Genomic DNA, 115,343 nt, shown 5'->3' with positions numbered 1-115,343 from the left:
AGCATTGACTAAGTAAAACAAGCTAAGTAATGTGTTATTCCCTTTTCAGCGTGCGTGCCCACCACAAGCGGCCCGCGCGCCGGTCATCTGTTATGCCCGGCGCGGGTCAGCCAAGGTTTCCAAGGCAAAAGCACGTCCGGCGCACACCGCAAGGCATGGCCGGAATTATCCGCGTTGCAAAGCCAAGGAGGCTTCCCCCGCATGGGTACGGTCAACACACTGGTCATCACCGGCTACGGTACAAATTCGCACATGGAAACAGCCCACACGGCCCGTCTGGCCGGTGCCGACAAGGCCGATGTGGTGCATTTTTCCGATCTGGTGGCGGCCAAGGTTCGCCTTGCCGACTATCACTTTTTGATTTTCCCCGGCGGGTTTCTGGATGGCGACGATCTCGGCGCGGCTCAGGCTGCGGCCATGCGCTGGCGTTACCTCAAGGACGACGCGGGCGCGGCCCTGTTGCAGAGCTTGCGCGAGTTTTTGGATGAGGGCAAGCTGATTTTGGGCATCTGCAACGGTTTCCAGCTGCTGGTCAAACTGGGAGTGCTGCCTGCCCTTGGCGGTCAGCGCTTTGAGCGCCAGGTTTCACTGGGCAACAACGATTCCGCCCGCTTTGAAGACCGCTGGGTGCATCTGCTGCCCAATGCGGCAAGCCCCTGCGTGTTTACCAAAAACCTGCCCCTGCTCTCCATGCCCGTGCGCCACGGCGAAGGCAAGCTCGTTGCCCGCGATGCGGACTGCCTGCGCCGCCTGGAGGAAGAAAACCTCATCGCCCTGCAATACGCCGACCCTGCTACGGGCAAGCCCACACAGGAATATCCGCTCAACCCCAACGGCTCCACCCTTGCCATTGCGGGTCTGACCGACCCCACGGGCCGGGTGCTGGGCCTTATGCCCCACCCCGAGGCTTTCCACCACGTGACCAACCACCCCGGCTGGACGCGCGGCGAGCTGGATGCCCCCGGTACGCTCATTTTTGTGAATGCCGTGCGCTACCTGCGCGGTCAATAGAGAGATTCAGCTGTGCCTGATGCAGACTGACACTATATAATGCTCTGCACAGTCCGACTCACGTTGTCGCCATGATTATTTGGGGGAGGCTTTACGAAGCCTCCCCTTTCCGTATACATTTTGCGACACGGCGCGGCCTTGCTGCAAGCAGCTCCTGCGCAATGTTTATTGACAAAGCACAAGGCCTTCGATAGATTCGCTGATTCCGAAGAGCTGAACCCCCTTTGGATTTTCCTGCGCGCACGCGTCAGACAAGGTGCGAAACAACATTGCCACAACACGTTGCACATTTTTTTACGCCGTATTCAACGAGGCGCTTTCTCTGCACCAGCAAGAAAGTGCCTTTTTTTATGGTGGGTGATATCTATGCAACCTATTGAAATTATTAAGGCGATAGAAGAAATTGCACCTCTGGCCGCTGCCGCTGGCTGGGACGTTTCGGGCCAACAGGTGGCGTCGCACAGGCAGGATGTTGCCAGGCTTGCCGTCTGCCTCGACCCAACGCCCGCATCCGTGCGTGCAGCGCTGGAAAAGGGCGCGCAATTTGTGCTCAGCCATCACCCGCTGCTGCTCAAGGCCGTGCTGCCCAACAGGCTTGACGACTACCACGAGGTGCTGCGCCTGCTGTTCCAGGCCGATGTGCCGCTGTATGCGGCCCATACCTCGCTGGATGTCAACGCTTACGGCCCGGCGGGCTGGCTGGCCCGTGCGCTTGAGCTGCGCAATCTTGCAGTGCTGGAGCCTGTGGCCCCGGCAGTGGGCAATGATCTGCCTCTGGGCTTCGGCCTTGCGGGCGATCTGCCCAAGGCCATGACAGTGGCGCAGATTGCAGGCATCGTTGCACGCAACGCCCCCCTTGCCACAGCCACAGTGAGCGGGCCGGAGCCGCAAACAATTACCCGCGTGGCCTACTGCACGGGTTCGGGTTCATCGCTGCTCGGCGCGGCGCAAGCTGCCCATGCGCAGCTTTTCATAACCGGTGATGTCAAATACCACACGGCGCTTGCCGCTGAAATCTGCCTTCTGGATGTGGGTCACCACAGCCTTGAGGAAGAAATGATGCTGCGCATGAGCCGGTTGCTGCAACAGCGCCTGCCAGAGACGGAAGTGTTTTTTGTGCCTTCCGCCTCGCCCTTCCGCCCTGTTGCCCTGTCATGATTTTATCAGGAGGACTCTCATGAGCAATGCCGTATATTTTGACCAGATCAAGCAGCTTGTTGAGTTGCAGAAGGTCGATGACGCCATCCACGCCGTCAAGCAGGACCTGAGCAGCGCCCCGAGCGAGCTTGATTCCCTTGAGCAGCGCTTTGCCGCCATCGAAACCCAGCGCAACTACATTCTGGACAAGCTTTCGCACCTTCAGGATCAGCAAAAGCGCCTCTCGCTCGAGATTGATGACGACTCCGCGCGCATCAAAAAGAGCAAGAACAAGCTCATGGCAGTGGGCAATCAGCGTGAATACCACGCCATGATGCGCGAAATGGACAGCATGGAAAAGGTCAACCGTTCCCGTGAAGAAGAAAAAATGACCCTTCTTGAGGAACTGCAATACCAGAACGATGCGCTGGCCGAAATCGACCTGACCTACACCGCCATCAAGGCCGAGCTTGAAGTAAAGCGCGACGGCCTTGAAGAAAAGCTGCAAAAGGGCAACACCGCCCTTGAAGGCCTGAACGAAAAGCGCACCTCAGCCAGCAAGAATATTCCCCAGCCCGTGTTCATGCGCTATGAATTCATCCGCAGGCGTCTTGAGCACCCCGTCATTGTTGCCGTGAAAGAAGGCATCTGCTCCGGCTGCCACATTGCCGTGCCGCCGCAGTCTTTCATTGAATTGCAGCGCGGTCAGCAGATTCTGAGCTGCCCCAACTGCCAGCGCCTCATTTTCTGGTGCGAGCACTTCTCTATTGAAGACGCCCCGCAGTGCGCCCAGAAGCCGGTGACCCTTACCGACTAAGAATCACTTCCGGCGCGGCCTGTACCGCAAACCGCGCCGGAAACAAGATCAACAAGTGGGAGTCGGACAGACCGTCGCTGCGGGCCGCAAGGCCCGGAGAGGAAAGTCCGGGCTCCACAGGGCAGAACGCTGGGTAACACCCAGGAGGGGCGACCCTCGGACAGCGCCACAGAAAGCAAACCGCCCCGCCTCGCGGCGGGGTAAGGGTGAAACGGTGGGGTAAGAGCCCACCAGATGCCGTGGTGACGCGGCATGCTAGGCATACCCCGTTTGGAGCAAGACCAAATAGGGAAGGTGGTCGGCCCGACCATTGCCTTCCGGGTAGGTTGCTTGAGGGCGCAGGTAACTGCGCCCCTAGAGGAATGACGGTCTGGTGCGGGCAACCGCATGACAGAACCCGGCTTATCGTCCGACTCCCACTTGTTAACAAGGTATGTAATGTCAGAAAGTTCCGGCACATTATCTGTTGCAGCAAAGCCCTGGGCGCTCATTTTGGCTGCCGGGCAGGGTACGCGCATGGCCGATGCCACTGGCGGCACGGCAAAACAGTTTTTGTCCTGGCAGGGCGCGCCGCTTTTCTGGCATGCCGCCCGCGCCATGAGCCGCAGCGCCTGTGTGGCCGGAATTGTCTTTGTTTTTCCACCCAGCCAGCTTGCCGAAGCCAGCGAACTTTTGTCCGACCTGCACAGGCGCGATGATCTCGGGCTGCCTTGGGTTACGGCCTGCGGCGGGCCTTTGCGCCAGGATTCCGTACGCCTTGGCCTGGCTGCCCTGCCCCTGCGCCCCGCCAGCGTGCTGGTGCACGATGCAGCCCGTCCCTTTCTTTCCCCGGCGCTTGTGCGCCGCGTGTGCGAGGCGCTTGCTGAGGGTGCTGCTGGCGTTATCCCCGCCATATCAGTGACCGACACCATCAAGACGGTGGAAAATGGCCGAGTGACGGCCACCCTGCCGCGCGATGGGCTCGCGGCTGTGCAGACCCCGCAGGGCTTTCAGCTTGAAGCGCTGCTCTCTGCCCACGCCCACGCGGTTGAGGCGGGGCTTGCCGTAACCGACGATGCATCGCTTCTGGAGGCGCTTGGCCTTGAAGTGCGCGTCATACAAGGCGAGGCTGCCAACGTGAAGATTACCCGCCCTGAAGATCTTGACCTGCTGCAAGACGAAAATCTCCTTCCTTCCATCCGCACGGGCATGGGCTACGATGTTCACCGCTACGGTCAGGGCCGCCCCATGCGCCTTGGCGGCGTGAGCATTCCCAACGCGCCCGAAGTCCTGGCCCACTCTGACGGCGATGTGCTTCTGCATGCCCTGTCCGACGCTCTGCTCGGCTGCGCCTGCCTTGGCGACATTGGTCAGCACTTTTCAGACAAGGATCCCCGTTTTGACGGCATTTCATCCGCCATTCTGCTGCATCAGGTCCTGGACATGGTGCGCGAGGCGGGCTGCACGCCCTGTCACGTGGATATGACCATTGTGGCGCAGGCTCCCAAACTCGCGCCCTACCGTGAAGAAATCAGAAAGAACGTCGCTCGGCTCATGGGGTTGCCCGCATCCTGCGTGAACCTCAAGGCTACCACAGAGGAACATCTGGGCTTTACCGGGCGTTCCGAAGGCATCAAGGCATATGCAGTTGTGACCGCGCGGGGGCGCTGATTAGCTCCGCCTCCCCTGCCATAACGATTCGACACCATAAGGAAGGACATGAACACAGAACTCAGCAGGCCCTGGTTTGCCCACTACGACTCCTTCGTTCCGCGCACTTCCGAGGTGTGGAACAAGCCGCTCTATGCCTTGCTGGATGAGGCCGCAGACAAATATCCCAATCGACTGGCCGTCATTTTCCAGAATACGCGCATCACCTACAAGCAGTTGCGCGAGCAGGCGGAGCGTTTTGCAGGGGCGCTGCGCCGCATCGGCGTTAAGACAGGACACCGCGTTGCCCTGATGATGCCCAACATGCCGCAGACTGTGGTGGCCTTCTGGGGCATCATCAAGGCCGGGGGCGTGGTGGTCATGACCAACCCCCTGTATATGGAAAAGGAAATCATGGCCAACATGCAGGATTCGGGCGCAGAGCACATGGTGCTGCTCGATCTGCTCTGGCCCCGCGTTTCTGCCCTGCGCGACCGCCTGCCCCTGAAAAACTTCATCGTTACCGGCGCTGCGGATGCCCTTTCCTTCCCGCTCAACTGGCTCTACCGCCTCAAAAAGAGCCGCAGCGTCAAGGAACCCGTACCCTACGACGGCAAAAACATTCATGAGTGGAAGCACTTCTTCAAGGGCGCGGAGCGTTATTCCGCCCCCATTGCCGACCCACTGCGCGACCCCATCATGTTGCAGTATACTGGCGGCACTACGGGTCTGCCCAAGGGCGTTACCCTGACGCACAGCAACGTGGGCACCAACTGCCGTCAGGTGCTGGATATCATCCACGTCAAGGCGGAGGACAAGCACACCTTCATTTCCCTGCTGCCCTTCTTCCACGTGTACGGCCTCACCACAGGCCTGATTATTCCCATCGCCCTGGCGGCCACCACCCTGCCCCTGCCGCGCTATGTGCCGCAGGATGTGCTGCGCCTTATTGCCAAGTACAAGCCCACGGTCTTTCCCGGTGCCCCCTCGGTCTATATTTCGCTGCTGCAACAGAAGAATCTGGCGGAGTTTGACCTGCGCAGCATCAAAATCTGCGTTTCAGGCTCCGCGCCGCTGCCGCGCGAAATATTCCGCAAATTTCAGGAAACCACAGGCGCCGCCATTCTGGAGGGCTACGGCCTTACAGAAGCCTCGCCCATCACCCATTGCAATCCCCTTGGTCAGGAAGGGCAACGCCCCAATTCTATCGGCATGCCCGTACCCGGCACTGATGCCCGCATTGTGGATATGGAAGGCGGCTCCCTCACCCTGCCCCCTGGCAAAATGGGCGAACTCATCGTGCAGGGGCCGCAGGTCATGCATGGCTACTGGCGCAGGCCTGACGAAAGCGCCAGCGCCCTGCGCAACGGCTGGCTGTATACGGGCGACCTTGCCACCATGGACGAAGACGGTTATTTTTATATAGTTGACCGTAAAAAAGACATGGTCATTGTGGGCGGCTACAACGTGTACCCCCGCGAAGTGGACGAAGTGTTGCTGGAACACCCCAAGGTGCTTGAAGCCGTCACTGTCGGCATTACCGACGAGATGCGCGGCGAGATACTCAAAGCCTTTGTGGTGCGCCGCCCTGACGAAGAACTGACCAAGGCTGACGTCATCGCCTGGTGCCGCCAGAAACTGGCTGGCTACAAGGTGCCGCGCCTTGTGGAATTTCGCGAAGAACTGCCCAAAACTATTGTGGGCAAGGTTCTGCGACGTGCTCTGCGCGAAGAAGAAGAGCAAAAGATGGCCAACAGAAAGAATCGGCGCGCCGCTGCCAGTGCTCCTGCCGCCAACGGCGAGGATGACCAAGTAGGCCATGCCTGATGCGGATTATTGCGCAACGAGTTAAAGAAGCTTCAGTAAGTGTTGATGGCCGTCTTGTGGCGGCCATCAACACTGGCATTATGGCCCTTGTTGCCTTTGGGCAGGAGGACGGGCCAGAATTTCGCTCCTCTCCGGCTTTTACGGGCATGGCCCGCAAGCTTGTGGGACTGCGCATCTTTCCCGGCACAGGAGAGAATGCCCATAAGTTCCACCTTTCATTGGATGAAATCGGTGGTCAGATATTATTGGTGCCGCAGTTCACCCTGTACGCCGATTGCCACAAGGGCCGCAGGCCTTCCTTTACCGATGCAGGCGACCCCGCCTGGGCCAAAGACATGTTTGCGGATTTCGTTCAAATGGTTGACGAAACTTGCGCCGTCAGCGTATCGTCAGGCATCTTCGGAGCGGACATGGATGTGCGCCTGTGCAACTGGGGCCCTGTGACCATATTTCTGGACTCTGCCAACCTGTTTTCCCGTTGAAGCGACCTGTTGCCTTACGGAGGAAATACAGCCATGTTTGAGCTGAAGGCGGAATCGCACACCAACGTCACGGTATTGCGTTTTTCTGGCAATCTTCTGCTGCCCGATGTGGCCGAGTTCAGCAAACAGCTTGAAGAGCATCTGCTGGCGCCTAATATTCGTCAGGTGGTGCTTGATCTGAGCCACGTTGAAAAAGTGGATACTTCCGGGCTGGGAGTGCTGGTAAGCGCCAGCACAAAGGGCCGGGGGCGGGGGCGTAGGCTTGTACTGCTGATGCCCGCGCCACATGTGGCCGAATTGCTGCGCAAAGCTGAGATCGAGGGATTTTTCCCCACATTCGAGAGCGAAGATGAACTGAAAGGCTATATTCCCGATACTGCTGAATAACAATATCACGGGGTTTTGCCCTTCAGCCCGACGGATGGTGCATGGTGCAATACTATCTGAGGCATTACTTCAATCCCGATTTCGATTATCTCAATCTCAAGCCGGGTGGAGATAATGGAAAGTCCGACGTATACAGTCTGGGCTACGTCCAGAATGTTATCGCCGGACAGGTATTGGCTGAGCTTGTACCACTGGACGCAGCCGGACCCAAGGTTGACCAGCGCTTCATCCTTGAAAATGAAGCCTTCCCCATGGGCGGCAACACCCGTGTAGATCCGCGCTATCCCAACTATCTGCTTGCCGCCGCCAAGGGCTATGTTTTTTACCTTAACGGCAAAATTACCGTAAAGACCCTGCTCAACGTTCGCCAGGACGTGAGCTTTCAGACCGGCAACATCTTTTTTGTGGGCGATATGGCAGTGCACGGTTCCGTGCGCGCCGGATTTTCCGTTCAGGGCAACAACGTACGCATCATGGGCATGGTTGAAGGCGGCGTTGTACGAGCCCGCCGTGATCTCATGATCGATGGCGGGGTGCGGGGCGGAGCAGGCAAGCACAGCAAGGTTGATGCTGGCGACAAGCTCATGACCCCCTTTCTGGAAAGCGTTGACGCCCGCGCGCGCGGCAACATGGTTATTGAAAAAACCTGCCTGTACAGCACAGTATACGCTGGCAGCAACATGGTTGTACGCGACAAGCTCTACGGCGGCACAACCAATGCCTACGGCAGCGTTTATGTTGGCGGCCAGCTTGGCAACAAGGCGGCTCTGAGCACCAAGGTTTATTTGGGGTACGACCCCTTGAGCATCCGCCAGCTTGAAAAAATAGACAAAATTATCGCACAGTTGTCGCAAACCATTACCCACCTCAATGCCATCGCCGGGCATCTGCAGCCGGAAACCAACGATGCGTCCCGCAAGTTGCAAGCTCTGCAGCTACAGCGCAGGCAGCTCATCAACAGACGCGACGAACTGTGGAGCAGACTGGCTCAGGACGAAAACTACATGCAGAACTGCCGTCTGCTCTGCCAGGGCACCGTATACCCCGGTGTGGAAATCTCCATCGGGCGGGCGTTTATGGTTGTTGAACAGGTATACAAGTGCACGCTGTTCCGCCTGGTGGACAACGAAATCATTGCGGAACCCATGCAGCCCTCGCAGATGAGCCCCAAATGATGAAGCAGACTGAAACGCCGCATTTTGTGGCGGTGTATTCCGATCACTCCCTCCATCAAGGCCAGAACGCACAACAATCCGGGATACCAGACGATATTGAAGTCAGGCTGGGCGAGCGCATTTTTTACATGCTGCGCCCCGGCGGCGCAGAGCGTGAAACCGCAGTTATAACAGGGCAGATGCAGGAATTGCAGCGTGATTGCCTGCCGGTTCTGCTTGGCTGTGGTCTTGGGCACGCACTGCGCCAGGTGTTGGAGTGCCTTGACGGGCCTGTGGCCGTGGTGGAAAAGGAAGCCGGGCTTCAGGACATCACAGGCGTGCTGCAAAGCCTGCCGCCTGATCAACGTGCGCGCATTACACTCATCACCAGCCCGTGCTCTCAGGATGCCCTTACAGAGCTGACCCACTGGCAGATGCACCACGGTGGCCTGCGTCTGCTGCCTCTGGCTCTGCCCTTTTATCTGCGCCTTGACCGCGAGTATTACGGTTCGCTGCAAAAAGATCTGCTCGCCAGCGCCAGGTTTGACTTCTGGAGCCGCGCCGCAGGGCCGCGCTTTGCCGATGCAAGCCCCCGCGTACTGCTGCTGACCAGCAAATACTTCCTCATGGGTGAAATCGAGGGCGCATGCCGCAAGCTTGGTATTGAATACAAGCTGGTTGTTATCGGCGATGAAGCCGTGGCCCGCGCGGATTTTGTGCAGCAGCTGCTGGAAGCCGTGGTTGCTTTCAGGCCTGACTGCTGCATTACGCTCAACCACATGGGCGTGGATGTTGAGGGTGTGCTTATGGACCTGCTGGCCCGTTTGCAGTTGCCCCTGGCCTCATGGTTTGTGGATAATCCCCACCTCATCATCCATCTGTATTCCCGTTGCGTCAGCCCCTGGACGACCCTGTTTACCTGGGATTCTGACAATATTTCATCCCTGCGCGCGACGGGTTTTGAGCATGTGTTCTACCTGCCTCTGGGCACAGACCCGGATCGCTTTCACCCCTCCAAGGGAGCATCCGCACCAGCCGCATGGAAGGCAGACATCTCCTTTGTGGGTAATTCCATGGTCTACAAGGTTGGCGGCAGGCTGAAAAACGGGCATTTTCCCCGCCCCCTGCTACTCTCCTTTTACGCCGTGGCCCAGGAGTTCATGGACAGCCACCACCGCTCGGTTGCTGATTTTCTGCGCGACTGCCAGCCCGATGCTTACGCGCACTATCTGGCCCTGCCGGACAACGAAGCCAAGCTGGCCTATGAAACCGCCGTCACCTGGCAGGCCACCCGCTTGTACCGCAATGGCTGCGTGCGGCGCCTGCTGCCCCTGCGCCCGCTTATTGTGGGCGACGCAGGCTGGCAGAAGGTGGAATTTCGCCACGAACCCTTGCAGCCCCGCTATCTGGATGCCCTGAGCTATTACACGGAACTGCCCCTCTTTTACGGGCACTCGGCCATCAACTTCAACTGCACCAGCAAGCAGATGAAGGGCGCGGTTAACCAGAGGGTATTTGACGTGCCCGCCGCAGGCAGTTTTGTGCTTACCGACTGGCGCGAACAGATGGAGCAGCTTTTTGAGCCGCACGAAATCGTCTGCTACCATGAGCCGGATGAAGCCCCTGAACTGGCGCGCCACTACCTCGCCCACCCATCAGAACGCCGCCGCATTACGCAGGCGGCCCGACAGCGCGTGCTTGCCTGCCACACATGGCAACACAGACTGCAAACCATGCTGGAACGCATGCGCGAGGTTTACGGCACACCTGCGGCCCGTCAGGCCGTTCGGGGCTGATAATGGCTGCTGATCCGATTCTGGTGCTGCAACTGCACCGCATGGGTGACCTGATTCTCACCTTTCCCCTGCTTATCCGCCTGCGCCAGCTTTGGCCCCACAATCCCCTGTGGATTGTGGCAGAACCGGCGTTTTTTCAGCAGCTCATGCCCCTGGCACCGGATGCCGTGTTTTTTCCTCCTTCACACTGCGCAGAGCTTGCCCGCCAAACATACGCGGCGGCGATCAATCTGAGCAGCAATCCGATTGCCTCCCAGCTCATGGCGCGGCTTGAGTCACCCCTCAAGCTAGGGCCTGTAGCCGACAGCGATGGATTACGCGTTCAGGGCTTCTGGCAATTGTACCGCGCGGCCCTGACGCAGAATAACCACGCCAATGCCTTTCACTGGGCCGATCTGCACCTGCTGGACCTTTCCCCCGCTCCCAACCTTGCCGTTGTAGGGCATTCGCGCCCCGAACCAGCGGGGACGCGCCGTGTTGGTCTGGTGCTTGGGGCCAGCGAGGCAGCAAAAAGACCGGATGCGGCCTTCTGGGCACGGCTTGCCATGCGCCTCGCGGCGGCAGACCTGGCCCCGGTTTTTGTGGGCGGCAAGGCCGAGAAGGAACTGGGCGATGAAGTGGCGCGGCGTTCCGGCCTTGCGCAGGCTAACCTGTGCGGCAAGCTTACACTGCGCGAAGTTGCGGCCCTCATGGGCACCCTTGACCTGTGCATAACGCCTGACACTGGCCCCATGCACCTTGCCGATTACCTTGGCGTACCAGTGCTCAATCTCTCTATGGGGCCGGTACACGCCCGCGAAACAGGCCCATCCGCCCCTGGTCAATGGGTACTGCGCGCAGCCATGAGCTGCGTAGGCTGCTGGCAGTGCAGACGCAACCGTCTTTTTTGCAAACAAGCCTTCATGCCCGCTGCTGTAGCCCAGCTTGCGCTGCAAATCCATCAGGAGCTTGCCACTGGCAGGCCCAGCAGCAAGGCTCCAGGCAATGGCCTTACCCTCTACCGAACCGGGCGTGATGCTCTTGGGCTGCACACCTTGAAACCTTACCCTGAGCCACGCGGCAATTCCTGTCGTCCCCAGCTTGAAGACGTATGGCAGGCAGCCTTTCTTTTTCTGTATGATCCAGGCCAACAAACCATGCTGCGCCAACGGCTGACACGCCTCCACGCGGAACATCCCGCGCTTGCTGAGCGTCTTGCGGCCCGTCTTGCCCACCTTTGCGGCCTGTGCAGCGATCATCTGAAAAAGCGTACTCCCCTGCCCGATGATTTCTGGCGCGTCCAGCCAGGCATGATCCGCCTGTTCACCGGGCACCTGCACATGTTTTTGCAGAATGAAGGCTTCAACGAGCAGGGCTGGCACACAGCAGTGCACAGGCTTGCTGCCCTGGCTCCGCTTTTTGCCAATCCTGCCTCATAGAGTTCTCCAGATTCGGCAAGTATTGCCCTTTTCCCGCAATTTACTGCTAATTAACATATTGAATTAATTACACCAACAACTTTGGAACACTCCTTGTATAGCTTAGCACGCAAGGAGTGAACCATGCAGATTATTCCCACAAGCGTAAGCACTAACGAAACGCTTTGGAACGCCGCCAACAACAACCGCCCCAATGACGAGCGGACGTCTTCCTTTATGGACGCCCTCAACTCCAGTCTGAAGGCTGTCGAACAGGCTGACGCATCTGCCGATGTTTTTGGGGACAAGTCAGAATCCAAGCCCAGTACTCCTTTTACGCCCACCGCCAGAGCCGCCGCGCAGGTGCAAAGCCCTTATTCGCGCAACACCAGCAACGGCGTCACCTACACGCTGAACGAAGTCTGTTTTACCAAGCAGGAAGTGCAGGACATGCACAGCAAGCTCATCAAGGCTGGCGCCACGCCTGAAAGCCTTGTCAAGCTTGCAGCACTGGCGGAAATGCCCGACGGCGCAACCCTCGCGCAGATAACGGCCAGCGTTAAGGGCGGCGGCGACATCCCCGTTCTCACTGATGAGGACAAGGCCAACATCACCTCGCTGCTTAAAAAGATCGACCCAACGGGCGTTCTGGATACCAATGTTCAGGCCATGATGTTGCAGGGCAACACACAGCAGGCATTCAACACCATCTCGGCCTTTGTGAACAAGCTTGACCCGGCGGGCACCCTTGAAGTGAGCCAGGGTGAGGCCATTTCGCTCGGGCGCGGCCTTGGGCTTGGCACTGCCAACCTGCAAACCCTGGCAAACAGCTTTGGCAACAGCGCCTCCGTCACCTGCCTGAACGAACAGTTCGGCACGCTCATGGCCCCGGTGACAGACTTTTTCACAACACAGGCCGCTGCGCAAAAAACGCTTGATACTGCTCTCAAAACAACGTTGCAGCCAATCATCAGCAAGGCGCGGGCCCGCACGGAAAAAGAGAAGCAGGCCAGTTCGCTGCGCGACCGCACGGTGCAACAGAGCAAGACTCTCATAGACAAGACCGTTCAGAAAAAAAGCAGCAATATTCTTGGTGAAACCCTTGAAGCAGGCCAGAAGGCCGAGCCGGGCGATATCAAGATCGCTGCGCAGAGCGAAGCCATCGGCAAGGACACGACCGCTGCAAAGCATGAGGATGATCGCAGCATAGCCGAGAACAAGGCCACAGCGACCCAGCGCATGCCCGCAGAAAGAACTGCCGGCAGCACAGCCGCGCAGCAGTCAAACACGCAGGCGGCGCAGCAGTCCGGTTCGCAGGCAGTCTCTCGCGCAAGCGTGCAGGCAGAACCCCAGACAGGCACGCAGGCGGGCACGCAATTGTCCCCAAATACTCCTGCCAATCAGATTCACGCGCAGTCTGCCACACAGCAGGCCACCGCTCTGGACGACAAGGGTCAGAAGAATACTGAAAGCAATTCCGGGCAGGGCGAATCTGACAAGGATCAAAAGGGCAAGTCTGCCTGGGGCGATCTGCTGGGTAAGGTAGACACGCAATCCGCTGCTGTTGCAGCGCGCGGCTCCACACCCGCCTACGCGGCAGCGCAGGCCATGCAAGCTGCCCATACAGCCCAAAGCACAACTGACGTGCAGGATCCCTCATCTGTTGCCCCCATCGGGCGGCAGGTGGCGCAGCAGGTTGAACAGGGCATGCTTTCAACCGTCAAGGGCGGCGGCACCCGGCTTGACCTGCAACTGAACCCGCAGGAGCTGGGATCCATCACGGTTTCCCTTTCGGTTCGCAATGGCGAAGTCAGCGCGGTAATCCGCTCTGAAAAGTCGGAAACCAACGACATGATTGGCCGTCAGGTCGATGCAATCCGCATGAATCTTGAGCAGCAGGGCCTCAAGGTGGACAAGCTCGAAGTACGGCAGGAAACGCGGCAGGAGCAGAACAGCGCATCCTGGCAGGACTTCAGCCAGCACAATTCCCGGCAGGAAGAAGATGCCCGCAGGGAAGAACTTTCCCGACTGAAGAACCTTGCAACTGTTCGTAATTCCAGCTCAAATATGAATATTTCAACTTTGGAACAGCCTGTGCATTCTCTTGGCAACACGGCAAGATATACCACCAGCAACCTCAACGTGGTTGCCTGAACCGGGCCGTGAGGAGAATGAAGTATGGCCAGCAGCGTTTCATCAGCAATCACCCAGGCTAACAACGAGTTCAATGCCGTTGTTGGCAAGCAGAAAGGTGGCGCGAACCTCGACAAGAACGCCTTTATGCTGCTTCTGGTGACGCAGTTCAAGTATCAGGATCCGCTGAACCCTATGGATGACAAGGAATTTGTCTCCCAGATGGCGCAGTTCTCCAGTCTTGAACAGCTCATCAACCTGAATACCAGCATGGATTCGCTGACTACTGCCACCAACAACCAGCAGATGATCAACGCCACATCCTACATTGGCAAGGAAGTGACCGTTACCGGCAACAGTATCGGCAAGGTTACGGACGCGACCACAAAGACAACGTCCATCACCAAGTTCCGCTACGCGCCCAACGATGCTGTAGCCAGCGGCACCATCACGGTGCGTGATGCCGACAACAACGTCATCTACACTGAAACTGTGGATCCCAAGGCTGCCGGAACCACCTACGAGTTCAACTGGAACGGCAAAAACGGCAGCGGAACCGTTGCCCCGGATGGCGTGTACACTGTCAATCTGGCCCTGCTCAACACCGCTGGAGAGGCTGTTATTGCCGACCAGGTGGTGGACGCAAAGGTTACGGGCGTGGTCAACAACAAGAATGTTGTGTATCTGGGGCTTGATGGCGGCCAGTTGATGGAGCTTTCAAAGGTGCGGCAGGTTACCACGCCAACAACGACATCGGCTCCATCGGGATCTTCCAGTTCATCCGGATCATCGGAATCTTCCAGTTCTTCCGGATCATCAGGTTCTTCCAGTTCTTCCGGATCATCGGGTTCTTCCGGATCATCTGGCGGTTAAACAGAATCGTTAACATTGCGGGCAGGCAGCCAAACTGCACGACCCGGAAAAAATATCCCCCTATCCCAAGACACGGAGGAAGATATGAGTCTCTCATCCAGCATGTGGGCAAGCGTTTCCGGCCTTATGGCGCACGGGAACAAAATGAACATCGTCGGCAACAATATCGCCAACGTCAGTACCCTGGCTTACAAAGGCCAGCGCGCGGACTTCAGCGACTACCTCTACACCGACGGCGGCAGCGTAAGCGGCACCACCCAGATTGGTCAGGGCGTCAGCACCTACGCGGTGCTTGGCGACTACTCGCAGGGTTCTTTTGAATCCACCAACTCGGTGACAGACCTTGCCATTGACGGCAACGGTTTTTTCCAGGTGCGCAAGCAGAACAGCGACCAGATGTACTACAGCCGCGCTGGCGACTTTTATTTCAACAACAATCGCGAGCTGCAAAACCCTGAAGGTTGTCTGCTGCAAGGCTGGAAAGTAGAAAACAGCAAATCTCTGAGCTTCTACGGCGGCGCCACAAGCACAGGTTCCACTGCAACGACCAACTCTGCCTACAAGGGCACTGGCACGCCTGTGGACATCGTTCTGGATAGCTGGAACATTCCGCCTCAGCAGACGACCAACGTCAGCTTTACCATGGGCCTGACCAACAACGGCACGGGCGACAAAACCACCAGCAGCACCAGCCCCATGACCGCACTCTTTGACCTGTGGGACGCCAGAAGCACGCCGCCCATGGCAGATACTGCCTATGCCACGCAGTCGAGCATCAAGGTGTATGACGAGGGCGGCTCCACCCACAACCTCACGGTCTACTATGACCAGGTTGACGCCTCCAAGACGGACACCAACGGCAAGACCGTCTACAGCATTGAAGGTCTGCCCGCTGGCTACACCATGTATGAATACATGGTGACCATTCCCCCGGCTGAAGACCAGCGTAGCTACGGCGGCCAGGGCTACAACGCCACTACCAACACATGGGGAACGGAGCCTACCAAATTTTATAACGACCCCGTCATGGGCACCAACAAGCAGGCCGGCGTACTCATGAGCGGCGTCATGATTTTTGACGCCAGCGGCAAAATGGTAAACCAGACCGCTTACTCCTACGGCGCTACGGAAACGCCCGCTGCCAACAATCAGGTGGCGGTTGACCCCTCGCTCAAGAGTTCCTGGCAGCCCACCAAGACCTCCAGCAATGGCCTGCCCGTCTTTTCGGCCAACTTCACCGGGCAACCTCTGGCCAACAGCGTCAGTGAAACCATGACGCAGGGCACTACCACTGTGAGCCAGGTGGAAAAGCAGATCACAGAACTGGACTTTGGCCTCAAAGATGTCGGCAACCCTGCTTGGATTAACCCTATTGTCACCACTGTTCAAAAGAACAGCGCTGGTCAGCCCATGGGCACCGTTGGGTGGCCAGTAGCCAATACTTCTGTTGCACTGGGAATGGATGCGTACGGCTACCACACCCTTACGACGCCTCCCCGATACGGCACCAAGGGCACCGATGCTGTCTACGCAGACAGCAACGGCTACTACTGGACAAAAAGTCCCACCGTAGGTCTTGAACCAGCAAACATATACGGCACTCTTACAACTGGCTTCGGTGCCCTTAACGTGGGCAATGACAATGGTGTGTACTATGTTGCCGCAGGAACTAGCAAATATACCAACCTCACGAAGGATGAAACCACGGGTAACACGTACCCCAGCGGCTCAGACAGCTACGGCAACTATTATCAAGCCACAACATTTCCGCCAGCGAGTGGGGATACCAAGTACTACGGCTATTTTCTGGACGGCGTAACGAAGCGCCGGGTGTACCATGACGGCACAAATTACGCCTATAATGACGCTGGCGGCGTCAAGCAAACACTTTCCGGCACCAATGCCTTTGTGGTCAACGTGGCCAAGGCTATCACGCCTACTACCTACACTCTGCCCGATGCTGGTACCCGGCCCGTTCCAACAATGGTAACCGGCAACAACACGCTGGCAAGCCTGACCACCGAGTCCAAGCAGACCAGCGTGTCGCCCAGCACTGGCGTTCCGGTCTATAAAAACGTGATCAACTACGGCAACATGGTACCCACCATGACCTCGGTTGAACGCGAAGACTCGGCCAGCGTGAGCAACACCACGACCTATACGGTGCAAAACAGAACGCAGGACGGTTACTCCTCCGGTACATTGAGCAACGTAAAAATCGACAACAATGGCGTTGTTTACGGCGTGTATTCCAACAGCAAAACCCTGCCGCTGTACCAGATTGCATTGTATGACTTCAAATGTACGCAGGGCTTGTATCGCGAAGGCAGCAACCTTTATTCGCAGACAAATGAGTCTGGCGAAGCCAACCTTGGCGTTGCGGGCGATAACGGCTTTGGCACCACAAAGGCCTACAATATTGAGCAGTCCAACGTGGACATGTCGCGCGAGTTTGTGCAGATGATTTCTACACAGCGCGGCTTCCAGGCCAACTCAAAGACCATCACCACGGTGGACAACATGCTGGAAACCGTTATCGGTATGAAGCGGTAAAGCAGAGATTGCAGTAGAAAGAAGGCCGGGGGGCCGCAAGGCCCTCCCAGCGTTGGGGATAGCGCTGCAAACCTTTCTTTCCCGTGTCGGGCGTCGGCCATCTGGTCGACGCCTTTTCACGTTGCAAACAAGTCTGCCCCGTCAGCTTGAAAAAACAGGAAAGGAGAGGGAAGGGATTTCACAGATGCAGAAAAGCTAACGGCCTCTATCGCTCACGCCGAGCGGCTTGTTGCCGATGGTAGCGCGCAGCCAGTCACAGTAATCGGGGAAGGTGGTCAGCAATATCTTGAGGGCATTTTCTTCTGCCAGAGCATACAGCCGGGCCGTTACCTTGCCCGTGCCTACCCAATGCTTGAGGTGGCGGGAAAGATCGGCGTGCCGGGCGGTCATGCCGCGCGCATGCACACCCCGGAACCACTCCACGCCAATATCAAGACAAACCGGCCCGCATTGCCTGTATGCACCAGGGGGCAATACCGGGCCATGCGGCACGCACAGGGATCGCGTTTTTTCCAGATCAAGCAGGCAGGCCCATTCATTGACGCGGCATTCCGGCAGGGGCCAGGGCTGTGCATCAAAAATACCTGCAAAGCCCCGGTCATAGGGCCGCGCAAAAATGCCCCTCTGGTGGGCCAGGGCATAAAGCTGCTGCAACTGGCTGTAGCCAGGCCGAAAATCCATATACCTCACTGGCCCGCAGGGTTCACAGCCCATGACCTCGCGCGTCAATTCCGCCACACTGGCCGGGCAGTTCCAGCACTGACCAAGATGCCCCACAGCCACGGCATCCCCCATGAGGCCGCCCAGATAGCCAAGCACATCCTTGAGCACAAGCACGTCGTTGTGCATAAGGAACAGCCTGCGGCTCGTACTGTGCTCAAAGGCGTACTGGTAGCGGATGCCGTAGCGGTAGGCATCATCGCCAAAGCGCGCCGGGTCTGCGGCATTGAGATCAAGCCAGTAGTCTGGCTGAAAAACCCGCAACCTCTCCCCTATCTGGCTGGTCAGATACTGCACCAGCGCATAGGGGCTGACGATATCATACTGCGAACCATAAGGCTCAAACTGCAACCAGATAGTGCCCACATGGTTGCCACTGTGCTTGAGCAGCGACAGAACAGAGAGCGCTGTCTGATACGGCTTGGCGAAAATGTTTATCGCCACGTCTATCTTTTCAGAGCTGTCCTGCTGCATCGAGAACTGCGGCACTGCGCCCGTCATATCCGACTCTCTATTCGGCTGCGGCAGATTCTGCGGCAGGACCAGATTTTTTGCTGGCCGCATCGGCTGTGGCAATGGCCTGCTGCAAATCTACCGCGGCAACATTGGCCAGAGCGCTCACAATCTGGCTGTCAAAGCCCTTGTCCTTCATAAGCAGGGCAACGGCTTCTTCGGGCTGCATGCCAGCGCGGTAGGAACGTGGGCTGACCATGGCGCAGAAAGCGTTGACCACGGCCAGAATGCGCGCATTGTGATTGATGGCCTCCCCGGCCAGATGCTGGGGCAGGCCCGAGCCGTCCATGCGTTCGCCCATCTGGAAGACGGCGTCCGGCACTGGCAGGTTGAACTGCATGTCGCGCAGGATGCCATAGGCATACTCCGGCGCGCGCATAACCTCGGCCTGTTCCTCGGGGGTAAGCTTGCCCTTCTTGGTGAGCAGCTCGCGCGGCACAAAGATCTTGCCCACCTGCGAAAGGCGGGCCGCAAGCCGCAGGGTTTCCCTGTCCTTGTCGGGCAGGCCCATAGCGCCGGAGAGCAGCTCCGCCACATGCTCCATCTTCATGGAGTGCCCGATGAGGTTCACGTCCACACTTTCAATGGCCCTCACAAGGGCGGCAATACTGTTGGCCTGACGTTCACGCGCGGCCTCGGCACGGCGGCGGAATTCCGTAATATCCTGAAAAATGCCCACGCAGCCGCCCTTGCCTTCTTCCCCTGAATTATCGTGATCTTCAAAGGGAAACAGGGTCACGCGGAAAAGGCGCACATCCCCGGGCTGGGGAACAGAAATCTCGATGCTGCCTTCCTTGCCGCTGGCGCTCACCTGAGCCATGCCCTCCATGAGCCGAAGGGCGGCATCTTCCGGCAGGGCTTCACCCACGGGAGTTCCCTTGAGGGACTTCTCGTCCTTGTCCGCTATCTGGCAAAAGGCCGGGTTGCACATCTGCAAGCGGCCGTTTTTGTCCATGAGCATAAGCCCGGCCTGCAATGAGGCGTTGACGCTGTCGAGCATGATCTTCTGCTGGCGGATAAGCGTGTACAAATGCTTGAAATGCTGGGCAGTGGCCCTGTGCGAACGACTTACCAGCGAAGCCCAGATAAAGGCCAGCAAAAGCGCCGTGCCAAGACTGCCAAGAATGCCCAGACCGTATATCTGCTTTGCCTGGCTTTCCACCAGCGCATCAACCATGTCTGCCGGAGCCTCGATGGTCACAAGCCAGCCCATGCTGCTCATGTAACTGCCGAGGGAATAAGCCTCGCCGCCGCCCACAAGCCCCTGCCGACGCTTGAAACCAAGGCCGTCAGCCAGGGCCAAGTGCTGCACTGGCTCAAGCGCAGGTTTGGCATCGCGCAGCAGCACGGCCTCTGTGCCGTTGCCAACGGCCTGCAAAATACGCGGCAGCAGCCCGCCGTACTGATCTTGCCGCTGGGCAAGAAATGCCGTCAGCACCCTGTCCACAGGAATGGTGGCAAAAAGCACAGCAATGGGGGCGCTCTCGCCCCGGCCCAGCACTTCGTACATGGGATCAGCCAGATCAATCACCATTGTGTCGCCAAGAGCGCGCACAGGGCCAAAAACAACAGTTTTCCTGTCAACGGCGCTGGTCACAAGGGCCACCTGGGCTTCGCCAAGGGGCGCATCCCCTTTGCTCACCACAAAGGGATTGCCCTTGGGCGAAACAATCCGTGCAGAAACCCAGTTTTTGCCGCGCGCAAAATCCCGCAGCAGATCCTGCATATAGCCCATCTGCTCGGCAAGATTACGCAGCGATTCATCGCCGTTTTCCATGGCATCAGGGGCAGAAAGGCGCGCCTCGCCATCGGAGCCAAGGTTGCGCACATCCACGGCAAACAGGCGGAACATCTCCGCGCTGCTCACAAGCCGCGCCTGCTCAACAACGGTTGCATGCCATGCGCGGATGGATTCCAGCGATTTATCCACCCACGATTGCTGCATTTCACGCTGGTTATTCAGAATATCCTGCGTAACGTTCTTGAGCTGCAAGGTGCAGAGGCCGTAGGCCACAGCTGCCGCCACAACAAAAAGCGACAGACTGACAGCAGCCACGGCGGCTTTTTTCAGACGATAGCGACCAGCAACGGACTGCTCATTAAGTTCCTGCGTTTTCATAGGCTTATCCTATAGTACATTGCGCATTAACGTACCGTTTGCGGTGAATACCCCACAAGGGTGTGGGCTGCGCGCTGCATGCCGCATGCCTGCGGCGGCTTTAGTCTATCTTGCGGCCCTTCATATGGGCCCACCGACCGAATTCATTGACCGAATACTGCGGGCTGTACTGCCGCACCTTGGTGTGTGAAAGCACTGAATTACTGAGATTATCCAGAATAAAGGCATCGTCGTTCAGATATACGACCAGAACAGCATGAGCAAAATTTCTGATTGTGTCGCGCACAACCACAACTCGCATGCTTTCGGGCGGAATGCCCAATTCCTTAAGAGTAAAATACTTGATAATGGAATAGTCTTCGCAGTCGCCAGACTTTTTCAGAAACTCCGCCGGAATTTCCCAATAGTCTTCCTGCCGCCAGTTGACGATGTCTTCCACATAGGGCCACGTATTCCAGAAAGAATTTACGTAGCGCAGCAGTTCCATCTTGTTGTTCACCGGAGCTTTGGACTTGAACATGTCCCAGGTAACGCCCTTTTTGAACACCTTGCCGGGTATGAATATGGGATCCATCTGGTTGCGCTTGAGCAGATCAAGCCAGCCCGGCAGAGTGGATAAGGGCCGTTTGAACTCCACAGTGCCGAAAAGCTGCACCTTGGAATCGTGCGCAGGTGCTGCGGGCTGTGCTGCGGATTGCGCCGCGCCTTTTGCGGCATCCGGTGCCGCGCTCTTTGCTGGGGCATCGGCTGCGGAAGGATCTGGCTTTTCAGTTGATTGCGATGGATGCGGGGATGGGGGCTGATCTGCATTATCAGCCTCCGTCTGTGGCTGAACGCTGGAATCAACACCGGTCTGCTGGATTGTCTGGGGGCCAGTTTGCTGACCCGATTGCAGCCCCGACTGCTGTCCTGATTCCTGCCCTGATTGCTTGTCAGCAGGGGGCAAAGCAGCGTTTTCCCCAGTATTGCCGTTCTGTTCTGCCCCCGTATTCGCCTGATCAGGTGTCGCAGCAGGGGGCGCTGTATTATTTTCCGCAGCGGCGGAAGACACGGCAGGCGGCTCGGAAACTTCGGCATTGCCAATGGCTGCGCGGGGTTGCAGATTGAGCGAGCCTGCCAGTGCGGGGTTCCAGCCATAGGCCCAGAACAGCAGACACGCCAAAAGGGCCGCCATGCCCCCGGAAAGGGCCGCGACCAGAGCAAATTTGGAGTATCGAAGTTTGGGCATAGGCTCACCGATTACAGGTGTGCATGTTGCGGCATACTATACTGCCGCTTATGGGGCGTCCAGTGGTCAGAGGTGTTTCGGCTTATTTTTCGGCATGCTATGCCCAAGTTCCACCTCGTACCGTACACCATGCACCATTCCTCAATAAGCCATTGCAGAATATTGCGGCCACACCCGCAGGGGCAACCATACCCGCCCAAGAGCTGCAAAGTTGCACAAACGCTGCTTCAAGTCCGTATGGGAGCGGATGCGCCTAAGTGCGGGAATCTGCCAGTGCTGTCACATCAAGCCAGTGCCGCACCTGTACATCCTTGCCCGCTGTAGCCGAAAGCTGCATGACGCAGCCGCTGCACCCGGTGACAATGTGCCGGATTTCAGGGGCAAAGCCTTTCAGGCATTTGCGCGCCATGTCTGCTGAAAGATCGGGGTTGGACATTTTCAGTATGCCGCCCATGCCGCAGCACAGGCCAGTGCCTTTTTTCAAGCCCGGCAGCCCCGCCGTGAGCAGGGGCAAATCAGGATCATCAGAACCCCAGTGGCAAGGCTGATGATAACCCACCACTGCCGGGGCCGTTCCCGTGGGGCTGATCTGCGGCCCCACAAGCAGGGAGGAAAGCCCAACGCACTTCTGCTTCCACTCCTTGCCCTCCTCCGCCGACATAACGGCGGTGTAGCCATCAAGGCTGTGCTTGCACGAGGCGCAAAAGCTCGTCATTAGTGGTTTGTCAGCCCTACGCCACAGCTCAAGGTTGCGCTCGCGCACTTCTGCCAGGGCCCCCAACTGCCCGGCATGGTGCAACGTGCCGCCGCAGCAGGCAAAATCCGCAATGTCCACAAGGTCGTATCCCCAGCCTGCCAGCAGTTGCCGGGCATTGGATATCCAGTGGGGACGCGCATTTTTTGCCGTGCAGCCGCTGAACAGGGCGACTTTGACGCCGCTGACCTTTTTGCGGGGGCGCAGGGTCAGCCACGGTTCGCAAGGCTCCAGATCAACCAGCGCTCGGGCGGTTTCCACAGAAGACCGCAACACGCCGGGAATAACGAAATCTGGCGCAAGCATGGCAATTTTGCCCGCCATGGGCCACAGTGGGCCTGCGCGGCGAATCCACATGTCCCAGAGCGTTTGCGTCCAGTGAGGATTACGTGCCCGTGCCTCGGCCAGCAGATCGCTGGTAGAAAGCTTGCGCGCGCAGGCCTGCTGGCACCGCTCGCACCCGGCGCAGAGACGGGCCAGTTCGCGGATATCCTCCCAGGGCAGGGGGGAATCCGGGCTGCCGCCGAATTCGGGATCAATCTGCTCCAGAAGCAGGCGCTTGCCCTTGGGCGCGTATTCCTCGCGCTTGAAGAGCGCGTACACAGGGCAGACATTCAGGCATTCACCGCATTGTGTACAGCCGCGTTTCATTTCAGTACCCCTTGCCGGGATTGAGAATGCGGTTGGGATCAAAGACACGGCGCAGACGCAGCATGAGGGCATGTTCCTTCTGCCCGAGCTGCTTGCCAACTTCTTTCAGGCATCCGCCGCCGTGCTCGCCAGAAAGACTGCCGCCACACTCAAGCGCTGCCGCATCCAGCTCATGATGGGTTTTCAGTGTGCGGCGGGCATCGTCAGCGTCAGAGACATCGTAATGCAGATTGGCGTGGATGTTGCCGTCGCCCGCATGCCCAAAGGCGATAAGGCGCTTGCCGTTGCTGGCGGCAATTTCTTCAAATTTACGCACGGCCTTGAGAATGGAGCCGCGCGGCACGGCCATGTCGCCGCCGATACGGTCTGGCCCGAGCACATAGGAGGCCGCTGAAACCCTGCGCCTATAGGCCCACAGCTTGTCTTCCTCTTGCTTGCCCACGCCTTCCATGCGCCACAGGGCGTCGTCAAGCTGTTTGGCGAGGCGGGCATTCTCCAGCGGCACAGTCTCCTTGCTGCCGTCCACCTGAAACAGCAGCAGTGATTTGACGCTGTCCGGCCACGGCACATCACCGGTTTTGGCAAGGATTTCCAGCACGGTTTCATTCATGAATTCCACGGCGCAGGGCAGGATACCAGCGGCAAAAACCTTGCTCATGGAGGCCAGGGCCGCATCCAGCGAAGGATAACCCACAAGCACAGATGCCGAGGCCTCGGGCCGAGGCAAAAGTTTGAGAATAAGCTTGGTCACAATGCCAAGGGTGCCCTCGCTGCCCACAAAGAGCCGCCCAAGGTCAAGGCCTATGACATCCTTATGGGCGCGGCCCCCGAACTTCACCAGTTCGCCGCCGGGCAACACGGCCTCCAGCCCAAGCACGTAATCGCGGGTGACGCCGTATTTTACGGCGCGCAGGCCCCCGGCGCAGGTAATGACATTGCCGCCAACGCTGGTTGCCTTGCCGCTGGCCGGATCCGGCGGGTAAAACATGCCCAGCTTTTCGCACTCTGCCTGAAGCAGAGCCGTATTAACGCCCGGCTCCACTACGGCAACAAAATCTTCTTTATTGATCTCGATTATTTTATCCATGCCAAGCATGGAAACAACAATGCCGGGAACCGTGGGCACGCACCCACCGGAAAGGCTGGTGCCGCGCCCGCGCGGATGCACTGCCACATGCTCCGCATCTGCCCATCGCATAAATTTGCACAGTTGCCCGGCGCTCTCGGGCCGAACCATGGCCAGCACCGTACCCGTGAGCAGGCTGGCATCCGATGCGTAAACGCGCAGCACCTTGGGGTCAAAGGACACGCCGTCCTCAAACAGATCCACAAGAAATTTCTTGTGCTCAGGGGTGAGCGAGGTCAAAAACTCCCCTGTCATGTCATACTCCAGTGCGGTTATTGCTGCGCAGTAATATTCATTCGGCGGGCTGCCGAAAGGGATACACAAAAAACCTGCTCTGCATGCCCCCGCCTGCCGCACAGGGCGCAATCTGCCATGCAGCGCCACTGTGGAGGATGAGCCAACGGGCAGCAGAAAAGCCTCTGATTACGGGCCATTGGCGGCAAATTCTCAGACGTTGACCAGTTGCGACAACATAGCGCAGGACGAAAATGATGTCACTCCCGCACGAAAAACGGCAACCGCAGAACGGTTGCCGTTGTCCTTTTCTGGCGATTGAACACTGACAGACTATGCCGACTGGTCTTTCAGCTCCTTGATAAGACCAGAAAGCGACAGAGCCAGATCTTCCAGCCGCCGGGTGGCCTGGAGCGAGGCTTCGGCGCGCTCGTCCGTCTGCCCGGCGATGGCGTTGATTTCGTCAATGGACTTGTTGATTTCTTCAGATGTGGCAGCCTGCTGCTCTGCCGCAGTGGCAATGGACTGAATCTGCCCTGCCGACTGGTTTGTACTGGTGACAATGTCGCCCAGCGCCGCGCCGGATTCGCCCGCCAGCGATGAGGCATGGTCAAGCCCCTGCACGGCTTCTTCCACAGACTGCACGTTGATTCCGGCTACCCGCTGGATGGAGAGGATGGAGTCGCTCACTTCCTTGGTGGCATGCATGGTCTTTTCCGCCAGTTTGCGCACTTCATCGGCCACAACTGCAAAGCCTCTGCCCGCCTCGCCAGCGCGGGCGGCCTCAATGGCCGCGTTCAGGGCCAGCAGGTTTGTTTGATCGGCTATGTCTTCAATGGTCGTCATGATTGCGCCGATGCCGTGGGCCTGTTTATCCAGATTACCCATGGCTTCGCGCAGTTCAAGAGCCTTCTGCTCCGAGGCGCGCATGGCCTCAAGCGACCGCCCCACGACCTCTGCGCCCTGATTGGCCTTGTCTCTCGCATCCGTGCCCTGAGCGGCGGCATGCGAGGCGTTTTTGGCAACCTCAAGCACGGTGGAATTCATTTCTTCCATGGCCGTGGCTGTTTCGTGGATGCGCTGCCGCTGCACGAGCGTGGCCTCGCGGATGTCTTCTGAACTGCTCGAAAGAGTGCTCACTTCCTGGTGGAGCATCTGCACCATATGTTCGAGCTGGCGCGCTGCTTCAAGCATGCCTTCGGCCTTGGCGCGTTCGGCGTGCAGGCGGGCGGCCTCGGCCTCTCGCGTGGCGTCATTTGCTGCTGCGGCCTGTTGCTGTGCTTCAACAGTTTTGGCTTCAATCTCCGAAATATTGGATTTAAGGGTGGCGCTCATGGAATTAAGGGACTCAAAAATCACGCCCATTTCGTCAACGCGGCGGTTGACGAGGCTGCCATACACACCAGCGGAAATATCCTTGAGAAACACGCCCACGGTCTTCAAAGGTGTAATGATAAGCCGCCCTGCCAGCACCCAGATACCGATGCAAATGCCTATGAGGCTTGCCAGCATGCCGGTGGCAAACTGCCACAAGGCGGCGTTGACAGGCTCCATGAGTTCGCTTTTTTCAATGAGGCCGATAAACTTCCACTTAAGCTCCGGCGAGTTGTACACCACAGCTTCATACTGCTTGCCGCTGATGGCGGCCTCGCCCGTGGCTGAGCCGGATTTGAACAGCGCAGCCAGAGCATCGTTGCCGATGCCGTCTATTTTCTGAAAATTGTGCTGCGGCGTTTTGGGGTCGGAAATAACCACCCCGTCATCCTGCACCAGAATGACAAAGCCCGTGCGGCCAATATGCACGTTTTTAATGAGGTCTGTGAGGGTGCCCAGCGTAATATCTATGGCCGCGACGCCGGTAACTTTGCCGCTGCTGTCGCGTACGGCGCGACAGGCGCTGACCATTGGCTGACCATCGGTGCTTCTGTAGGCGCTGGTGATGTAGTTCTTGGATGGGTCAGACACGGCCATGCCCCACCATGGGCGTTTGCGCGGATCGTAACCACCGGGCTGGGTTTTACCGACTACGGGGCTGTTGAGCACAAAAGCGCCTTCCATGTTACCCGCATAAACATTGGTATATGAGGGGTGCGATTCCCGATACAGACGGAACAGGGCATCCAGCGCCTTGCCAGCGGTATCGTCCGCAGCAGCACTTGATGGAGTGGGTTCCGTCGCTGTTACGTGGCTTGTGGTCATCTGCGGCAATTGCGCCATAAGGGGATCAACAGCCAGCATGCCAACGTTGAGCTTGTATTCATCAAACATGGCTGTGACAACATTGCTGACCTGCCGCAGTTCGCCTATGGCGGACTTGGCAAAGCTTTCTTCTGAAAGCGTTGCAATGCCCCTCGACGTAAGGGCAAACAGTATGCCCATGGGTATGATGATGATTGCCGCAATGCCAAGCATGAGCTTAAGCGATATGGATCTGTTCATAACAAGCCCTTTTGCAAGTGTAGAATTCTGCTTACAGTATCCGCAAGGTACGTTGCTATTATTGCAGCCATCATACAGTTCTGGGACACTTTTGCTCATATAAAATTTTGCCTGCAAGATCAGCCCCTTCAATGGAGAATATTGAGGGTGGCAAAATGCAGAGATGCCGATTCTGTATTAATCGGAAGACATCAAAAAAGGATTATGGCGTCAGGGATAAAAATCAAGGAATAGAAATCTGATTAATATTAGCACAATATTTATAACTAACCTGCAAAACAGGTTATATATTTTACGCAAGACATCTTTAAAACTAAGCAATAGATAAATCAGAACAGCAGGTTCCAGTTGCTGCGGCATGTTTTGGTTATGACCATGATAATATAAATCCCCCAACCGTCGCTCCCGCACGGGGAGCGACGCCGGCAACGGCAAGGTGCGCGGCAATGCTCACAAGCTTCAATCCACGTTCCCGCGCGGGGAGCGACGTGGCTCAAGGAGCATACAGACGGCAAACTGCGTACTTCAATCCACGCTCCCGCACGGGGAGCGACGCTTTGCCTCTTGCAGTATGTTTGGCTGGGGCGGGCTTCAATCCACGCTCCCGCACGGGGAGCGACTGCGTTAAACCAACCTCATCCCCGATCTTCGCTTGCTTCAATCCACGCTCCCGCACGCGGAGCGACACTGGATAGCCGTGGCGGGCAGTACGATTTTCTGCTTCAATCCACGCTCCCGCACGGGGAGCGACCGAAGCCAAGCAGCGGCCCATTTTCGAGCAAGACGCTTCAATCCACGCTCCCGCACGGGGAGCGACCCATGACTGCCCTGGCAGCAACCCTCGACAGTATGCTTCAATCCACGCTCCCGCACGGGGAGCGACCATGCTCTACACGTCACCCGCAAGGGTGTGGATTGCTTCAATCCACGCTCCCGCACGGGGAGCGACCTGGAGTTCTGTATATGCATGTGACCGCAAATACAGCTTCAATCCACGCTCCCGCACGGGGAGCGACCCACATTAGCGACGATGCAATGGACGAGCTGGAAGCTTCAATCCACGCTCCCGCACGGGGAGCGACACAGGAGTACCCGCGTCCGTTATCCGCAGTGATGCTTCAATCCACGCTCCCGCACGGGGAGCGACTTGTTGCCAACGGCCCCGTCCTCCACCAGGTCGGTGCTTCAATCCACGCTCCCGCACGGGGAGCGACTCACCCGCGCCCACTGGATACGCCCACGCGACAAGCTTCAATCCACGCTCCCGCACGGGGAGCGACCTACAAGGTTGTTGGGTGGATTATGCGGGCAAGGCTTCAATCCACGCTCCCGCACGGGGAGCGACAAATTCAGCGACCTCACGCCAAACCAGATGCAGGCTTCAATCCACGCTCCCGCACGGGGAGCGACACCGCTGGCGGCGCATCAAGGTGGAGTGCGAAGTGGCTTCAATCCACGCTCCCGCACGGGGAGCGACGTGAGGATCAGCAGGCAGGCAAGGGCGAGGGAAAGCTTCAATCCACGCTCCCGCACGGGGAGCGACTTGCGATAGCCCGGATACCGCGCTCACAGAGGTGGCTTCAATCCACGCTCCCGCACGGGGAGCGACAGCGGCGGCGGCGCATGGCCCTGCTTGGTGTGCGCTTCAATCCACGCTCCCGCACGGGGAGCGACGAAGTACCCCAAGAAATTCACCAGATGTAGTATTGCTTCAATCCACGCTCCCGCACGGGGAGCGACCGGCTATCTGAACAAGCGCGCCGAAATGTGGGGCGCTTCAATCCACGCTCCCGCACGGGGAGCGACCTTCAATGATGCCGCCGCCGTTCATGGTGGAAAGGGCTTCAATCCACGCTCCCGCACGGGGAGCGACAGAAGGCCTGCGCGATGAAGCCCAGGCGTGGTTTGCTTCAATCCACGCTCCCGCACGGGGAGCGACAAGCCGCCGCCGTTTATGACCGGAATCGCACGCGGCTTCAATCCACGCTCCCGCACGGGGAGCGACCAGCAACCCTATTATCCTTGACATGCTCAGCCCTGCTTCAATCCACGCTCCCGCACGGGGAGCGACGTTGATCCGCCCATGGCCGCGCCTTCGTCACTCAAGCTTCAATCCACGCTCCCGCACGGGGAGCGACCATCCTCCCGATCCAGTTTAAGCTGAATGCGGTCTGCCGCCATGCTTTTGGGACGGCCCCGCTTGTATTCGACAGGATACGGCTGCCAGACATTGCCGTGCCGATGAAACTCCACAACGTCTGCCTGCCCTGTCAGGCCAAGAGCGCGCGAACAGAGCAACAGCCCTGAAACAGTTTTGCAGTCGCCGCGACTTTCAGATGCGTTGCTGTGGGCTTTTTCGTGCAGCAGACGGCCCTCGGCAGTGTACACGTTTTCCGTCCAGAGCTGTTCCAGATGGATGAGCGCACACTGCCGGGGGCAGAACAGATAGTGCTGCAAAGCCGATATGGGGATGGAATCGGCTTGGGGGTGCATTAAAAACCTGAAATGGTTTCAGCCTTCAACCCCGGAGTTGCCTCGCCGTTGAGCGTATAGCTGCCATCGGGGTTAACCGTGAGGCTTTTATGCACTTTTGCGGATGAATACTGCCCGGAAGCGCAGTTGTGTTGCCACCAGAACACCTGATTGACTGCCATGCTGCCCTCCGGACGGGCAGACGAAGCGTCATTTTCAAACAGCCTGGGCAGGATGGCCTTGAGCACGGCGGCGTCTTCATCGCTAAAGCCGGTGCGTTCGGCAAGCTGCGGATTCATACTGCCGTAAAAAACATACACGCCTTTATCCACGCGGTGCTTCATGCCCATGGTGTCCGAACCGCGCTTGCTGCCATCGCCCTCGCCGCTGACGCTTTTGGTGATCTGAATACTTGCAACGCTGACAGGCTCCACGCTGAAGGCCGAGTGAATGCTCACCGGGCCGCGCACAGCAATGGAAACCCCCGCTGCATCGCCATCTTTGCCAAAAGCAAAAAGCTGCCCAAAAGCGCGCACATCAAACCACTTGGCGCAAGCCTTTCGGGCGGTTTCTTCCTTGCTGCATTTTTTGGGATTAAAAGCATCCTTGCCAAGGCCGTGCTCCGCAGATTCGGCCCTTTCCTTGAGCGAGGCCATGTTGTCCAGCTTGCGGTCGTCCGACTGCACAAAAACTTGCGTCCCCTTCTGCTCCATGAGCCGATCACGGATCTTGCGCTTAAGGCAAACATCGCTGATTTCCCCATAGCCATCATAATCGGTACGGGGACGGTTGCCGTTGAGCGGATCGCCGTTAGGGTTGGCGTGATCTACGGTGAGAATAACGGCGAAGTCGATCTTGTGTTGCAGACTCATGTTACGCTCCTTGCTGGTCATTGGCTTCAGTGGTGCTTTCTTTATCAGCCGTGGCGTACAAGGCTGACATCTGACAATGGTAGCCCAGCAGAAATTCGCCACTGAGCTTGTTTGAAGAAGTGAATTCTTCGGGGTCAAATTTATCGTAAATTTCTTTCCAGGCCTTTTGGGGCCGTTTAAGCAGCCCGGCATGGGAACTGCTCTTCAGCCGCTGTATATACGGCTGCAACTGAAGCTCAAGCTGTTTCCATGTGGCAAAAGGATGGTCGGCAAAGCGCTGCATCAACCGCTCGGCATTGGTGGGACGTTTTTCTCCCGCGCAATTCAAAGCGGAACGTTCAATATATTCCGCAACCGCCAGAAGCCGCCCAAAGAGGTAGTCACGGGAGTTACGCGTTTCATCAAGTGCCATGCTGTATTCCCCTTCTTTTATGTGTCTGGCGAAATAGCCCCTGTACATGGCGCAGGCAACGCCCAACACTTCAGCCCACTCCCATGCCTCATGCGCCGCGCGATTGCAGGCTCGGCGCACGCAGCTCTCAACAATATCGCGCGGCAAAGCTGCCCTATCAACAACGCATGGCAACAACCGCTCTACAGTTGCCTTGAGCAGCTTGTCGTCAATACGCCTGCCGTATGCAACGCGGGCAATGGTTTCTGGCGTGGGGGCAAGGGGCGCGTAAACAGTGCGCGTTTTGGGTTTGCTCTGGCCTTCGCGCGCATCTTCTATGCGCACAGGCAAGACCCATGCGCATTCTTCCTGCCATCTTTCCAGATTGTACAGGTAATCCTTAAGCATCTGCTCGCGATAGAACGTAACAGAAAGCCGACCAGGGCTGGCCGCATCCATAGCCATGATGGCGATGCCGTCAGTTTCCTTGAGATCAGCCTTGTATCCCACGAGGGCTTTGTTCAGCCTTTTTGCAAAGGCCAGCCCCATATTTACGGGAGGAACAAAAGGAGGCTGGGCGGCGTCCTTCTCTGCCTGCACCTCAGGCGCGTCATCAAGCAAGAAGTCGGCGGCGCTCAGATCAAACAAATCTTCACAAGGATTAGGCACAGGCGCGCCGCTCACAGCCCAGGCCACAACAGCCTGATCCCCGTTGCGGTAGCCTTGCCGCGCTATGAGCCAGCGCAACGCATTATGCGCCTTGTGACTCACCTCATAGCCAACGGTGCAGGCCTGCTCCGGCTCCAGAAAGCGCCCACGGTAGGTAAAATTTGCGGAATCATTGGAGGAAATAAGCTTCGCACCATCACCGGGGCGGCGGATATTGCGCGGATGCTTTGCGGCAACAGCGCATTCCACCCCTTGCACCATGCAAAGGCCTTTTTGCTCCATCATGGATGCATCGTAGGCCATCCATGCCTGTTGCAGGCTGGTGTCCTTCCATGTGCGCGGTTCCATGTCATCAGGCAGGTTTACCACGCTCCATACCACCAGGGCGTCCCCCTGGTCGCGCACCGTGGCGTTGCCAATTTTTTTGGGCTGCAATCTGTTAAAGATGCTGTCTGCGCCGCTCTCTTTGTCTGCCTCGGTTGGTTCCGTCTGCAAGGAGCTGGCTGATTCGCCGCGCAAAATTCCACATTTCAGCAGATCATTCACCAGATGCCCCTGCGAAACATAGGCATATACAGCCTTGGCCTTTGGATGACTGTGGGGAGAATCGCACCATGCCTGCAACTGAGCGGCATACAAGCTATAAAGATTCTTTTTGCCGCCAGAGTAGTCTTTGGCGCAATAATGAATTTTATCATCCAGAGGATGCGGGGAATCTCCGCTGGTACGACCTGCGGAATCCTCGGTTGCCGGGATAATAAACTGCATTTTCAACGGCAGCAGCTCTGCCCTCACAAAATTTCCAGCCCCGTCAATGACGACATGAATATGTGCCTGTTGGCTGGTATGGCTCACGGGCATAAGCGCAGGGGCTTCTTTGCCGCCATTCTCCGCCTGTGGCGGGTCCACAAAGGCGGGATTTTGGGAGCAGGCTTCATACGTTTCAAAAAGCTTTTGCATCCAGCTCACAGCGTACCCCCTTGCGGGCCGCCGTCAGAAAGCAGGCTGCGGACATCAGGATATGCCACGGTTTCTGGCTCCTGCAAAAGGAGGGATAGCGCCTCTTCATCACAACCAGCGTAGTTTTTGCCGGGGTGGAACGCCTTGGGCTTCATGGGGCGGATTTCTTTGCGCAAAAGGGAGGCATCATCCGGCGAAGGGAATTCAATTATCCCCTTGCGCATTACAGGCTTCCAGAACCGTGCGCCAAAACTGGAGTTTCCGGTTTCATCAGGATAATCAAACCCGTGAAACATGAGGCCAAAGGCCAACTCTTCCAGGTCATCATACGCACCGGGGCCTTCGCCAAACCTGCAAGGTTCCACATACCCCTGACAGTCGCGCGTACCCAAAAAGATATCCTGTCGGCCACCGCGCGCCAGCATACGCTTGGTTATTTCGTAGTGCTTGCCTTCAATCCGGTCTTGCTTCAGTTCCGGCCTGTGCTCGTTCCATACAAAACGGGCCTTTACCTGATAGGCAACATCAGCCAGATAGGTATAGATGGAAAGATCATTACTGCCTTTGGTGGGCCTGATTGGTTTTACGCCCTTGGTTTGCGTGCGAAAGGGACGCAGAATGCGTACCTTGTCAATCACCCAAATCAGCGTAGGCTTCCAATATATAGATTTAACTATTCCCTTGAGGGCCTCGTAGGTGGGAATATGGTAAGAACATTTTTCGCCGCCGACTCGAGTTACAGGATCAGAAAACAGGGCATAACGCCCATAAACAGTAAAGGATATGTCGTTATTCACTCAATCCTCCTATCAGTAATTACAAAGACGCAGTTTTTGCTCTGATTGCGCGCTAACGCCCTGTTCATTGCAGTAAAAGTTGGGTCTCAGAGCAAACATGCCACTATCCTGAATGGGATACAAGGCATTTTTCTGTATAAGATCGCGTTCTGTATGTGGAAAAATGTTTACGGAAAAACGCTGAGCCTTACGTAAAAGCTCATATTTTTTATACAGCAAATCTGATGAACAAAGTGCGGCAATGATGCCCTCTCCATCTTTATAAGGCACCAAAATACTTTTTGATGCTGAGTCGATAGACCTGAAAATTTTTGCTGCGGCGCTGAATGATTGCCCCAATATGGGGAATGGATTCTTATTGCCAGCACCTTGATTACTGCCCAGCATATCAAGCAAAGAATTATTATCGCCTGCCGCATAAGAAAGCACGGCGCCCTTACGATGAAAATAATGGTCAAAATATGTTGCAACCAGCTGCGGCATGGTGAAATCGTAGCCAGATTCCAGAAGTTCTTGTGCATACTTTAGGCGCACTGTATCAAGAAAGATATCCCGACCATCTTTAATGTCTTTCAGCCAGTCCAGATTTTCTGCATCTGCCTTCACCAGTACCACATGCACCCTGCCCGGCTCATTTTCCCCATGTCGGTTGCAGCGCCCTGCCGCCTGAAGGATGGAATCCAGACCAGCGGCCATGCGAATAACAGATCGAAAACTGATATCCACGCCACACTCAATGAGTTGCGTGCTTACGCAAAGCACAGGACGCCCGTTTTTCAAATCGGCTCGCATGGCTTCAAGCTTTTCCATGCGGTGCGCCGGGCAGAGGTTGGTGCTAAGGTAGTAGAAGTTTATAACTTCCTGTTTGGCGCAAAGCGCATAAATCTTTTCTGCCATTCGCTTGGTATTGCAAACCACCAGGCATGAGCCGTGGGATTGTTGCTCTTCTTGCGCCAGCGCGGCCACATCTTCTGCCCCCATGGCGGTATGGCAGTGGTCAAAAAATGTCGTGCGCTTGAGGCGTGTGAACAGGTCTGGCACCTTTGGCACGATTTCCATGCCGGGCTGTATATCAAGGCTGCCACGCAGCGGATGCGGCAGATTGCCCAGCCTCGGCTGCGTGGCAGTGCAAAGCACTGCGGTAGAACCACATTGCCCGGTCAAAAAATCCACAGCGTTGCAAAACATACGCAAGCAGCGCACAGGGACAGTCTGCACTTCATCAAACACTATCACGCTACGTGCAAGATTATGCATGCGGCGGGCGGAGCTTGTGCCTGCGCCAAACAGGCTCTCAAGAAACTGCACCATGGTGGTGAAGATCACGGGGGCATCCCAATTTTCAGACAGTTTTTCCCACCGGCTGGCGACTTCTTCAGCGTTAGAATCTTCATTGGGCATAAAACTGGAATGATGCTCAAGCACTATGGATCCAGGGGCCTCACCCTGCTCAAGAATTTTTCGGGCTACATCGGCGTTTTGGTCAATAATGGATGTATAAGGAATAACATAGATGACTCTGTCCATCTGGTGCTTTTGCGCGTGCAGCAGGGCAAAACGAAGGCTGGCCAGCGTCTTGCCCCCGCCAGTGGGCACAGTGAGAGTGAACATTCCCGGCGCATCCTGGGCACGATGGGCGCAATGGGCAGAAATATCGCCCCGGATATGGTCGATGGCGTGTTGCGGGGTCTTTTGGGCCAAGGCTGCTTCAAAACGCTGCACCAGAGCATCCCAAGGACGCCTGACCCCGCTGCGCCGAATTTCCGCCCCTTTTTGATCTTCAAAATCTGCACTGTCAGTACGATCCGCATCAATCAGGCAACTGAATAAAAAACGCGCCAGCAATCCAAGCTGAAAATCACGACTGTTTGCGCAATCCCGTTGGTCATTGATATCCGCACTTGCTGGCTGCTTGTTCATGACTCGCTCACGCAGCTTCATCATAACTGCTCGCACTTCCAATAAAAGTGCATTCGAGATTTCATTTTCTATTTCTTCAAGGAATGCTTGATCGCAGCGCTCAACGCACTGGTCACGGTGCGTTTTTTCCTCCGGACGGGCCATGTAATTCTGTGTAAATGCATCCTTGCCGTCCGGGGATATGCAATCTTTTAGCCCTGAATGGTGGGACAGAATGCACAGTGCAAGCATCCGGGCAATCGCTTTTTTCAAATCATTGCCTTGCAGGCGCTCCCATAGGTGCTGCCCTCCAGCAAAAGCATGATTGATCTTCCCTTTGCAAGTTATGGGATCGGTGTAGCCCGGCTCACCAGGAGTAATGCAGCCAGCAGCGGAAAGAATATAATTCTGGAATTCTTTTGAATACTTGCCAAAATCATGCAGCAGGCCAACCAGATGACCTGTCAGGGGCAAGCCGACCTTGGCTGCCGCTGATGATGCCAGGTCAGCGACGTTGCGCAAATGTTCAGAAAGAGGCTGTGCGCGGAAAGGTGCCCCATTCTCGGGGCAATAGACATGAGCCACGCAGCTATCAGGCAGGTTTGACATAATGGCCCTCTAGGTCAAAATCCAAGGAATTCTCTAAAAATTTACTACCTTCTTTTTATATGGAATACTATTAGTATTGTTATGTTGTTTTCAAGTGATATGAAGCCGTCCGCGCGCCCAAGACTGACAATAATTCAAAAAGCGAATAAATATCCCCCGGCATAGCCGGGGTTTTTTCATATGCGCCTGTAAGGCTCTCTTACCAGCTGCGCCCTAGCAGGCGCATGCACGATCTGACATTTGCATTTCTGTTACTTGCGGCCCGTAAACGGGCTTCCTGGGTACGGGAGACTCAGTTGATCACCCAGTTTATCCCTATCCAGCTGTTTCTTTATATAATCTTGAATCTTTGCCGTGTTTTTTCCTACTGTATCTACATAAAAACCACGGCACCAAAACTCACGGCTGCGGTATTTAAATTTTAGATCGCCGAATTGTTCATACAGCATCAAGCTACTCTTACCTTTTAAGTACCCCATAAAACTCGATACGCTTATTTTAGGGGGTATCTCAAGCAGCATGTGGATATGATCAGGGCAGCATTCTGCTTCTAGTATTTTTACATCTTTCCATTCACACAACTTACGCAAAATATCCCCTACCGCTCGCCTTTTCTCTCCATAAAATACCTGCCTACGATATTTTGGGGCAAAGACGATATGATATTTACAGTTCCACTTTGTGTGAGCTAAACTTTTTGCGTCACCCATTGTGACCTCCTTTTGATTTGTTCCGTTTGCAGTTGCCAGACCGCAAGTTGTTGTAACAAATCAAAAGGAGTTTTGCTGACATGCTTAAAGCTTTAAGCTTTACGGAACCCCCCGCCTAGCGGGGGGTTCTCTACATACAAAAAAGCTCCTACGATTTCTCGTAAGAGCTTGCTTTCTTGATTGGCGTCCCCAAGGGGCGACGATGTTTGTGTTAATATCTAGGTATTGTTAGGAAATTTTTCTATAAAATTGGTGATACCCACAGATATACCTACAAAATGAAATGTTGTGAAAATATTTTGATTAGACTTGCTGTTGCTCTTGATAGAGGCTTGTTATTTGAAATGCCCTTTTAAGAAAAGCGCTTTCTTGTTGACGATATATCTCATTTTAAGTAATCTTATAAGGCAGTCGTAGCTCAATATGGTCGAGCGACACATTCATGCCTACTTATGTAGGTGGTTTGTGAAGATCCTAGTTCGATTCTAGGCGACTGAGGGAGATAGTTAATTAACTATATCTTTCAGTCGCTTGGAATCTTTTTTTACGCTGAATATTCTCTCTTTTTTTCTCAATAGTCCATGACTCAACACTTGCCATTCTCGTATTTATTTCTTCAACTTTTTGTGTATAGCCTTCGGGGCCTCTCTTGCTCCACGACTCTATTAAGTATAGTATACCTTGTGAAACAAGCTCAAAAACTGATTTCCATTGCAGTATGGTTACTATGTTTAAATTTTCAAGCTTATTTGTAAGGTCAATGTTTATTGCAGTATTTGTGCTGTTTAGTGCAATTTCAATTTGACCGTGCGCAATTCTATTCCTAAGATGGCTAGGCTTTTCAATGTATTCTTTACATAATGATTCAAAGTATTCTTTTATATGTTGTTTTGTAGCGTTGTCATCTGTAGCTATTTTTGCAGAAGCTATTTCTAAACATTTAATCCACTTACCATAAACATTTGTAACTTTGTTAATCCTTATTATTTCGGATGTTGTGAAACCATGTGGTGTATGAATCAATTTTTTAAAAAAAGATTCTGCCCAACTACAAAAAAGCAAAGCAGCTATTTTTGTATGTATTTTTTCACCTTCCATGTCATTTTTTGACATACAATTATTTATAACCATATTTATGGCTTTAAAAGCTTTTTCATGAGAGCGAACATTTTTTACACATGACTTATAAATTATAAGCTTTTCACTGTCCGTCATAATAGATACATCCTCAGTTTATAAATTGTATGATATTTCCCATCATATTCTAAAACTACATCCGTTGGAAAAACAACCCGCAATGACGTACAATTCAGTTTTTTTTGCAACGGCGCTCCCAAATCATTATTTAACATGCCCTAAAAATGACTGCCTGACAAGACTCAGGAACTCTTTCGTAGTAGTGGAACCCATATATTTCCTTTTTTTCCTATGCTGCTCTTTCTTCTACAGACTTTGCATGTCCGTTGTTCTGTATGTGATAATTCAGAGTTGGCTGAACAAAATTCCGTCTTGCTAGTTACTTCTACATAATAGCTTATATTTCTTGTGAAGAAGTCCTAAGCACTTTTCACAAAAAAATATTTTCCTGCCCAAATCCCTCTCCGCACGTCCTGATACCATCCAAGCCTATCACACACCTCCTGCTACTTCACTAGCTTAGTTGACAAAATACACTCACTCTGTGCTATTATCCCTACAAATACCCCGTAGGGCGCTGGCGGAAACGCCGACCTCAAAGACTCGGGTGGAGTACGCCCTGGAACTCCCCAGCGGCACTTCCCTCACCGTTGCCGAGGGGCAGCCGGTGCGCCTTGCCGAGCCTGTAACCGGTGCGGTGCAGGTATCTGCCAAGTTGGTGGGCGATGCCAAGGGGTCGCCCGTGCTCTGGCCCGGCTCGCAACTCTTGGCGGGCACGGTGCAGGAATCGGCAGACTATTACAGCCGCAGCATCCCGGCCACCGGGGCCGCCCGGGCAGTGTTGATCTACAACGCAGTTATCCCTTCCGGCGCGACCGTAACGCCGGAGATCCAGATCGACGGCGGCGCGTGGAAAGCAATGACGGCAGGCGCGACCGTTAACCAGGGCGATGGTCTGGTCGAGTTCCGCTTTACCCATGACCTTGCTGGCGCACAGCTCATCAAGGTGAGGCTCACCCTCACCGGCACAATATCGGCCCGGCCGCAGGTGCAGGACGTGCGGCTTATGGCCGTGGCTTAGGAGGCAACATGGTAGACAACAAGACAGCCCATCTGGCCCTGCCGTTGCCTGATCTGAGCAATATGCAGGATGAGGACGTGCCCCGTATTGGAGGGGCACTGAACATGCTGGATGCACATGCAAAAAAGGTGGACTCGGCCCTGGAATCTCAGGGCCGAGAGGTGGCGGAACTCAAAGCCGGAAACCAGGCTCAGGCCGGGAGCTTTGAGTTGTTAGCTCGCGCGCTGGAAACCGAAAAAGCTGAACGCTCTGAGGCTGATGAGGCGGCATCGATCAAGTTGCAAGAGCTTGCGACCGGGCAGAATGACATTGGCCAGCGCGTGGACACTCTGGGCGAAACGTCCGCCGATCACGGCACGCGGCTGGATGCTGCGGAGCAAGGCATCACCGCCATCAGCACAACCCTGATCGGTAGTATTATGAGTATCACGGCGGCAGAGGGCTACGTGCCCAACGGCACCGTTCCGGCTGACGCTGCGGAATACACGCGTGAACAATTCAGGGAGTTTTACGACACGTATCTTGTTGGCGGCAAGCTGCTCACCTGCACCTATGCGGCCTTTGCCGCCCAGGTGGCCCTGACGGGGAACTGCGCCAAATTCGCATTGGATGCAGACGCCCAGAAATTCAAGGTGCCGCTGCTGAAAGACGGCGATTCCATCACGCAGGCCGCAAGCGCCTCGGAGATGGGCAAGAGTTATAAGGCCGGGTTGCCGAATGTCACGGGTACCTTGGGTTATATATATGGGAGTGATTCCGGCCCGCAATATAGCGTTCATTCTGGAATAGTTGCACAAGTTAGCGAAGCTACCAGATTTGCAGGTGGGGGTGGGGAAGCCTCAGTAGTAGCCATTGACTTGTCACGAGGCAATTCTATCTACGGAAATTCCACCACAGTCACAGATGAACAGATACGCCTGCGGCATTTTGTGGTTCTGGCATCAGCGCAGAACAGCGCCAGCGTGTTCGACTGGTCGAATTACATGGCAGGTCTGGCGGGCAAGGCAAATCTGGATATGGATAACATGACGCGCACAGGTACCGCCAAAGTTGCGAACTGCGGCAAACCTAGCGCCAGAGCTATATCTGTTGCTGTGCCAGCATATGGCAGCAATACCCCGGCAGCGCCCGCCAGCGGGGCTTTTAAGTTTGGCGGCGTAGCGTCCGCAGCAGGACAGTATATCCGACTGAGTCGAGAAAGTTACACAACTGACGATATCCAGTGGGCTTCGGCAGGTGGGCAAACACTTATTTGCACCGTTGCTGTGCGTAAGGGTGACGCAGTGTGGATTAATGGTAATGTCCCAAACAATTTAGCTATGACATTCATATACGATGAAGGGGCAGACTAATGTCTACCTATGTAATTAAAAATGCCGCTGGTGATATTGAGATGTGGGACGCGCAACCATTCCCCGGCAGTGTCGAGGTGAATTATGAGGTGGTGCGCGGATGGGACGGCAAGCCGTATAAGGCCGGGGAAGAACCGCCACGGCCGGTTGAATCCATTGTTGAAGCAAAACGCGCCGCCATCGATGCTGGCACATCGGCGGCTATCATAGCGGGTTTTGAATACGCCGTGGATGGCGTGAGCTACCATTTTAGTTATGACGCCTTTGACCAGCAGAACTTTGCCGACACGGCCAACGTGGCCCTGCTCGCCCAGATGGGCGGCAAGGGGCTGCCGGAGTCTGTGGCCTGGAACGCCTATAAAAACTGGAAGGACGGCCAGGGCGAGCTGGTGCGCCTGACCTTCACGGCGGAATCCTTCCTTGCCCTGTACACGGGCGGCGCTGTGGCCCACAAGGCGGCGCGCATGGCGGAAGGTGGTGCGCGCAAGGCCGCACTGGCCGAAGCTGTGGCTCGGGGCGCTACTGCTGAGGAGCTGGAGGCCATATGACAGATTCACGCAAGGCCGTTCTGGTGCACAACACCAAGCAGTTGCTGATCGCGCTGGATCAGGCTGCCAATGCCGCTATGGGCTTTGTGGCGGCATTGGTGGCCTTGTGGCCACGCTGCCGAAAAGCTGGCCTGTGGTGGGCGGATGAAACCATCAGCGCCCACTGCTGGCGCTGGCATATCCACGGCGTGCGCAGCTGGCCACGCCGCCTGGTGGATGGCGTGGCCCTCATCCTTGGCGATGAGAATCACTGTCTGGAAAGCTACAAGAGCGAGGTCGAGGGGCGGCAGTTGCCGCCCGAGATGAGGGAGTAGTAGAGAAAAGGCCGGAGAAACCCGGCCTTATCCATAGATCATAGAGCAACACTCGCTAAAAGCATAACGACAATCTACCACTGACTATTTTTAATTAGCCTTTTCGAACCCGCTTCCAAGCTCTGCATACTCCTCTGCGGTCGGTGGTACAATCTTATACCATTCGAGGGTGAACACTCGAAACCTTGCTTCATCAAGGGGGGAGTATTTTTCCTTGTCGGGAAATCCATCCCCTGGTGAACCACCTACGTTGACAACCAGTGATGTTAACGGAGGAAGGCCATTTTTTTTACAATAAACAGCAATATGCCCCAAAGGATGAGCGAGAACTCTAGCCCCTTCAAACCCAAGTATATTTGCAAGCTCGCCGTAGGTCATGAGCTGTTTATTAACGGCCTTGGAGACCAAAATCTGCCATACTTGGACTGCTCTCCATGGCCAGTGCCTTTTGTCCTCATCATCAAAGTAGTTAATCATACAGGCCCCCAAAAAATATGATATTATTTGTGATGACTCACCCAAAACAAGAATCAATCCACTTTGACAGAGCGCCTATCCACCAATTGAAACACCGCTCGTTGGCTTGTTCCTTTCTTCAATTTCCTGGCGTTGCGCAGAGGATTTTCCATCAGGGGTTCTGTCATTCGCCACAGTACAAAACGGGTCAAGAAAGCCATCAGTAAATTGGGCATTTGCGTCTTTGCAAGTCACCCAATCTGAACGCTTTCCTAATAGATTATCAAGTCGAGCGAAGAATAGTTGATAGATGGCTGGGCGTGTCGTCATATTTTGCATTGCTGGAGAGGTGACGGCTGTCGTGGACATCCCACCATTAGATGTGGGTACCGCCATTGCTGTAACACTTGAGGCCTGGCCTGAATGTCTCGCCATAACCTTTGTTCCATCCCCGTCTGGTGTGACTTCAACGATCCAGGTGTCAGTCCCCATTGCTGCTGAAATCACAAGATAAATCATCCAATTCCGTTGAGCTTGGATAGCCGTCGGTGAATGGCTCACGGTGTAATCGTCGTCGGCAAGACTGAATATTCTGGCCGAGGCAAGCAGGACCTCTTCTGGCTTTTTATCAGGATAGCTACGGGTAATCATCGCCATTTGCCGGGTTCGCTCTGCGGCGATTTCTTCTGGTGTCATTGGCTTTTGGGGGGCACAGCCAGCACAAAGAATAAAGGCAATGGCAATCGTGAAAAAAACGACCTTCTGCATACTTCCCCCAGGTTGATTATGTACACTAAGCCAAGTGGTTCGCCCTCTCCCAACTGTGAGGCATACGCCTCGCTCTATACCCTGCTCGATTTTCATACATACCAACTCTCAAATATCGGCTCAACCCAGCGCAGAGATAGGGGGAAAAGCCCCTACTCTGCCAAACATAGTAGACTCCTCGGCAAATTGCTCAATTGTGACATTTGAGCAAACATGATGGAAAAACGAGCTAGACGTGAGGCAATATGCGAGAAAAATTTATAATTGATGGCGCACGGTTTGACACCATTGAGGGCTTCTTCTGCGAGGTGGAGGAGGTCTTCACAAAGGATCTTACTTTTAGGACAGGGCACAACCTGAATGCCTACAACGACATTCTGCGCGGTGGATTTGGTCGACATGAACGGGGTGAGCCGATTGCAATCCTTTGGAAAAATGCAGCCAAAAGCCGCTCAGACTTCGGTTATCCAGCAACAGCAAAATACTGTGAAGATAACTTGAAGACTTGCCATCCGTTGAATCGAGATATCGTAAAAAAGCAAGTAATTGACGCACAGAATGAGGTTGGCCCTACACTCATGGACAAAATTATTGAAATTACCCTTTACGATAAAAGCTCAGGCCACGACTGCACTTTGGAATTCGAGGAATAAAGGCTTTGTACAAAAAGTAGGAGTAATGACATCGCCGCCCTCCGACCCTGCTTGTCCGCTATTTTCTCAGGCGTATCACTCCATAAGTCTCGGCTCAACCAAGCGTCATGATAGGGGACACAAAAAAGCCGAGCTAATTCCGGCAGTTCCTATTTATGTGCAAGGTTGAACAGACGTTGGGTGGTTGATGCCAAACGAATTACCCCAAAAAATAGTATGATAGACGACATAAATTGCTTTCAAACAATACCAATAAGTTTAACTGCACACCACGAGACAAACCATGAGCCGCAAAACACTGACGCAATGCCTGGAAGTTTTTAACCGGAAAGAACGTTACTGGCTCATTCGGAACTGCTGCGGAAACGGAGACGATCTGGCCCTGCCTCTCAATGATGGGTTTATTGACACCTTGGCTGGCGAATTTAAAGAGCTCTTAAGTGTTGATCTTAAAAATGCATGGTGGGCGATGGACTACCATATCGATTGGCTTATCGCTGCTCTCACATTATACCAAGATAAAGAGACACATAACCAAGAGAATGTGAAACATAACGCCAGAAATCAAAGCAAAATTTGCGACATTTTAGGAACACAAGAAGACTTTGATTTCATAATTTGCGCAGACAATACAATTATACTTATCGAAGCAAAGTTATCTTCTGGGTGGGATTATGATCAATTGTTCCACAAGATAGACAGGCTTGAAAGGATGCATGAGTTATTCAAAAATATAAATAAATATTTTATTATGCTTTCACCAAATTTTTCAAACATTGAAAAGACTTCTGAATTGGTTAAAAAGACTCTGACAAATACAAAAACAACATGCTATTGCATGCAAACACCCCCAACCACGGACATCCGAGCTTTTTTGGTGAAGGCTGGAAGCAATCACCGCAATAACTCTGATGAAACACGATTCCTAAAGGTAATCAGGTGCAACGAACATGGCACCCCTGACGATAAGGGAACCTACTGGAAAACTCACCCCTGTGCACGGTAGCACCAATAAGGCTGCCACAGATTATACAAAAGGCCGCCCAGAGATGGGCGGCCTTTGACTGCACATTGACCAGATCCAAATAATTCTAGCCCACAACCTGCTTCACCGTATCCGCAATGAAAGCATTCAAGGACTTTCCCTGCGCGGCTGCTGCAACGCTTGCGCGATGATAAACGTCAGGCTCAAGGCGCAAGGCAAAATTTCCGCGATTGGGCTTGCGAGGCTCAATGCCATGCTTTGCACATTCCTCAAGGAAAATGCGTAGCGATTCGCTCCCCTCCCGGCGTAATCCGGCAAGGTCAGAAGCGTAAAAATCTGCGCCACCGTTCAGCCCCACAAATTCACCGCGGAACATTTCCATTTCAGGATCATAGGCAATAGCAGCCTTGTATCCGTCAAAATCCATCACATTTTTCATGGCTTCACTCCATGCTCTTCAAGCCATCTTCGCACACTAGCAACCGCCCCTTTGTCTGTGGTCGGTTCTGGATGCGGGCGATGAAAAATCTTTATTTCCCCAAAGAGGAACACGCATACTCTTGAGCCTTCTCGCTCGCTTATTTCTGCCCCAAGAGCAATGAATAACGCCTCAATATCCGCCCACCTAATACCACCTGGGACAGGCCTTGCAAAAATCTGCGTGAGGGTGGCGGCATGTTTGCGCTTCATGGTGTAATGATATTACTTAATGATATCATGTCAAGGTTTATCAACCTACTCTCGCTTACCCGCAAAGCCTGGGCCTAACGTGGAGGCAGCATCTTTTTCAGCGCATAAGCCTGCTTCATCTTTATCCGCTTCAGATTTCTTCTTGATATCCAGGCTAGTTCAACAACTTCGCCGTTGTCATCGATATCTGCGACCACGGCCTTCATTTCTTTTGTGCCTTCTTTGGCCAAGGGGATTAACGTCCCCACAGGGAGGCGATGAAGAATTGCAGAGTTGGGGTTGCCAGTTTTGCGCACGGGCACGTCTCTGCCGTCAGAGGCAATAATCACGGCCAGAGGCGGGGGGGATCCTGTGCTGCTTTTCCAATGCTGTAGGACTTGTGGCACATATGCAGATGCCCACAACATGCTGATGCCACTAATAAAATTCCAAAAAGTTTTGGCTGCTAAGCTTTGTACATCAGCTGCCATTGCCTGCCCGCCAGCCGCTAGCAAAGAAAGAAAAAGGATGCTCCAAATAAACTGGATAATCTGCCAGCGATTTTGCTCTGGTGCTTCAAGCACATCAGCTACTTCAGCCAAATTTTGTTCTGCGTTATCAGCATAGGATTCGCGGGCGGCTTTTTCCCACTCGGCTTCTGTCAGGGGATTGGCTCGCAAATACTCTGCAACAGTTTTGGGGAACAGCCCGGCAGTCAATGCCGTAATGTCGTTGACATTAAAACTGGTGGCAAAATCTTTTATCTGTGTCAGTTGAGCTGCGTGGCTGTTGGCATAACCAGCTACAGCTTGCATGACTGTATGCGCCTTCAAGATAGATTCCGGCATGCTCAAAGCGCCCAGCATTTCAACTGGCTTAAAACTCTCGCGCAACCGCTGAGAATTATCAGAATAGGCAGCCTGAATCATGCGGGTATTCTCAGCCAGCGGATCGAAATGTTGCCTCCACCCTTCCAGCATTGAATGAACTTTTGCATTCAAATCAGATTGATATGCTTTACCCAACGGGTAAACGCCATCGAGCAAGGGGGAATGACCAAGCACTTTTGGAGGGCAAGCGGCTGCCAAACAGTCCGTCCAATGGGGGCGCACTTCTGCTTCTAGCGCTGCAAGGTGGCTAGAAAAAGCAGCAGTCAAAACAGGCGGCATCAATGGGGGAAGCTTGCTTACAACAGACATGATGGGGCCAGTAGTGGCCGCGCTTATCAGTTTTGCCGCTTTTCCAGCTTTGTCTGCCATGTTGATTCCTTATCTATTTCAAAGGCGCGCTGCCTTATGAGCGATGAAAACACGGCCTTGAGCGCTACAAAAGCAAGGTTGAGGGGCGGCAGTTACCACCAGAGATGCGGGAGTAGACAAAAGGCCGGAGAATCCCGGCCTTTTGCAGTGTAACTGCTATTCGGAGTTGGAGCATTCCTCGGCTCTGCGGAACTTTTCTCTGGCCTGTTCCTGTAGCTCGGCCTTACGTGCCGGGTCAATTTCCTCATTAGCCTTATTGTCAAGCAAGAGGCCCCAGTTGCTCCATGCCATCGAGTTCATGGGGGCGCACTCTATAGCTGTGCGGTACTTGTCAATGGCTTGTTCTTGCAGTTCGGCCTTGCGTGCCAGATCTGATGTCGCGTTTGCTTGTGTGACAAGTATGTTTCCCCAGTTGTTCCATGCATATGTCTTCTTGGGATCACATTCTATAGCAATGCGGTACTTGCCGATGGCCTGTTCTTGCAGCGCGGCCTTATGCACTAAGTCTGATGTTGCATCTGCTTGGTCAGCGAGCACGTAGCCCCAGGTCAACAATGCGTCTGAGTTCTTGGGGTTGCATTCCACAGCTGTGCGACACTTATCTACGGCCTGTTTTTGCAGCTCGGCCTTGCGCACAGGATTTGATTCCTCGTCCGCTTTGATAGTGAGCAAGCGGCCCCAGTTGTTCCACGCGGCTGACTCCTTGGGGTCGCACTCCGTAGCAGTGCGGAACTTATCCATGGCCTGTTCTTGCAGCTCGGCCTTGCTTAGCAGGTCCGATGCCTCGTCCGCTTGGTCGACAAGCAAATTACCCCAATTATTCCAGGCACTTAAGCATTTTTGATCACACTGTATTGCCTTGGAAATTTTTTCTGCGGCTTCCTTTTGCAGGTCAGCTTTTCGAGTCAGGTCAGGCTCCTCTTTTGCGCGATCGGCGAGATCGGCCCCCCAGTTGCTCCACGCATTAGGATAGGTAGGGTCACACTTCGTTGCCTCAATATATTTATTTGATGCTTGTTTTTGTAGATTTGCCTTATCGTCGGGATCCGTTACTGCGCACGATTGATCATAAAGCAAGCGCCCCCAACGGTTCAAAACTGGTGCATTGATTTGGGCGTAGGGTATGCGCTTAAGGTAGCTAAAACCTTCATCCACTATCGACAGAAATGTGGGGTCATAATTCCGTCTCTCAAATAGCTCAGCGCAAGCCAGCGCTGCCCCAAACAGAGCTGAAGTATTCTCCTTCTCCTCTTCCAAAATTGACGTCCAATACGTGTAAGCCTTATCCCATTGCTTATCTTCCTGTGCAAGAATAGCCTTGCCCCACAAAACTTCAGAGCCGGTGCCAAAACGAATCTTGTGCATTGCTTCTTCAATCACTTCTTTGCCAAATGCTTCCGTAACGCCAATGCGTTTTGCCATGTCGCGCAAAGACTGACAGTGCTTTTCCCCTTGTTCAACTAGGGTTTTCAGCCGAAGCTCATGGCCAGCAATTAAGGCAGCTTTCAGCTTGATTTCAGTTTTATAGGTCCGAGCAAGAAGAAATGGGAGAATAATGCCACCTAGTGCCAAAATTCCCGCAAATACAGCTAACACGGCAAAACCATATGCCATGAGGCTAATATGAGTGGAAAAAACTTTTTCCTCTCTTTCGAGTGCAGACATTTGAGAAGGCGGTGCGGGTGGAGCTGGATCAGGCGCAGGATTGGCAACCGTAACGATATCTTGAACTGGTGCGGCAACGATTCTTTCAGGGCTTGTATCGACAGGAGATGCTACTGCTACAACGCAGGAGGTCAACAGGAGCAGCATTACAAGCATAAAAAAGCGCATAACAACATCTCCATAAGGTGCAACAGCTATTGTATACCTACAGACAGCAAAAATGCGCATGACCTTGTTACGTAACTGAAAAGATATTCCAGCGCCCGTTGTCCTTGCCGAAAATACCATTGCCATCCGGTGCATAATCCACAATAACCAATCAGGCCGCGCCGACTGGTGGATGGCGTGGCGCTCATCCTGGGCGACGAGAACCACTGCCTGGAGAGTTATAAAAGCGAGGTCGAGGGGCGGCAATTGCCGCCCGAGATGCGGGAGTTATGCATTAAGACAAGAATAAATAATGATATACTAAAATAAACGACGTTTTACTTTAGATACTGAATGTATTTTATTTTTAATTTCAAGATAAGATCTAAAAATCAAGTCAATCTCCCATTCATATTTGCCATCATCAAGACTATCTTTCGTCAACAGATATGGCTTCTCTAAAAATGAATACGTTTTATATATATTGTCAATATTTTCGCGAGCATATAAGAAACCACAATAGAATAAAGCTTGCGCAACTTCTTTCGGTTGAGGACGAGTACTTAACGGTGATGGCTCAATGATCCTGTTTTTGATTGTTTTAATTAACTCATCAAATTTGTATGAATTATATTGTCCACGAAATGCATTAATGTATTTCTCAATATCTTCAAATTCACAACAAAATTCAGCACAAAGCTCAACAATTGCAGTCTCACCAAAAGTATTTGAAGCTTCAATAATGTCGTCAAAAGATATTGTCCTACTGTTACGTGATTGAGCATGTCGTGCAGCAAATTTAAAAATTTCCTTAGCCCACCTTGGACGACATTTTGCATACGATGATATCGGAATATGGGCTTCCTTAATTTCTTTATCCCAAGGTCCGGTTTCAAAGACCAAGGCAAAAGCATTCGTAGGCAAATTTGTTTCGCCGTTTCGTTTAAGATAGCCAGTTATACGGTTCGTTAACAATTGCTTAATTTGACCACGACTCCAGTACAACTCAACAATATATTGATTTATATGACTATTCATTGATGGATATTCACGTTTTATAATATTCCATGTATTAGGTCTCAATGTTAACCTGAACTTTAGTAAAGGCGTTTTATTTGCAATATATCTACAGGCTGTAAGTAGACCTACAATTTTAGATTTTACAACACCAGTATTAATAAAGTTGTGATCTAAATCATCGATAAGAAAAAAGACTTTCTTTGATAAATATTCAGAAATTATATTTGAAATTTGCTCTTTTGTAATGTTATTACCATCTACTTGTCGCTTTATTTCAACTTTTGCTTCTGTTCCAAGACATTTTGAAGCTAAAGACAGCGCAGAAATAGACGAAAATAATTTTTTAATAGAATCTATGAAATTTGAATCACTCAAACATGCAGATTGAGAAAACTTTTTTACTTCATCCTTATATTCATCAACTGGGATATCTTTTTGCGCCCCAATGGTCTCTGCAATTTTTATATACAAACTTTTCTTCCATTCTTTTACCCACACATCTGGGTCATTGCTCTCAACGTTAGTTGTCAGATCTGAGAGACAAAGCGAAATCACAATATTTCCGCTATCCGACAAAACCTTTTCGGATATTCTAATTACTGCAGATTTGCCGCAGCCTTTTAAGGTCTTAATTATGCAAAGCTTCTCGTCTGAAATGAACCTTTTGATTTCAGACCGTTCCATTTTATATGCATCAAAAACGGTATTGTCTTCATCCTCTGATGCTGAGTTTCCAAAAAGAGTATCATCAAGAAAATCCACAAGTTTATCCTGCATGAAAAGCTCCGTTTCAAATAGACGATGTGGGATAAGTTTACTGCCACCGCCCTAAGTGTAGGCAGCGGGGTGGCTAATGTGGTCAGCGAGCCGTACATACTCCTCAGTCAAAAGCTAGTTGTTCTTCCTGCCCTGTCAGTCATTTAGATTCCTTGCTCATTTCAGGGGTGCGCTACCTTCTACCACATCCGCGAGTTCTGCCGGGGCTTTTTCAAGTGGCAGATAGAGCGTGCCCGGTTTTTCCGCCTTCAGCTCGGCATCGCTAGGACCAGACGCGGCGGCTAAGGACATGTTCCAGCGCCAGTCATCCTTGCCGGAAACACCTTTGCCGTCCGGCGCGTAATCAACAATTGCCAATCGGGCCGCGCCGTGGTTGGGGAAGTATTGCGTTTGCAAGGGAGCGGCCAGCATGTGCATGAGTGCCCGCTACTTTAGGCGGTTGCGCACTCGTGGAACAAACTTGAGCGCGCTAGTCCTGCTGCTCTTCTAATACTTTAAGCGTGTCGGGAAAATTGCCTTGAAGTATATCTTTCTCTTCTTCAGAAACCCAAAACTCTTTGTTAAATTGGCTAATTATCTGTTGTCCTTGAGGCCCGACCCACAAAAAACTTTCATCATTGTGAAAATGAATAATGATTTTACATCGCAGCATTATAATTACCTCCATAAATGTTTTTTAGTTTATTGATCGTTTATAATGCCATTTTAAAATGATCGTGATAAATTCAATAAAAATCACATATTAGTGATTGTATGATTATTTATCGTACTCTTCAGAATAAAGGCCGATAATATTTTTTATTGGAACACGTATCCGCTCAAATGTGTTAGTTCGTATCCAACCAAATTTAATGGGCGCATTAGTATCTTTGTCGAACGCATAAGCAACTCTTCTCCATTTGCCATCCTTCGTTCTATCCCACATGAGTACCACAAATTGCTTATGCTCAAATTTATAAACAGGGGCAATGTCATCCGTTGAATCGGGGTAAACACGGGCTCCATTAGGATTTGAAATTTCTGCCATGGGGACATTAAACCCCTGGCGCTGCTGGAGGGATGCATAGCTGCAGGCGTTAACGCTAGAAATTTTTGCAGCAATATCTTTGTAGTATTCAACAACATAAAAAATAATTACTGGAATTATAATGTATTTTATGATTGCATTTAAGAGAAATCGAGCATGTGGCTGCAATGCAGCTATCAAATGTTGAATATCAAATGAATCTGTGTTTGAATTTAAATAGACATTTGCAGTAATACATGCAGCTTCAAACTGGTTTTTAGAAATTAATGATAAATCATCAGGGAGCGTTTCAATATCCTTAATAAGAGCTGAAAGTTCATCTGTGCTAACTGTTTTTGCCCTATCAAAATCTTCATGTAAAATTTTTTTAAGCTCTTTTACTTCGCTTTTTAATTGTTCACTTATGCTCGTGGTTGACAGGTGATCTTTGATGCTTGGAGTTTCGTATTTGTTGAGTATCTCTTGCAAACCTGGAGCATTCGGTACTCGAAATAATTTCTGCCATTGTCCAGCAAAGCTTGTAATGCTGGGAGGTAGCACGGGGGAAGTAAAAAAATTTGATTGAATGTTTAGGCCTTTCCTTGGGCTAACCATGGCCCCCATCGCGCTGGGTAAGGAATTTCCCCACAAAATAGGGTTCAACTTACTCCACGAGCTCGTTATGCGATCAATCTGCGCCGAGGTCTCTTGCCATTGCCGCATAATGGTTCCATATGGCTCAGTAATACTTTTGGCAAAGTCCGTTAACCAACCTTTAGGATTGGAGTTAAATAATCGAATTTGGCCAAGACCAGGATTATTAAATATCCCTATCTGCTCTCGGAATATTTTTTCGCTTGTGGCTTCTAAAATTTTTTCAGAGATTATGCTGCCACGCGGATCTTTTTGTGATTTTTTATCCATAAAAAATCCATATGCGTTGTTATAATTCCATGATGCCTAATTTCCATCTGTTAAGCTGTCACTGCAGTATCCAAAAAGTAAATACCACAAATCTCCCACAAGGGTATTTCGCAGAGTGCTCTTCTTTTCAAAATTGACATACCAAGATTGAATATCTTTGATGACTTCTTTTATTGTTAAAAAATGAATTCTTTTATCTTTAAGCCCTGGGCAAAGTTCATCTCTGACGTTCTGGTTCAATGCGTGTACTACAAAAATCCTATCAAAATCATCTGTTCCAAATAATTTCTTGGCTTCCTCGTAGTGCTCAGCGCGCAGCATACTGAAATGCACACGCATCTTTGCCGGGGTGTACAGATTTTTTCCAAGAACGGAATTGTCATATACTAAGCGTTTGCCAAAATCTGTCCCATGTTTGTCGAAGTCGTGTTCGTCCTTTGTTTCAACAATCGCACGGGTAATCGGCGTACCATCTGGCAGATTCCATGGCTGCAGGTCTGGCCGAACCGCAACAAGATCTATATCTGAATAATTGTGGGGAACCTTTACAGGAACAGATTCTTTAACAAGGCACCCATGTCTGGATTCAAGCCAGAATCGAACCAGTTCACTCATCGCATTGTTACGTGCAGGCATAAGTGTCCCCCAAGAAAGATTTACATAATCTTATTACTGCCCCCGCTCCACAAGCTGAACAGTATGGCCAGTATAAGCAGCTTGTCCTACTCTACTACTTCAGGGGTGCGCTGCCTTCTACCGCGTCCGCCAGGTCTGCCGGGGCTTTTTCAAGCGACAGATAGAGGGTGCCCGGCTTTTCCGCCTTCAACTCGGCATCGGTTGGGCCAGCCTCGGCGGCTGAGAACATATTCCAGCGTCAGTCATCCTTGCCGGAAACACCTTTGCCGTTGGGAGCATAATCCACAATGGCCAGCCGGGCCGCGCCGTGGTTGGGGAAGTATTGCGTATGCAGGGCAAACATGTCGGGCATTTTTTTAGTTTTAAGAGAATCTGACGGCGTAACAATCGGATAAAATCACATAAGCCCGTTAAAAATCTAAAAATTGGCTCTGTGCTATCAGCCACAACTATAGTTACAATATTAATTCTATAGAGAATCAATATACCTGGTTATATTATGAACAGCTTCATCAACTTTCAAAGCTTTTCTTTTTGCAATATAATACAAATAGCTTATTGGAGTTGAATCTCTGGTTGGACTCCATGAAAAAGACTCCCCAATTGATTCTATAACCAAACCAGTTCCATCCAATATATTAAAAAAAACATAACTATCATTGTTTTCACCAGGACTTAAAGTCAGAGAAATACTTGCTTCCGACATATTATATACAAAAGAATTAAAATATACCCCCTTTACCCACTCCACTCTACCATCCAATGTTTTATCTATAATCTTAAAAAGAAGCAGTGAAATATCTGAATTATTATTCATTATTTTTCTCCATAATGGAATTTCCAATTGTCTGCGCTAGTTCTGCAATTACATCCTTGTAACATGTCAATTTATCATTAATTTCTCGGATATTAATTTCAGGCTGATCCTCGCTATCGTGTAAAAACAAGTTTTCAGCATCTCTGAGAAATACAACGATTTCTTGTATTGTAGTGCATTCTGCATCTGTAAGAAAATGTTTACAGTCAATTTTATATTCTATCAAATTTTCCCGCAGCGATTCATATAAATAATGAACACCATGGCGCCCTTCACTACAATTCACTTCTTTTATACGATTAATTTCTTCAATAGCATTTTTAATCTTCCACGTTTTCGCTAACCCAGTAAAGGCAGAAGATAGTTTTAATGTTTGTTGTTTTGCTTCCTTAGCCGCTTCCTCAGAGTTTGTTGCTCGAACAGCGGCCCAACATGAGGCAATAAGCCCGCCCAGTGTTAGCGCAGTACTTATCCACCCCACATAAGCCATAGTTGTCTGTGATTCCCACGACCACCCAGACGACCCCGTTTCCGCAAGCAAGCAAGTAGGTATTAAAAATATTTCTATACAAAAAAGAGCAAAAAAACAGCTTAGAAAGAAAAAATAAACACCTATCCTACACATAACTGTTCCTTGCAAATTGGGCCGCATTTTTTGTCACTTAACGTGCGACAACAATTTTAACCACGGAATACAATTTCATTACTGTCCCCACCCTACGAGCGGGCAGCAGTATGGCCAGTGTGGGCAGCGCGCCCTACAGACTCCTCAGCTGAGGATTTCTCTGCCCTCTTCTCCCGCTCAGCCTTCTCTGCCTTGTGTACGTTCAAAAGTTCATCCTGAAGCTCCACCGTTCTGGTGAGCAGCATTTCCGTTTTCTTTTGCAGGCGGGCAATTTCAGCTCTGGCCTCTGCAAGCTCTTTGCTCGCATCGGGTGAAGCACTTTGCTGTTCCAGTTCTTCGCGCGCACCATCTACGATCATGCGCAGCACCTGACCCCACGAACCGTGGCAGTCCGCCGCAATGCCTTCTGCCGTTCGCATAAGTTCTTGCAAGGGAACAGGCTGATCGAGGGGCACACCCTGCCCTATCAGCATTGGCCCCTCTCCAAAATATAGCCAGTGGCGGGAAAGACGAGGAAAAGCCTCAAGAATCTGAGGCAACAGGGGCCAGAGGTTATGCTGGCGCTGTTCGTTCAGGTAGCCTGAAAATGTGCTTTGCTTCATCCCGATGGCAGAAGCAATCGCAGAGTCTGATGTGGCAACAACCTTGCCGACCTTCTTAATGCGCTCAAATAATTCCATAAGCTGAGCTATCTCATTTTTTAACTAGATTCATGTTGACAGTTAACTTAATTCTCGTTAGTTTTTCTGAAAACTAGGTAACGTTAAGCGGGAATTAAAAACTCGAAAAAATTTATCAGGGAGGCAGAAACATGGCAACTGAGCGCTATCGTCGGCTTTTGGACTGGATGGGCGAGCACAACATCACCTTTGCCGCACTTGGACAGCAGATTGGCAAAGGCCCGGCCTCTGCCCGCTATGCTGTTTTTAACGACACCGTATCCCCTGAAATTCACGAAACACTGCTGAAGCTGGGCTTTCCGGAAGATCTCTTGCCCCTGCCCAGCAGAAAGCGCCGAGGCCCTGCCCCCAGGCAGCCCCATTTCCCTGGTCTTGCCCAAGCCTAATTCACGTTTTCAATTCAGCGCATTTTCTCGTTTATGACCACGCAATAGTCGGAGGCGCAATCGCATGGCCGGGAATATCGTTATCAAACCCTACCCTTCTCTCTCTGCCGTGGTGCACCAGATGGTCAAAACAGCGCCATCTGGCCTTACACCGCGCAGCATTGCCGAATTTTCTGGCTACACCAATTACAACACCATGATGTCTGAGCTGTCGCGCCAGCCCGGCCACAAGCTAGGGGCCGACATGCTGCTGCCGCTTATGGATGTGTGCAACTCTGACGCCCCGGTCGCCTTTATGGCCCGCGAGCGCGAGGGCATTTTTTTGAAGCTGCAGCAACCAGCCGCCTGCGGTGGCGAGCTTGTGCAAAGCCTGGCTCATACTGTGAAAAATTTTGGCGAGTATGTGGCGGCTGCGGCAGAGCGCATTGCCGATGGCGATGTGGACCCGGAAGAAATGGCCAGAATCAATGGAGAGACCAATGACGTGGTAGAGGCCATTTTGAGCTTTCGCAAGCTGGCGCAAGCCACCCACGATGCAAAATACGGCCGCAAATAAAAACGCCCCGACGTGCTGGAACCACGGCGGGGCAAAACTCCATAGGAGCTACTGATGAAGAGAATTTATTTCGACAGAGGGCGATCTGTCAAGCCTGATGCCACCAAACAGGCACCTGTTGCGAGCACCTACCACATTACCCTGGGCGGGCAGCGCCTTTCTGTGCGCGCCACGCATCACGATCTGCTTGATATGCTGCCCGGCATCATGAGCGAAGGCGGACGCGTTGAGCCGGAGTTACGCTCATGATCGCCGCAGATGCATTCAAGGTCTACACAGTCGCCTCTTATCGTCATCTGCATGCCGTGCGGCTGATTCAGGCCCGCATGCGGCGGCTCCAGGGGCTTGCCGTGCTGGATTGGACACGCGAGGCCCCTTCGTTGAGCACTCCCCTCGCTGACCGCCGCCGCATGCTGCGCGTGGGGCGCAACTGCGTAAGCGCCGAGCAGCGAGAAGCCGCCTGCGCGGCCGCAGACCTCATGCTCTACCTGGGCGATTCCGGCAAAGATTGCGCCGTGCAGGTCGGCATGGCCAAGGCCATCGGCACGCCCGTCATGGGCATAGCCGGGCCGCTGGAAGAAACCGGCCTCATGCTGCACAACGCCGTAACCTTGTGGGTAGCGGGGCCGTTTGAGGCCATTTCGCGCATCCGGCGCATGCTCCGCTGCCGTAATCAGGCAGAAATTGAGCATGACTGCCGCAAATGCCCTGCCGAGCGCGTTTGCACTCTGGCGCAGTAGATTTTCTACACCCTCCAACGGGGGCCGCGCTTTAGCCGTTGCGACGCAGGAAGCTACGGATAAAGACAGCAATTGGTAAGAAATAATGAAAAGCAAAACAAACACTGTCGCCATCCGTAGGGTGCTTCGCCCCCAACGGCTGCCGCGTATCCGTCAATCACACGCGGAAGGTTTGCAAGCAATGCACGCCCCGGATTCCATCTTGACGCTGGCAGAAGTTGCCCAGGCTCTGCGCCTTGACCCTCGCACCGTTAAACGCGTAGCAGGGGAACTTGGCGGCAAGCGCATAGGTAACCGCTGGCGTTTTCAGTGGGGGCGCGTTTTGGAGTATTTCCATGCCGACACTGAGAAAAGATCGAGGAAACATGTGGATGGCGCGGATCGTTGTGAACGGGAAGCAGATTGCCTCCCGGATGTTCCCGCCTGGCAAGAAAGGTGGCCCGGAATGGAGGGCCGCGAAAGAATGGGAGGAAGACGAAACCCTGCGAGCCAGAGAGCAGCAGGAGCGCCAGACCCCTACGGGCTGCGAGCTGCTTTTGGAGTGGGGCGAGCGGTATCTGGCGCACGTGGAGCGCAGCATGAGTAAGCAGACGCTTGTTGAGAAAAAAACCGTCATGCGGGCTTTTTTTCAGTTCTGCGCCAGCAACGGCGTGGACAAGCTGACCCTGCTCTCGGCTGCCAAGGCATACGCCCTGCTCGCCCAGGTGGCAGACGAGCGCGGCCCGCTGCGGGCCAATGTCTACCGCAAAAACCTGCTGGCCGCCTGGAACTGGGGCAAGGTCTACGTTGAGGGCTTTCCCCAGAGCGTTTCACCGTTTGAGATTGTGCAGCCCTTTCAGGCTACGCATACCGAACGGTATGTTCCGCCGGAAGAAGACGTGGTCAAGGTGCTCGAATCTGCCAGCGGGCAGGATCTGGTCATGCTGCTCACGTTCTTTTTCACGGGAGCGCGCCGGAACGAGGTGTTCCGGCTCTCGTGGAGCAAGGATGTGAATCTGGAAGAGGGCCGCATCAGGCTCACTGACCACAAGGGCAAGAATGGCCAGGAGCGGGTGCGCTGGTGCGACATTCACCCGGAGCTGCGCAAGGCTCTTGAGTGGTGGCGTGAGACGCGGCCCTGCAAGGCGGATAACGTCTTCATGCAGGTGCACTGCGACAGCATGCTGGGCGAACCCTTTCGGCAGCGCAGCAAGCTTATGGGCACGCTCTGCAAACGGGCTGGCGTGAAGCCTTTCGGCTTTCATGCCATCAGGCATTGCTCGGCGGCTGTGACATTCAAGGCTATGGGCCTCAACGGCGCACAGATATTCCTTGGGCACAGCCGGGCAACCACCACCGACCGCTATGTGCGGTCTGCGGGCCTGTATGGAAGTCAGGATGGAATCTTGGCGGCTTTGGGCCAGAGCCTGATCGGCTCTGCGGCAGAGAACCTGCTGGAAAAAGTAATGCCCCACGAGGGTCAAGCTCGTGAGGCATTTTGTAACCAAGGCATTGTAACCAATGCCATACAGTAATAGGGCAACTACGTTAACCCTTTGAATTCAATTGGCGTCCCCAAGGGGATTTGAACCCCTGTCGACGGCGTGAAAGGCCGTTGTCCTGGGCCGGCTAGACGATGGGGACGCGCTGTGAAGGGTGTATCTACGGCAATAGGGGGCAGGTGTCAAGCGACTTTTAAAATTGGCATAAAATTCAGCGGGCAGGGGCTTCCCAATGGTCATATTCAGAGCTGGGAGTTCCCTAATCCTGTTGCGCCTCTAATCTGTTGGCTGCTATCACATGAACCAGGGGCGTTTGCTGATATCGTAGCCTATTGCGCCGCCAAATCAGTTAGACCGTTATCTGATCTGATCTGCTCCTCTTGCCCGCAAAGCCCATCCTTCCACTCCCCACTATATCCAAGCCAGCCTTCCAGCCCGCGCAAGAGTCCTCCCCCCCGGCAGCCCTTTCTTGCGGCTAGTAACCCCCTGACGGATTGCATGTTTGCCCCGGCCTGAGGTATAAGCACGGCATGCAAAAATCCAGCAATACATCTCCCCGTCCCGGCACCGTGTCGCGCTCTCCCGCTAACGCAGACAGCCACCGCGAAGAGCAGCTGCGCCTTTTGTTGGATCTTTCCAATGTGGTCAATTCCGCCACGGATGTGGGGGTTGCCCTGAACAAGGCGCTCCAGCTTATGGCAGAGCATCTGCACATGATGCGCGGCGCAATCACGCTTATTTCGCCCAACAGCGGCGAAATCCGCATTGAGGCTGCCTACGGCCTCAAACCCGCTGAGGCCCGCCGGGGCCGCTACGTGCGCGGCGAGGGTATCACCGGGCGCGTGATCGAAACCGGGCGTTCCATGTACATATCTAATGTATCTGAAGAGCCCCTGTTTCTGAACCGCACCCGCTCTCGCGATCTGGGCAAGGAGGGGATTTCGTTCATCTGCGTACCCATCTGCCTTAACGATCAGGTTGTGGGCGCGCTATCGGTTGACCATCTGCTGGTGGACGATGCCACACTTGAAGACGAAATGCGCCTTCTTACCATTATATCAACCCTGCTTGGGCATGCGGCCCTTGAATCGCAGGGCCGCATGGATGAGGAAGCCTCCTCGCCCCTTAGGCCGCGCGGCTTTGTGGGCAATTCTGAAGTGATGCAAAAGGTCTACGCGCAGATTGCGCAGGTGGCCCCGTCCAGCACCACAGTTTTTTTACAGGGGGAATCCGGCACGGGCAAAGAACTGGCTGCGCGCTCCATCCATTCGGGCAGCACACGCGCCAACAAGCCCTTTATTTCGCTCAACTGCGCCGCATTGCCAGAAAACCTCATTGAAAGCGAACTGTTCGGCCATGAACGTGGGGCCTTTACCGGCGCAAACGCCACGCGCAAAGGGCGCTTTGAGCTTGCCAACGGCGGCACGCTGTTTTTGGACGAAGTTGGCGAGCTTTCGCTCATGACCCAGGCAAAATTGCTGCGCGTCTTGCAGGAAAGGGCCTTTGAGCGTCTTGGCGGCATGGAAACGCATTATGTTGATGTGCGTTTTATCACCGCCACCAACCGCGATCTGGAAAAAATGGTAGAGGAAGAAACCTTCCGCCGCGATCTGTTCTACCGCCTCAATGTCTTCCCCATTTTCCTTCCGCCCCTGAGTTTCCGGCCAGAGGACATTCTGCCGCTGGCAAACCACTTTATCAAAAAATACGCGCTGGCCAACGGGCGTAATAACGTGCGCCTCTCCCTTTCTGTCATGGATATGCTGCAACGCTATACCTGGCCGGGCAACATCCGCGAACTTGAAAACGTCATGGAGCGCGCCGTGTTGCTACTGGGCCGCGAGGGCCTTGTGTTGCCCCAGCACTTGCCCCCTGCCCTGCACGGCAGCCGCGTTGCGGCAAGTTCCGGCCTCACGCCCGGGCTGATCCGCCAGGGGCTTTCCGGCAGTTTGCAGGAGCAGCTGGACGAGCTGGAACGCGCATCAATCACCGAAGCGCTTGAGTTCAGCCAGGGCCAGATGGGCAAAGCCGCCGCAAGCCTTGGATTGACGGAAAGAATCATGGCCCTGCGCATGAAAAAGTACGGCATAACCTACAAGGCTTTTCGCCCCGTGTACCGTAAGGACGAAACCGAGTAGATTCTCGTTTTCTACAAAACGGTATTTTGAAAAATGGCCAGTATTTGCTTCAAAAATGAATTTTTTATAATTTATTTCAGTATGTTATTAAAGAAGATCACCAGCATTACAAAGATGTACCAATAATTTCTACATTTTTGCATTTTTTTGATTTTTTTATATAACACACCAAAATAACACAATTATTAAAGGCACCCCCCTAGCGCTACGAAACGGCGCTCCGGGGGGTGTCTTTTTTTCTACATTAACGTAGAAATATTCCATCGACGCCAACACCCTGCAATTCTTCCCGTCTGCCTATAAAAATAAAATTGTTCATAAAATCATATTGTTACACAATTAAACCCCGCAGTGAAACACATTTGGCACACTTCATGCCTAAGCAGGGTATTGCTGCGGCATTGTGCCGCAGTGTGGGCATGGCGCCAGCCCACGAGGATGAGGTTCTATTAAACGCGGAACGGAACGACGGAAACCAGCCTGCTGCACTGTGCGGCACCCTGCCTCCCTCGCCGGTCCGAACTACGCTGAAGGATGTCCGTATGAACGCCTCGGATACTGCATTTATTTTGATCTGCGCCTCCATGGTCATGCTGATGACCCCGGCGCTGGCCCTCTTTTACGGTGGCCTGGTTCGCTCCCGCAATATCCTGTCCACCCACATGCACAGCTACGGCGCGCTGGCTCTCATCTCCGTATTATGGGCCGTTGTGGGTTACACTCTGGCCTTTGGCGAAGATGTTGGCGGCATTATCGGCGATCTTTCTTACCTCTTCCTCAAAGGCGTGGGCGGCGAATCGGCTCCTGCCGCCACCCAGCTGCCCCACACGGTTTTTATGGGGTATCAGTGCATGTTTGCTGCTCTTACCGTAGCCCTTATTTCCGGTGCCTACGCTGAGCGCATCCGCTTCTCCGCCATGCTTGTATTCTCTGGTTTGTGGTTGCTCTTCGTCTACTCGCCCATGGCCCACTGGGTCTGGGGCGGCGGCTGGATGAGCAAGATGGGCGCTCTGGACTTTGCTGGCGGCGCAGTTGTGCACATGTCTTCCGGCGCGGCGGCTCTTGCCTGTGCCCAGGCTCTTGGACCGCGGCTTTCCACTGGCAGCTCGCATGCAACGCCTAACAACCTGCCCCTTACCCTGCTTGGCGGCGGCCTGTTGTGGTTCGGCTGGTTCGGCTTCAATGCTGGCAGCGCCCTGGTTTCCGGTCCTCTTGCTGGTCAGGCCCTTGTAACAACTCACATGGCTTCCGCCTGCGGTATTCTTGGCTGGATGCTCGTTGAATGGATTCGCACTGGCAAGCCCACAAGCCTTGGCGCTATCTCCGGCGCACTGGCGGGCCTCGTGGCCATCACCCCCGGCGCGGGCTTTGTGGAAGTGCTGCCCGCCATGCTGATCGGTTTTGTTGGCGGCATCATCTGCTACGGCGGCGTGCTCCTGAAGAACAAGTTCGGTTACGACGACGCCCTTGACGTGGTCGGCATTCACGGCATCGGCGGCACCTGGGGTGCGCTTGCCACCGGCCTGTTCGCCTGCGCGGCCATCAACAACTCGGACGGTCTGTTCTACGGCAATCCTGAGCAGGCCTGGATCCAGATCGTGTCCATTGTGGCTACCTGGGGTTATTGCTACATAGTTTCCCGGATAATCCTCTATGTGGTTGACGCGGTTGTCGGCCTGCGGGTTACGCCTGAAGAGGAATTCACCGGTCTCGATTTGAGCGAGCACAACGAACGCGGCTACTCCTTGTAGTCCAACGGGAAACAGCAAAGGAACGACCTATGAAAAAGCTTGAAATCATCATCCGGCCCAGCATGTTTGACAAGGTTAAGGACGCGCTTACCGACATGGGCATCCACGGCTTGAACTACGTTGAAATCAAGGGCTTTGGTCGCCAGCGCGGGCACACTGAAGTGTATCGCGGCACCACCATGCAGGTTGACTGCCTGCCCAAGATCAAGGTCGAGGTCGTGCTGCACGATGACATGCTGGAAACTGTTCTGAATGCCGTGGTGTCCATCTCCCGCACAGGACAGGTTGGCGACGGAAAAATTTTCATCAGTGATGTGATGGATGCCATCCGCATCCGCACTGGTGAGCGCGGCGATGAGGCTCTTTAGTCGGGCTATGCCTGATTCTAGCAACAACATGAGAAAGGAGACGAGGGTATGAGTTCCCCCCGTAAAAAGGCTTTGTTCAAAGCAGTGAACACTGCACCGGTCATCCCCACCAGCGCTGATGAAATAGGCCGCAGCGCGGAAGACATCTTTGGCCGCTACGTGTTTGGCCTGGCCACCATGCGTAAGCGCCTTCCCAAGGATGTGTTCAAAAAGCTGGCCAAGACCATCCGCGACGGCGAACGCCTGAACCCCGAAATCGCTGATGTTGTCGCCAACGCCATGAAGGACTGGGCCATCGAAAACGGCGCCACGCACTACACGCACTGGTTCCATCCCATGACCGGCCTCACTGCCGAAAAGCATGACGCCTTTCTGTCGCCCACCATTGATGGTCAGGTTATCAGCGAATTCTCTGGCAAGATGCTGATCAGCGGTGAGCCGGACGCCTCCTCCTTCCCTTCCGGCGGCATCCGCTCCACGTTTGAAGCACGCGGCTATACCGCGTGGGATCCCTCCGTGCCGGTGTTCATCATCCCCGCTCCTTACGGGGCCACCCTGCACATTCCGACGTACTTTTACTCATACTCGGGCGAAGCTCTTGACCGCAAGATCCCGCTCATTCGCTCCATATCGGCCCTGTCGCGTCAGGCCATGCGTATTCTCAAGCTCTTCGGCAACACCACGGCCAGCTATGTGCGCGCCAACGTCGGCCCCGAGCAGGAATACTTCCTGGTGGACAAAAACCTGGCCGCCCTGCGCCCTGACCTTCTGATGGCTGGCCGCACCCTGATTGGCGCCACCTCGCCCAAGGGTCAGGAGATGGAAGACCACTACTTCGGCTCCATTCCTCCCCGCGTGATGAGCTTCATGCAGGATCTGGAAAACGAGCTGCGTTCGCTGGGCATCCCGGCCAAGACCCGCCACAACGAAGTGGCCCCCGGCCAGTTTGAAATCGCCCCTGTGTACGAAGAAGCCAACATCGCCTGCGACCACAACATGCTCTGCATGAACATGATGCGTCACATGGCTGGCAAGCACGGTTTTGTATGCCTGGTGCACGAAAAGCCCTTTGCGGGCGTGAACGGCAGCGGCAAGCACAACAACTGGTCCATCAGCGATTCTGATGGCTCCAACCTGCTCAACCCCGGCTCCACGCCGGTGGACAACGCCCAGTTCCTGGTATTCCTGGCCGCCGTGCTGCGCGCCGTGCACATGCACAGCGCGGCCCTGCGCCTCGGCACCGTGGGCGCTGGCAACGACCACCGCCTTGGCGCCAACGAAGCCCCGCCGGCCATCCTGTCCGTCTACCTTGGCGAACAGCTTACCGATGTGCTTGACACCATCATCAACGGCAAGGGTTCCAAGAACAAGAAGAGCGCGGTCATGGAAGTGGGCGTTTCCACCCTGCCTCCGCTGCCCGTGGATCTTTCCGACCGTAACCGCACAAGCCCCTTTGCCTTCACCGGCAACAAGTTTGAATTCCGCGCCGTGGGTTCCTCGCAGTCCGTGGCTCCGGTCAATATCGCCCTGAACGCGGCTGTTGCCAGCGCTCTGGATGACATTGCCACCGAACTTGAAGCTTCGGTTGCCGGCGGCACCGATCTGAACACGGCCCTGCAGTCCCTGCTGCCCCGCCTGTTCAAGGAACACATGCCCATCGTCTTTAACGGTAATGGTTACGCTGAATCCTGGGCTGAAGAAGCCGCCCGCCGCGGCCTGCCCAACTACAACAACACCGTTACCGCTCTTGAACACTACAGCGATCCCGACGTCATGAACGTCTTCCTGCGTCACGGCATCCTGACCGAGCGTGAAATTCTCTCCCGTCAGGACATCCTGCTGGAAAACTACAGCAAGACCGTGTGCATTGAAGGCAACCTGTTGGCCGACATGATCCGCTCTTCCGTACTGCCGCCCAGCATGGAAGCCCAGACCAAGGCCGCCGATGCGGTTATCAAGACCCGCGCCGTGCTTGGCGACAAGGGCGCTGCAAGCGAAGAGGAATACTTTAACGAACTGCGCGGCCACATTGTCGCACTCCAGAAGGGTGTGACTGTGCTGGAAAAGGCCGTGGAAAAAGCCCAGTGCACCGAAGGTGCGTTGGAACAGGCCAAGGCCGCTCGTGACGGCATCCTGCCCGCCATGGCCGAATGCCGCACCCATGCAGACGCTCTTGAGCGCCTGGTTGAGGACAGCCTGTGGGTTCTGCCCAAGTACGCGGAACTGCTCTGGGCTCACTAGATCGTTAAGAAATAGTTGGGGGCAGGGGGTCTCATCCCGGGGGGGAAGATGGTCCCCTTGCCTCCGGCCCCTGCGGTTCTGCCGCAGGGAGCCACAGGCCTCGCCGTTCGCCGCAACGGACGGCGAAGGCCAGTGGTCATCAAGCGGAGAGTCTGGCGGCTCTCCGCTTTTTTTGCGTCTTAAATCGCCGCCGCACGTTGGATTCACGGCAGGTGCGCCGCACTGTGTTTACTTTTGCCTTGAATCAGAATAAATACTTATTTGTGATACTGCCAAGATAATTATGGGCAGCCTGTTTCGGCCCCCCGTATGATAAGGAGTATATATGGCTGCAACACTGCGCTTTACAAAAATGCAGGGCATCGGCAACGATTATGTCTATGTGAACGGCTTTGAAGAACGTGTCGAGAACCCCAACGACCTTGCCCGACAGATCAGTGACCGCCATTTCGGCGTCGGGTCTGACGGTCTCGTACTGATTCTGCCTTCCGGCACTTCAGACGTGCGCATGCGCATGTTCAATTCTGATGGTTCCGAGGCTGAAATGTGCGGCAATGCCATCCGCTGCGTGGGCAAATATGTTCACGACCACGGCATCCTTTCCAAGGATGTTATCCGCGTTGAAACCCGCGCCGGGGAAAAAATCGTCCGGTTGCTGTTTGAAGGCGGCGAGGTTTGCGGCGCAACGGTTGATATGGGCGAACCCGTGCTGACCCCGGCCAACATTCCCGTGCTGGTCGAGGGCGACACAAGCGCCCAGCGCTTTGTGGCCCGCCCTGTCGAGGTTGACGGCGCTGGCTATGATATTACCGCAGTTTCCATGGGCAACCCGCATGCGGTTGTGTTCATGAAAGGCATAGACGACCTTGATCTGCCCAAGATCGGCCCCAGCTTTGAGCACCACAGGCTGTTTCCGCAGCGTACCAACACCGAATTTGTGGAAGTGATCTCTTCCACCAAGGTGAGAATGCGCGTGTGGGAACGCGGCGCGGGCGAAACCCTTGCCTGCGGCACCGGCGCATGCGCCGTTGCGGTTGCATGCGTGCTCAACAACCTTACCGGGCGCGAGCTTGACGTGGAGCTCAAAGGCGGCACCCTGCACATCCATTGGGACGAAATTTCCAACCATGTCTACATGACCGGCGGAGCCGTCACCGTCTTCACCGGCACGTACCACATCTGATTCAGAGGAATGTGATGACCAGCGTAAACAGCAATTTTCTCAAGCTGCAAAGCAACTATCTTTTTGCGGAAATAGCCCGCAAGGTCGCCTCCTTCAAGGAAGCCAACCCCGAAAAGCGCGTCATCAGCCTGGGCATTGGCGATGTGACCCGTCCCCTTGCCCCTGCCGTTGTTGCGGCGCTGCACAAGGCTGCTGACGATATGGGCGATGCCGCCACGTTTCACGGGTACGGCCCGGAACAGGGCTACGCCTTTTTGCGCGAAATCATCGCGGAACACGACTACAAGGCGCGCGGCGTTGACCTGAGCGCCGATGAAGTGTTCGTCAGCGACGGCGCCAAGTCGGACGTGGGCAATTTTCAGGAACTTTTTGCCGCTGACAGCATTGTGGCTGTGACAGACCCAGTCTACCCCGTCTATGTGGATTCCAACGCCATGGCGGGCCGTTCCGGCGAATTTGACGGCAAGCAGTGGGACAGGCTCGTGTACCTGCCCTGCCTCAAGGAAAACGACTTTGTGCCGGACTTTCCCAAAACCCGGCCCGATATCATCTATCTGTGCTACCCCAACAACCCCACAGGCACTGTGCTTTCGCGTCAGGCGCTTCAGGGTTGGGTGGACTACGCCCGCCGCGAAGGCTGCGTCATTCTGTATGACTCCGCCTACGAGGCATACATCACCGACAGCTCTGTTCCCCACAGCATCTACGAGCTTGAAGGCGCGCAGGAAGTGGCCGTGGAATTCCGCAGTTTCTCCAAAACCGCCGGCTTCACCGGCCTGCGTTGCGCCTATACTGTTGTGCCCAAGGCGCTTCAGGTCAGCGATGGCAAGGGCGGCAAGGTTGCGCTCAACGGCCTCTGGAACCGCCGCCAGTGCACCAAGTACAACGGCTGCCCCTACATTGTGCAGCGGGCCGCTGCCGCCACCTACAGTCCGGAAGGCCGGGCGCAGGTCATGGACGTTATCCACGGCTACCAGCGCAATGCAGAAAGCCTGCGCAAAGCTGTAACCGGCATGGGTCTTTCCGTCTACGGCGGCGTCAATGCTCCCTACATCTGGGTGAGCGTGCCTGACGGCATGACCTCCTGGGGATTTTTTGACCACGTGCTGAACAATACGGCTCTTGTGTGCACGCCCGGCGCTGGCTTTGGCGCTTCTGGCGAAGGCTATGTGCGCCTGACAGCCTTTGGCTCCCCGGCTGATACAGAAGAAGCCATTAAACGCCTTGCTTCACTGAGCTAGACGCGCAGCGCACCTCTAGAGCAACGAAACCAAAAGCATCCGAGGCCCACCTCGGTTGCCGTAAAATAGAAGAAAGCCCGTTTCTTGGGGGATGTACTGAGCATCCCTCAAGAAATGGGCTTTCTTGCCGATAAGAATACATACTATTCACGCAAAATTATTTTTGCGAAACATCGTGGCGAGACAATAACGGCCTGTCGCTGATGCATAATTTCTGCTTCCGGCTTGCCGCATTCTTCAATGGAGCGCCTCTTTATCCTCGAAAGGAAAGATTCGCTTGATGTAAAAACAAAAAAAGGGCTTACGGCGGTTACCGTAAACCCTTGATTTTGCTGGTCGGGATGGCGCGATTTGAACGCGCGGCCTCAGCGTCCCGAACGCTGCGCTCTAGCCAAGCTGAGCCACATCCCGTTGAGAGAGGGAACATAAGCGAGACTGAGTAGTTTGGCAAGTAATTTTTTATTTGTAAAAAAATAATGCCTGACGTAGCATACAAAAACTAGATAGAGAGAGAATTTTTTGGAGTGAGCTTATCCTATGATCAGTGTCCTCGTGGTTGATGATTCAACCTTTATGCGCAACACCATTACTTCACTTCTCGAGCAGGATTCTGAAATCAAGGTTGTGGGCACAGCCCGCAACGGTCAGGAGGCCCTGGAAAAAGCCGAAGAACTTGATCCTGACGTAATGACGCTTGATGTTGACCTTCCAAGGCTTGATGGCCTTGGAGTTTTGCAGCAGTTGATGAAAAAGACTCCTATTCCCGTGCTGATGGTCAGCTCTCTCACGCAGAGCGGCGCGGAAAGCACATTAAAGGCATTAGAGTACGGCGCACTTGATTTTATTCCCAAAACTATGAGCTGCGACCGGGAGTGTTTTGGGGCGGAACTGCAGCGCAAAGTGCGGGCTATCGCACGGCGCAAAACCATCATCAAACTTAAATACAGGCGCATCAATCAAATTCAGGTTCCAGTTCCACGCCCTCAGCCTTCGCAGCCTGCGGATTATGTGCAAACGCCCTGCACCGGGCCGCGCGATCTGGTTGTAATCGGCGTATCCACCGGGGGGCCGCCAGTGGTGCAAAAGATTCTTTCGGCACTGCCTGCGGATCTTCCGGCCTGCATACTTATTGCGCAGCATATGCCGGCGGCTTTTACAAATCCGTTTGCCAAGCGCCTCGACAGTGTTTGCAAGATCGGCGTTACCGAAGCCCAGGACGGTGACAAATTCAAAACTGGCCATGCGTATGTCTGCCCTGGCGGCAAACATCTGGGTATTCGCATGCGCGGCCCGTTGCCAGAAATCTTTGTTGCAGAAGAACCACGAGATGCCCTTTACAAACCTTCGGCAAACGTGCTTTTTGAAACTGCGGGCAAAGCAATGGGAAGACGCACGCTTGGCGCGATTCTTACCGGAATGGGTTCAGACGGATGCGAAGGGGCCAAGGTTCTTAAAGAGAAGGGCGGCTGCCTTATAGCGCAAAATGAGGCTTCCTGTGTCGTTTACGGTATGCCCAAGGCGATTGTAGACAACAAGCTCGCCAACCTCATTCTCGATGTGGATGATATTGCCAACGCCATCATAACAACGGTCAGAGGCTGACCCCACCGTAGCAGGACATGACTATGAACATGGAAAATCCACAGCACAAAGCAATTCTTGAAGCCCTGAAGTCGGGCGAAAATGACGCGATTCGCGACGCGGCATTCAGCGCTGGCGATCAGGGCCTCCAGGATGCCGTTCCCATGCTCTGCGAACACATCAAAAGCCCAAGTGTGGGCGTACAGGAAGCAGCGGAATACGCCCTGCGCAAAATTCGCGGGCCTCAGGTGGTTGTAGCTCTGCTGCCGCTCCTGAGCAGCGACGAAGCCCCTGTGCGCAACGTGGCCATGGACATTCTGCGCGAAATCGGCTCGGACAGCATTGAGAGCATTCAGCCCTACCTGCAGCACGACGATGCAGATTTGCGGATATTTATCACAGATATTCTGGGATACTGCCGTACGCACCAGTCCTGTCTGCTGCTCTGCCGCGCCCTGCTTAAAGATCCGGAAGTGAACGTGCGTTATCAGGCTGCTGTGAGCCTTGGCACACTGGCTTTTCCCGAAGCCGTCAACTCCCTGTGCCAGGCCATGCACGATGAGGAATGGGTGCAGTTTGCCGTGGTGGAAGCCCTTGCGAAAATCAAGGACTACTCCGCCGCCAGCGCTCTTGTGAAACTGCTTTCCCAGGCCTCGTCCCTTGTGAGTTCGGCCATTGTGGACGCCCTTGGCGACATGGGCGATGTAAAGTCCATTCCCCTGCTCTTCAGTTCACTTGAAAATGTTCGCGAAGCCCTGAGACACAAGATTGTCAAAGCTATCGTGCAGATTCTCAACGGACGGGGCTTGTCGCTGCTGGCTGGCAAATCCCAGGAGAGGCTGCGTTCCTACCTGCTTGACGCCCTTACAGACAATGATGAAGACATTTTGCTGGCCTCCCTGCAAGGCCTGAGCGCCATCGGCTCGGACGCGTGCACCGAGGACATCATCAACATGGCCGCCACACTCGACAGGGAACGCCAGGATGAACTCTATGAAGCCGCCATCAAGGCCATAGCCGCCATCGGCTACAATGACTCCGTACGCGATGCCCTGAACAGCGTTGATGAATCGCGCACCTTGCTGGCAATGGAGGCCTGCCATCTTATGGCAGACCGCCGTTGCGTGCCTGATCTCAAGAATATTTTCTGGGATGCCAGCCCGGAACTGCAGCGCATGGCAGCAGCGGAACTGGCCCAACTTGGCGACTGCGCCGACTCCCCGTTCTTCATCACCATCATGAATGATTCAGAAGACGCGGAAGTTCTTAAGAGTGCACTGGTCTTCTTTGGCAACCAGCCCACCTGCCCTGATGTGGAAGACCTTGTCTTCGCCCAGCTGGATCACCGCTATGTGGATGTTAAGGAAATGGCGCTGGAAGCCTGCATCAACCTGCACAGCGCCAAGCTGAACGAACGCTTCAAGGAGCGCGCCAAGAGCGAAGATCCCATGCAGCGCATGATGGCCGTTTACGCCCTTGGCCGTTACGGCATTGTAGAAAATCTGCCTGAAATAACGGCAGCGCTTGAAGATGAATCGCCCCGCACGCGGCAGGTGGCGGTGGAATCCTTCCAGAGTCTTGGCGAACAGGCCGAGGGATACCTGCCCCTGCTGCTGCCCCGCCTTACAGATGAAGACAAGGATGTTCGCCTTGCAGTAATTGACCTGCTTGGGCAGCTCGCTTCCCCAACTGTGCTGCCCTATGTGCTCAATGGGCTTGATGATGAAAATGAATGGGTTCGCATACGCGCCATTGATGCGCTGGGCATGCACAAGGTAGCCAATGCCGTTCCGCAACTGGCGCAAATGCTTGAGAGTTCAAGCCCCATGGTGGCCCTCAAAATTATTGAGGCTCTTGGTAAGATCGGCGGCAATGTGGCCTTTAGCGTGCTGCTGGGTTTGATGAATCATGAAGACCCGGATATCCAGCATGCAGCGGAAGAAGCGGTGGCAACGATCCAGGCCGAACAGGAGTAGGTATGTCTCAGCCCCCTACGTTATTTCCCAAAAGCCCGCTCGGCTCTGCCCAGAACAGCGGCAACGGCTCATCTGCTGGCGGCGCGACTACTCCCGCAGAGCAACGTCCACGGCTTGGCGTGACGCCAACGCCCGGGGCAGCGCCGGCCGCTCCGGCTGCCAGACCATCTGCGCCCGCTCCGGCCTCGCCATTCAGAACAACGGCTCCTGCCCCTGCAAGCCCGGCGCAAGGCGCAGGCCTGACAGGTTCTGCATTCCGCACACCGGCGGGTGCAGGCGCTGGCACAGGATTGGGTGGCACAGCGCCAGCAGGCGGTTCCACCAGCCCCGTTGCGCCTGCGGCAACGCGACCGCCCCTTGGACAATCTGGAATTGGTCAATCCGGCCTTGGACAATCCGGGCTTGGTCAGACAGCAACCGGGCTGTCTGGTGCGACAACGCGGCCGCCTCTCGGGCAAACTGGGTTAGGACAGTCAGGCCTGGGGCAAACAACACGGCCTCCGTTGGGGTCGGCCCTGCCCCCGCGCACTGCAAGCCCCGCGCCTGCTGCGGGCGGCCTTGGAGCCACACGGCCCGCGCAAACCGCACCAGCAACCAGCGCCATGCGTCCGCCGCTCACCCCTGCTGCGGCTTTTCGCTCGCCCACGCAAATGGCAGACAACGCCCGTGCAGCATCGCCCTTCCGCAAGGATTTGCAGATATCTGACGAGGAATTTCTGCAACTGCGCGATTTCATCTATCAGCAGTGCGGTATTTTCATCGCTGAAAACAGAAAATACCTTGTTGAAAACCGGCTTTCAAACCGCATCAAGGAACTGAACCTTAAAAGTTACAGCGACTATTACAACTTTCTGCGCTTTGACGGCAGCCGCCGCACAGAGCTAACAAAGCTTTTTGAAGTGGTGACAACCAACGAAACAAGCTTTTTCCGCAATCCGCCGCAGCTTGAAGTTTTTCAAAAAAGCGTGCTGCCCGACATTCTTGACCAGTGCCGCAAGGCTGGGCGCAAAAAGCTGCGCATCTGGTCGGCGGGCTGTTCCACGGGCGAAGAACCCTACACGCTTGCCATCATATTGTGTGAGGTTCTGAAAGGTGAGCTTTCCAGCTGGGATATCAAGATCACAGCCAACGATCTTTCTGAGGCCGTGCTGGCGGCTGCCCGCCGGGGTGTTTACAACGATTATGCCCTGCGCACGACCCCCAAGGAAATTGTGGATGCCTACTTTATCAAGGAAGACACGCAGTACAGGGTCAAGCCGGAACTGAAGTCGCTCATTTCCTTTGGGCCCATTAACCTCAACGAGAGGGAACAGCTCAAGCGCGTTGAAAAATCGCAGATTGTTTTCTGCCGCAACGTTATCATCTACTTTGACGATGAAATGAAGCGCAAGGTTATCAACGCATTTTACGACAACCTTGAAATCAATGGCGCGCTGCTTATCGGGCATTCCGAATCCCTGCACAACATCAGCCGCGCGTTCCAGCTTGAACACCACAAGGGAACCATCGTTTACAGAAAAATGAGCTGATGCTGATACCATGTGTGCAAAAGTTCTGGCTATTGCCAATCAAAAAGGGGGCGTCGGCAAAACCACGACATCCATTTCGCTGAGCAGCGCGCTTGCCCGCATGGGGAAAAAAGTTCTTGTTCTTGATCTTGACCCCCACGCCTGCGCCACGCTGCATGCGAGAATATACCCCGAAGGCATCACTTGCAGCCTGCACGATCTTTTTCTTGCGCAGGAAGATGCCTGGCCCGTGATCTGGCCCGATCTTATCCATGTGCAGGCGCTGCCGGGAATGGACGTGGCACCGGGTAGCATACGGCTTTCAGAACTTGAAGTTGACTTTCGCGAGCGTCAGGCCAAGGGAAGTGTGCTCCTCCGCAGCCTCACGCATGTGCGCGATGAATACGATTACATAATTCTGGATTGTCCGCCCCATGTGGGCATTCTGCTGGTCAATGCGCTGGTTGCCGCAGACCTGCTGATAATTCCGATCCAGACAGATTTTCTTGCCTTGCACGGGCTCAAGCTGCTGTTTGACACGTTGCATACGTTGAACAAGGCTCTGGGCAGGCCCGTACGTTACCGGGCGGTGCCCACCATGTACGACAGGAGAGCAAAAGCCTGCACACGGGTACTTGAACTGATGCGGCGCAAAATGGGGCAGTCCATGTTTTCAACGGTTATTGGGGTGGACACGCACTTTCGCGAGGCCAGCGCCCAGGGGTGCACCATTTATGATATCGACGCCCGCTCAAAGGGAGCGCTCGGGTATAATTCGCTTGCAGAAGAAGTGGTAAAACTATGGTAAAAACGCCCGAAGAGTACTTTGCAGACCAATGCCTGGCCGTGCCGCAAGCGGCAGACGCAACGCTGAGCGCTGCGGAACAGGCCTTTGTGCAAAAATATCTGGGCAGCGATGCATTGCAGACCATGCCGGTGCTTGAACCAGAGCAGGTGATGGCTGGCGCAGCAGGAGAAGCAAAAGACCATGCGCGCCCAGCTCATCATGCCGGGCATGCAGAGGCGGAAACCGCCCGGCCTTCATTGCGCACAAGGCTTGCGGCAGAAGAACAGGTACAGATGGTTTCGTTCTATGTGCGCGAACAGGTTTTTTTGCTGCCAGTACCGGTAATTGTTGAGGTACTGCGTTACATGCCGCTGACCCGGCTTCCCATGGCACCGCCCTTTATTGCTGGCGTTGTCAATCTGCGCGGGAAGGTTACGCCACTGCTTCACCTGGATGCATTGCTGACCACAGACCAGACAAAGCGCTATACCGAAAAAAGCTTTATCATCGTTTGCGGCACAGAAGATATGCAGCTTGGCCTTATTATAGACAAAATACACACCATGTACATGGTTTCAAAAGACAGCATCAGCTGGAATATTGAGGCGCAACTTGGCGAAGGGGCAGATTTTCTGTGTGGCCTCGCCAATATCAAGGAGCGCCTCCACGGAATTATCGACCCGGAACTGATTGTCGACAAACTTATTGAAGTCTGATCGTCTGCCCAGCTGAAATAGCACACGCTCCGACTTGCCAATAGTCTGAATAATCTCTAGAGTTCGGTGAAATTTTGTACGGCAGCCAACAACAGACGGACAGGATCACCTATGAAAAAACATATTATGGTCGTAGACGACTCCAAGACTATCCGTAACCTGGTAGCCTTTGTTCTCAAGGGCGAAGGCTTCAAGGTAAGCACCGCTGAGGACGGCCTTGACGCTATTGAAAAGCTTTACAGCCTTGAGCCGGTCGACCTGATTGTTTCGGACGTGAACATGCCCCGCATGGACGGTTTCACGTTTATCAAGACCATCCGCGCTCAGGATGCCTATAAGGATATTCCTATCATTGTTCTTTCAACCGAAGGGCAGGAAAAGGACATCCAGACCGGCATGAGCCTCGGCGCCAACCTGTATATGGTAAAACCGGCACAGCCTGAAAAAATGGTCCGTAATATAAAGATGCTTCTGGGATAGCCGATAAGAAAGACAGTATGTGTCCAATTCGGACAATAGTGTGCTTTCAGCCATATAAAGGTACAGGTTATGAGCCAGGAATTTTTTGATCCGGAACTTTTCGCCGATTTTATCGCGGAAGCCAAAGAACATCTCGAAACCATCGAGCCTAACCTTCTTGAGCTTGAGAAGGCGCCGGACAATCTTGCTCTGCTGAATGATATCTTTCGGCCCATGCACTCCCTCAAGGGCGCATCGGGTTTTCTGGGGCTGAACCGCATCAATCAGCTTGCGCACAAGTCTGAGAATATTCTGGACGAACTGCGCAAAGGCACCATGGTTGTCACCTCGGAGATCATGGATGTCATTCTGGCATCCACCGATGCCCTGCGCCAGATGATTGACAATCTTGAATCCACCAATGCCGAAGGCGAAGTGGAGATTGGGCACATCATGGCTCAGATTGATGCCATCATGGCTGGCGAAACAGCGCCGCAGCCTGTGGCGGCTGAGCCTGAAGCAGAGCCGCAACCAGAAGAAGAGATTGTCGAACCTGCCTCGGTTGTTGAAGACCCTGCCATTAGTGATGAACTGCCCACGGCGGATGAAGCTGCGGAAACGTATAGCGAAAGCAGCAACGATGACGCAGCCGCCACAGCCGGAGACGAAGCAGAGTTTACAGCCATGTCTGGCAAGGATTGGGTGCAGACGCTGCCTGATCTGCCCACGTATACCCTCACCGCCTTTGGCGAAGGGCACCTGAAAGATTTTATCGATGAGTCCAACGACACCATCGAAAACCTCACAAGTTCCCTCCTGGATCTGGAAGAAAATCCCGTTGGACGAGATGAACTGGTCAACGATATTTTCCGTTTCTTCCACAACATGAAGGGCAACAGCGGCATTATCGGCTACAGCGAACTGAATTCGCTCACGCACGAAGCAGAAACCCTGCTCAACAATGTCCGCCAGGGCAAAATCACGCCCACCCACGAGCTGATAGACCTTTTGCTTCTCGTGGTTGACGTGCTGGAAGCTCTGGTGCAGCGCATCAATATTGAAGCGGGTTCAGCCACGCCTTTCAACATCTCTCCCGTGGTCAAGCAGCTTCAGGAAGCCCAGACAGGCGGTCCCATTTCCCTGCCGCAAGAACTTCTTGACGCTCAGGCCAGCCAGAACGGCAACGGTAGCCACGAAGCTGACGAGAGCCAGGAAAACGCAGAGCAGGAGGGCAGCGAGCAGGAAGCTCCTGCCGCCGCAGAATCCCACGCTCCGGTTGAAGTGGTCACGCCGACATTTTTTGCCGTTGGCGCTGAAAACGATGATACCGAGGCCTTTCGCGTCACGGTGCGCCAGCAGTTTGAAATTATTCATGCCGCTCTGGAAACACTCAAGAAAGACGGCAGCCACAAAGATTCCATTGATGCCCTGTACCGCTGCCTGATTGCGGTCAAGAACGCCTGCGCCTTCATGGAATTTGAAGACATCAAGGTTTACGCTGAGCGCACGGCTGGCATAGTGGACCAGGGGCGCATCAGCGGTATTGATTTTGAATTGATGGTTGACCTGCTGGATCAGGAAGTTTCCATCATCAAGGACATGGTCCAGCTTGCGCTGGACGGCCCGGCCAAGGCCGCCCCCTCGGCTGCTGCGCCTGCTGCGGCTCCCAGCCCGGCCTCACCAGCGGACGAAAAGCCTGCTGCATCTGAAGCCGAACCCAAGATCGAAAAAGAACAGGCCGCCCCGGCCAGCACAGCAGAACAGAGCGCGCCTGCGGCGGCTCCGGCTGCCCCAAAGCAGGAGGCCCCGGCACCCAAGCCCGCCGCCGAACCTGCCAAACCCGCCGCCCCTGCGGCGGCAAAGCCCGCTGCGCCCGCAAAACCTGCGGCGCAAGCTGCCAAGCCCGCTGCACCTGCCAAGCCTGCGGCACCAGCCAAACCAGCGGCTCCGGCTGCGGCAAAGCCTGCGGCGCAAGCTGCGGCCCCGGCTGCCGAGAACCACAAGGGTTCGTCCACCATCCGAGTTGACCATGAACGCCTTGATCACCTGATGAATCTTATTGGCGAACTCATCATCAACCGTAACAGGTACACCCTCATCGCCCGTTCGCTTGAAGACACCGGGCATGACGTGGATATTTCTCAGGTCGCCCAGAGCCTTTCTGAAACCACCTACGCCATGGCGCGCATTTCTGACGATCTGCAAGACACCATCATGAAGGTGCGCATGGTGCCGGTTTCTTCGGTCTTTTCCCGCTTCCCCCGGCTGGTGCGCGACCTTTCGCGCAAAAGCGGCAAGGAAGTGGATCTGGTCATGGAAGGTGAAGAAACAGAACTGGACAAGAGCGTTGTTGAAGTCATCGGCGATCCGCTTGTCCACCTTATCCGTAACTCTGTTGACCACGGTATTGAGCCAGAAGACCAGCGCCTCGCTGCGGGCAAGCCCGCCAAGGGCAAGGTCGTATTGCGCGCCTTCCACAAGGGCAACTCTGTCGCCATTGAAATCGAAGACGACGGCAAGGGCATTGACCCCGCAAAAATGCGCGAAGTTGCCATCCGCAAGGGCGTCATCACCCCTGAGGAAGCCGCACAACTTGATGACCGCGAATCGCTGGAGCTTATCTTTGCCCCCGGTTTCTCCTCGGCTGAAAAAATCACTGATATTTCAGGCCGTGGCGTGGGTATGGACGTGGTGCGCACCAACATCAAGAACCTCAAGGGCAGCGTCAGCACGTATTCAGAGGTTGGCAAGGGAACGCGCTTCACCTTGAGTCTGCCCCTGACCCTGGCTATCATTGATGCGCTTATGGTCAATGTTTCCGGACAGATGTACGCCATCCCCCTTGATGCTGTCTCTGAAACCACCAAGATTGAAGCCGAACGCCTCACGGATGTGAAGGGTCGCAAGGCCGTAACCCTGCGCGGTGAAGTGCTTGGTGTTGTGGAGCTTTCAGAAATGCTGGGCCTGCCCCGCACTGATCCTCTGCCAGATGTGCTTTCCGTGGTTGTCATCCACGACAACGACCGCCGTCTGGGCCTTGTGGTCGATCGGCTTCTGGAACGGCAGGAAATCGTTATCAAACCCCTTGGCGCATACCTTGGCGATCTCAAGGGTATTTCGGGCGCAACCATCATGGGCGATGGTTCGGTCATCCTGATTCTTGACCCGCACGAAATATACATAATGGCAACCTCCAAAGCTCCCTCCATCGGCGCCGGGGGCGAACAGGGCAAGCAGCCGGTTTCAGTAAGAATGTAATGCTACAGGGGGCCACAAGGCCCCCTTTTCCATTGGATATCCGCGCCCGCCGCCCGTGCTTTTTTTTCAGCCGGCGGCGCCATGCCGCACCTGCCACAAAAGGATAAAGTCATGCTGGAACTGTTGAGCAACCGCCGCAGCATACGCAAATTCACCGATCAAGCCGTGAGCGATGAACATCTGGAAAAACTGCTTATGGCCGGCCTGTTGGCCCCTTCATCCAAGGATACCCGCCCTGTGGAGCTGGTGGCCGTACGCGACAAGGCTGTTATTGCCGCGCTGGCAGATTGCCGCGATTCCGGCACCATGCCCCTGCGCACTGCCCCTCTGGTACTGGCGGTGGTGGCCGATACTGACAAATCGGACGTATGGGTTGAAAATGCCTCCATTGTTGCCATTCTGGTGCAACTGGAAGTGGAGCGTCTGGGCCTTGGCTCCACATGGGTGCAGATGCGCCTGCGCACCAACGGCGCAGCTTCCGCCGAGGCTGAAGTGAGAAAAACACTTGGCATTCCCGGTCATTATGGCGTACTTTGCCTCGTGGCCATTGGGCACAAGGACGAAGTAAAAAAGCCGCGAGAGCTTGACGCGTCTGACTGGGCGCGTACTCACCGGGATTACTTCTGAATTGCACAGTAGCCTGCTCCTGCGGATTGGCTTGAAAAATTGCGTTGTTCCAGAGTGTTAAAGTCTTTCCAGCTCAATGACGGGCTGGCAAGCCCGCACTTGAAGCGCAGTCGCCTTTTTTTGAGAAAATTTCTTGCCTTTCCATGCTGCATGAGCTATATGACCTTTTCGCGCGGTTATGCCCACATGCAACGCTGTCATTTTTCGGCGCGGGCTTTGTTCTTGCCGCATTTGAATTGAACTATTTTTTTGCATATACGGAGGAATGTATGAGCAAGGAATGCATCTTTTGCGGCAAAAAGCCCCAGGTCGGCAATCTTGTGAGCCACTCCAACATTAAGACCAAGCGTCGCTTCAATCCCAATTTGCAGCGCGTGCGTCACCAGTTCCCCGACGGCAGCGTGCGGACCCTTTCCGTCTGCACCCGTTGCCTTCGCTCTGGCGTTGTTGTTAAGCCCACGGTGCGTAAGCAGGCCTAACTGACCTTCTTTTGCAGCTTTCAGCCCCGACAGGTTTCTGCCGGGGCTTTTTTGCATATGCGCACAATTCCACCGAAAATTTTTGCCTTTTCGCGCCACTGGCGCGCCCGCCGCAGGCCCAACAGCCTGCCTCTCGACTGGCGCCCGGTTGCCAGCCTGCAAGGCACCACGGGCTACGCACGCTTTCGTGAATGGCTGCTTGTGCTCAATGCCTGCAATATCCCGCACCAGACCGTCCCGATGAACGGCAGGGAATACATTTATGTGCCCGCGCTGTTTGAAAACATTGCCCTCATGGAACTGGGGGACTTTGTACGCGAGAACGCCGCACCAGTTGCCCAGCCTCTGCCGCTGCGGGTTTTTCCTCATGCCTACATGACAATACTGGCGCTGCTGCCGCTCATTCTCTGGCACGGCTGGCGCGTGGGCTGGTGGCCTGTCCCCGCAGTACTGCCACCGCCAGACATGTGGAGCAGCGCGGGCATTCTTGACGCCGTGCGGGTTCGCGTTTTCAACGAATGGTACAGAACCGTCACCGCCCTTACCCTTCATGCCAGCCTTACCCACCTTTGCGGCAACATGGCCTTTGGGGCTATATTTATGACCCTGCTGGCCCGTATGACCGGCGTTGGCAGAGCCTTGTGGCTCACGCTGCTGGGAGGCGCGCTGGGCAATGCCCTGACCGTGCTGTTGCGACCCCACCCGGTTTTGAGCATGGGATTTTCCACGGCGCTGTTTGCCAGCATTGGGGTTATTTCCGGCTACATGGCCTGCCAGCAACAAGGCAAACGCAAGGCCATGCTGCCAGTGGCTGCCGGAGCCGCCTTGCTGGCCATGCTCGGCACTGAAGGTGAAAATACCGACTATGCCGCGCATCTTGCCGGGCTTGGCTGTGGGCTGGCGCTGGGCGCGCTTGAAGCCTGTCAGGTGCGGAACTGCCGTAAGAGGTTGAACCAATGGATGGCGGGGGCGCTCACGGCCCTGATCTGCGCCGCTGCATGGTGGTGGGCCTTTGCCGCCATGCGCAACTGACTGAGCAAAAAAGATCCTGACGTGAACTCGCACATCAGGATCATGATTTTTTGGCTGTATTTTTGATCGCCGCATATCTGCCAGAATCAGCCCAAATCAGAGCAGACCAGCGCCTTCTCACCCACTATCCTTCCGCCAGACCAGCTCCCGTCCTCTTTATGCCTGCCCTGAGCAGCACGGCAACACTGTTCTTGCCAAGGCAAAGCGCCTGATTCAGACCGCGTTGCCCCCCTGGCTCAGCTTGTGCAATGTACGCCCAAGCGGCGCTTCGCGGTGGAAAAGGAGCAGAGGCAGTATGGCCCCGATAGCCAGGGCGCACATGATGAAAAATGCAGTGAGTCCGTTGTAGACAACGCTGACAAGTACAGTCTGGCCCTGAGGCGTCCCGGCAGTGTTGAGAAACTGCAAGGTCGCCAGAATGGCCTTGTAGGCGAACATGCCGGGAATCATGGGCAGCAGCGCGGGGAACACAAACATTTCCGCCGGGGTATGGCAGCGGCGCGCAATGGGCATGCTGCAAAAGGAAATAATCAACCCGGCGCAGAGCGAGGCGCTGGCAATCCCCATATCGGCCTGCAACAGCAAAAAACGGCTCATGTGGCCTGTGGCGGCAAGCAGGCCAGCCATGACGGCAATCCGCTTGGTGGGCCGCGAAATGGCCGCAAACCCAACTGCGGCAACAGCTGCGAGCGCGCCATCCGCAAGACAGTCAACCAGCATCATAACGAATCCACCCCCATCAGCAGCATGGTTGTAGCCAGCCCCAGAGCAATGCAGATAATGAGCGTACTGGCCTGAATCAGCCGCGAAACGCCCATGAGCACATGCCCGTCAAGAATATCCAGCATGGCGTTGATCAGGGGAATGCCGGGGATGAGAAACAACACGCTTGCAGCCATGCCCGTTTGCGGCGTGTTGCCCAGATGCAGCAGCACGCCCAGCGACGCCACCAGAGAAGCAGCGAACGAGCAGAGAAAAAACGTGACCTTCAGGTCAAGGCCCCAGTGCAGCAACTTTTGCCGCAGATAAAAGCCCAGAAAGGTTGCGCAGAAAACCAGCCCCATAGCCACTGCGTCGCCGTTGAACAAACCGCAAAAGGCGGCATTGGCGCAGGCCACAAGAAAGCGCAGCAACCCGGAATTAAGCGTGGGCACCGCGCAGATTGCGCTGAAATGCTCGCGCGCCTTGGCAAGGCTGAGGTTGTCATCGGCAATGCTCCAGCTCAGGGCATTGAGCGCCGCCACCCGCTGAAAATTGGGCGCGCCAGACACAATGGAGCTGACCGCAGTGCGTCGCTCCGCCGGAATGCCCCCTTCGGCAGGCTTGATGACCGAAAGCATGAGGTGCTTGGGGAATATGGCCAGTTCCACCTCAAAACCATATGCCTGTGCAATGCGGCAGGCGGTGCGGTCAACTCGTGAAGTCTGCCCGCCCGCCGCAAGCAATGTGGAAGCATAAACCTGTATGAACTCAATAAGCTCTTTGGCAGTCAGAACGTTATGTTCTGTTCCGCAAGCGGCATCGGCCTTCTCGGTACTGGCCTCTGCCCCGCCCGCCTCAGTCGAATCCGCCGCCAATGCAGACAGCGTATTCAGACCGCCCTGCCCGTTTTGCAAACCCATAAACTAGATCCCGCTTTCATTATCAAGAAAAACCCAGTGCAGCATGCGCTTGTGAACCCGCAAACGGTATTCTGCCTGTTGCACCAGCAGTGAGGCCTTGCTGGCCAGAATGGAATCGTCAACACGAATCGCCGCTATGGGCGAAGCACTCAGCATAAGATGCGCGTCATGCGCCGCCTTGGCGAGCAGTTCCGGCGTCACCTGCCAGCTTTCGCGTTCTTCGTCCGTCAGGCCGCTACGGCAGCCCGCAAAAACATAGTTGACGCCGCGCACGGCCTCTTCCACACTATCCACAATGGTAATGCGCGACCCGTAGCGCTCCGCAGCTTCTTTGAGCGGCGCGGGATCCACGCGGGACGGCACTGCAATACGCAGTGAAATGGGAAACCATGCCGTTGCCGCCATCAATGAATGCAGCGTACCGTTGACGCAGCCCAGCCAGCCGCAGGTCACGCCGTCAAGATAGCGCGAATTGCGCAACATGCAGGCGATGTCGGCCAGCGCATGCGCCGGATGCGCATCCGGGCTGCCCGCATTGATAAGCGGGAAGCGCAGGCACGATGCCTCCATGTCCCACCCGCTCACTGGCATGCCGTACATGTACATGCAGTCAATGTAGTAGCTGAAAACGGGCAGGAGCTGTTCCTGATAATCGTTCATTTCATTGCGCCAGCTGCCACGGCTGCCCTCGTACACGACATTGCCGCCCATTTGCCGCACAGCGGCGGAAACGCAAAGCCTCTCAGGCAGGGAGTGCTGCGAAAACATCAGCAGGGCCACGCGCTGCGCCATAAAGTCTGTTTGCAGCTTCGGTTCCGGCATGCCCAATGCCTGCTGCACCAGCAGCCAGGACGCCTTTTCACCAAGACTTTTGATATTTAAAATATGTCTTGCCATAGATCCTCCGTGACGGTCGTCACATACAGCATCTTGAGCCCGCGATACTGTTCTATCAATGCGTGAAAATTCTGTCCAGCAAAGTACAAAAAGCAGCATGCATCACAAACCCTTATGCGCCTTTTGCGAAACATTTTTTTAACACGCTGAAAAAAAAGAGAATAGTGGATCTTGTCACATTAATACCCATTGAATACTTGTGATTTAATCCACTTTTCAGCTACAGTACGGGTGCCCGCTTGCAGGGCCCACAGGAGTATACATGAGAGCATTTATTTTTGATCTGGACGGAACACTGGTGGACAGCCTGGAAGACATTGGTCAGGCCTGCAACGATGTTCTGGCCAGTCACGGTTATCCAGTCCATCCCTTGCCAGCGTACAGATTCTATGTGGGCCGAGGCTTTCACAAACTTGTGAATGACGCCCTCCCCGATGGTGAAGCAGCAAAGCTTTCTACAGACCAGCTGACAGCGCTGATTGCAGAGGCCCGCGCCCGCTATGGCGAAAACATGTGCGTGCGCACCAAGCCTTATGCCGGCATCACCGAGGCGCTGCAGCAACTCGCAGCTGACGGCCACGCCCTGGCCGTCCTTTCCAACAAGCCGGATGACCTCACGGTTGAGCTGGTGCGCCGCTACTTTCCTGACGTGCCGTTTACCCTTGTGCGCGGCGGCAGGGATGGGGTGCCCCTCAAGCCGGAGCCGGACGCCCCGCTCGACATGCTGCGGCACATGGACTTTTTGCCAGAGCGCAGCTTTTACGTGGGCGACAGCAACGTGGATATCTTCACCGCTCGCAACGCGGGCATGATCTCAATCGGCGTAGCCTGGGGATTTCGCGGCGCGGACGAATTGCGCGCAGCCCAGGCCGACCATGTCATCGACACGCCCGAGGCGCTGACGCGCATGGCAAAGGAGGCATAGTATGAAACGTCCCATCATTGAGATTGACGAAGAAAAGTGCAACGGCTGCGGACAATGCGTACTCGACTGCGCCGAGGGCGCGCTTGCCATCATTGACGGCAAGGCCAAACTTGTCAGCGACGTTTACTGCGACGGCCTCGGTGCGTGTCTGAACTGCCCGGAGGGCGCGCTGCGCCTTGTGGAAAGGGAAGCGCCCGAATTTGACGAGGAGGCGGCCCTTGCCGCCAAGGCAAAAAGGGATGGAACCGCCCAGCCTCACCGCCCGCACGGCGGCTGCCCCGGCAGCATGGCGCGCACGTTCACCCCGCTGACTGGCGGCCCAGCAACCATGGCACCTGCCGGATCGCAAGACCTGCGGGCACAGGTGCCCACCTGGCCCATCCAGTTGCGGCTGGTTCCGCCCACAGCGCCCTATCTGCGCGGGGCCAACATCCTGCTGGCCGCCCATTGCGCAGGCTTTGCCCTGCCCAATCTGCATGCGGACTGGATGCGCGGGCGCGTGCCCATCATTGCCTGCCCCAAGCTTGAAGACAATGAAGTACTGGTCGAAAGACTCACAGCCATCATCAAACAGGGCGGCATTTCGGGCATTACCGTACTGCGCATGAGCGTTCCCTGCTGCGGCGGGCTGGACAGGCTGGCGCACCGCGCCATCGAGGCCGCTGACAGCACCTTGACGCCGGAGACGCATATTGTACAATTGTAGATATCTTACAAGCAATATACGCGGGCAAGAAATGCCCATGTAGGAAATACCTAAAGTCCGCCTTGACAAAACATAGTGTAATGCTATGTTTTAGGGGCGGGCTTTTATTAACTGAGACTTTGCCCAAAAACCGTAACCCGCAGACGGGCCGTAAGGGGCAGTGACCGCACTGCCAGGTAAGACTGCTTTGCTGTAAAGGATCATAGACATGCCCATCAAGATTCCTGCTGATCTTCCCGCCTGTGCTGCGCTTGAAAGCGAAAACATCTTTGTGATGACAGAAGATCGCGCTGTCCAGCAGGACATTCGTCCGCTGGAAATCGCCATCGTCAACCTCATGCCCACCAAGATCGCCACAGAAACCCAGTTGCTGCGGCTTTTGAGTAATTCGCCCCTTCAGGTCAACATCACCCTGCTGCGCACAGAAGCTCATGAATCCAAAAACACTCCCGCACAGCATCTTGAGCGCTTTTACAAGACATTTTCAGAAATTCGCCATGGCAGCTTTGACGGCATGATCGTTACCGGCGCTCCGGTAGAACATCTCCCTTTTGAGGATGTGGACTACTGGCACGAGCTGCTGGACATCATGACCTTTGCGCAAAGCCGCGTGTACTCCACCCTGTACATCTGCTGGGCGGCGCAGGCTGCCCTGTACCATTTTTACGGTATCCCCAAGTACGCCCTGCCTGCCAAAGTTTCCGGCGTGTTCCAGCACGACATTTTGCAACCCGGCTGCCGTCTGTTCAGCGGCTTTGACGATACCTTTGCCGCGCCCCACTCGCGCCATACAGAAGTTCGCGCCGAGGATGTAAGCAAACAGTCCGCGCTGCGCATTCTTGCCGAATCACCAGAGGCCGGGCTTGCCCTGGTTGAGAGCCGCGACCACTCGCAGGTTTTCATGACCGGGCACCTTGAGTACGACAGGGGCACCCTGGATGCGGAATTCCGCCGCGATCAGGAAAGGGGCATGAACCCCATACCGCCCAACAACTACTATCCCGGCAACGATCCCAGCCGCCTGCCCAATATGAACTGGCGGGCGCACGCGCACCTGTTCTACTGCAACTGGCTCAACTACTACGTTTATCAGGAAACGCCCTTCAGCCTTACTGCCATTGCCCGTGACCGGCAGGGCAAGTAAGAGTTCATAATCCTGAACCCCCTACAGGATACGAGGATGCCTATGCGATTTTCTACCAGAACCCGTTACGGATTGCGCTTTTTGCTGCGTCTGGCGGCCCAGCCCCAGGGCTCTCTTTTGCAACTGGGGCAAGTGGCCCGTGAAGAAAACATCTCGTCGGGCTATCTGGAACAGATAGTGCGGGCACTGCGCCCCATGGGCATTTTGCGTGCAGTGCGCGGTTCTGGCGGTGGATATTCACTTGCCAAGTCGCCAACAGATATTAACATTGAAGAAGTCTTTCAGCACCTTGAGGGTGAAATTTCCCCTGTGCGCTGTCTGAGCAAGGGTCGCCATTGTCAGCGCGAATCCCACTGCTCCACCCGGGGCTTCTGGACAGAACTGGACGGGCATATCCGCTCCTTCCTGCAAAAGCGCACCTTGCAGGAAATCATCGACTCAGAGAAATGCTCCGTAACGGGAGGCAATCATGTGGAATTACACTGAAGCAGTACACGACCACTTTCTGCGGCCGCACAATGTGGGTCCCCTTGAAGGCGCCAACGCCATTGGCGAAGTGGGCAGCCTGACCTGCGGCGACGCCCTTAAGCTATATCTCAAGATCAACGACCAGCACATCATTGAAGACGCCAGCTTTGAAACCTTTGGCTGCGCCAGCGCCATTGCTTCAAGCTCTGTGCTGACCGACATGGTCAAGGGCATGTCTGTTGAAGATGCGCTCAAGATCACCAACAAGGACATCACCAATGCTTTGGGCGGGTTGCCCAAGCAGAAGATGCACTGCTCCGTCATGGGCCAGGAGGCGCTTGAAGCCGCCATCCGCCAATGGAAGGGCGAACCGCCCGTGCCCCATGCCCATGAAGACGGCAAGCTGGTGTGTAAGTGCTTTGGCATCACGGATGCCCAGATTATCCGCGCCATCACCGAAAACGGCCTCAAGACAGTTGAAGAAATCACCAACTACACCAAGGCTGGCGGCGCATGCGGCGAATGCCTTGATGAAATCGCCGAAATTCTGGCCGCCCAGCTCAAGCAAAAGCCCCTGATCGAACTCAAGCCCAAGCCGCGCCTCACCAACGTGCAGCGCATGCAGAAGGTGCTCAAGACCATTGACGAAGAAATCCGCCCGCAGCTTGCTGCTGACGGCGGCGATATTGAGCTGGTGGATGTGGACGGTCTGCGCGTTGTGGTCTCCCTGCGCGGGCGTTGCGCCCAGTGCCGTTCGAGCGAAGTGACCATCCGCGATCTGGTGCAGCGTCTGCTGCGCGAACATGTTGAAGCCGACATCGTGGTTGAGGAGGCCTAACCGCCATGAAAACCATCTATCTTGACAACAACGCCACCACGGCTGTTGCGCCTGAAGTACGCGATGCCATACTGCCCTATCTGAACGAGCTGTACGGCAACCCTTCAAGCATGCATACATTTGGCGGTCAGGTGGCCGATGCGGTCGAAACTGCCCGTGAGCAGATGGCCGGGCTGCTGGGCGCAAATCCCGACGAAATCATCTTTACCTCCTGCGGGTCGGAGAGCGACAATGCCGCCATCTGGTCGGCCATCCAGACCCAGCCTGAAAAGCGCCACCTCATCACCACCCGGGTGGAACACCCCGCCGTACTCAGCGTCATGCAGCACTGGGAACGCCAAGGCTACCGAGTGACCTACCTTGGCGTGGACAACAAGGGACGCCTTGACCTGGACGAATACGCAGCCGCCCTTACGCCCGATACGGCGCTGGCGTCCATCATGTTTGCCAACAATGAAGTGGGCAATATCTATCCCATCCAGCGCATGGCTGAAATGGCCAGCGAACGCGGCGTGCTGTTTCATACGGATGCCGTGCAGGCCGTGGGCAAAACGCCCATTGACCTTGCCCATCTGCCTGCGGACATGCTTTCGCTCTCCGGTCACAAGCTGCACGCCCCCAAGGGTATTGGTGTGCTGTATGTGCGCAAGGGTGTACGCTTTCGCCCGTTTTTGCGGGGCGGCCATCAGGAGCGGGGCCGCCGTGCGGGTACGGAAAACGTGCCATATATTGCAGGGCTTGGCGCAGCGGCTCAACTTGCCATTGCGCACATGCAGGAAGAACGCGTCAGCGTGGCCATGCTGCGCGACAGACTTGAACAGGGCCTGCTTGAACGTATCCCCGACTGCATGGTGAACGGCGATGTGGATAACCGCCTGCCCAACACCACCAATATTGCATTTAAAAACGTGGAAGGCGAAGCCATCCTGCTCATGCTCGACAGGCTCGGCATCTGCGCAAGCTCCGGGTCTGCCTGCACCTCTGGCAGCCTTGAACCTTCGCACGTGCTGCGCGCCATGGGTGTGCCCTTTACTTACGCCCACGGCTCCATCCGTCTTTCCCTCTCCCGCTACACCACGCAGGAAGAAGTGGACTTTGTCATCCAGAACTTCCCTGATGTCATCAAGACCCTGCGCATGATTTCTCCCTTCAAGGATTAATCCTGGCTCAGCAGTTGACGCAGATTCCAATGTTTGTAGATTATGTGCCGCACTCGCCTGGGTGCGGCACATTTACGTCTGCGGCAAAAATTCTGTGCAATTGCGCATGCGGCATAAATAACGCCCATGATGCAAAAAAGTACCCTTTCTGCCGACCGCTGCGTAAATGAACCTATTGCCTCCTGGGGCCGGTTGTCCTATCATTTTACTTTGAATATCTGCCCTGATTGGTGTGAGTGAGGTTTCATGCGTTCAATTCGCCTTTTTGATCTGCTGATGGGTTTTTCGCGCGCGCTCGACATGGTTACACCACTTCTTGCCGGACACCATCTGCGGGTTGCCTTTTTGAGCCAGGTTATTGCCGAACGCATGCGGTTACCCCGCACCACGCGCAAGTACATGCTTATGGCCAGCATGCTGCACGATATTGGAGCAGTGCCGCTCAAAAGCGATACGCGCGACCTCATCTTTGAGCGCAACAAAGCCCTGCACTGCCGGGCTGGCTGGGCCTTTTGCAAAACTGCAGGGCTGCCCACGCCTGTGTGCGACATGGTGCTGCATCACCATACGGAATGGTGCAGTTATGAGGCATCCGACCAGCACGCACTGCCAGCCAACTGCATCCACATGGCTGACCGGGTTGATGTTGCCCTGCGCGGCAAGCAGGCTTCTGACATGCACAGCATCTGCCTCACTCTGCAGGCAAGAGACAGGGAATATGCCCCAGCCTGTCTGGAGGCGCTGGCAACCCTGGCTCATGATGTGGAAATTTCCGCGCTTCTGGGCAGCCATAAGCGCATGGAAGAATACCTGGCCAAGGCATTTGGCTCTGTGATTCTTGGCCCGGTGCAACTTGTGGACCTGTGTGGCCTTTTTTCTCAAACTATTGACTCCAAAAGCCCCTTTACCGCCACCCACTCCCTTGGCGTGGCCTATACGGCGCGCATGCTGCTCAGGCTGACCCGCATGGCCGACGCCGACGATCTCACAACCATGTTTGTGGCCGGTCTGCTGCATGATATTGGCAAACTCGCGGTGCCGCTCGAAATTCTGGAAAAACCAGCGGCGCTCACGCCCGATGAAGTGCGGGAGATTCAAAAGCACGCTGAAATCAGCATGAATTTGCTGGGTTCCATACCCGGTTTTACCTGTGTGCGTGAATGGGGAGGCAGACACCATGAACGCATCGACGGCACAGGCTATCCCCACAATATCGAAGGAAGCAGCCTGACGCTTCCTGTACGTATCATCGCTGTGGCGGATGTATTTACAGCGCTCACAGAAGACCGCCCCTACCGAAACGGCATGCCTCTGGCCGAAGCCATGAGAATCATCACATCCATGGCGGAACTCGGCTATCTGGACAACGGCGTGGTAGCGCTCCTGGCCGATAATGTGCTACGCGTCAACAAAGAGCGCATACGCGCCCAGCGCAAGGCCGCAGCAAACTTTGTGGTTATGCGCAGGCTGTGCGATGAGGCGGCAAAGGCTGCCAGACAACCTTGAGCTGGGTAGCCATACCCGCTGACGGGGGTGAATCATGGGCGTTCCAATCATTTTTCTGATTATTGCTCCCTTGGCTGGCATTATCGCCATGCAGCTCACCCCGCCCTTTTCTCGGCTTGCTGTTGTCCTCTCCCTGATTTTTTCCCTCTGCGGCCTTGTGCTGCTCTACCGATACCTCCTGTTGCCCCTGCGCACGTTCGTGGCTGCCATTGCACAACCGGACTGCGCTGAAATCCCGTCCATACCCACGGCCTGTGATGTTGTGCGCGCTCTGGAAGACAGCCTCAATGCCAGAGAGGCCACGCTTCGCCACGATCTTGCCGAGGCGCACGAAACAGCAGACAAACTCCAGCAGGAAATTCAGGAACTGCGCGAAAGGCGCGTTGTGGACATGCAGACGCAGCAGACTGCCCTTGCGGCCCTGCGCAAAGCCCAATCTGAATTGAATGACATGGCGACTGCTGCTGGTGCGGACAATGGGCTGGCTGTGGACCGCCCGCACACTAGGAGCCAGATTCTTGACCTTTCTGCGGCATTGCACCGTAGCGAATGCATATTGCTGCACGCCAGCCAGCTTTTGGACGTAGACACCACTGATAAAAACGAAGCAGATACTGCGCTTGCAGAGGCCTTTCCCTGGGATAGCCGTTACAATACGAACATTCCGGTCATTGACGGCCAGCATAAGCTCTTGCTCTCGTACATCAACAAGCTGCACCGTGGCATGCAGAAGGGCTGCGATAAAAAACTGCTGCTGGAAATTCTTGATGATCTGACGGGCTATGCCTTCAGCCATTTTGCCACAGAAGAAATTTTCTTCAGCCGCACGGCTTATCCGCTCACGGCACGGCACATTGAAGTGCACCAGAATTTCAGAAAAACAGTGGCAGAACTCAGGGAGGCCGTGCTTGACGACAAGGCCTTTATTGATATTGCCCTGCTGGAATACCTGAAAACCTGGCTGGTGGATCATATACAGCAGATGGATGGGGGTTTTGCCTCCTATGTGATCGGCACAACCCCCACGCCGAAGCAGTAAGCCCTCTGCGGCCAGCCCCTAATAAAAAACCCCGCAAAAAGCGGGGAACAGACGTGGCCGACAGAGCAGCCTGTCAGGACTCGCAAAAAGTTCAACGGCCAAGCAATGCTGCCGCTATTCGTTCTCGGGCGGAGCGGTCAAGAAGGCGCTGGTTTGAACTGCCCCTGAACAGTAATTCTAGGTCGCGGAGGCTTTCCACATAGGGGCCATCCACAAGAACATCCGTCAGTTCCAGCAGCCGACTTGTCCAATAGTCATTGCGGGCAAGCAGGGCTTCAAATGTGTACCCCGTGTAGGTCATCACATTTTTGCGCATGGCCTGTACGCCCTCGGCCACGGCGCAGAGCGCCTGGGCCTGCTCAAAGGGCTCCCCGCCAGACAGCGTCACACCCGCCAGAAGAGGATTCTCCCCAATCTGGGCAAGGGCGGCCTCCGCCGTAAACGGAAAGCCGCCCTCAAAGTCGTGCGTCTGCGGATTGTGGCACCCTTTGCAGTGATGCGGGCAACCCTGCGTGAACAAGACATACCTCAGGCCCGGGCCGTCCACTATGGATTCCTCCACAATGCCTGACAGCCGCATGACCCCGGCATTACCGGATTCAGGCATGCTTGACACGATCGCGCTCTTCCGAGCGCTTGGCGTTGTTGAAACGGTCAAGCGTTCCCACAAGGTAACCGGTGATGCGGCGGGTACGTTCAAAGCCCACATCCTGACCCACAAGTTTCTGCGCGGGCTTGGTTTCCTCGAACAGACGCGATTTCATTAGCATTTTCGCTCTCCTTGTTCTTAAAGCAAAATTGATGGAAAAAATGTATTTGACCGCTAGTCCCACTTGGGGGTGTGCGGGAATTTTCTACGCAATTCATTGAGCAGCTCGGCGCTCACGCCTTCGCCTTCCTTGCGGCCGCAGCGGGGGCAGGTGCCGTTGATCACACCCACATAGCCGCAGACAGGGTCGCGATCCAGGGGATGGTTGATGGAGCCGTAGCCAACGCCATTATCGTGCATAAAACGGATGATGCTCTCAAAGGCCTCAAGGTTCTTGCAGGTATCGCCATCCAGTTCCACATAGGTGATGTGCCCCGCATTGGTCAGCGCGTGGTATGGAGCCTCGATCTGTATTTTTTTAAAGGCCTTGATGGGGCAGTACACCGGCACGTGGAACGAATTGGTGTAGTAATCCCTGTCAGTGATGCCGGGGATGCTGCCGAACTTTTCCTTGTCGAGGTTGACAAAGCGCCCGCTCAGGCTTTCCGCCGGGGTGGCGATGAGTGAAAAGTTGAGTCCTGTCTTTTCAGCTTCGTCATCGCACCGTTTGCGCAGATGCGTAACAATCTCAATGCCAAGCTTCTGGGCATCCTCGCTTTCGCCGTGGTGCTGACCCACAAGAGCCTTGAGCGTTTCGGCAAGGCCGATAAAGCCCACGGTCAGTGTGCCGTGCTTGAGCACTTCTTCAATGCTGTCGTCCCAACCCAGTTTGTCGGAATCAAGCCAGATGCCCTCGCCCATGAGGAAGGGATAGTTGCGCACCTTCTTGGCGCTCTGGATCTTGAGCCGATGCAGCAGCTGGCGGAACACCAGATCAATCTTGTCGTCCAGCAGAGCGTAAAAACGGCTGATGTCACCGCGCGCATCCAGCCCCAGCCGGGGAAGGTTGATGGACGTAAAGCTCAGATTGCCGCGACCGCACGTGACCTGCCTGTCCTTGTCGTACACGTTGCCAAGTACGCGTGTGCGGCAGCCCATGTAGGCAACTTCCGTATTATAGTCGCCCGGGCGGTAGTACTGAAGGTTGTACGGCGCATCAAGAAAGCTGAAATTGGGGAAAAGACGCATGGCGGAAACATCCATGGCCTGCTTGAAAAGGTCGTAGTTGGGATCTTCGGGATTATAGTTGACCCCGGACTTCACCTTGAATATCTGCACGGGGAAAATGGAGGTTTCCCCGTTGCCAAGCCCGGCCTTGGTGGCGCGCAGCAGGTTTTTGACAACCATGCGCCCCTCGGCAGAAATATCCGTGCCATAGTTGATGGAGCTGAAAGGCACCTGTGCGCCTGCACGCGAATTCATGGTGTTCAGGTTATGGATCAGGGCTTCCATGGCCTGATAAGTGCGGCGCTCGGTGTATTTGAGGGCTTCGCCGGCAGCGTAGGCATGCGCGCGCGTCAAAAGCTCGCGCCGGGCCTCGGGGACAGCCGCCACAAGGGCCTCTCCAAAGGCATCGCAGGTGCCAAGGCGCGGGCCTTCTGGCAACAGGGCGATGGTTTCTCTGGCTGCGTCAATGGCTGCCTGCTCTTCCAGATTCTGGGCAATGCGCAAAAAGGCGGCAAAGGCGCGCTCATATTCCTTGCGGTAGGTTTTGATAACGCCTTCGGCCATGGCAAAGTCAAAATGCGGCACACTCTGGCCGCCGTGCATTTCATTCTGGTTGGCCTGAATGGCAATGCAGGCAAGGGCCGAATAGCTCTCAATGGAATTGGGCTCGCGCAAATGCCCGTGCCCCGTGGAAAAACCATTTTTAAACAAGGGGATAAGGTCAATCTGGCAGCACGTTTCCGTGAGCATGTAAAAATCTTTGTCGTGAATGTGAATATCGCCGTTAAGGTGCGCGGCAGAGGCATCCTTGGGCAGAATGTAGTTGTCGATGAAGAATTTTGAGCCTTCGGAACCATACTTGAGCATGGTGCCCATGGCCGTATCGCCATCGATATTGGCATTCTCGCGCTTGATGTCTTCCTGAAGGGCCGGGGAATACGTAAGTTTTTTATAGATATCCATGAGATACGATTCCGCATTACGGATTTTCGTATGCTCGGCCCGGTACAGGATGTAGGCCTTGGCGCTCTTGGCGTAGTCGTACTGAATCAGGGTTTCTTCAACAACATCCTGAATTTCTTCCACATGCTTGAGGCTGCGCGACTCCAGCTTTTTGCACACCTTTTCGGTGACAAACAGCAGGTCAGTGGGGGACATGTCTTCACCGCCAACGGCCTGATTGGCCTTGGTGATGGCATTGAGAATCTTGACCGAATCAAAAGGCACTTCCGTGCCGTCGCGCTTAATAATGCTGGCGAGCATGAACTTCGCTCCAAACGTGTGGGCTATGAACAAAAAGGCCGCCCGAATAAAACGGGCGGAGAGACCATCAATGGCCTTTTCTGACGGTTCATCTGCAAAAGCCCGTTGCAAATGCTCCACTTTCTTAGAACGGTTGAAAGCAGGTCTTCCGGCTTGCCTGCCGCTTTTCGGCCTTCCCGGTTTTATCCAGTGGCACCCGTGGAAAAGCGGTGTTAAACAGGCTCACGGCGGCGGGTCCGCTCCCGATTTTCACGGGAATTCCCTATTAAGCTCCATGGCGCTTTCAATGTCTAGAAAATCTCAAAAGAATTGCACCCTGTCAATAAATGCACGCAAAAAAGCTCTCCTAGTGCCGTAGTAACACTGCGAATTCACTATTGAATTTTCTTGCCTGCCCAATTTTTCACTACATTTAGGCCGCAAAACAATGAGGGCGTGAACAAAAATGTTCGCCCTAGCTAGAGCCGGATCAGGCAACCTGACCCGCAACACGTGTGGCTTTGATTGGCGCTGCTGAAACATTTCGCCATGAATTCAGGCATCATGCCCACATGACGCTGCCGCCCAGGCCCCGGCACTGCGACCGCAGCCGATACCTGGCGAGCTTTCCTCGGAAAGCAGTTCCCGTAACGCAGGCAAGAACTTACTCTACCCACGCCGGGTTTTCAAGACGGCCTCGCCCACGTAAGAGGACTTACCTCGGACTTGACATTTTTATTTGCCCGCCCCTTGCCGAACATATCGTTTATAAAAACTTTTTTTGTACACGCAAACAGGGATTGAGCATTCCGTAACAGCCAATAAACACAAGGGGCCGCATCGGCCCAACTCCGCTCCCACCGCCATTATGCAGGGAAGCGTAATCGTGTATCCGATGCGGCCCATTAATAAAACCGAAACACCGCCTACGGCAGCAGGATCATGTTGTAGAGGTTTTTGTCGTCCAGATACTTCTGCGCCACAGCCTGAATATCCGCAGGGGTCAGCTTGGCCGCCTTGTCGATGAGCGACTTGCTGAAATCCCGGGGCAGGCCCAGCACGGCGTCTGTGGCTGCCACGCCCGCGCGGGAATCAAGGCTTTGCTTGTCGCGGTAGTATTCACCAAGCAGACGGTTAGCCCCGGCCTCAAGCAATTCCGCAGGCAGGGGTTTTGCCTTGATATCGGCAATAATCTTGGCAAAGCCTTCACGCGCCTGCGCCACCTTGTCGGGCGTAGTGCCAATGTAAAAAGCCATCATGCCAGCCTGAGGCATGGCGCGATAAAAGGCCGTGACCGTGTATCCAAGGCCCTGCTCGTCGCGCATCTGGCTGAACAGCAGGCCGCTCTGGCCGGAAAGCACAGACTGCAAAAGCATGAGCGCCGGGGCGTCCGGGCTGGTGTAAGGCACAGCCTTGAACATCTGGAGCACGTGGGCCTGATTGCGCCCCGGCAGATGCAGATCAAGGTTGCGGGCATCACCCCATGAGGGGGCGGGCAAGGAGAAATCCTTGTTGTCTGGCGTGGGCAATGTGCGGGCAAAGGCCAGCACTGCCTCTCGGTCAAAATCTCCAGCAACGGCCAGCACCCAGGGCTGTACGAGTTGCTTGTCCCAGAACGAGCGTACATCCTTGGGAGTGAACTTGGAAAGGTTCGCTTCCGTCCCCAGACTATCGTAGCCGTAGGGCTGACCGCCGGGGAAGATGAAGGGATTCACGCGTGAGAACAGAAAGGAGGTAGGCCTGTCGGCCCGCTGGCGGATGGCGGCCTTCATGTTTTCCGCTTCACGCTTGATTTCCTTGGCTTCAAAGCGGGGCTTGCCCAGCACCTCGCCCAGCATGGAGAAATAATCGGCATTGAATCGGGCCGGGCCGGTCAGGGACACGGTAAAGGTTTGCAGGCCTGCCTTGGCGGAGAGAGAAGCCGCGCGGTCGGCGAAATAGCGTTCCATGGCCTGGGCGTCCAGTTTGCCGCTGCCATCGCCAAGGGTACTGGCCGTCAGTTCTGCCAGCCCTTGCTGGTCGGGCTTCAGCAGGGCGTTGCCGCCGGGCAGCATGAGATCAACCGCCACATAGGGCACTGTGGCATCAGGGATAAGAATGACGGTGCGCCCCTGCCCCAGGTCGACCACTTCCTGCTGCCCCGCCGTGGACGAAGCCTTTTGCGCGGTCTTGGCAGCGGCACTGCCGGGCCAGTTCTTTTGCAGCACGGCTTCCAGATCGGACAGCTTGGCATTTTCAGGCGCGAGCACACGCACCCGCGCCCTGCTGGGGTCAAGCCAAAGGTTAATGGCCTGCTGTACCTGCGGCTGCGAAACATTGCGCTGGGTGAAGCGCAGGTTCTGTTCCGCCACATCGCCGCCCAGCTCAAACTGGACGCTGCCCAGCCAGGAGGCCAGACCGTTGAGCGTTTCCGCCGAGCGATCCATGCTGTCTTCAAGGTTGTAGCGGGCGCGCTTGAGGGCCTCGGGTTTGAAGTCTGCGGCCTTGAGATTGGCAAGGTCTGTGGTCAGCCCCTGCCAAAAGGCCTCCAGCTTTTCCGGAGCCATATTGGCTGTAATGTACAGCATGCCCGCGCGCTCAAGGCTCATATTGCCAACGCTGATGCTGTCCACAAGCTGCTTTTCATACTCATATTTGCGGCTCAGCAACGAAGTTCCGTCGCCGCCAAGCAGGTAGCTCAGCACGTCCAGATCCACAGAGCGCAGATCGCGCAGGGCTGGCGCAGGAAAGGCCATACCCAGATAGACCTTGTTCCAGGGGCCGCGCACCACTTCAACGCGCTGACCGCCGGGAGCAGCGAGCAAATCAACTTGCGGCGGCGTAACGAAATCGTTGGTGTTGGCCATGCCGCCAAAAAGTTCCTGCGCGTGTTGCAGCACCGTCTGCGGGTCAATATCGCCCGCCACCAGCAGCATCATGTTCTGCGGCTGATACCAGCGCTGCACATAGGCGCGCAGGTCGTCGGCGGTGATGGCGCGCACGGTTTCCTTAAAGCCGATGATGGGCCGACCGTAGGGGGTGTTTTGGAGTGTGGACACCTGCAGGCTTTCAAACAGCCTGCTCATGGGCGAATCCTGATCGCGCTCAAGCTCGGAAATCACCACTTCTTTTTCCGACTCTAGTTCCTTGGGGTCCAGAGCGGCCTGAAAGGCCATTTCTTTCACCACGTCCATGCCCATGCGCCAGTGGGCAGCGGGCATGTCCGTCATGTACCATGTCTTGTCAAAGCTGGTGGCCGCGTTGAGGTAGCCGCCAAGGGCTTCCACATCACGCGCCACCTGGCCCTTGGGCCGGTGCTCTGTACCTTTGAAGACCATGTGCTCCAGCAGATGGCTGATGCCCGCCTGCTTGGCGTCCTCATTGGCCGAACCGGTGCGCACGTAAAGACGCGTTGCCACCAGAGGGAAGCGGCTGTCCTTGATGATATACACGGAAAGCCCGTTGGGCAGTTTGGTCAGGGTTCGCTGTTCGCCCGGTGCGGCAGAGGCCGCGCCAGCCAGCAAGGCCAGCAGGAGGGGCAATAACAGAAGTATGCGTTGCATGTTTGCTCCTTATGGATTTGCAGTCGCAAGAAGGCAGAGGCAAAGGCAGTAACCGCCCTGCTCCCCGGACTGTTTTTAACCAACCTGAATACTAATACCCCCAGCACGGGGTGGCAAGGCGTAGTCTTTTACCCCCCCCGGCGGCCCGACGGTATAAGGTTGCGCCCTGCTGAATTTCCGAAGCTTTCAGCAACAAAAAACCGGCAATCGTACGACTGCCGGTTTGAGCGCTGACCAGATCAACGCGGTCTGAAATCAGGAGCAGGTCTAGCCGCCGAGGTAGGCGTCCTTGACCTTGGGGTTTTCGAGCAGTTCGCGCCCCGGGCCTTCAAGTACCACCCTGCCAACTTCAAGAATATAGGCATAGTGCGCCACAGAAAGCGCCGCAAAGGCGTTCTGCTCCACCAGCAGGACGGTTTTACCCTCCTCGTTGATGCGCTTGACGATGTCGAAAATCTCGCGCACCAGCAGCGGAGCAAGCCCCAGTGAAGGTTCGTCCAGCATGAGCAGATCAGGACGGCTCATGAGCGCGCGGCCCACGGCCAGCATCTGCTGCTCGCCGCCGGAGAGCGTACCGCCTTTCTGCCAGAGACGTTCCTTGAGCCGGGGAAACAAGCTGTAAACCCACTCGATATCATGGGCTATTTCTGCCTTGTCGCTGCGCGAATACGCGCCAAGGTGCAGGTTTTCCTCCACCGTCAGATGGGGCAGGATACGCCGCCCTTCCGGCGAAAGAGAAATGCCCTTGCGCACCATGTCTTCGGGCTTGAGGCCCATGAGCGAAGCCGGAGCGTCGCCCTCGTGCCGGGTCAGCAGGATGTCGCCGCTGATGGTTTTGTTCAGGCCGGCAATGGAGCGGATGATACTGCTCTTGCCCGCGCCGTTGGCCCCGATAAGCGTCACAATACTGCCGCGCGGGATATTCAGGCTTACGCCCTGAACGGCCTGAATGCCGCCGTAGCGCACATGGAGATTACGAATTTCAAGCATGATGCACCCTGTCCATATGTCGGTCTGCGCCGGAAGAGCTTTCCGGGCATGTCTATCTGCTGCGTATGGCCGTTTGCTCCTGCACAGAAGCGGCAAACAGCGCCTTTGCAAGCCGCAACGGGCAGCAGGAGCAAGGCTCCGCCGCCCTTGCCACGGCTAAATGACTTTCTCCAGCGTGGCGTCCTCACCCAGATAGGCGCGGATGACCACGGGGTTGTTGCGGATGGATTCCGGCTCGCCCTCGGCGATCAAGGCACCGTATTCCATAACCCAGATGTACTGGCACACGCCCATGACGACCTTCATGTCATGCTCGATCAGCAGAATGGTGAGGTCGAATTCGTCACGGATATGGCCGATAAAATGCATGAGATCCAGGCTTTCCTGCGGATTCATGCCCGCTGCGGGCTCATCAAGCAGCAACAGTTTGGGTTCGGTGGCCAGAGCGCGGGCTATCTCAAGCCTGCGCTGCGCACCGTACGGCAGGCTGCCCGCCTGATCGTTGAGGTTGCCGCTCAGGTTCACCCGGTCGGCAAGCTGCTTGCTTTTTTCCACAATGGCCGCTTCTTCCTTGTAAAAAGCGGGGATGCCCAGAGGAGCCATCCACCAGGGGCAGCGGCGGCGCACATGACAGCCGACCATGATGTTTTCAAGCACGGTCATCTGCTGCGACAGACGAATGTTCTGGAAAGTGCGGGCCATGCCCATGCGGCAGATTTCCGAGGGGCCAAGGCCCTTCACGCTCTTGCCGTCAAAAACCACATCACCTTCCTGAGGCGTATAAAAACCGCTCAGGACGTTGAACGCGGTGGTTTTGCCCGCGCCGTTGGGGCCGATAATGCCCGCGATGGCGCCCTTGGGCAGAGCGATGGAAAGATCGCTCACGGCGGTCACGCCGCCAAAACGCATGGTTACGTCCTTTGCCAGCAGCAGTGCGCCCTCGTAATTGGGGGCCTTGGGCAGATTAAAACCGCTCATGCCTTGCCCCTCCTGAAGAACGCGCCCATTGATTTCCAGGTCAGCTCACGGGTACCCATGATGCCCTCGCGCCGATAAAGAATAATGGCCAGCAGCACCAGCGAAAACACCACCATACGCATGCCGGGGATGCCGGGGATTTCGATAAAGCCCAGATCCATGGGTTCTTCAATGGCGCGCAGCCATTCAAGCAGGATGGTGATGACCGTGGCGCCGAGCAGGCTGCCCGTCAACGAGCCAAGACCGCCAGCCACAACGAACATGAGCACGTTGAAGGTCAGCAGAAAGTTGAACATCTTTGGGTCGATGGTGGAAAGATGGGAGCCAAGCAGCGCCCCGCCCACACCGGCAAAAAACGCGCCCACGCAGAACGAAAGCACCTTGTAACGGAACACGTTGATGCCCATGACCCTGGCGGCAATTTCGTTATCGCGTATACAGCGCATCACGTTTCCGTAATTGCTGAATATGAGCCGCGAAAGCACTATGAGCGTAAAGAGCATCCAGATATAGCACGAAAGCAGACTGGCATGACCTGGAATGCCCTTGATGCCCAGCGAGCCGTTGGTAATGGAGGTAGCGTTGACAATCAGGACGCGGATGATTTCTGCAAAGCCAAGGGTGGCAATGCCGAGGTAGTCATCGCCAAGCCGCAGCACTGGCACGGCGATGATAAAGGCAAAGATGGTGGCCACCAGCCCGCCGGCCAGCGCAGAAACCCAGAAAGGCGTGAACAGGTCGGAGAAAGGCCAGATGATGGGTTCAAGAATCCACATCATTTCTTTTTGCTCGGGGCTCAGGATGCACAGGGCCGAAACATACGCCCCGATGGCGATAAACCCTGCATGCCCCAGCGAAAAGAGCCCGGTAAATCCGTAAATGAGGTTGAGCGAAAGCGCCAGAATGGCGTTGATGAAAATGAGTTTGGCGATATAAATCTGGTAGTCGCCGAGAAAGCTTTCTGCCTGGGAGAGCACAAGGCCAAACAGCAGCATGACCATGATGCTCAGAATGGTGCTTCTGTTCAGGCGCATTAGATTTTCTCCTCCATTCGCTCACCCAGCAGCCCTGTGGGCTTGAACAGCAGCACGAGCACCAGCAGCACAAAGGCGAAGGCGTCGCGGTACCCCGAAAGCTCAGGCATGAAGGCCACGGTCATGATTTCAACAAAGCCAAGGGCAACGCCACCGATAACAGCGCCCTGAATGGAGCCGATGCCGCCGAATACCGCAGCAATAAAGGCCTTGAGGCCAGGCATGATGCCCATGTAGGGGTGCACCTGCGGATAGCGCAAGGCCCACATTATGCCCGAGGCCGCCGCCAGCGCAGAGCCAATGCCAAACGTGAGGGCGATGATGTTGTCCACCCGCACGCCCAAAAGGCGCGTGGTTTCAATATCTTTTGAAATGGCGCGCATGGCGAGGCCGGGCTTGGTGCGGTACACCACATACAAAAGCACGGCCACAAGCACAATGGTCATGATCGGCACAAAGGCGGTGAGCGGCAGAATGCGTAACCCGCCAATCTGCCATTCAGAAACCAGCCATTCGGGCTGCAACACAGGGCGGGGCTGGCCGGTAAAGACCACCACGGCGAGGCTTTCAATAAAGAATGACACGGCAATGGCGCTGATAAGCGCCGAAATACGCGGGGCATCGCGCAAGGGTCTGTAGGCTATCCTTTCTACAAGGATGCCGAGCACGCTGGCGCCAAGAACGGCGACAACAGCGGCTACGCCCCAGGGCCAGCCAAAGGCGAACGTGCCAAAAAATACAAAGTACGCGCCGATCATCAGGATATCGCCGTGGGCAAAGTTGATCAGGCGCAGGATGCCGTAAACCATGGTGTAGCCGATGGCAATCAGCGCATACAGCGACCCAAGGGTCAGGGCGTTAAAGCAGTGCTGCAAAAACATATCAAGGCTCATGGGCCACCTCAGCGCCTCGCAACGGACAAAAGGCCACACTTGGCCCTTCCGCTCGAACAGCGGCAAAAAAATGAAAAAAGCACCCCGCAGCGAATATCGCTGCGGGGTTGATCTGTTGTTTACTTATTTGGGTGTAACTTCGCCCACGTAAACGCGCTTGCCATCTTTGTATTCGATGATGCCCACGGGCATTTCTGCGTCATGGGTCTTGTTGATGCTCAACAGGCCCAGTGCGGTGGGCAGATCCTTGGTCTCAGCCAGAGCCTTGGCAATGGCCTTGGGATCAGAAGAGTTGGCGCGCTTGATGGCGTCAAGAATCAGGAAATAGGTGTTGTAGCCAAGAGCGCCGTTAACGTTGGTTTCCTTGTCAGGATAGGCGGTCTTCCAGGCTTCGGTGAAGCGCTTGGCTTCGGCGCTCATGTTGGGCATGGCGGGGTCGTAGGGGAAGGTGGTGTGCAGGAAGCCTTCCGCAGCCTTGCCGCCCAGCTTGAGGGTGTCGGGGTTGTCCATGGCGTCAGCGCCCATGAGGCGGAACTTGGCGCCCAGTTCGCGGGCCTGCTTCATGATGATGGCGCCTTCGGCAAAGTAGGCGGGCATGAAGACGATGTCAGGCTTTTTGGCAATAAGTTCGGTCAGCTGGGCGGTGAAGTCCTGATCGCCGGAGCTGTACTTGAGGGTAGCCACGATTTCGCCGCCGAGCTTCTTGAAATCGCGGGTAAAGAAGCTGGAGAGGCCCACGGCGTAGTCGCTGGTCATGTCCATGAGCACGGCGGCCTTGCGGAAGCCGAGGGTTTCATAGGCATAGGTAGCGGCGGCAGCGCCCTGATAAGGATCAATGAAGCAGGCGCGGAAGTAGTACTTCTTGCCCTGGGTCACAAGGGGGTTGGTGCAGGAGGTGCCCACGCCGGGAACAGCGGCCTTTTCAGCCACTTCTGCGCCGGCCATGGCCAGCGAGGAACCATAGGTGCCGATAAGGGCCACGACTTTGTCGCGTTCCACAAGGCGCTTCACGGCGTTTGCCGCTTCGACCTTGTCAGACTTGTTGTCAACCACCACCAGTTCAACGGGGCGGTCAAGAACCTTGGGCATTTCCTTATGGGCGAGACGCACGCCCTCAAGTTCGAGCTGGCCGCCAAAGGCATTCTGCCCGGTCAGGGGAAGGTACACGCCGATTTTGATGGGACCGGCATCAGCGGCAAGCGCCTGGCCAGCAACGCCGAAGGTCAGCGCCAGACCAGCCAGCGCGGCAAGAAATTTACCCAGTTTCATCCTAACCCTCCAAAGGTTGTGCGTTCAGAGCGGCCTGTTCACTTATGGGCCGGTCGCTCCCTACTATACCCGAGTTGCCGCCGGGCTGCAATTGTAATTAGCCGTACTTACGGCAACTCATAGACAACACGCGGCATAACGCGCAAAAAGGCGCGCGTCCGGCCTTGAGAACCTGTCCCACTCTGCCGTGAGGGCAAGACCGGGAACAATGGCCCTGACCACCGGGATATCAAAATCCTTGCGGGTCAGATCCACATAGAGAGGACTTCTGCCGTGCGCTGACAGCACCGACTCTAACAGGCGGCGGTTGGCGCGGGGGGAGGGCAGGCTGTAATCCGGCAAATCCTCTAACACACGAACGGGCAATCCCGCTAGTCCCGAAGCTGAGGGGCATGGGGGCTTGTTTTGCGCCGTTGAATAGGGCCACGGGGTTTCGGTGAGCGCCGCCAGGGCGGCCCTCGCGCCGCAAAGATTGGCTCCTGTGGCCCGCGCGACGGTACCGTCACGCCCGGTGACAAAACACTGGTACACAGGCAGGCCAAGCTCCGTGGTCAGATCCTGAAACTGTACTCGAATGCCGCAGGCTGCGTAATCGTCAAGCAGCGACTGAATGAGCTGATCACGGCTGCGCAGCATAAAACAGCGCGTGCGGCTGTAAGGAGTTGTGGCCTCGGCGTCGCGCTCGGCAATTTCCGTTAGGGCGGCAACCACAGCTTCATCCATAATATTGCCAGATGCAAGACCGGTGGAGCCGCCAGCAATAAACAAAGACTGCTCGTCCAGATTGCAAAACAGAAAAACCGCCTGCGCAGGCACAAGAACGGTCGCGCCAGATGCGTCCGAGGCCGGGAGCCAGTGCAGGGGGGCATCAGCGTATGGAGCTTCCAGAGGCAGCAGATTGGGGTCGAGCGCCGCTCTGCCCTGCTCCGCCAGCTCGGAAAAACGCGTAAGCGTCAGAGGCAGTTCTGTTTTGCGGCCAAGGATTGTTCCGGCATGGGCGGCAGTGCCGTCCCCCGGCCCAACACTCACATAGGTGCTGACGCGTTCCACAATTTCCATGGCGTAGGATGCGCGGGCCGCTGCCAGGGACAGGCCGCGCCCGTAGGCTGTTGCCTTGCCCTGTAAGGTATGGCGCACGGAACCACTGGTTACGGCAATATCCACCTGCCAGCCGCGCAGCAGTGCAATGGGCGAAAGCGAAGCCTCATGGCGCATTTCCGGGCCATCCACAACACCGTTTTCCATAAGCGCGTCCACGGCGCGCAGGTATGTTTCCTGCGCCGGAGGCCGCTGCCAGGGTTCCCATGCTTCGGCCTTGAATTTTTCGTGCTGCCGGGCCAGAGCGTCTGCATGCGCAGCCATGCGCCGAGCTGTGGCATCAAGCACTTCCGCGCTGAACAGGGGGGCTATGCCTGCCTCGTCCGGGCGCGGCAGGGAATGATGCTCGCAGATATTGGCGCGGAACAGGGCGCTCCAGGCAGCGGCAATGGCATGGTCAGGCAGTGTTGCAGCCCGCAGATACACAGCGGGGCTGTAAGAAGCCAGACGCTCTGCGGCATCAGGCGGAAAGGACGAGCAAAAGGCTTGGCCCTTGCCGGGCGATTCCGCGCCGAGCAATGCGCACTCAGCCAGCAGGGCCGCCAGCACAGGACGGGTAAACTCGTTGCTGACCGCGTCATAACAACTGGCAGCCAGAAGGTTCAGCTCATCGTGCGCCTTGCCTGCGAGCAACTTTAGCAGATGCAGGTGCAGAAAGTCGTCCATCGGCGCAACTTCAAGCCGTTCCAGCGCACGGTCAAAATCCAGATCTTCAGGCGGAACACAGGAAAAATAGCCGGTTGTGGCCTGCGTCTGCTCATGGGTGTAGGCATAGTCCAGCATCGGCAACACATCAGATGCGGAAGAAAAATTTGAAGTATTGTCGTTTTCCATAACACCACCACAGATGCGGCACTCCGCAGAGCAGCCGGGGTTGGAGCAAGAGCGCCCAGGCATTCCTACAAAACTGCTCGGGAACTCCGCCCAAAAAAAAGCGGGCCGACATGCGACCCGCTCAAAGGCAAAAAGGAAGCCCTCCCATAGAGAGGGCTTCCATAAAGGCATATTAACGCTTGGAGTACTGGTACCGGGCGCGGGCAGCGCGCAGGCCGTACTTTTTACGTTCTTTCTTGCGGGCATCGCGGGTAAGGAAGCCAGCTTTCTTGAGCATGGGGCGCAGGGCCGGGTCAACCAGAAGCAGCGCACGGGAAATACCGTGGCGCACGGCTTCGGCCTGACCGGTAACGCCGCCACCGGCAACGTTCACGCGGATGTCAAACTTGTCGGACAGCTTGGCAAGAACCAGGGGCTGACGGATGATCATCTGCAGGGTCTTGCGAGGAAAATAATCCTCAAAGTTGCGGCCGTTCACCGTGATGCCGCCGGAACCGGCGTAGATGCGGGTACGGGCCGTAGCGGTCTTGCGGCGGCCAGTGCCGTATTCAAATTTCTCGCTCATGGCTCTTTACTCCTTAATGCGGCAGCGTCAGCGGCTGGGGATTCTGGGCCGTATGCGGATGTTCGGTCCCGGCGTAGATCTTCAGTTTCTTCAGCATGGCGCGGCCCAGACGATTCTTGGGCAGCATGCCGCGCACCGCAGCGGTCAGCACGCGGGCGGGCTTGTCGGCCAGCATGTCGCCGAGTTGGGTGGTCTTGAGGCCGCCCACCCAGCCAGAGTGCCGGTAGTACTTTTTGTCAGTCATCTTTTTACCGGTAACTTTAATCTTTTCGCAGTTAACAACCACGATAAAGTCACCGTTATCCATATGGGGAGCGAATTCGGGCTTATGTTTGCCGCGCAGGCGGTGGGCTATCTGGCTGGCCAGACGACCGAGCACCTGATCCTGAGCGTCAACCACGAACCATTCACGGTTGATGTCTTTGGGGGTGGGGCTGAACGTCTTCATCGGAGTGACTCCTCACATCTGCAAATATCAGCGGCCATAACGGCAGCAAAAAGATCCATTGCGCGATGTGCCGTCGAACGGGGATGACGACAATATCGCAGTAAAGGCAGCCTCAATACTATAAACGCCAACAGCTGTCAAGTATTCGTCCCCATTGGGAACGAAAAACTGACTACTCTGGCGGTACACCGCAGCACCAGACCTCGCAGGTTGCAGGCGCAACCGCTCATCTCAATCGGGGCGCAACCCCACATGCCCTTGGCATATGCGGCTTTTTCCCGGCAACAGCGTTGAAGCTCTTGAGCTTTACCCCACTCCGCCCTATAGTGCAAACTGTTTTTTGCGCAGCCATTTTTGGGGGAGGCTTTTCATGCCTGTAATTCGCAAGAATCTTCTACAGCTTATTTTTTCAGGCGCGTACCTGTTACGCTGGAATGACAAGCTGCGGCCCGTGGAACTGCTAGAAATTGACAAGCAGGCCCACAAAATGCTCCTGGCCTGCGTGCTCTGGCACGAAAACTCCCGACACATGACGGACCCGGAACGCACGGCGCTTGCAACAGAAATCATTGAGGGCGGGCTGTTTGATTATTTCTACCGGCTCATCATCACAGACATCAAGCCTCCCATCTACTACAGAATCAAGGAAAATCCCGAGCAGTTCCGCCAGTTGACCGAGCATGTACTCGACAGGCTTGAGCCTTCGCTTGCGCCTCTTGGCCCCTTTTGGGAACGCATGCGCCAGTGGCATACCAGCCCGGATGATGACACGCTTGCGCGCCGTATTCTTACTGCTGCCCACCTGTTTGCCTCGCAATGGGAATTCAGGCTCATAGAGCCGCTTAACGCGCCGTTTGATGATGAAATGGGCGACATAGGCCAGTCGTTTCCCGATCGGCTGGATACGTTCACGGATTTGCGTGGCCTTGCCTCCATGCGCAGCCAGGGCACGGCCCTCTCGCGCCTCGCCAACCTGTGCGGGCAGTTGCGCTTTCAGGTGCGGTGGACGCAGGCTCCGCGCATTCCGGCTACGTCTGTTCTCGGGCATATGTTTATTGTGGCCAGCTACGCCTACTGTTTCAGTCTGGCTGTCGATGCCTGCCCGGCGCGCGCTAACAACAACTTTTTTTGCGGACTGTTCCACGACCTGCCGGAAGTGCTCACCCGCGACATTATCTCGCCGGTCAAGCAATCCATTTCAGACCTGCCAAAAATCATTAAAGAATACGAGGATAAAGAGCTGGAGCGCCGCGTGTATGGCCCCTTGCGCGCTGAGGGCTTCACCTCTCTGGTGGAGCGCATCGAATACTACCTTGGCGCGGCTGTCGGTTCCGAATTCCAGGAATGCGTGCGCGAAAATGGCGCAGTTCGCGCTGTTGAGGGCTTTCAGGCTCTTGCCGCATGCAACCGGGACGAACTGGACCCCAAGGACGGCCAGCTTGTTAAAGTCTGCGACAATCTGGCGGCTTTTCTGGAGGCGCACAGTTCAATCCGCAACGGTGTGTCCTCCCCCCACCTGCTGGAAGCTCGAGTGCGCCTGTTGAACCGCCTGCGCGAAAGTTCCCCCAATGTGTTGGGGCTGGATGCCCTGCTTGCCGACTTTGATTAACCCACCCCCACCTATGAAAATTGCTACTCCCCCTGCCCGTTTCCCGGTTTTTCTGCTTATTGCGCTAACCCTCGCCTGCCTGTTGCCCGCTGCATGGCCCCGCCCCTGCAATGCGCTTGCCATTTCCAAGGGATTATCCTTTTATGCCAACGACCTGGAATATTATTACCAGCACCGCCGCACCGAGACGCTGCCAGGCATTCTGCGCACGTTTGACGGGCAAGGCGTGCTGAAAGACAGCCTCAAGCAGATCATGCTGGCAACCTTTCTTGCGCAGGTGCTGCGCGATGATCCGTCTGCCCGGCAACGCCTGTTGCCGCCCCAGCCCGGTCTGAGCCGCGATGGACGGCGCACTCTGGCCTGGATGGCCCATCTTGCGCAATTGCCTGATGAAGAAGCGCTGCTTGCCACCCTGCTGCAACCGGAGGAGAAGTTGCTGCTCCAGCAGATTCGGAACAGCCCCGCCCCGCTGACCAACTGGGACATCTATTCGGAGAAATCCGTATTGCAGATGTATTGGGCGGCCTTTATGGCCTCTGGCAGCAATGAATTTCTGGATGCCATTATCCGCGCGGCCCTGCACTACGCCAAGCTGAATTCAGAAGGGCTGCGCAATGACGACACATTTTCCGGCAGCGCAGCGGCGGCAGCCTCACTGTACGACCTCGCTCCAAGGCACCCTGCCGTGCAAGCCCGCCTTGAACAGTTTCTTAAAAATTGCAACGGGGCTGAGGCTGAAACATTGAAAACAATTCTGCGTAAATAGACCACGACAGGAGCAGATTAACGGGAACCGCTGAGCAAAAGCGGGAGGAGGCGGTATGCGCTGCAATCCTTTTTCCCAGACAGCCCGAACTGGGCGGAGAGCGCCTACCTCAAAAAGCAAAGGCTCTGTTCCCGGAGGAACAGAGCCTTTATTCGTCATGGGAGCAAGCCGCTGGGCCTTAGCCCTTCTTCATATGATCTATAAGATCCATAAGGCTGCGGGCCAGGGCTCGCAGGGATTCCAGTTCCTTCATGGCGACCTGCATGGATTGCGATGTGCTGGCCGCAATGTGGTTAACATCAGCAACAGACCTGTTGATCTCTTCGCTGGTGGCAGACTGCTGCTCGCTTGCGGCGGCAATGGCCCGCACTTCATCGGCTGTCTGATCCACCATGCCAACGATTTCTTTCAGGGCTTCTCCAGACTTGTTGGAATACTCCGTGGCTTCAGAAATGTTGCCAACGGCCTTTTCCACTTGCTGAATACTCTGCCCGGCGCTTTGCTGAATGGCAGCAATGGCGTTGCCCACATCGGTGGTGGAGGACATGGTCTTTTCCGCCAGTTTGCGCACTTCGTCAGCCACCACGGCAAATCCACGCCCAGCCTCGCCCGCACGGGCGGCTTCAATGGCCGCATTCAGGGCCAGCAGATTGGTTTGATCCGCGATATCTGAAATGACGCCCATGATCTGGCTGATGGCCTTGGCGTGGTCGTCCAGCTGGGTCATGCCGTCCCTGAGGGCCTGCGACTGCCGCTGCACTTCCTGAATACCCACCACGGCTCTGGACACGATATCGGAACCAACTTCGGCCTTGCGCTTGGCGGCGTTGGAGATATCAGACGCCCCGCCGGCATTTTTGGCGACTTCAAGCACCGTGGAATTCATTTCTTCCATGGCGGTTGCGGTTTCCGCCAATCGGCTTGCAGCATGGTCAAGAGCACCACTGGTGCTTTCCACCTGCTCGGAGATATCATTGATGGAGGCGTTCAGCTGCCCCACTACCTCTTCTATCTGGGCAGCAGCGCTGATCATGCCCTCTCGCTTGGCCTGTTCCGCCTGCGCCTGGGCCACGCGGGCCTCTTCCATAGCGACCTTGGCTTCTTCGCCCATCTTGTGGGCTTCTTCGGCCTTTTCTCTGGCATCGTGCACCAGCTTACGCAGATTATCTTCCATCGTGCGCAAAGAATCAGCCAGTTGGCCCATGTCATCACGGCTGTATACGTCAAGCTGCGCTTCGTTGTTGCCATCGGCCACAGCCTGCGCATAGGCGGTTATTTTGCGAATGGGGGCACTGATCTTGAGGCCGAGAACAAACGAAAGAATCAGCTGAAAGACCAGCAGGCCCACGCCAATCCATATGGAATTGCTTATGGCCACGCGCTCCAGGCGCTGCAATTCATCAATGGGCATGCCCACAAACCACATACCCACAATTTTTTCATTGGCATCTTTGACCGGCCAGTAGGCAGAATTATAGTCGATACCAAGAATATTATTATGGGAGAACACCGTTTCGCCACGCTCAAGCACGGCCTTGAGAATTTCAGGCGATTGCAGTTTGGTGCCAATGGCGCGTTTTCCATCTTGCAGCATGATGGTTGTCATGACGCGAGTATCACCCTTGAAAATGGTGACGTTGACGCCAGAAAGCTTTTTGAGCCAGTCAAGATAGGCAGGCGTAACAAGCGAGGTACCAATGGACACGCTGCCCACAAGCTTGCCATCGTGCATTACAGGAAAGCTGGCCCGGATGGTGAACGGCACCTCTGTGCCAGCCACCACGGCCACGGCGGGCTTGCCCGTGAGGGCAATAACCACGGTTTCCTGATTGGTAACGCTGTCGCCGTGCTTTTTGGAGTGCCCACGGCCTATGACTATCCCCTTTTCATCGGTGATGGTCATAAAGTCCGACCCGGCCTTTTTCATCAGGACTGAACCAAGCTTGACCGCCGCATCAGTATTTTTTTCAGCGACAGCCCGGGCAAAATCATCATCTTCTGCAATAAGATCGGCACTTTGTAAAAACTTTTGAGCTGTGGTTTCATTGGCAGAACTGATGACCTGCTGCATCCTTACGATGCCCTTGTTCAGTTCGTCTTCGATCGGAACTTTCATGAAGTAGATTGAGACAAAAAGCACAACGCCACAGCATGTAATCAGCGCGCCGAATAGCGATCCGACATATGTGTGCGCAATAGTCCAACGCATGCCATTCTCCTTGCCAGAAACGTCCACCACAAATTTTACCGTATCATAACGCCATGTGGCCGGTGCATGACCAGCCGCCAGCGCTCACCTCGGAGTGCAAAAACTCTGCACTGGGCTTACGGCCAGCTTCATTTAAGACTAAGTGATCTTCACTCTCCTTAACGGCATGGTTAAAAAAATTAATAGGCCAAAGGTCAAGTTAATTACGAAAAAACGATTTCCTCTACACAAAACAGATAACACAAAATATACGTTTATAGTATCAGATACTTGAGTATGGTCAATGGGTTCAACTTGTTTGCTTGTTGCGTTGAAAAAAAATCACGTTTAAATCTGGAGTGTTATAGCTAAGTCCTCTCCCTAGTGATTGTGAATTTTTTTTCAACTAGTCAGACTTTTTGAGCCATTAGCGGGCGCTGCCCTGTGTCGAAGAAAAAAGAAAAAAAGTTGCAAGTCAGCATTGCACCCAATAGAAAAAGCCCGTTCCTGCGTCCTCACAGCATTGAACCATGCATGGAGAGCAAGAACGGGCTTATTAAAAGCCTGCATAAAAGAAATTAATCTGGCAGTTTGTTACGCACCTGACGGCACAGTCCCATGAGGGCATCATATTCGTGCCGTAATAGTCCTGCCCGACTAATAAGCCTGCGCCAGGGCATCAAAAAATAATCACGGTTGTCACCGTGCAGATAATCAAGACGCAGTAACACATCCTTAAGCGATTCCACCAAGCGCTCCTGCTCTGCCGCAGTTGCCACCTTGCCGCCGCGCGGTATTTCTATCTGCCTTTCGCCGTGTTGCAGGGCACGCACGGCATTGGCGCAGGTGTAACTGAGCAGCAGCACGGCCTGGGCAAGGTTGAGCGAACTGGCAGCCGGATCCGTGGGGATAGTTACCAAGCGGTGGCAATGCATGATCTCATCGTTGTTAAGGCCACGGTCTTCCGGGCCAAAAACAAAGGAAACCTTCTCGCCCTTGGCGAGCACGGCTGCGGCCTCGCGCGCGGCCTGCTCCGGCGAAAGCAAAGCCTGACGCCAGCCGCCCACGCGCGCGGTGGTGCCAAACACCAGTGCGCTTTGGGCCACAGCCTGTGCCACGTCTTCATGCACTTCCACGGCATCCAGGATATCCTGCCCCTTGGGCGTAGCCAGAGGACGCGCCTTTTCCCTGTCCCACCGCTCCGGGTCAACAAGGCGCAATGTGGGGCAACCCATGTTGACGCAGGCGCGGGCAGCCATGCCAATATTTTCAGGAAAGCGCGTTTTGACCAATACAACTTCAAGACCTTGCAGCAGCATCATAACCTCAGCACAGGCCCCGCAGCAGCGTCAGCAAGACCTGCGTGGGAGCTTCGGGAGAAAAAGCCGGGGGCATCTGGGGCGGCAGCTTGGGCCAGATACGCCCGGCAGCCAGAGCCAGCATGGCCCCGCCTGCGCCGCACTTGCACACGGTGCCGAGGAATCGGCCCATCATGGCGCCAAAAGCCGCGTCCAGAGCCTCGCGCAGAGGGCGCCCCTTGAGGTGCTCCACAACAAAACAGCCTGTCCACGCCCCAGCCAGCGCGCCGATAAGCGCCCCAAGCCCAAAAAAGAGCGGCGCAAGCAGAATGGCCCCCGCTATGGCCCCAATCATCCCCGCGAATGTGCCGGAAGAACTGGAGCCATAGCGTTTGGCCTTGAGTATCTGCATGCCCATTTCCAGGGCTTCGCCCACAAGAGCTAAGCCCACCATCATGATCCAGAACCAGACATCCATGGAGGTCGCGCCGGGATGCACCACCTTCCACAACGCCACAAGCCCCAGCAGCACCCAGTTGGCGGGCAGCCCAAAAATGTTGAGCAGCAGCACAAAGCACAGCAGCGTTATGAATGCCCCGGCCAGCAATGAAGCCAGGGGAAAAGGCAGAAAATCCATGCGGCCCTCCGGTCGCTGTTAGTTCTTGTTGCGCATGTCCTGCAAGCGTACGGCCTTGCCCTCGGTACGGGGCAGGCTGTTGCTTTCCACAAGCTCAACCCTGGGCGTGATGAGGATTTCATCACGCAGGCGCGCGGCAATGGCCTTTTGCAGGTTTTGCAGCACGCGCATGTCTTCCACAAAATGCTCGTCGCGGATTTCGATCTGTACGCGCATCACATCGCCAAGACCGTCGTTCTCAAGCAAGATCAGGTAGCTCTGGCCCACTTCCGCAAAGGTCATGATGACCTGCTCAATCTGCATGGGGTAGATATTGACGCCCTTGATGATGAACATGTCGTCCGCACGACCAAGAATGCGGTCTATGCGGCGGTGCTTGCGGCCACAGGCGCATTCGCCCGGCAAAAAGCGCGTAAGGTCGCGGGTGCGGTAACGCAGGATGGGCATGCCCTGGCGGCAGAGGCAGGTCATGACAAGTTCGCCCACTTCGCCCTCGGGCATGGGCTCGCCAGTTTCGGGATCGACGATTTCTGGAATATAGGCGTCTTCCCACAGGTGCATGCCCGCCTGATGCAGACATTCAAAGCCCACGCCGGGGCCGTTCATTTCAGACAGGCCATAGGAGTTGTAGGCCTTCATGTCAAAAAGGTCTTCTATGCGGCGGCGGAATTCTTCGGTATACGGCTCCGCGCCCACAAGGGCGATGCGCAGGGGGAACTGGCGCGGATCTTCGCCCATGTTGCGCAGGTGCTCGCCCAGAATAAGAGCGTATGAAGGCAGAATGTGAGCAACCGTGGTACGGAAATCCTTGGCAAGTTTGATCTGGCGGCGCGAGTTGCCAGCCCCGGCGGGGATGGTCATGCAGCCCAGGCGCTCCGCGCCAAAATGGATACCAAGGCCGCCCGTGAACAGCCCGTAGCCGGACATGTTCTGAAAAACGTCGTCCCGGCGCACGCCAACCATGTGGATGCTGCGCGCCATGAGGTCGGCCCAGGAGTTGATGTCGTTCTGCGTGTGGCAAATGGCCACGGGCGAACCGGTGGTGCCGCTGGAGCAGTGCATGCGCACTATCTCGGACTGCGGCACGCACAAAAGCCCCGTGGGGTACTGGGAACGCAGATCCTGCTTAGTGGTAAAGGGGATGCGCCGCAGATCATCCAGACTGCGGATGGAATCTGGCCCAACACCCGCTTCGTCCAGGCGCTGACGATAAAAGTCGCACTTGCGCGTCTGGGCCACCGTGCTTCTCAGCCGCGAAAGCTGGGTCTGTTCAATCTGATCCCTGCTCCAACACTCCGCCTCATCAAAGAATTCCATGCCGCCTCCTCAGCTTCATGCCGCAACGCCCCCGAGGCGCGTCAGCTTGTAATGCGTGTTCACCCGCCGTGACGGGAACAAAAAAGCTACTCTCCGGCCCGGGTGTGCGCCCATCCCCAAATAAGGCCGAAACATCCGGCGATCATCATATCGCCGTGCGGGGCAAGAAAACGCCCCTGCCCTTGCAGCAATGCGCGCTTTGGCCCGGTGATGTAGGTTGGCTCGTAACCGCCGGCTTCTTCACAATACGGGCCAAAAGCCGTGCCGTGCCCGCCTGAGGCCTGCACCTCTTCTGTGGGCAGCCAGTGCTTGCGGAACTGTTCAAGATCGCCCAGCAACTGCTCCAGAGTTCGCATGCCAGTGTGATGCTCGTAAATTCCGCGCACCTGTCCCTTATATACCAGAGCAGCCACGGTATGCCCGTTGCCCACGTTGATGACCGTGATGCCCTGCCGATAACTGCGGTCCATCACTTCCTTGTCGCACAATGCGCCAAGCAGCGCACTGGCCCCGGTGTCGGCAACCGGGCCGCCTGTTTTATCGTGCAGGGGCACAAGACGCGTCAACGATGGCGGCGGCGTTTCGTATATCCAGCGCCTGGGATCGGAAGATGCGCCCAGCAGTTCCGTCCATGCGCGCATGCGCGCCTGACGGTTGCCGTGGGTATGAAAACCGTGATCCTGCGCAGCCGTCAGCACCAGATGCGGCAGGGGCAGCCCTGCATGGCGCAGCAGCCCGCCCCAGAATTCCGGCGAATAATCGGTGAGAAAAACCGGCACACTGCCCTCGGGGCAGTTGGCGCGCACCTCAACGCCGATTTTGCGCACTACTTCTTCATTATCATGAATGCCGCGCGTGGCCGAGGCAGTTGCACTGACGGAAAGCCCCGCTGCAAGGTGTTCCTTGATGGCTTGGGTAAAGCCGCCGCCCATATTGGCGCCGTAAAGCCATATATTGCGTTTGAGCAGGGTCAACTCGCGGATGCGCTGGGCAACGAGCCGCGCGGGCGCGGGCAAAACAAAGCGCGGCCAGTTCTCGCATTCAAGGCCGGGGCGGGCCAAAAGGGCATCCTGCGTGCCGCTGCCTATATCCACGCACAGCACAGGCCCTGTGCCGCGCAAAAACTTTTGAACAATCTCGTCCATACTCACCTCTCATGAACGAAAAAATCTACCTGTATCAACCTTCAAGCGCAAGTCTTGATAAATTTTTGAAAAAAAAGCTTGCCAAGGGTTTCAGTTTGCCGTAGTACATCTTCTCGCGCCGAGGTGGTGGAACTGGTAGACACGCTATCTTGAGGGGGTAGTGAGGATTCTCGTGCGGGTTCGAGTCCCGCCCTCGGCACCATGAATTTAGGAATTGAGCTAACAAGCTCAATTCCTTTTTCTTTTTCTATCGCTTGAGAAGCTTTCCGTAGTTGGTGACCCCATTCCCCTTTGCAGATGCCCTTTTGGGACACTCATTGGGTCACAGGAGTTCCAACTATGTGTAAGTATGACCCCAATAATCACCTCTCCCCTGCCAAGCTTCCTGCCTTCCTTTACCTAAAAGGAAGGATCTTTTACTATCGCTATAGCTTCCCAAGCAGCACACGCTTAGGCTGTCCCGCGAAGGAAATCCGGATCAGCCTGTACGGCCTATCAATTTCAGGCATCACGCATAGCTGCGCAGTTACACGCCTTGACCAAAGAATCCTTGGAGCATTGGACGATGAGCGGACATACTGATTTTGCTGAAAACATGAAGCGAGTTAAGGAGCTTCGTAAATTCCTTCAGGATGAACTGAATAAAATCCTTGATGCTCCAGACAAACGAGAATTGAGCCTTTCTGATATTTGCAAAAGATTGAACGGATATTTAAAGTATCAGATTGATGATGAGGCTGTTTCGCATACTCCCCTGATATCATCCAGACTGAAAATGACAAAATCAACATTGAAAATGTTAATTTTGCACATATCAAAGATAACATCGCATCAATGTAATTGTTGAAGCTGTTTTAGGAATGTTTACTTGGGCTGTACTTGAGAATTTGATTGAGCGTAATCCTGCGCAATGACTTGGACTTAACGATGCACAGCAGGACATAGAAAAGAGACTCCCCCTCTCTGATGATGATATAAAACGGATATTCCTTTGCGCTGACTATAAACCTGGTACTTTCAAGAATCCAGCCTATTATTGGGTTCCTTTGATCGCCTCTATACGGGGATGCGGCTTGAAAAAATATGCCAGATTCACTGCGAGGATATCTATGAAGAAGATGGCAATTTTTGATTGATATTCGAGAAGATGGCACTGACGGTTTATGCGATAAAATCTTAAAGTAGCCCATTACTTTTCTTTGCTTTCAGGCAAGTGACGGAATGTACCACTCCATTAATTGTTGATTGACTATTGGGGATCTGCCCATCTGCCCGGACACTCCGTGCGTAAAACCCACCCTGGAGCGGCGGGAGAGCCCGAGAGTTTTTAAAAGTCATAGCAGAACTGCAGTTTTTCTAATTTAACTACAAGATATCTTAGACATGTGTCTTTTCACGCAGAGGATTTGTATGGAAAGTAATATAGTAAAAAACAACTCGTCTATTGAAGTGTCATTAAAATTTGATGATGATATTTCTATAAATAGCATTGTTACACCTCCAGATGGGGAAGTGTCATTTGTAGATATATTGCCTGAGATATACACTATTCACTCAGACATAATTTCAGCAACAATTAGAAAAAATGGAAATAATGGAATTGTTACAAAATGCTCAAAAGGGTGTAGCACCTGCTGCAGACAGCTGATAACGATTTCAATACATGAAGCAATATTGCTTGTTTATCTAGTAGATATGTTGAATTCTGAAGAAAGAAATAGGATCAGACACTCATTCGATGAAATACTGTCAAAAATTGAGCAGCATAATTTTTTGAAAGATCTTATATATTTTCATATAGATAATTTTGAAGACAAAGACTCTATTATAAATATACAGAAAAAGTATTGGGAACTACAACTCGCTTGTCCTTTTCTAGTAGACAACTCATGCAGCATATATCCTTACAGGCCGCTAATTTGCAGGGAATATCTTGTGAGTTCTGAACCCCGAAAATGTTCCGGGTTATTTAATAATAACAACTATGTGCATAGAGTCCGCTTAACGCATAACTTCGCAAGTGCTGCTGCCTCATTTGATGGTGTGGAAGCGATTAAGACCAGAGCAATACCTTTGCCAATAATTTTTCTCATTGGTGGTCTTTTAAGTTATTTTTCAAGATCTAAAACAACTGCTGAAAGAATGCTGACCTTGTACTTCAATCACACTGATAAGCATTTCAGGATATAACACTCTTATTAAATTTAGGGTCATGCTTATGCCCAGGGTCGTTGTAGCTCAGGCTTATCCCTTAAAGGAGGCCTGATATTCGCGTGACGTCAGCTCTGCAGGCAGGAGGGGATTTTGCCCCTCCCCCCGAAAAGTATGCCATTGAAAAGTTAGTGTTCCTGACATAGGAGCACAAAAATGAAACGTAGCAGATTCACTGAAGAGCAAATTATTGGGATCTTGCGGCAAGCCGAGGCTGGAGTTCGTGTCGTTGATCTGTGCCGTCAGCATGGCATCTCGGATGCGACCTTTTACAAATGGCGCAGCAAGTTTGGCGGGATGAACATCTCTAATGCCAAGCGGTTGCGCCAGTTGGAGGAAGAGAACGCCCGTCTGAAAAGACTTGTAGGTGAACAAGCGCTTGATATCGTCGTCCTGAAGGACGTGATCTCAAAAAACTTTTGAGGCCCGCAGCCAACAGGGAAGCAGTGCATCACATTCAGACTGCGCATGGCTACTCAGAGCGGCAGGCTTGCCGAGTGATTCAATTTAATCGCTGTTCAGCCAGACGACCACCATCTGAGGACCGTGATCTTCTTTTGCGGACTCGGATGCTGGAACTGGCAACTGACCGGCGGCGTTTCGGTTCTCCGCGCTTGCATGAATTATTGCGCCGGGAAGAGCTGGTGCAGAACCACAAGCGGACAGAAAGGATTTACCAGGAAGAAAACCTTTCGGTGCGTACCCGCAAACTCGTGAAGCGTCCAAGCCATGCCCGTATTGTCCAGGCTGGCCCTGCTGGCCCGGATGAGCA

Annotated in this window: 102 protein-coding genes, 3 tRNA genes, 1 other RNA gene, 1 pseudogene, 1 CRISPR repeat array and 1 riboswitch; of the genes and pseudogenes, 56 read left to right on the top strand and 51 right to left on the bottom strand. The window is 55.0% G+C overall.

Annotation, left to right across the window (positions count from 1 at the left end; translation table 11 throughout):
* Positions 1-201: 201 nt before the first annotated feature.
* From JMF94_RS13320 to JMF94_RS13255, 14 genes are all read left to right on the top strand, one after another.
* On the top strand, positions 202-1,011 hold the full coding sequence (locus JMF94_RS13320; protein WP_227118514.1) for a phosphoribosylformylglycinamidine synthase subunit PurQ: 810 nt from the start codon (positions 202-204) through the stop codon (positions 1,009-1,011).
* Positions 1,012-1,377: 366 nt separating this feature from the next.
* The gene (locus JMF94_RS13315) at positions 1,378-2,169 is read left to right on the top strand and encodes a Nif3-like dinuclear metal center hexameric protein (protein ID WP_240825680.1); all 792 of its coding nucleotides are present in this window, start codon (positions 1,378-1,380) and stop codon (positions 2,167-2,169) included.
* Positions 2,170-2,188: 19 nt separating this feature from the next.
* Positions 2,189-2,965 (top strand): C4-type zinc ribbon domain-containing protein, encoded by a 777-nt coding sequence (locus tag JMF94_RS13310; RefSeq protein ID WP_240825678.1) that lies wholly within the window; start codon positions 2,189-2,191, stop codon positions 2,963-2,965.
* 58 nt (positions 2,966-3,023) lie between these two features.
* An RNA gene (gene rnpB / locus JMF94_RS13305) (RNase P RNA component class A) lies at positions 3,024-3,386 on the top strand.
* A 17-nt stretch (positions 3,387-3,403) separates the two neighbouring features.
* Entirely contained in the window at positions 3,404-4,615 is a 1,212-nt protein-coding gene (ispD, locus tag JMF94_RS13300; RefSeq protein ID WP_240825676.1) for a 2-C-methyl-D-erythritol 4-phosphate cytidylyltransferase, read from the top strand.
* 48 nt (positions 4,616-4,663) lie between these two features.
* Positions 4,664-6,421 carry a long-chain fatty acid--CoA ligase gene (locus JMF94_RS13295; RefSeq protein ID WP_240825674.1) on the top strand — a complete coding sequence of 586 codons (1,758 nt, stop codon included), beginning with the start codon at positions 4,664-4,666 and terminating at the stop codon, positions 6,419-6,421.
* Entirely contained in the window at positions 6,421-6,903 is a 483-nt protein-coding gene (dtd, locus tag JMF94_RS13290) for a D-aminoacyl-tRNA deacylase (protein ID WP_240825672.1), read from the top strand. Before JMF94_RS13295 ends, dtd begins: the two co-directional genes overlap by 1 nt.
* A gap of 33 nt (positions 6,904-6,936) precedes the next feature.
* Complete coding sequence (locus JMF94_RS13285) at positions 6,937-7,290, top strand: STAS domain-containing protein (protein WP_240825671.1); 354 nt, start codon at positions 6,937-6,939, stop codon at positions 7,288-7,290.
* A gap of 41 nt (positions 7,291-7,331) precedes the next feature.
* A complete protein-coding gene (locus JMF94_RS13280; protein ID WP_240825669.1) occupies positions 7,332-8,465 on the top strand; it encodes a FapA family protein in 1,134 nt (377 codons plus the stop codon).
* Entirely contained in the window at positions 8,462-10,240 is a 1,779-nt protein-coding gene (locus JMF94_RS13275; protein ID WP_240825668.1) for a glycosyltransferase, read from the top strand. Before JMF94_RS13280 ends, JMF94_RS13275 begins: the two co-directional genes overlap by 4 nt.
* A 2-nt stretch (positions 10,241-10,242) precedes the next feature.
* The gene (locus JMF94_RS13270; protein WP_240825667.1) at positions 10,243-11,658 is read left to right on the top strand and encodes a glycosyltransferase family 9 protein; all 1,416 of its coding nucleotides are present in this window, start codon (positions 10,243-10,245) and stop codon (positions 11,656-11,658) included.
* Between the two features lie 123 nt (positions 11,659-11,781).
* A complete protein-coding gene (locus tag JMF94_RS13265) occupies positions 11,782-13,791 on the top strand; it encodes a flagellar hook-length control protein FliK (RefSeq protein ID WP_240825666.1) in 2,010 nt (669 codons plus the stop codon).
* A gap of 24 nt (positions 13,792-13,815) precedes the next feature.
* Entirely contained in the window at positions 13,816-14,643 is an 828-nt protein-coding gene (locus JMF94_RS13260; RefSeq protein WP_240825665.1) for a flagellar hook assembly protein FlgD, read from the top strand.
* Between the two features lie 84 nt (positions 14,644-14,727).
* Positions 14,728-17,196: a flagellar hook-basal body complex protein gene (locus tag JMF94_RS13255; RefSeq protein WP_240825664.1), complete on the top strand. Its 2,469-nt coding sequence runs from the start codon at positions 14,728-14,730 to the stop codon at positions 17,194-17,196.
* Positions 17,197-17,391: 195 nt separating this feature from the next.
* On the opposite strand, the gene JMF94_RS13250 is transcribed toward JMF94_RS13255, so the two are convergent.
* From JMF94_RS13250 to JMF94_RS13190, 13 genes and pseudogenes are all read right to left on the bottom strand, one after another.
* Positions 17,392-18,417 (bottom strand): hypothetical protein, encoded by a 1,026-nt coding sequence (locus JMF94_RS13250; protein WP_240825662.1) that lies wholly within the window; start codon positions 18,415-18,417, stop codon positions 17,392-17,394.
* Between the two features lie 10 nt (positions 18,418-18,427).
* Positions 18,428-20,548 carry an HD domain-containing phosphohydrolase gene (locus JMF94_RS13245; protein ID WP_240825660.1) on the bottom strand — a complete coding sequence of 707 codons (2,121 nt, stop codon included), beginning with the start codon at positions 20,546-20,548 and terminating at the stop codon, positions 18,428-18,430.
* Between the two features lie 100 nt (positions 20,549-20,648).
* A complete protein-coding gene (locus JMF94_RS13240; RefSeq protein ID WP_240825658.1) occupies positions 20,649-21,776 on the bottom strand; it encodes a transglutaminase-like cysteine peptidase in 1,128 nt (375 codons plus the stop codon).
* A 253-nt stretch (positions 21,777-22,029) separates the two neighbouring features.
* A complete protein-coding gene (locus JMF94_RS13235) occupies positions 22,030-23,181 on the bottom strand; it encodes a (Fe-S)-binding protein (RefSeq protein ID WP_240825656.1) in 1,152 nt (383 codons plus the stop codon).
* A 1-nt stretch (position 23,182) separates the two neighbouring features.
* On the bottom strand, positions 23,183-24,562 hold the full coding sequence (locus JMF94_RS13230; RefSeq protein ID WP_240825654.1) for an FAD-binding oxidoreductase: 1,380 nt from the start codon (positions 24,560-24,562) through the stop codon (positions 23,183-23,185).
* 312 nt (positions 24,563-24,874) lie between these two features.
* Complete coding sequence (locus JMF94_RS13225; protein WP_240825652.1) at positions 24,875-26,980, bottom strand: methyl-accepting chemotaxis protein; 2,106 nt, start codon at positions 26,978-26,980, stop codon at positions 24,875-24,877.
* Between the two features lie 389 nt (positions 26,981-27,369).
* Positions 27,370-29,118: direct repeats of the CRISPR family, unit length 32 nt; unit sequence GCTTCAATCCACGCTCCCGCACGGGGAGCGAC.
* A 28-nt stretch (positions 29,119-29,146) separates the two neighbouring features.
* Positions 29,147-29,473, bottom strand: a pseudogene (gene cas4, locus JMF94_RS13220) (CRISPR-associated protein Cas4); the annotation flags it as partial.
* Entirely contained in the window at positions 29,473-30,324 is an 852-nt protein-coding gene (gene cas7c, locus JMF94_RS13215) for a type I-C CRISPR-associated protein Cas7/Csd2 (RefSeq protein WP_240825650.1), read from the bottom strand. The pseudogene cas4 and the gene cas7c, both read right to left, overlap by 1 nt.
* Before the next feature lies 1 nt (position 30,325).
* Positions 30,326-32,344 (bottom strand): type I-C CRISPR-associated protein Cas8c/Csd1, encoded by a 2,019-nt coding sequence (cas8c, locus tag JMF94_RS13210; protein ID WP_240825699.1) that lies wholly within the window; start codon positions 32,342-32,344, stop codon positions 30,326-30,328.
* A gap of 5 nt (positions 32,345-32,349) precedes the next feature.
* On the bottom strand, positions 32,350-33,141 hold the full coding sequence (gene cas5c / locus JMF94_RS13205) for a type I-C CRISPR-associated protein Cas5c (RefSeq protein WP_240825649.1): 792 nt from the start codon (positions 33,139-33,141) through the stop codon (positions 32,350-32,352).
* Positions 33,142-33,153: 12 nt separating this feature from the next.
* Positions 33,154-35,562 carry a CRISPR-associated helicase Cas3' gene (gene cas3 / locus JMF94_RS13200; RefSeq protein WP_240825648.1) on the bottom strand — a complete coding sequence of 803 codons (2,409 nt, stop codon included), beginning with the start codon at positions 35,560-35,562 and terminating at the stop codon, positions 33,154-33,156.
* Positions 35,563-35,900: 338 nt separating this feature from the next.
* On the bottom strand, positions 35,901-36,359 hold the full coding sequence (gene tnpA / locus JMF94_RS13195; RefSeq protein ID WP_179979204.1) for an IS200/IS605 family transposase: 459 nt from the start codon (positions 36,357-36,359) through the stop codon (positions 35,901-35,903).
* A gap of 510 nt (positions 36,360-36,869) precedes the next feature.
* Positions 36,870-37,574, bottom strand: a complete 705-nt coding sequence (locus tag JMF94_RS13190; protein ID WP_240825647.1) for a hypothetical protein — start codon at positions 37,572-37,574, stop codon at positions 36,870-36,872.
* A gap of 466 nt (positions 37,575-38,040) precedes the next feature.
* On the opposite strand from JMF94_RS13190, the gene JMF94_RS13185 reads away from it, so the two are divergent.
* The 4 genes from JMF94_RS13185 to JMF94_RS13170 are packed head-to-tail and all read left to right on the top strand — an operon-like array spanning position 38,041 to position 40,791.
* A complete protein-coding gene (locus tag JMF94_RS13185; protein WP_240825646.1) occupies positions 38,041-38,577 on the top strand; it encodes a hypothetical protein in 537 nt (178 codons plus the stop codon).
* 8 nt (positions 38,578-38,585) lie between these two features.
* Positions 38,586-39,929: a hypothetical protein gene (locus tag JMF94_RS13180; protein WP_240825645.1), complete on the top strand. Its 1,344-nt coding sequence runs from the start codon at positions 38,586-38,588 to the stop codon at positions 39,927-39,929.
* A complete protein-coding gene (locus JMF94_RS13175; RefSeq protein ID WP_240825644.1) occupies positions 39,929-40,477 on the top strand; it encodes a hypothetical protein in 549 nt (182 codons plus the stop codon). Before JMF94_RS13180 ends, JMF94_RS13175 begins: the two co-directional genes overlap by 1 nt.
* Complete coding sequence (locus JMF94_RS13170; protein ID WP_240825643.1) at positions 40,474-40,791, top strand: pseudouridine synthase; 318 nt, start codon at positions 40,474-40,476, stop codon at positions 40,789-40,791. The genes JMF94_RS13175 and JMF94_RS13170 overlap by 4 nt, the downstream gene beginning before the upstream one ends.
* 90 nt (positions 40,792-40,881) lie before the next feature.
* On the opposite strand, the gene JMF94_RS13165 is transcribed toward JMF94_RS13170, so the two are convergent.
* Positions 40,882-41,268 carry a hypothetical protein gene (locus JMF94_RS13165; RefSeq protein ID WP_240825642.1) on the bottom strand — a complete coding sequence of 129 codons (387 nt, stop codon included), beginning with the start codon at positions 41,266-41,268 and terminating at the stop codon, positions 40,882-40,884.
* 75 nt (positions 41,269-41,343) lie between these two features.
* Complete coding sequence (locus JMF94_RS13160) at positions 41,344-42,015, bottom strand: hypothetical protein (RefSeq protein WP_240825641.1); 672 nt, start codon at positions 42,013-42,015, stop codon at positions 41,344-41,346.
* A gap of 245 nt (positions 42,016-42,260) precedes the next feature.
* Here JMF94_RS13160 and JMF94_RS13155 point away from each other — a divergent pair, with 245 nt between their 5' ends.
* The gene (locus JMF94_RS13155) at positions 42,261-42,668 is read left to right on the top strand and encodes a barstar family protein (RefSeq protein ID WP_240825639.1); all 408 of its coding nucleotides are present in this window, start codon (positions 42,261-42,263) and stop codon (positions 42,666-42,668) included.
* Positions 42,669-42,951: 283 nt separating this feature from the next.
* Complete coding sequence (locus JMF94_RS13150; protein WP_240825636.1) at positions 42,952-43,674, top strand: hypothetical protein; 723 nt, start codon at positions 42,952-42,954, stop codon at positions 43,672-43,674.
* 85 nt (positions 43,675-43,759) lie between these two features.
* On the opposite strand, the gene JMF94_RS13145 is transcribed toward JMF94_RS13150, so the two are convergent.
* The 13 genes from JMF94_RS13145 to JMF94_RS13090 form a co-directional block, all read right to left on the bottom strand.
* A complete protein-coding gene (locus JMF94_RS13145; protein WP_240825633.1) occupies positions 43,760-44,092 on the bottom strand; it encodes a type II toxin-antitoxin system HicB family antitoxin in 333 nt (110 codons plus the stop codon).
* The gene (locus JMF94_RS13140) at positions 44,089-44,343 is read right to left on the bottom strand and encodes a type II toxin-antitoxin system HicA family toxin (protein ID WP_240825630.1); all 255 of its coding nucleotides are present in this window, start codon (positions 44,341-44,343) and stop codon (positions 44,089-44,091) included. Before JMF94_RS13140 ends, JMF94_RS13145 begins: the two co-directional genes overlap by 4 nt.
* Before the next feature lie 74 nt (positions 44,344-44,417).
* Positions 44,418-45,581, bottom strand: coding sequence for a hypothetical protein (locus JMF94_RS13135; protein ID WP_240825627.1), 1,164 nt, complete (start codon positions 45,579-45,581; stop codon positions 44,418-44,420).
* A gap of 156 nt (positions 45,582-45,737) precedes the next feature.
* The gene (locus tag JMF94_RS15165) at positions 45,738-47,621 is read right to left on the bottom strand and encodes a hypothetical protein (RefSeq protein ID WP_240825625.1); all 1,884 of its coding nucleotides are present in this window, start codon (positions 47,619-47,621) and stop codon (positions 45,738-45,740) included.
* A gap of 93 nt (positions 47,622-47,714) precedes the next feature.
* Positions 47,715-49,190: a hypothetical protein gene (locus JMF94_RS13125; protein ID WP_240825623.1), complete on the bottom strand. Its 1,476-nt coding sequence runs from the start codon at positions 49,188-49,190 to the stop codon at positions 47,715-47,717.
* A gap of 156 nt (positions 49,191-49,346) precedes the next feature.
* Positions 49,347-49,607 carry a hypothetical protein gene (locus JMF94_RS13120; RefSeq protein WP_240825621.1) on the bottom strand — a complete coding sequence of 87 codons (261 nt, stop codon included), beginning with the start codon at positions 49,605-49,607 and terminating at the stop codon, positions 49,347-49,349.
* A gap of 52 nt (positions 49,608-49,659) precedes the next feature.
* Positions 49,660-49,842 (bottom strand): hypothetical protein, encoded by a 183-nt coding sequence (locus JMF94_RS13115; RefSeq protein ID WP_240825619.1) that lies wholly within the window; start codon positions 49,840-49,842, stop codon positions 49,660-49,662.
* A gap of 105 nt (positions 49,843-49,947) precedes the next feature.
* A complete protein-coding gene (locus tag JMF94_RS13110; RefSeq protein WP_240825618.1) occupies positions 49,948-51,120 on the bottom strand; it encodes a hypothetical protein in 1,173 nt (390 codons plus the stop codon).
* A gap of 36 nt (positions 51,121-51,156) precedes the next feature.
* Positions 51,157-51,756 carry a hypothetical protein gene (locus tag JMF94_RS13105; protein WP_240825617.1) on the bottom strand — a complete coding sequence of 200 codons (600 nt, stop codon included), beginning with the start codon at positions 51,754-51,756 and terminating at the stop codon, positions 51,157-51,159.
* Positions 51,757-51,850: 94 nt separating this feature from the next.
* The gene (locus tag JMF94_RS15095; protein ID WP_276612926.1) at positions 51,851-51,985 is read right to left on the bottom strand and encodes a hypothetical protein; all 135 of its coding nucleotides are present in this window, start codon (positions 51,983-51,985) and stop codon (positions 51,851-51,853) included.
* 240 nt (positions 51,986-52,225) lie between these two features.
* The gene (locus JMF94_RS13100; protein WP_240825616.1) at positions 52,226-52,573 is read right to left on the bottom strand and encodes a hypothetical protein; all 348 of its coding nucleotides are present in this window, start codon (positions 52,571-52,573) and stop codon (positions 52,226-52,228) included.
* Positions 52,566-53,198 carry a hypothetical protein gene (locus JMF94_RS13095; RefSeq protein WP_240825615.1) on the bottom strand — a complete coding sequence of 211 codons (633 nt, stop codon included), beginning with the start codon at positions 53,196-53,198 and terminating at the stop codon, positions 52,566-52,568. Before JMF94_RS13095 ends, JMF94_RS13100 begins: the two co-directional genes overlap by 8 nt.
* A gap of 92 nt (positions 53,199-53,290) precedes the next feature.
* On the bottom strand, positions 53,291-53,800 hold the full coding sequence (locus JMF94_RS13090) for a hypothetical protein (RefSeq protein WP_240825614.1): 510 nt from the start codon (positions 53,798-53,800) through the stop codon (positions 53,291-53,293).
* Between the two features lie 209 nt (positions 53,801-54,009).
* Between JMF94_RS13090 and JMF94_RS13085 the strand changes: the two genes are divergently transcribed.
* The 4 genes from JMF94_RS13085 (at position 54,010) to JMF94_RS13070 (ending at position 55,560) form a co-directional block, all read left to right on the top strand.
* Entirely contained in the window at positions 54,010-54,264 is a 255-nt protein-coding gene (locus tag JMF94_RS13085) for a hypothetical protein (protein ID WP_240825613.1), read from the top strand.
* 64 nt (positions 54,265-54,328) lie between these two features.
* The gene (locus JMF94_RS13080; protein WP_240825611.1) at positions 54,329-54,820 is read left to right on the top strand and encodes a phage regulatory CII family protein; all 492 of its coding nucleotides are present in this window, start codon (positions 54,329-54,331) and stop codon (positions 54,818-54,820) included.
* 54 nt (positions 54,821-54,874) lie between these two features.
* Positions 54,875-55,069 carry a hypothetical protein gene (locus JMF94_RS13075; RefSeq protein WP_240825610.1) on the top strand — a complete coding sequence of 65 codons (195 nt, stop codon included), beginning with the start codon at positions 54,875-54,877 and terminating at the stop codon, positions 55,067-55,069.
* The gene (locus tag JMF94_RS13070) at positions 55,066-55,560 is read left to right on the top strand and encodes a translation initiation factor 2 (protein WP_240825609.1); all 495 of its coding nucleotides are present in this window, start codon (positions 55,066-55,068) and stop codon (positions 55,558-55,560) included. The genes JMF94_RS13075 and JMF94_RS13070 overlap by 4 nt, the downstream gene beginning before the upstream one ends.
* 157 nt (positions 55,561-55,717) lie before the next feature.
* Here JMF94_RS13070 and JMF94_RS13065 read toward each other — a convergent pair whose 3' ends face one another.
* Entirely contained in the window at positions 55,718-55,897 is a 180-nt protein-coding gene (locus tag JMF94_RS13065; protein WP_240825607.1) for a hypothetical protein, read from the bottom strand.
* A gap of 34 nt (positions 55,898-55,931) precedes the next feature.
* Between JMF94_RS13065 and JMF94_RS13060 the strand changes: the two genes are divergently transcribed.
* The gene (locus JMF94_RS13060) at positions 55,932-57,074 is read left to right on the top strand and encodes a site-specific integrase (RefSeq protein ID WP_240825605.1); all 1,143 of its coding nucleotides are present in this window, start codon (positions 55,932-55,934) and stop codon (positions 57,072-57,074) included.
* 32 nt (positions 57,075-57,106) lie between these two features.
* Here JMF94_RS13060 and JMF94_RS13055 read toward each other — a convergent pair.
* A tRNA-Glu gene (locus JMF94_RS13055) sits at positions 57,107-57,183 on the bottom strand.
* Between the two features lie 388 nt (positions 57,184-57,571).
* On the opposite strand from JMF94_RS13055, the gene JMF94_RS13050 reads away from it, so the two are divergent.
* The 6 genes from JMF94_RS13050 to JMF94_RS13025 all read left to right on the top strand — a co-directional run bounded on the left by JMF94_RS13050 (position 57,572) and on the right by JMF94_RS13025 (position 65,963).
* Entirely contained in the window at positions 57,572-59,179 is a 1,608-nt protein-coding gene (locus JMF94_RS13050) for a sigma 54-interacting transcriptional regulator (protein ID WP_240825603.1), read from the top strand.
* Positions 59,180-59,721: 542 nt separating this feature from the next.
* Entirely contained in the window at positions 59,722-60,930 is a 1,209-nt protein-coding gene (locus JMF94_RS13045) for an ammonium transporter (RefSeq protein WP_240825698.1), read from the top strand.
* Between the two features lie 29 nt (positions 60,931-60,959).
* Entirely contained in the window at positions 60,960-61,298 is a 339-nt protein-coding gene (locus JMF94_RS13040) for a P-II family nitrogen regulator (protein WP_022658689.1), read from the top strand.
* Positions 61,299-61,346: 48 nt separating this feature from the next.
* Positions 61,347-63,539 carry a glutamine synthetase III gene (locus tag JMF94_RS13035; protein WP_240825601.1) on the top strand — a complete coding sequence of 731 codons (2,193 nt, stop codon included), beginning with the start codon at positions 61,347-61,349 and terminating at the stop codon, positions 63,537-63,539.
* A 325-nt stretch (positions 63,540-63,864) separates the two neighbouring features.
* On the top strand, positions 63,865-64,722 hold the full coding sequence (gene dapF, locus JMF94_RS13030) for a diaminopimelate epimerase (protein ID WP_022658687.1): 858 nt from the start codon (positions 63,865-63,867) through the stop codon (positions 64,720-64,722).
* 14 nt (positions 64,723-64,736) lie between these two features.
* A complete protein-coding gene (locus JMF94_RS13025; RefSeq protein WP_227118498.1) occupies positions 64,737-65,963 on the top strand; it encodes an LL-diaminopimelate aminotransferase in 1,227 nt (408 codons plus the stop codon).
* A gap of 333 nt (positions 65,964-66,296) precedes the next feature.
* Here JMF94_RS13025 and JMF94_RS13020 read toward each other — a convergent pair.
* Positions 66,297-66,374 (bottom strand) — tRNA-Pro (locus JMF94_RS13020).
* A 126-nt stretch (positions 66,375-66,500) separates the two neighbouring features.
* Between JMF94_RS13020 and JMF94_RS13015 the strand changes: the two genes are divergently transcribed.
* The 10 genes from JMF94_RS13015 (at position 66,501) to JMF94_RS12970 (ending at position 78,386) form a co-directional block, all read left to right on the top strand.
* A complete protein-coding gene (locus JMF94_RS13015) occupies positions 66,501-67,565 on the top strand; it encodes a chemotaxis response regulator protein-glutamate methylesterase (RefSeq protein ID WP_240825599.1) in 1,065 nt (354 codons plus the stop codon).
* A 23-nt stretch (positions 67,566-67,588) separates the two neighbouring features.
* Positions 67,589-69,520 (top strand): HEAT repeat domain-containing protein, encoded by a 1,932-nt coding sequence (locus JMF94_RS13010; RefSeq protein WP_240825597.1) that lies wholly within the window; start codon positions 67,589-67,591, stop codon positions 69,518-69,520.
* A gap of 650 nt (positions 69,521-70,170) precedes the next feature.
* Complete coding sequence (locus tag JMF94_RS13005) at positions 70,171-71,049, top strand: protein-glutamate O-methyltransferase CheR (RefSeq protein ID WP_240825697.1); 879 nt, start codon at positions 70,171-70,173, stop codon at positions 71,047-71,049.
* 10 nt (positions 71,050-71,059) lie between these two features.
* Positions 71,060-71,836: a ParA family protein gene (locus JMF94_RS13000; protein WP_240825595.1), complete on the top strand. Its 777-nt coding sequence runs from the start codon at positions 71,060-71,062 to the stop codon at positions 71,834-71,836.
* A complete protein-coding gene (locus tag JMF94_RS12995) occupies positions 71,830-72,531 on the top strand; it encodes a chemotaxis protein CheW (RefSeq protein ID WP_192111581.1) in 702 nt (233 codons plus the stop codon). The genes JMF94_RS13000 and JMF94_RS12995 overlap by 7 nt, the downstream gene beginning before the upstream one ends.
* 111 nt (positions 72,532-72,642) lie before the next feature.
* Positions 72,643-73,011, top strand: coding sequence for a response regulator (locus JMF94_RS12990; RefSeq protein WP_022658680.1), 369 nt, complete (start codon positions 72,643-72,645; stop codon positions 73,009-73,011).
* A 69-nt stretch (positions 73,012-73,080) separates the two neighbouring features.
* On the top strand, positions 73,081-76,248 hold the full coding sequence (locus tag JMF94_RS12985; protein ID WP_240825593.1) for a chemotaxis protein CheA: 3,168 nt from the start codon (positions 73,081-73,083) through the stop codon (positions 76,246-76,248).
* A gap of 81 nt (positions 76,249-76,329) precedes the next feature.
* The gene (locus JMF94_RS12980) at positions 76,330-76,875 is read left to right on the top strand and encodes a nitroreductase family protein (RefSeq protein ID WP_240825590.1); all 546 of its coding nucleotides are present in this window, start codon (positions 76,330-76,332) and stop codon (positions 76,873-76,875) included.
* Positions 76,876-77,144: 269 nt separating this feature from the next.
* On the top strand, positions 77,145-77,354 hold the full coding sequence (rpmB, locus tag JMF94_RS12975; protein ID WP_027180796.1) for a 50S ribosomal protein L28: 210 nt from the start codon (positions 77,145-77,147) through the stop codon (positions 77,352-77,354).
* A 57-nt stretch (positions 77,355-77,411) separates the two neighbouring features.
* On the top strand, positions 77,412-78,386 hold the full coding sequence (locus JMF94_RS12970; protein WP_240825588.1) for a rhomboid family intramembrane serine protease: 975 nt from the start codon (positions 77,412-77,414) through the stop codon (positions 78,384-78,386).
* Positions 78,387-78,599: 213 nt separating this feature from the next.
* Here JMF94_RS12970 and JMF94_RS12965 read toward each other — a convergent pair whose 3' ends face one another.
* The 3 genes from JMF94_RS12965 to JMF94_RS12955 are packed head-to-tail and all read right to left on the bottom strand — an operon-like array spanning position 78,600 to position 80,905.
* Complete coding sequence (locus JMF94_RS12965; RefSeq protein WP_240825586.1) at positions 78,600-79,109, bottom strand: threonine/serine exporter family protein; 510 nt, start codon at positions 79,107-79,109, stop codon at positions 78,600-78,602.
* Entirely contained in the window at positions 79,106-80,008 is a 903-nt protein-coding gene (locus tag JMF94_RS12960; protein ID WP_240825584.1) for a threonine/serine exporter family protein, read from the bottom strand. Before JMF94_RS12960 ends, JMF94_RS12965 begins: the two co-directional genes overlap by 4 nt.
* Positions 80,009-80,011: 3 nt before the next feature.
* A complete protein-coding gene (locus JMF94_RS12955) occupies positions 80,012-80,905 on the bottom strand; it encodes an ornithine carbamoyltransferase (protein WP_240825582.1) in 894 nt (297 codons plus the stop codon).
* Between the two features lie 262 nt (positions 80,906-81,167).
* Between JMF94_RS12955 and JMF94_RS12950 the strand changes: the two genes are divergently transcribed.
* The 8 genes from JMF94_RS12950 to JMF94_RS12915 all read left to right on the top strand — a co-directional run bounded on the left by JMF94_RS12950 (position 81,168) and on the right by JMF94_RS12915 (position 88,691).
* Entirely contained in the window at positions 81,168-81,830 is a 663-nt protein-coding gene (locus JMF94_RS12950; protein WP_240825580.1) for an HAD hydrolase-like protein, read from the top strand.
* A gap of 1 nt (position 81,831) precedes the next feature.
* Positions 81,832-82,536 (top strand): 4Fe-4S binding protein, encoded by a 705-nt coding sequence (locus JMF94_RS12945; RefSeq protein ID WP_240825578.1) that lies wholly within the window; start codon positions 81,832-81,834, stop codon positions 82,534-82,536.
* Between the two features lie 208 nt (positions 82,537-82,744).
* Positions 82,745-83,680 (top strand): homoserine O-succinyltransferase, encoded by a 936-nt coding sequence (gene metA / locus JMF94_RS12940; RefSeq protein ID WP_240825577.1) that lies wholly within the window; start codon positions 82,745-82,747, stop codon positions 83,678-83,680.
* Positions 83,681-83,716: 36 nt separating this feature from the next.
* Positions 83,717-84,166 (top strand): Rrf2 family transcriptional regulator, encoded by a 450-nt coding sequence (locus tag JMF94_RS12935; RefSeq protein ID WP_022658669.1) that lies wholly within the window; start codon positions 83,717-83,719, stop codon positions 84,164-84,166.
* Complete coding sequence (gene nifU, locus JMF94_RS12930; protein WP_240825576.1) at positions 84,150-84,986, top strand: Fe-S cluster assembly protein NifU; 837 nt, start codon at positions 84,150-84,152, stop codon at positions 84,984-84,986. Before JMF94_RS12935 ends, nifU begins: the two co-directional genes overlap by 17 nt.
* Positions 84,987-84,991: 5 nt before the next feature.
* Positions 84,992-86,146: a cysteine desulfurase NifS gene (gene nifS, locus JMF94_RS12925; RefSeq protein ID WP_240825573.1), complete on the top strand. Its 1,155-nt coding sequence runs from the start codon at positions 84,992-84,994 to the stop codon at positions 86,144-86,146.
* 246 nt (positions 86,147-86,392) lie between these two features.
* Complete coding sequence (locus JMF94_RS12920) at positions 86,393-87,652, top strand: HD domain-containing phosphohydrolase (protein ID WP_240825571.1); 1,260 nt, start codon at positions 86,393-86,395, stop codon at positions 87,650-87,652.
* A gap of 34 nt (positions 87,653-87,686) precedes the next feature.
* A complete protein-coding gene (locus tag JMF94_RS12915) occupies positions 87,687-88,691 on the top strand; it encodes a bacteriohemerythrin (RefSeq protein WP_240825568.1) in 1,005 nt (334 codons plus the stop codon).
* 91 nt (positions 88,692-88,782) lie between these two features.
* On the opposite strand, the gene nrdG is transcribed toward JMF94_RS12915, so the two are convergent.
* From nrdG to rplM, 12 genes are all read right to left on the bottom strand, one after another.
* Complete coding sequence (nrdG, locus tag JMF94_RS12910; protein WP_240825696.1) at positions 88,783-89,298, bottom strand: anaerobic ribonucleoside-triphosphate reductase activating protein; 516 nt, start codon at positions 89,296-89,298, stop codon at positions 88,783-88,785.
* On the bottom strand, positions 89,291-89,455 hold the full coding sequence (nrdD, locus tag JMF94_RS12905) for an anaerobic ribonucleoside-triphosphate reductase (protein ID WP_022658663.1): 165 nt from the start codon (positions 89,453-89,455) through the stop codon (positions 89,291-89,293). The genes nrdG and nrdD overlap by 8 nt, the downstream gene beginning before the upstream one ends.
* A 59-nt stretch (positions 89,456-89,514) precedes the next feature.
* Entirely contained in the window at positions 89,515-91,770 is a 2,256-nt protein-coding gene (locus JMF94_RS12900; protein ID WP_240825566.1) for an anaerobic ribonucleoside triphosphate reductase, read from the bottom strand.
* A 120-nt stretch (positions 91,771-91,890) separates the two neighbouring features.
* Positions 91,891-92,070, bottom strand: a riboswitch (cobalamin riboswitch).
* Between the two features lie 605 nt (positions 92,071-92,675).
* Entirely contained in the window at positions 92,676-95,291 is a 2,616-nt protein-coding gene (locus JMF94_RS12895; RefSeq protein ID WP_240825564.1) for a pitrilysin family protein, read from the bottom strand.
* Between the two features lie 267 nt (positions 95,292-95,558).
* Positions 95,559-96,281 carry an ABC transporter ATP-binding protein gene (locus JMF94_RS12890; protein ID WP_192111566.1) on the bottom strand — a complete coding sequence of 241 codons (723 nt, stop codon included), beginning with the start codon at positions 96,279-96,281 and terminating at the stop codon, positions 95,559-95,561.
* A 156-nt stretch (positions 96,282-96,437) separates the two neighbouring features.
* Positions 96,438-97,259, bottom strand: coding sequence for an ABC transporter ATP-binding protein (locus JMF94_RS12885; RefSeq protein ID WP_240825562.1), 822 nt, complete (start codon positions 97,257-97,259; stop codon positions 96,438-96,440).
* On the bottom strand, positions 97,256-98,293 hold the full coding sequence (locus tag JMF94_RS12880; protein ID WP_240825561.1) for a branched-chain amino acid ABC transporter permease: 1,038 nt from the start codon (positions 98,291-98,293) through the stop codon (positions 97,256-97,258). The genes JMF94_RS12885 and JMF94_RS12880 overlap by 4 nt, the downstream gene beginning before the upstream one ends.
* The gene (locus tag JMF94_RS12875) at positions 98,293-99,186 is read right to left on the bottom strand and encodes a branched-chain amino acid ABC transporter permease (RefSeq protein ID WP_240825560.1); all 894 of its coding nucleotides are present in this window, start codon (positions 99,184-99,186) and stop codon (positions 98,293-98,295) included. The genes JMF94_RS12880 and JMF94_RS12875 overlap by 1 nt, the downstream gene beginning before the upstream one ends.
* A 123-nt stretch (positions 99,187-99,309) precedes the next feature.
* A complete protein-coding gene (locus tag JMF94_RS12870; protein ID WP_240825558.1) occupies positions 99,310-100,455 on the bottom strand; it encodes an ABC transporter substrate-binding protein in 1,146 nt (381 codons plus the stop codon).
* A gap of 117 nt (positions 100,456-100,572) precedes the next feature.
* On the bottom strand, positions 100,573-102,387 hold the full coding sequence (locus JMF94_RS12865) for a YcaO-like family protein (protein ID WP_240825694.1): 1,815 nt from the start codon (positions 102,385-102,387) through the stop codon (positions 100,573-100,575).
* A 172-nt stretch (positions 102,388-102,559) separates the two neighbouring features.
* Entirely contained in the window at positions 102,560-102,952 is a 393-nt protein-coding gene (gene rpsI / locus JMF94_RS12860; RefSeq protein WP_192111562.1) for a 30S ribosomal protein S9, read from the bottom strand.
* A gap of 13 nt (positions 102,953-102,965) precedes the next feature.
* Positions 102,966-103,400 (bottom strand): 50S ribosomal protein L13, encoded by a 435-nt coding sequence (gene rplM, locus JMF94_RS12855; protein ID WP_192111561.1) that lies wholly within the window; start codon positions 103,398-103,400, stop codon positions 102,966-102,968.
* A gap of 370 nt (positions 103,401-103,770) precedes the next feature.
* Between rplM and JMF94_RS12850 the strand changes: the two genes are divergently transcribed.
* Positions 103,771-105,009, top strand: coding sequence for an HD domain-containing protein (locus JMF94_RS12850; RefSeq protein ID WP_240825557.1), 1,239 nt, complete (start codon positions 103,771-103,773; stop codon positions 105,007-105,009).
* Between the two features lie 13 nt (positions 105,010-105,022).
* Entirely contained in the window at positions 105,023-105,775 is a 753-nt protein-coding gene (locus tag JMF94_RS12845; protein WP_240825556.1) for a translation initiation factor 2, read from the top strand.
* Between the two features lie 178 nt (positions 105,776-105,953).
* Here the strand turns inward: JMF94_RS12845 and JMF94_RS12840 are convergent, their stop codons facing one another.
* From JMF94_RS12840 to JMF94_RS12820, 5 genes are all read right to left on the bottom strand, one after another.
* Positions 105,954-107,891, bottom strand: coding sequence for a methyl-accepting chemotaxis protein (locus JMF94_RS12840; RefSeq protein ID WP_240825555.1), 1,938 nt, complete (start codon positions 107,889-107,891; stop codon positions 105,954-105,956).
* 650 nt (positions 107,892-108,541) lie between these two features.
* Positions 108,542-109,282: an RNA methyltransferase gene (locus tag JMF94_RS12835; protein WP_240825692.1), complete on the bottom strand. Its 741-nt coding sequence runs from the start codon at positions 109,280-109,282 to the stop codon at positions 108,542-108,544.
* 7 nt (positions 109,283-109,289) lie between these two features.
* Entirely contained in the window at positions 109,290-109,898 is a 609-nt protein-coding gene (locus JMF94_RS12830; RefSeq protein ID WP_240825553.1) for a DUF456 domain-containing protein, read from the bottom strand.
* A gap of 18 nt (positions 109,899-109,916) precedes the next feature.
* Positions 109,917-111,215 carry a phenylacetate--CoA ligase gene (locus JMF94_RS12825; RefSeq protein WP_240825551.1) on the bottom strand — a complete coding sequence of 433 codons (1,299 nt, stop codon included), beginning with the start codon at positions 111,213-111,215 and terminating at the stop codon, positions 109,917-109,919.
* Between the two features lie 86 nt (positions 111,216-111,301).
* Positions 111,302-112,360 carry a DUF1786 domain-containing protein gene (locus JMF94_RS12820; RefSeq protein ID WP_240825549.1) on the bottom strand — a complete coding sequence of 353 codons (1,059 nt, stop codon included), beginning with the start codon at positions 112,358-112,360 and terminating at the stop codon, positions 111,302-111,304.
* Positions 112,361-112,477: 117 nt separating this feature from the next.
* Here JMF94_RS12820 and JMF94_RS12815 point away from each other — a divergent pair.
* The 5 genes from JMF94_RS12815 to JMF94_RS12795 form a co-directional block, all read left to right on the top strand.
* Positions 112,478-112,562, top strand: a tRNA-Leu gene (locus tag JMF94_RS12815).
* Positions 112,563-112,895: 333 nt separating this feature from the next.
* Positions 112,896-113,207 (top strand): hypothetical protein, encoded by a 312-nt coding sequence (locus JMF94_RS12810; protein WP_240825547.1) that lies wholly within the window; start codon positions 112,896-112,898, stop codon positions 113,205-113,207.
* Positions 113,208-113,770: 563 nt separating this feature from the next.
* On the top strand, positions 113,771-114,550 hold the full coding sequence (locus JMF94_RS12805) for a YkgJ family cysteine cluster protein (RefSeq protein ID WP_240825545.1): 780 nt from the start codon (positions 113,771-113,773) through the stop codon (positions 114,548-114,550).
* Positions 114,551-114,727: 177 nt separating this feature from the next.
* Entirely contained in the window at positions 114,728-114,994 is a 267-nt protein-coding gene (locus JMF94_RS12800; protein WP_240825543.1) for a transposase, read from the top strand.
* A 146-nt stretch (positions 114,995-115,140) separates the two neighbouring features.
* Positions 115,141-115,343 (top strand): IS3 family transposase (locus JMF94_RS12795; RefSeq protein ID WP_240825541.1); only part of this gene is annotated, 203 nt, incomplete at its 3' end.

Source organism: Desulfovibrio sp. UIB00, from assembly GCF_022508225.1.
GTDB lineage: Bacteria > Desulfobacterota > Desulfovibrionia > Desulfovibrionales > Desulfovibrionaceae > Desulfovibrio.
The sequence above is the reverse complement of the archived record's forward strand: the minus strand, read 5'-3'. Positions and strand labels throughout refer to the sequence as shown.

Bases quoted from the DNA above. Each gene is read 5' to 3' on its own strand.
- JMF94_RS13145 (WP_240825633.1), bottom strand. From the start codon at position 44,092: ATGAAAAATGTGATGGATTTTGACGGATACAAGGCTGCTATTGCCTAT.
- JMF94_RS13015 (WP_240825599.1), top strand. From the start codon at position 66,501: ATGATCAGTGTCCTCGTGGTTGATGATTCAACCTTTATGCGCAACACC.
- JMF94_RS13040 (WP_022658689.1), top strand. From the start codon at position 60,960: ATGAAAAAGCTTGAAATCATCATCCGGCCCAGCATGTTTGACAAGGTT.
- JMF94_RS13240 (WP_240825658.1), bottom strand. From the start codon at position 21,776: ATGCCCAAACTTCGATACTCCAAATTTGCTCTGGTCGCGGCCCTTTCC.
- JMF94_RS12875 (WP_240825560.1), bottom strand. From the start codon at position 99,186: ATGAGCCTTGATATGTTTTTGCAGCACTGCTTTAACGCCCTGACCCTT.
- JMF94_RS12935 (WP_022658669.1), top strand. From the start codon at position 83,717: ATGCCTATGCGATTTTCTACCAGAACCCGTTACGGATTGCGCTTTTTG.
- nifU (WP_240825576.1), top strand. From the start codon at position 84,150: ATGTGGAATTACACTGAAGCAGTACACGACCACTTTCTGCGGCCGCAC.
- JMF94_RS13265 (WP_240825666.1), top strand. From the start codon at position 11,782: ATGCAGATTATTCCCACAAGCGTAAGCACTAACGAAACGCTTTGGAAC.
- JMF94_RS12880 (WP_240825561.1), bottom strand. From the start codon at position 98,293: ATGCGCCTGAACAGAAGCACCATTCTGAGCATCATGGTCATGCTGCTG.
- cas7c (WP_240825650.1), bottom strand. From the start codon at position 30,324: ATGAGTCTGCAACACAAGATCGACTTCGCCGTTATTCTCACCGTAGAT.
- cas8c (WP_240825699.1), bottom strand. From the start codon at position 32,344: ATGCAAAAGCTTTTTGAAACGTATGAAGCCTGCTCCCAAAATCCCGCC.
- JMF94_RS12870 (WP_240825558.1), bottom strand. From the start codon at position 100,455: ATGAAACTGGGTAAATTTCTTGCCGCGCTGGCTGGTCTGGCGCTGACC.
- JMF94_RS13155 (WP_240825639.1), top strand. From the start codon at position 42,261: ATGCGAGAAAAATTTATAATTGATGGCGCACGGTTTGACACCATTGAG.
- JMF94_RS13190 (WP_240825647.1), bottom strand. From the start codon at position 37,574: ATGACGGACAGTGAAAAGCTTATAATTTATAAGTCATGTGTAAAAAAT.
- JMF94_RS13120 (WP_240825621.1), bottom strand. From the start codon at position 49,607: ATGCACATGCTGGCCGCTCCCTTGCAAACGCAATACTTCCCCAACCAC.
- JMF94_RS13160 (WP_240825641.1), bottom strand. From the start codon at position 42,015: ATGCAGAAGGTCGTTTTTTTCACGATTGCCATTGCCTTTATTCTTTGT.
- JMF94_RS13090 (WP_240825614.1), bottom strand. From the start codon at position 53,800: ATGAAGCAAAGCACATTTTCAGGCTACCTGAACGAACAGCGCCAGCAT.
- JMF94_RS12800 (WP_240825543.1), top strand. From the start codon at position 114,728: ATGAAACGTAGCAGATTCACTGAAGAGCAAATTATTGGGATCTTGCGG.
- tnpA (WP_179979204.1), bottom strand. From the start codon at position 36,359: ATGGGTGACGCAAAAAGTTTAGCTCACACAAAGTGGAACTGTAAATAT.
- JMF94_RS12885 (WP_240825562.1), bottom strand. From the start codon at position 97,259: ATGAGCGGTTTTAATCTGCCCAAGGCCCCCAATTACGAGGGCGCACTG.
- JMF94_RS13250 (WP_240825662.1), bottom strand. From the start codon at position 18,417: ATGACGGGCGCAGTGCCGCAGTTCTCGATGCAGCAGGACAGCTCTGAA.
- JMF94_RS13255 (WP_240825664.1), top strand. From the start codon at position 14,728: ATGAGTCTCTCATCCAGCATGTGGGCAAGCGTTTCCGGCCTTATGGCG.
- JMF94_RS12835 (WP_240825692.1), bottom strand. From the start codon at position 109,282: ATGCTGCTGCAAGGTCTTGAAGTTGTATTGGTCAAAACGCGCTTTCCT.
- JMF94_RS12850 (WP_240825557.1), top strand. From the start codon at position 103,771: ATGCCTGTAATTCGCAAGAATCTTCTACAGCTTATTTTTTCAGGCGCG.
- JMF94_RS12955 (WP_240825582.1), bottom strand. From the start codon at position 80,905: ATGGCAAGACATATTTTAAATATCAAAAGTCTTGGTGAAAAGGCGTCC.
- JMF94_RS13175 (WP_240825644.1), top strand. From the start codon at position 39,929: ATGTCTACCTATGTAATTAAAAATGCCGCTGGTGATATTGAGATGTGG.
- JMF94_RS13050 (WP_240825603.1), top strand. From the start codon at position 57,572: ATGCAAAAATCCAGCAATACATCTCCCCGTCCCGGCACCGTGTCGCGC.
- JMF94_RS12990 (WP_022658680.1), top strand. From the start codon at position 72,643: ATGAAAAAACATATTATGGTCGTAGACGACTCCAAGACTATCCGTAAC.
- nrdG (WP_240825696.1), bottom strand. From the start codon at position 89,298: ATGCCTGAATCCGGTAATGCCGGGGTCATGCGGCTGTCAGGCATTGTG.
- JMF94_RS12985 (WP_240825593.1), top strand. From the start codon at position 73,081: ATGAGCCAGGAATTTTTTGATCCGGAACTTTTCGCCGATTTTATCGCG.
- metA (WP_240825577.1), top strand. From the start codon at position 82,745: ATGCCCATCAAGATTCCTGCTGATCTTCCCGCCTGTGCTGCGCTTGAA.
- JMF94_RS12965 (WP_240825586.1), bottom strand. From the start codon at position 79,109: ATGATGCTGGTTGACTGTCTTGCGGATGGCGCGCTCGCAGCTGTTGCC.
- JMF94_RS13180 (WP_240825645.1), top strand. From the start codon at position 38,586: ATGGTAGACAACAAGACAGCCCATCTGGCCCTGCCGTTGCCTGATCTG.
- JMF94_RS13045 (WP_240825698.1), top strand. From the start codon at position 59,722: ATGAACGCCTCGGATACTGCATTTATTTTGATCTGCGCCTCCATGGTC.
- JMF94_RS13310 (WP_240825678.1), top strand. From the start codon at position 2,189: ATGAGCAATGCCGTATATTTTGACCAGATCAAGCAGCTTGTTGAGTTG.
- JMF94_RS12945 (WP_240825578.1), top strand. From the start codon at position 81,832: ATGAAACGTCCCATCATTGAGATTGACGAAGAAAAGTGCAACGGCTGC.
- nrdD (WP_022658663.1), bottom strand. From the start codon at position 89,455: ATGAAATCGCGTCTGTTCGAGGAAACCAAGCCCGCGCAGAAACTTGTG.
- JMF94_RS12825 (WP_240825551.1), bottom strand. From the start codon at position 111,215: ATGGAATTCTTTGATGAGGCGGAGTGTTGGAGCAGGGATCAGATTGAA.
- JMF94_RS13070 (WP_240825609.1), top strand. From the start codon at position 55,066: ATGATCGCCGCAGATGCATTCAAGGTCTACACAGTCGCCTCTTATCGT.
- JMF94_RS12950 (WP_240825580.1), top strand. From the start codon at position 81,168: ATGAGAGCATTTATTTTTGATCTGGACGGAACACTGGTGGACAGCCTG.
- JMF94_RS13005 (WP_240825697.1), top strand. From the start codon at position 70,171: ATGGCAGACAACGCCCGTGCAGCATCGCCCTTCCGCAAGGATTTGCAG.
- JMF94_RS13080 (WP_240825611.1), top strand. From the start codon at position 54,329: ATGGCCGGGAATATCGTTATCAAACCCTACCCTTCTCTCTCTGCCGTG.
- JMF94_RS13235 (WP_240825656.1), bottom strand. From the start codon at position 23,181: ATGAAACGCGGCTGTACACAATGCGGTGAATGCCTGAATGTCTGCCCT.
- JMF94_RS13000 (WP_240825595.1), top strand. From the start codon at position 71,060: ATGTGTGCAAAAGTTCTGGCTATTGCCAATCAAAAAGGGGGCGTCGGC.
- JMF94_RS13275 (WP_240825668.1), top strand. From the start codon at position 8,462: ATGATGAAGCAGACTGAAACGCCGCATTTTGTGGCGGTGTATTCCGAT.
- ispD (WP_240825676.1), top strand. From the start codon at position 3,404: ATGTCAGAAAGTTCCGGCACATTATCTGTTGCAGCAAAGCCCTGGGCG.
- JMF94_RS13075 (WP_240825610.1), top strand. From the start codon at position 54,875: ATGAAGAGAATTTATTTCGACAGAGGGCGATCTGTCAAGCCTGATGCC.
- dapF (WP_022658687.1), top strand. From the start codon at position 63,865: ATGGCTGCAACACTGCGCTTTACAAAAATGCAGGGCATCGGCAACGAT.
- JMF94_RS13065 (WP_240825607.1), bottom strand. From the start codon at position 55,897: ATGGAAATACTCCAAAACGCGCCCCCACTGAAAACGCCAGCGGTTACC.
- JMF94_RS13095 (WP_240825615.1), bottom strand. From the start codon at position 53,198: ATGTGTAGGATAGGTGTTTATTTTTTCTTTCTAAGCTGTTTTTTTGCT.
- dtd (WP_240825672.1), top strand. From the start codon at position 6,421: ATGCGGATTATTGCGCAACGAGTTAAAGAAGCTTCAGTAAGTGTTGAT.
- JMF94_RS13140 (WP_240825630.1), bottom strand. From the start codon at position 44,343: ATGAAGCGCAAACATGCCGCCACCCTCACGCAGATTTTTGCAAGGCCT.
- JMF94_RS12830 (WP_240825553.1), bottom strand. From the start codon at position 109,898: ATGGATTTTCTGCCTTTTCCCCTGGCTTCATTGCTGGCCGGGGCATTC.
- JMF94_RS12840 (WP_240825555.1), bottom strand. From the start codon at position 107,891: ATGAAAGTTCCGATCGAAGACGAACTGAACAAGGGCATCGTAAGGATG.
- JMF94_RS13270 (WP_240825667.1), top strand. From the start codon at position 10,243: ATGGCTGCTGATCCGATTCTGGTGCTGCAACTGCACCGCATGGGTGAC.
- JMF94_RS13165 (WP_240825642.1), bottom strand. From the start codon at position 41,268: ATGATTAACTACTTTGATGATGAGGACAAAAGGCACTGGCCATGGAGA.
- JMF94_RS13315 (WP_240825680.1), top strand. From the start codon at position 1,378: ATGCAACCTATTGAAATTATTAAGGCGATAGAAGAAATTGCACCTCTG.
- JMF94_RS13230 (WP_240825654.1), bottom strand. From the start codon at position 24,562: ATGACAGGGGAGTTTTTGACCTCGCTCACCCCTGAGCACAAGAAATTT.
- JMF94_RS13320 (WP_227118514.1), top strand. From the start codon at position 202: ATGGGTACGGTCAACACACTGGTCATCACCGGCTACGGTACAAATTCG.
- JMF94_RS12845 (WP_240825556.1), top strand. From the start codon at position 105,023: ATGAAAATTGCTACTCCCCCTGCCCGTTTCCCGGTTTTTCTGCTTATT.
- JMF94_RS13060 (WP_240825605.1), top strand. From the start codon at position 55,932: ATGGCGCGGATCGTTGTGAACGGGAAGCAGATTGCCTCCCGGATGTTC.
- rpmB (WP_027180796.1), top strand. From the start codon at position 77,145: ATGAGCAAGGAATGCATCTTTTGCGGCAAAAAGCCCCAGGTCGGCAAT.
- JMF94_RS13150 (WP_240825636.1), top strand. From the start codon at position 42,952: ATGAGCCGCAAAACACTGACGCAATGCCTGGAAGTTTTTAACCGGAAA.
- JMF94_RS13110 (WP_240825618.1), bottom strand. From the start codon at position 51,120: ATGGATAAAAAATCACAAAAAGATCCGCGTGGCAGCATAATCTCTGAA.
- JMF94_RS13105 (WP_240825617.1), bottom strand. From the start codon at position 51,756: ATGCCTGCACGTAACAATGCGATGAGTGAACTGGTTCGATTCTGGCTT.
- rpsI (WP_192111562.1), bottom strand. From the start codon at position 102,952: ATGAGCGAGAAATTTGAATACGGCACTGGCCGCCGCAAGACCGCTACG.
- JMF94_RS13085 (WP_240825613.1), top strand. From the start codon at position 54,010: ATGGCAACTGAGCGCTATCGTCGGCTTTTGGACTGGATGGGCGAGCAC.
- JMF94_RS13115 (WP_240825619.1), bottom strand. From the start codon at position 49,842: ATGCTGCGATGTAAAATCATTATTCATTTTCACAATGATGAAAGTTTT.
- JMF94_RS13260 (WP_240825665.1), top strand. From the start codon at position 13,816: ATGGCCAGCAGCGTTTCATCAGCAATCACCCAGGCTAACAACGAGTTC.
- JMF94_RS12920 (WP_240825571.1), top strand. From the start codon at position 86,393: ATGCGTTCAATTCGCCTTTTTGATCTGCTGATGGGTTTTTCGCGCGCG.
- JMF94_RS12970 (WP_240825588.1), top strand. From the start codon at position 77,412: ATGCGCACAATTCCACCGAAAATTTTTGCCTTTTCGCGCCACTGGCGC.
- JMF94_RS13295 (WP_240825674.1), top strand. From the start codon at position 4,664: ATGAACACAGAACTCAGCAGGCCCTGGTTTGCCCACTACGACTCCTTC.
- JMF94_RS12980 (WP_240825590.1), top strand. From the start codon at position 76,330: ATGCCGCACCTGCCACAAAAGGATAAAGTCATGCTGGAACTGTTGAGC.
- JMF94_RS13035 (WP_240825601.1), top strand. From the start codon at position 61,347: ATGAGTTCCCCCCGTAAAAAGGCTTTGTTCAAAGCAGTGAACACTGCA.
- JMF94_RS12995 (WP_192111581.1), top strand. From the start codon at position 71,830: ATGGTAAAAACGCCCGAAGAGTACTTTGCAGACCAATGCCTGGCCGTG.
- JMF94_RS12915 (WP_240825568.1), top strand. From the start codon at position 87,687: ATGGGCGTTCCAATCATTTTTCTGATTATTGCTCCCTTGGCTGGCATT.
- JMF94_RS13100 (WP_240825616.1), bottom strand. From the start codon at position 52,573: ATGAATAATAATTCAGATATTTCACTGCTTCTTTTTAAGATTATAGAT.
- JMF94_RS12895 (WP_240825564.1), bottom strand. From the start codon at position 95,291: ATGCAACGCATACTTCTGTTATTGCCCCTCCTGCTGGCCTTGCTGGCT.
- JMF94_RS13245 (WP_240825660.1), bottom strand. From the start codon at position 20,548: ATGAAAACGCAGGAACTTAATGAGCAGTCCGTTGCTGGTCGCTATCGT.
- JMF94_RS12890 (WP_192111566.1), bottom strand. From the start codon at position 96,281: ATGCTTGAAATTCGTAATCTCCATGTGCGCTACGGCGGCATTCAGGCC.
- JMF94_RS13125 (WP_240825623.1), bottom strand. From the start codon at position 49,190: ATGCAGGATAAACTTGTGGATTTTCTTGATGATACTCTTTTTGGAAAC.
- rplM (WP_192111561.1), bottom strand. From the start codon at position 103,400: ATGAAGACGTTCAGCCCCACCCCCAAAGACATCAACCGTGAATGGTTC.
- JMF94_RS13225 (WP_240825652.1), bottom strand. From the start codon at position 26,980: ATGAACAGATCCATATCGCTTAAGCTCATGCTTGGCATTGCGGCAATC.
- JMF94_RS12900 (WP_240825566.1), bottom strand. From the start codon at position 91,770: ATGCTCGCCAGCATTATTAAGCGCGACGGCACGGAAGTGCCTTTTGAT.
- JMF94_RS12865 (WP_240825694.1), bottom strand. From the start codon at position 102,387: ATGGAAAACGACAATACTTCAAATTTTTCTTCCGCATCTGATGTGTTG.
- nifS (WP_240825573.1), top strand. From the start codon at position 84,992: ATGAAAACCATCTATCTTGACAACAACGCCACCACGGCTGTTGCGCCT.
- JMF94_RS13135 (WP_240825627.1), bottom strand. From the start codon at position 45,581: ATGGCAGACAAAGCTGGAAAAGCGGCAAAACTGATAAGCGCGGCCACT.
- JMF94_RS13280 (WP_240825669.1), top strand. From the start codon at position 7,332: ATGGTGCAATACTATCTGAGGCATTACTTCAATCCCGATTTCGATTAT.
- JMF94_RS12805 (WP_240825545.1), top strand. From the start codon at position 113,771: ATGGAAAGTAATATAGTAAAAAACAACTCGTCTATTGAAGTGTCATTA.
- JMF94_RS15095 (WP_276612926.1), bottom strand. From the start codon at position 51,985: ATGTTCTCAGCCGCCGAGGCTGGCCCAACCGATGCCGAGTTGAAGGCG.
- JMF94_RS12960 (WP_240825584.1), bottom strand. From the start codon at position 80,008: ATGGGTTTGCAAAACGGGCAGGGCGGTCTGAATACGCTGTCTGCATTG.
- JMF94_RS13025 (WP_227118498.1), top strand. From the start codon at position 64,737: ATGACCAGCGTAAACAGCAATTTTCTCAAGCTGCAAAGCAACTATCTT.
- JMF94_RS12820 (WP_240825549.1), bottom strand. From the start codon at position 112,360: ATGGACGAGATTGTTCAAAAGTTTTTGCGCGGCACAGGGCCTGTGCTG.
- JMF94_RS13010 (WP_240825597.1), top strand. From the start codon at position 67,589: ATGAACATGGAAAATCCACAGCACAAAGCAATTCTTGAAGCCCTGAAG.
- JMF94_RS13285 (WP_240825671.1), top strand. From the start codon at position 6,937: ATGTTTGAGCTGAAGGCGGAATCGCACACCAACGTCACGGTATTGCGT.
- JMF94_RS13170 (WP_240825643.1), top strand. From the start codon at position 40,474: ATGACAGATTCACGCAAGGCCGTTCTGGTGCACAACACCAAGCAGTTG.